At 64.8% G+C, this 110,765-nt stretch carries 123 protein-coding genes (1 of these 123 running past the window's edge); 76 read left to right on the top strand and 47 right to left on the bottom strand.

All coding sequences use genetic code 11. The features are described from left to right. The 5 genes from ASS64_RS05835 to ASS64_RS05815 all read right to left on the bottom strand — a co-directional run. Positions 1-76, bottom strand: the 5' portion of a protein-coding gene (locus ASS64_RS05835; RefSeq protein WP_067691263.1) for a CCA tRNA nucleotidyltransferase. 1,100 nt of this gene lie to the left of the window's left edge; only the first 76 of its 1,176 coding nucleotides appear in the window; it begins with the start codon at positions 74-76; its stop codon lies off the left edge, out of view. 116 nt (positions 77-192) lie between these two features. After that, positions 193-786 carry a CoA pyrophosphatase gene (locus tag ASS64_RS05830; RefSeq protein WP_067691260.1) on the bottom strand — a complete coding sequence of 198 codons (594 nt, stop codon included), beginning with the start codon at positions 784-786 and terminating at the stop codon, positions 193-195. Beyond that, a complete protein-coding gene (locus ASS64_RS05825) occupies positions 783-1,331 on the bottom strand; it encodes a DUF1285 domain-containing protein (RefSeq protein WP_067691259.1) in 549 nt (182 codons plus the stop codon). The genes ASS64_RS05830 and ASS64_RS05825 overlap by 4 nt, the downstream gene beginning before the upstream one ends. A 197-nt stretch (positions 1,332-1,528) precedes the next feature. Then, positions 1,529-2,050 carry a GNAT family N-acetyltransferase gene (locus ASS64_RS05820; protein WP_067691258.1) on the bottom strand — a complete coding sequence of 174 codons (522 nt, stop codon included), beginning with the start codon at positions 2,048-2,050 and terminating at the stop codon, positions 1,529-1,531. Positions 2,051-2,099: 49 nt separating this feature from the next. Next, entirely contained in the window at positions 2,100-3,263 is a 1,164-nt protein-coding gene (locus ASS64_RS05815) for a PQQ-dependent sugar dehydrogenase (protein ID WP_067691255.1), read from the bottom strand. On the opposite strand from ASS64_RS05815, the gene ASS64_RS05810 reads away from it, so the two are divergent. Next, positions 3,262-3,897 (top strand): ribonuclease HII, encoded by a 636-nt coding sequence (locus ASS64_RS05810; protein ID WP_067691254.1) that lies wholly within the window; start codon positions 3,262-3,264, stop codon positions 3,895-3,897. The two genes, ASS64_RS05815 and ASS64_RS05810, sit on opposite strands and share 2 nt — an antisense overlap. A 69-nt stretch (positions 3,898-3,966) precedes the next feature. After that, positions 3,967-4,527: a DUF421 domain-containing protein gene (locus ASS64_RS05805; protein WP_067691253.1), complete on the top strand. Its 561-nt coding sequence runs from the start codon at positions 3,967-3,969 to the stop codon at positions 4,525-4,527. Positions 4,528-4,539: 12 nt separating this feature from the next. Here ASS64_RS05805 and ASS64_RS05800 read toward each other — a convergent pair whose 3' ends face one another. After that, positions 4,540-4,749: a hypothetical protein gene (locus ASS64_RS05800; protein ID WP_067691640.1), complete on the bottom strand. Its 210-nt coding sequence runs from the start codon at positions 4,747-4,749 to the stop codon at positions 4,540-4,542. 76 nt (positions 4,750-4,825) lie between these two features. Beyond that, the gene (locus ASS64_RS05795; protein WP_067691252.1) at positions 4,826-5,038 is read right to left on the bottom strand and encodes a cold-shock protein; all 213 of its coding nucleotides are present in this window, start codon (positions 5,036-5,038) and stop codon (positions 4,826-4,828) included. Positions 5,039-5,457: 419 nt separating this feature from the next. Here ASS64_RS05795 and ASS64_RS05790 point away from each other — a divergent pair, with 419 nt between their 5' ends. The 5 genes from ASS64_RS05790 to folP all read left to right on the top strand — a co-directional run bounded on the left by ASS64_RS05790 (position 5,458) and on the right by folP (position 9,221). After that, a complete protein-coding gene (locus ASS64_RS05790) occupies positions 5,458-6,597 on the top strand; it encodes a site-specific DNA-methyltransferase (protein WP_067691249.1) in 1,140 nt (379 codons plus the stop codon). Between the two features lie 194 nt (positions 6,598-6,791). Next, entirely contained in the window at positions 6,792-7,046 is a 255-nt protein-coding gene (locus tag ASS64_RS05785) for a type II toxin-antitoxin system ParD family antitoxin (RefSeq protein WP_067691248.1), read from the top strand. Further along, entirely contained in the window at positions 7,039-7,329 is a 291-nt protein-coding gene (locus ASS64_RS05780; protein ID WP_067691247.1) for a type II toxin-antitoxin system RelE/ParE family toxin, read from the top strand. Before ASS64_RS05785 ends, ASS64_RS05780 begins: the two co-directional genes overlap by 8 nt. A gap of 208 nt (positions 7,330-7,537) precedes the next feature. Beyond that, the gene (locus tag ASS64_RS05775; RefSeq protein ID WP_083508204.1) at positions 7,538-8,113 is read left to right on the top strand and encodes a GNAT family N-acetyltransferase; all 576 of its coding nucleotides are present in this window, start codon (positions 7,538-7,540) and stop codon (positions 8,111-8,113) included. After that, positions 8,106-9,221: a dihydropteroate synthase gene (gene folP, locus ASS64_RS05770; protein WP_067691245.1), complete on the top strand. Its 1,116-nt coding sequence runs from the start codon at positions 8,106-8,108 to the stop codon at positions 9,219-9,221. The genes ASS64_RS05775 and folP overlap by 8 nt, the downstream gene beginning before the upstream one ends. Here the strand turns inward: folP and ASS64_RS05765 are convergent. Together ASS64_RS05765 and ASS64_RS05760 are read right to left on the bottom strand one after the other, a co-directional pair. Continuing rightward, positions 9,218-9,997: an SDR family oxidoreductase gene (locus tag ASS64_RS05765; protein WP_067691241.1), complete on the bottom strand. Its 780-nt coding sequence runs from the start codon at positions 9,995-9,997 to the stop codon at positions 9,218-9,220. The genes folP and ASS64_RS05765 overlap by 4 nt on opposite strands. 126 nt (positions 9,998-10,123) lie before the next feature. Continuing rightward, positions 10,124-11,542 (bottom strand): sigma-54 dependent transcriptional regulator, encoded by a 1,419-nt coding sequence (locus tag ASS64_RS05760; RefSeq protein WP_067691239.1) that lies wholly within the window; start codon positions 11,540-11,542, stop codon positions 10,124-10,126. Positions 11,543-11,731: 189 nt separating this feature from the next. On the opposite strand from ASS64_RS05760, the gene ASS64_RS16375 reads away from it, so the two are divergent. The 17 genes from ASS64_RS16375 to ASS64_RS05680 all read left to right on the top strand — a co-directional run bounded on the left by ASS64_RS16375 (position 11,732) and on the right by ASS64_RS05680 (position 26,578). Then, positions 11,732-11,857, top strand: a complete 126-nt coding sequence (locus tag ASS64_RS16375; protein WP_083508203.1) for an aa3-type cytochrome c oxidase subunit IV — start codon at positions 11,732-11,734, stop codon at positions 11,855-11,857. A gap of 4 nt (positions 11,858-11,861) precedes the next feature. Continuing rightward, positions 11,862-12,989: an NAD(P) transhydrogenase subunit alpha gene (locus ASS64_RS05755; protein ID WP_067691238.1), complete on the top strand. Its 1,128-nt coding sequence runs from the start codon at positions 11,862-11,864 to the stop codon at positions 12,987-12,989. A gap of 98 nt (positions 12,990-13,087) precedes the next feature. After that, on the top strand, positions 13,088-13,366 hold the full coding sequence (locus ASS64_RS05750; RefSeq protein WP_067691237.1) for a hypothetical protein: 279 nt from the start codon (positions 13,088-13,090) through the stop codon (positions 13,364-13,366). Beyond that, positions 13,366-13,650, top strand: a complete 285-nt coding sequence (locus ASS64_RS05745; RefSeq protein ID WP_067691230.1) for an NAD(P) transhydrogenase subunit alpha — start codon at positions 13,366-13,368, stop codon at positions 13,648-13,650. The genes ASS64_RS05750 and ASS64_RS05745 overlap by 1 nt, the downstream gene beginning before the upstream one ends. After that, positions 13,650-15,230, top strand: a complete 1,581-nt coding sequence (locus ASS64_RS05740) for an NAD(P)(+) transhydrogenase (Re/Si-specific) subunit beta (protein ID WP_234002336.1) — start codon at positions 13,650-13,652, stop codon at positions 15,228-15,230. The genes ASS64_RS05745 and ASS64_RS05740 overlap by 1 nt, the downstream gene beginning before the upstream one ends. 15 nt (positions 15,231-15,245) lie before the next feature. Then, positions 15,246-15,590, top strand: coding sequence for a hypothetical protein (locus tag ASS64_RS05735; RefSeq protein ID WP_067691226.1), 345 nt, complete (start codon positions 15,246-15,248; stop codon positions 15,588-15,590). 56 nt (positions 15,591-15,646) lie between these two features. Continuing rightward, positions 15,647-16,837, top strand: a complete 1,191-nt coding sequence (locus tag ASS64_RS05730) for a parallel beta-helix domain-containing protein (protein WP_067691632.1) — start codon at positions 15,647-15,649, stop codon at positions 16,835-16,837. Further along, positions 16,834-17,850: an SO2930 family diheme c-type cytochrome gene (locus ASS64_RS05725; protein WP_067691225.1), complete on the top strand. Its 1,017-nt coding sequence runs from the start codon at positions 16,834-16,836 to the stop codon at positions 17,848-17,850. Before ASS64_RS05730 ends, ASS64_RS05725 begins: the two co-directional genes overlap by 4 nt. Continuing rightward, positions 17,847-18,827 (top strand): alpha/beta fold hydrolase, encoded by a 981-nt coding sequence (locus ASS64_RS05720; protein ID WP_067691224.1) that lies wholly within the window; start codon positions 17,847-17,849, stop codon positions 18,825-18,827. Before ASS64_RS05725 ends, ASS64_RS05720 begins: the two co-directional genes overlap by 4 nt. A gap of 74 nt (positions 18,828-18,901) precedes the next feature. Then, complete coding sequence (locus ASS64_RS05715; RefSeq protein ID WP_067691629.1) at positions 18,902-19,591, top strand: aspartate/glutamate racemase family protein; 690 nt, start codon at positions 18,902-18,904, stop codon at positions 19,589-19,591. 133 nt (positions 19,592-19,724) lie between these two features. Beyond that, on the top strand, positions 19,725-20,843 hold the full coding sequence (locus ASS64_RS05710; RefSeq protein ID WP_067691222.1) for a S8 family serine peptidase: 1,119 nt from the start codon (positions 19,725-19,727) through the stop codon (positions 20,841-20,843). 140 nt (positions 20,844-20,983) lie between these two features. Continuing rightward, positions 20,984-22,144: a deoxyguanosinetriphosphate triphosphohydrolase gene (locus ASS64_RS05705; protein WP_067691219.1), complete on the top strand. Its 1,161-nt coding sequence runs from the start codon at positions 20,984-20,986 to the stop codon at positions 22,142-22,144. Beyond that, on the top strand, positions 22,137-22,838 hold the full coding sequence (locus tag ASS64_RS05700) for an NAD(P)H-binding protein (protein ID WP_067691216.1): 702 nt from the start codon (positions 22,137-22,139) through the stop codon (positions 22,836-22,838). The genes ASS64_RS05705 and ASS64_RS05700 overlap by 8 nt, the downstream gene beginning before the upstream one ends. Then, positions 22,838-23,287, top strand: coding sequence for an ABA4-like family protein (locus ASS64_RS05695; protein ID WP_067691215.1), 450 nt, complete (start codon positions 22,838-22,840; stop codon positions 23,285-23,287). Before ASS64_RS05700 ends, ASS64_RS05695 begins: the two co-directional genes overlap by 1 nt. 79 nt (positions 23,288-23,366) lie before the next feature. Then, positions 23,367-24,917, top strand: a complete 1,551-nt coding sequence (locus ASS64_RS05690; RefSeq protein ID WP_067691213.1) for a fatty acid--CoA ligase — start codon at positions 23,367-23,369, stop codon at positions 24,915-24,917. Between the two features lie 10 nt (positions 24,918-24,927). Then, positions 24,928-25,521, top strand: a complete 594-nt coding sequence (locus ASS64_RS05685) for a DUF938 domain-containing protein (protein WP_234002335.1) — start codon at positions 24,928-24,930, stop codon at positions 25,519-25,521. A gap of 337 nt (positions 25,522-25,858) precedes the next feature. Further along, entirely contained in the window at positions 25,859-26,578 is a 720-nt protein-coding gene (locus ASS64_RS05680; RefSeq protein ID WP_067691207.1) for a hypothetical protein, read from the top strand. A 275-nt stretch (positions 26,579-26,853) separates the two neighbouring features. On the opposite strand, the gene ASS64_RS05675 is transcribed toward ASS64_RS05680, so the two are convergent. Next, on the bottom strand, positions 26,854-27,207 hold the full coding sequence (locus tag ASS64_RS05675; protein WP_067691205.1) for a hypothetical protein: 354 nt from the start codon (positions 27,205-27,207) through the stop codon (positions 26,854-26,856). Further along, positions 27,197-27,412: a hypothetical protein gene (locus tag ASS64_RS05670; protein WP_067691202.1), complete on the bottom strand. Its 216-nt coding sequence runs from the start codon at positions 27,410-27,412 to the stop codon at positions 27,197-27,199. The genes ASS64_RS05675 and ASS64_RS05670 overlap by 11 nt, the downstream gene beginning before the upstream one ends. 173 nt (positions 27,413-27,585) lie before the next feature. Between ASS64_RS05670 and ASS64_RS05665 the strand changes: the two genes are divergently transcribed. Both ASS64_RS05665 and ASS64_RS05660 read left to right on the top strand, forming a co-directional pair. Next, positions 27,586-28,227, top strand: coding sequence for a LexA family transcriptional regulator (locus tag ASS64_RS05665; protein WP_067691199.1), 642 nt, complete (start codon positions 27,586-27,588; stop codon positions 28,225-28,227). Then, positions 28,227-28,721: a hypothetical protein gene (locus ASS64_RS05660; protein ID WP_198147662.1), complete on the top strand. Its 495-nt coding sequence runs from the start codon at positions 28,227-28,229 to the stop codon at positions 28,719-28,721. The genes ASS64_RS05665 and ASS64_RS05660 overlap by 1 nt, the downstream gene beginning before the upstream one ends. A 4-nt stretch (positions 28,722-28,725) precedes the next feature. Here ASS64_RS05660 and ASS64_RS05655 read toward each other — a convergent pair whose 3' ends face one another. Continuing rightward, positions 28,726-29,103, bottom strand: coding sequence for a hypothetical protein (locus ASS64_RS05655; RefSeq protein WP_067691196.1), 378 nt, complete (start codon positions 29,101-29,103; stop codon positions 28,726-28,728). Positions 29,104-29,223: 120 nt separating this feature from the next. On the opposite strand from ASS64_RS05655, the gene ASS64_RS05650 reads away from it, so the two are divergent. Continuing rightward, entirely contained in the window at positions 29,224-29,865 is a 642-nt protein-coding gene (locus ASS64_RS05650; RefSeq protein WP_067691623.1) for an MBL fold metallo-hydrolase, read from the top strand. Between the two features lie 234 nt (positions 29,866-30,099). Here the strand turns inward: ASS64_RS05650 and ASS64_RS05645 are convergent, their stop codons facing one another. Beyond that, positions 30,100-30,498 (bottom strand): MAPEG family protein, encoded by a 399-nt coding sequence (locus ASS64_RS05645; protein WP_067691193.1) that lies wholly within the window; start codon positions 30,496-30,498, stop codon positions 30,100-30,102. 242 nt (positions 30,499-30,740) lie between these two features. Between ASS64_RS05645 and rpmF the strand changes: the two genes are divergently transcribed. From rpmF to ASS64_RS05620, 5 genes are all read left to right on the top strand, one after another. Continuing rightward, complete coding sequence (rpmF, locus tag ASS64_RS05640) at positions 30,741-30,920, top strand: 50S ribosomal protein L32 (RefSeq protein WP_067464131.1); 180 nt, start codon at positions 30,741-30,743, stop codon at positions 30,918-30,920. 27 nt (positions 30,921-30,947) lie between these two features. Further along, positions 30,948-31,985, top strand: coding sequence for a phosphate acyltransferase PlsX (plsX, locus tag ASS64_RS05635; protein WP_067691191.1), 1,038 nt, complete (start codon positions 30,948-30,950; stop codon positions 31,983-31,985). Beyond that, entirely contained in the window at positions 31,982-32,947 is a 966-nt protein-coding gene (locus ASS64_RS05630) for a beta-ketoacyl-ACP synthase III (RefSeq protein WP_067691187.1), read from the top strand. The genes plsX and ASS64_RS05630 overlap by 4 nt, the downstream gene beginning before the upstream one ends. A 123-nt stretch (positions 32,948-33,070) precedes the next feature. Further along, positions 33,071-33,370: an integration host factor subunit alpha gene (locus ASS64_RS05625; RefSeq protein WP_198147667.1), complete on the top strand. Its 300-nt coding sequence runs from the start codon at positions 33,071-33,073 to the stop codon at positions 33,368-33,370. Positions 33,371-33,378: 8 nt separating this feature from the next. Beyond that, the gene (locus ASS64_RS05620; RefSeq protein WP_067691185.1) at positions 33,379-33,741 is read left to right on the top strand and encodes a MerR family transcriptional regulator; all 363 of its coding nucleotides are present in this window, start codon (positions 33,379-33,381) and stop codon (positions 33,739-33,741) included. Between the two features lie 6 nt (positions 33,742-33,747). Here the strand turns inward: ASS64_RS05620 and ASS64_RS05615 are convergent, their stop codons facing one another. From ASS64_RS05615 to ASS64_RS05595, 5 genes are all read right to left on the bottom strand, one after another. Then, positions 33,748-34,959: a GGDEF domain-containing protein gene (locus ASS64_RS05615; protein WP_067691182.1), complete on the bottom strand. Its 1,212-nt coding sequence runs from the start codon at positions 34,957-34,959 to the stop codon at positions 33,748-33,750. Between the two features lie 124 nt (positions 34,960-35,083). Then, positions 35,084-38,506, bottom strand: a complete 3,423-nt coding sequence (gene smc, locus ASS64_RS05610) for a chromosome segregation protein SMC (RefSeq protein WP_067691180.1) — start codon at positions 38,504-38,506, stop codon at positions 35,084-35,086. A gap of 26 nt (positions 38,507-38,532) precedes the next feature. After that, complete coding sequence (locus ASS64_RS05605) at positions 38,533-39,273, bottom strand: thioredoxin domain-containing protein (protein ID WP_067691179.1); 741 nt, start codon at positions 39,271-39,273, stop codon at positions 38,533-38,535. A 111-nt stretch (positions 39,274-39,384) separates the two neighbouring features. Further along, entirely contained in the window at positions 39,385-40,092 is a 708-nt protein-coding gene (locus tag ASS64_RS05600) for a thioredoxin domain-containing protein (RefSeq protein WP_067691174.1), read from the bottom strand. Then, a complete protein-coding gene (locus ASS64_RS05595; protein WP_067691166.1) occupies positions 40,089-40,634 on the bottom strand; it encodes a DUF721 domain-containing protein in 546 nt (181 codons plus the stop codon). The genes ASS64_RS05600 and ASS64_RS05595 overlap by 4 nt, the downstream gene beginning before the upstream one ends. Before the next feature lie 14 nt (positions 40,635-40,648). Between ASS64_RS05595 and ASS64_RS05590 the strand changes: the two genes are divergently transcribed. Continuing rightward, a complete protein-coding gene (locus ASS64_RS05590) occupies positions 40,649-41,668 on the top strand; it encodes an A/G-specific adenine glycosylase (RefSeq protein ID WP_067691159.1) in 1,020 nt (339 codons plus the stop codon). Positions 41,669-41,745: 77 nt separating this feature from the next. Here the strand turns inward: ASS64_RS05590 and ASS64_RS05585 are convergent, their stop codons facing one another. Further along, positions 41,746-41,967, bottom strand: a complete 222-nt coding sequence (locus ASS64_RS05585; RefSeq protein ID WP_067691156.1) for a hypothetical protein — start codon at positions 41,965-41,967, stop codon at positions 41,746-41,748. A gap of 109 nt (positions 41,968-42,076) precedes the next feature. Here ASS64_RS05585 and ASS64_RS16655 point away from each other — a divergent pair, with 109 nt between their 5' ends. From ASS64_RS16655 to ASS64_RS05565, 4 genes are read left to right on the top strand one after another with little or no spacing between them, the layout of a single operon-like run. Continuing rightward, the gene (locus ASS64_RS16655) at positions 42,077-43,387 is read left to right on the top strand and encodes a serine hydrolase (protein WP_067691154.1); all 1,311 of its coding nucleotides are present in this window, start codon (positions 42,077-42,079) and stop codon (positions 43,385-43,387) included. A 3-nt stretch (positions 43,388-43,390) separates the two neighbouring features. Then, positions 43,391-44,248, top strand: a complete 858-nt coding sequence (gene nudC, locus ASS64_RS16650) for an NAD(+) diphosphatase (protein WP_067691151.1) — start codon at positions 43,391-43,393, stop codon at positions 44,246-44,248. Next, positions 44,245-44,928, top strand: a complete 684-nt coding sequence (locus tag ASS64_RS05570; protein ID WP_083508201.1) for a DsbA family oxidoreductase — start codon at positions 44,245-44,247, stop codon at positions 44,926-44,928. The genes nudC and ASS64_RS05570 overlap by 4 nt, the downstream gene beginning before the upstream one ends. Next, entirely contained in the window at positions 44,925-45,713 is a 789-nt protein-coding gene (locus tag ASS64_RS05565; protein ID WP_067691145.1) for an SDR family oxidoreductase, read from the top strand. Before ASS64_RS05570 ends, ASS64_RS05565 begins: the two co-directional genes overlap by 4 nt. On the opposite strand, the gene ASS64_RS05560 is transcribed toward ASS64_RS05565, so the two are convergent. The 4 genes from ASS64_RS05560 to mgtE all read right to left on the bottom strand — a co-directional run bounded on the left by ASS64_RS05560 (position 45,710) and on the right by mgtE (position 50,129). After that, on the bottom strand, positions 45,710-45,955 hold the full coding sequence (locus ASS64_RS05560; RefSeq protein ID WP_067691142.1) for a hypothetical protein: 246 nt from the start codon (positions 45,953-45,955) through the stop codon (positions 45,710-45,712). The two genes, ASS64_RS05565 and ASS64_RS05560, sit on opposite strands and share 4 nt — an antisense overlap. A gap of 67 nt (positions 45,956-46,022) precedes the next feature. Next, a complete protein-coding gene (locus ASS64_RS05555) occupies positions 46,023-47,810 on the bottom strand; it encodes a methyl-accepting chemotaxis protein (RefSeq protein ID WP_067691140.1) in 1,788 nt (595 codons plus the stop codon). Between the two features lie 171 nt (positions 47,811-47,981). Continuing rightward, positions 47,982-48,371, bottom strand: coding sequence for a DUF1489 family protein (locus ASS64_RS05550; RefSeq protein WP_067691618.1), 390 nt, complete (start codon positions 48,369-48,371; stop codon positions 47,982-47,984). Between the two features lie 306 nt (positions 48,372-48,677). Next, positions 48,678-50,129, bottom strand: a complete 1,452-nt coding sequence (mgtE, locus tag ASS64_RS05545; protein ID WP_067691133.1) for a magnesium transporter — start codon at positions 50,127-50,129, stop codon at positions 48,678-48,680. A 116-nt stretch (positions 50,130-50,245) separates the two neighbouring features. Between mgtE and ASS64_RS05540 the strand changes: the two genes are divergently transcribed. The 8 genes from ASS64_RS05540 to ASS64_RS05505 all read left to right on the top strand — a co-directional run bounded on the left by ASS64_RS05540 (position 50,246) and on the right by ASS64_RS05505 (position 56,713). Further along, positions 50,246-50,707, top strand: coding sequence for a peptidylprolyl isomerase (locus tag ASS64_RS05540; RefSeq protein WP_067691126.1), 462 nt, complete (start codon positions 50,246-50,248; stop codon positions 50,705-50,707). Continuing rightward, entirely contained in the window at positions 50,707-51,330 is a 624-nt protein-coding gene (locus tag ASS64_RS05535; RefSeq protein ID WP_067691123.1) for a hypothetical protein, read from the top strand. Before ASS64_RS05540 ends, ASS64_RS05535 begins: the two co-directional genes overlap by 1 nt. A gap of 35 nt (positions 51,331-51,365) precedes the next feature. Further along, the gene (miaB, locus tag ASS64_RS05530) at positions 51,366-52,709 is read left to right on the top strand and encodes a tRNA (N6-isopentenyl adenosine(37)-C2)-methylthiotransferase MiaB (protein WP_067691121.1); all 1,344 of its coding nucleotides are present in this window, start codon (positions 51,366-51,368) and stop codon (positions 52,707-52,709) included. A 195-nt stretch (positions 52,710-52,904) separates the two neighbouring features. Continuing rightward, positions 52,905-53,936 (top strand): PhoH family protein, encoded by a 1,032-nt coding sequence (locus ASS64_RS05525; RefSeq protein ID WP_067691119.1) that lies wholly within the window; start codon positions 52,905-52,907, stop codon positions 53,934-53,936. 52 nt (positions 53,937-53,988) lie between these two features. Beyond that, positions 53,989-54,288: a GIY-YIG nuclease family protein gene (locus tag ASS64_RS05520; RefSeq protein WP_255356019.1), complete on the top strand. Its 300-nt coding sequence runs from the start codon at positions 53,989-53,991 to the stop codon at positions 54,286-54,288. A gap of 47 nt (positions 54,289-54,335) precedes the next feature. Further along, positions 54,336-54,821, top strand: coding sequence for an rRNA maturation RNase YbeY (ybeY, locus tag ASS64_RS05515; RefSeq protein ID WP_198147661.1), 486 nt, complete (start codon positions 54,336-54,338; stop codon positions 54,819-54,821). Between the two features lie 21 nt (positions 54,822-54,842). After that, on the top strand, positions 54,843-55,760 hold the full coding sequence (locus ASS64_RS05510) for a hemolysin family protein (protein ID WP_067691116.1): 918 nt from the start codon (positions 54,843-54,845) through the stop codon (positions 55,758-55,760). 68 nt (positions 55,761-55,828) lie between these two features. Then, positions 55,829-56,713: a LysR substrate-binding domain-containing protein gene (locus ASS64_RS05505; protein WP_083508200.1), complete on the top strand. Its 885-nt coding sequence runs from the start codon at positions 55,829-55,831 to the stop codon at positions 56,711-56,713. Here the strand turns inward: ASS64_RS05505 and ASS64_RS05500 are convergent. From ASS64_RS05500 to ASS64_RS05470, 7 genes are all read right to left on the bottom strand, one after another. Then, the gene (locus ASS64_RS05500) at positions 56,710-57,615 is read right to left on the bottom strand and encodes a 1-acyl-sn-glycerol-3-phosphate acyltransferase (protein WP_067691115.1); all 906 of its coding nucleotides are present in this window, start codon (positions 57,613-57,615) and stop codon (positions 56,710-56,712) included. The genes ASS64_RS05505 and ASS64_RS05500 overlap by 4 nt on opposite strands. Then, positions 57,587-58,009, bottom strand: a complete 423-nt coding sequence (locus tag ASS64_RS05495; RefSeq protein WP_067691114.1) for a Fur family transcriptional regulator — start codon at positions 58,007-58,009, stop codon at positions 57,587-57,589. Before ASS64_RS05495 ends, ASS64_RS05500 begins: the two co-directional genes overlap by 29 nt. A gap of 74 nt (positions 58,010-58,083) precedes the next feature. After that, entirely contained in the window at positions 58,084-58,521 is a 438-nt protein-coding gene (locus tag ASS64_RS05490) for a MucR family transcriptional regulator (protein WP_067691113.1), read from the bottom strand. A gap of 117 nt (positions 58,522-58,638) precedes the next feature. Beyond that, complete coding sequence (locus tag ASS64_RS05485; protein ID WP_067691112.1) at positions 58,639-59,091, bottom strand: GNAT family N-acetyltransferase; 453 nt, start codon at positions 59,089-59,091, stop codon at positions 58,639-58,641. Beyond that, the gene (gene tsaB / locus ASS64_RS05480; protein WP_067691111.1) at positions 59,088-59,699 is read right to left on the bottom strand and encodes a tRNA (adenosine(37)-N6)-threonylcarbamoyltransferase complex dimerization subunit type 1 TsaB; all 612 of its coding nucleotides are present in this window, start codon (positions 59,697-59,699) and stop codon (positions 59,088-59,090) included. Before tsaB ends, ASS64_RS05485 begins: the two co-directional genes overlap by 4 nt. A 36-nt stretch (positions 59,700-59,735) precedes the next feature. Continuing rightward, positions 59,736-60,329, bottom strand: a complete 594-nt coding sequence (locus ASS64_RS05475) for a malonic semialdehyde reductase (RefSeq protein WP_067691110.1) — start codon at positions 60,327-60,329, stop codon at positions 59,736-59,738. Between the two features lie 29 nt (positions 60,330-60,358). Continuing rightward, on the bottom strand, positions 60,359-60,940 hold the full coding sequence (locus tag ASS64_RS05470) for a NifU family protein (protein WP_067691107.1): 582 nt from the start codon (positions 60,938-60,940) through the stop codon (positions 60,359-60,361). A 100-nt stretch (positions 60,941-61,040) separates the two neighbouring features. On the opposite strand from ASS64_RS05470, the gene ASS64_RS05465 reads away from it, so the two are divergent. The 10 genes from ASS64_RS05465 to trxB all read left to right on the top strand — a co-directional run bounded on the left by ASS64_RS05465 (position 61,041) and on the right by trxB (position 74,502). Further along, positions 61,041-63,980: a pitrilysin family protein gene (locus ASS64_RS05465; RefSeq protein WP_067691106.1), complete on the top strand. Its 2,940-nt coding sequence runs from the start codon at positions 61,041-61,043 to the stop codon at positions 63,978-63,980. Between the two features lie 122 nt (positions 63,981-64,102). Then, the gene (locus ASS64_RS05460; RefSeq protein WP_067691612.1) at positions 64,103-65,476 is read left to right on the top strand and encodes a class II 3-deoxy-7-phosphoheptulonate synthase; all 1,374 of its coding nucleotides are present in this window, start codon (positions 64,103-64,105) and stop codon (positions 65,474-65,476) included. A 192-nt stretch (positions 65,477-65,668) separates the two neighbouring features. Continuing rightward, on the top strand, positions 65,669-66,973 hold the full coding sequence (gene egtB, locus ASS64_RS05455) for an ergothioneine biosynthesis protein EgtB (protein ID WP_067691105.1): 1,305 nt from the start codon (positions 65,669-65,671) through the stop codon (positions 66,971-66,973). Further along, complete coding sequence (gene egtD, locus ASS64_RS05450) at positions 66,973-67,971, top strand: L-histidine N(alpha)-methyltransferase (protein ID WP_067691104.1); 999 nt, start codon at positions 66,973-66,975, stop codon at positions 67,969-67,971. The genes egtB and egtD overlap by 1 nt, the downstream gene beginning before the upstream one ends. A 51-nt stretch (positions 67,972-68,022) precedes the next feature. Continuing rightward, positions 68,023-68,682: a TIGR02281 family clan AA aspartic protease gene (locus tag ASS64_RS05445; RefSeq protein ID WP_067691103.1), complete on the top strand. Its 660-nt coding sequence runs from the start codon at positions 68,023-68,025 to the stop codon at positions 68,680-68,682. A gap of 46 nt (positions 68,683-68,728) precedes the next feature. Further along, a complete protein-coding gene (gene otsB, locus ASS64_RS05440) occupies positions 68,729-69,472 on the top strand; it encodes a trehalose-phosphatase (RefSeq protein ID WP_083508215.1) in 744 nt (247 codons plus the stop codon). Next, positions 69,469-71,256, top strand: a complete 1,788-nt coding sequence (locus ASS64_RS05435; protein WP_067691101.1) for a glycoside hydrolase family 15 protein — start codon at positions 69,469-69,471, stop codon at positions 71,254-71,256. The genes otsB and ASS64_RS05435 overlap by 4 nt, the downstream gene beginning before the upstream one ends. Continuing rightward, positions 71,214-72,644: a trehalose-6-phosphate synthase gene (locus tag ASS64_RS05430; RefSeq protein ID WP_234002334.1), complete on the top strand. Its 1,431-nt coding sequence runs from the start codon at positions 71,214-71,216 to the stop codon at positions 72,642-72,644. The genes ASS64_RS05435 and ASS64_RS05430 overlap by 43 nt, the downstream gene beginning before the upstream one ends. 50 nt (positions 72,645-72,694) lie before the next feature. Further along, positions 72,695-73,474, top strand: coding sequence for a tyrosine-protein phosphatase (locus ASS64_RS05425; protein WP_067691100.1), 780 nt, complete (start codon positions 72,695-72,697; stop codon positions 73,472-73,474). Between the two features lie 62 nt (positions 73,475-73,536). Next, positions 73,537-74,502: a thioredoxin-disulfide reductase gene (gene trxB, locus ASS64_RS05420; protein WP_067691099.1), complete on the top strand. Its 966-nt coding sequence runs from the start codon at positions 73,537-73,539 to the stop codon at positions 74,500-74,502. A gap of 82 nt (positions 74,503-74,584) precedes the next feature. Here trxB and ASS64_RS05415 read toward each other — a convergent pair whose 3' ends face one another. From ASS64_RS05415 to ASS64_RS05405, 3 genes are all read right to left on the bottom strand, one after another. Then, entirely contained in the window at positions 74,585-75,019 is a 435-nt protein-coding gene (locus tag ASS64_RS05415) for an MAPEG family protein (RefSeq protein ID WP_067691096.1), read from the bottom strand. A gap of 11 nt (positions 75,020-75,030) precedes the next feature. Then, positions 75,031-75,483 (bottom strand): MAPEG family protein, encoded by a 453-nt coding sequence (locus ASS64_RS05410; RefSeq protein WP_067691095.1) that lies wholly within the window; start codon positions 75,481-75,483, stop codon positions 75,031-75,033. Between the two features lie 107 nt (positions 75,484-75,590). Continuing rightward, the gene (locus tag ASS64_RS05405; protein WP_067691094.1) at positions 75,591-76,547 is read right to left on the bottom strand and encodes a threonine/serine dehydratase; all 957 of its coding nucleotides are present in this window, start codon (positions 76,545-76,547) and stop codon (positions 75,591-75,593) included. A 67-nt stretch (positions 76,548-76,614) separates the two neighbouring features. On the opposite strand from ASS64_RS05405, the gene ASS64_RS05400 reads away from it, so the two are divergent. From ASS64_RS05400 to ASS64_RS05375, 6 genes are all read left to right on the top strand, one after another. After that, complete coding sequence (locus ASS64_RS05400; RefSeq protein ID WP_067691093.1) at positions 76,615-77,826, top strand: saccharopine dehydrogenase family protein; 1,212 nt, start codon at positions 76,615-76,617, stop codon at positions 77,824-77,826. 48 nt (positions 77,827-77,874) lie between these two features. Then, complete coding sequence (locus ASS64_RS05395; protein WP_067691092.1) at positions 77,875-78,261, top strand: GxxExxY protein; 387 nt, start codon at positions 77,875-77,877, stop codon at positions 78,259-78,261. A gap of 64 nt (positions 78,262-78,325) precedes the next feature. Beyond that, complete coding sequence (locus tag ASS64_RS05390; protein ID WP_067691091.1) at positions 78,326-79,504, top strand: carboxynorspermidine decarboxylase; 1,179 nt, start codon at positions 78,326-78,328, stop codon at positions 79,502-79,504. A 190-nt stretch (positions 79,505-79,694) separates the two neighbouring features. Continuing rightward, positions 79,695-80,897, top strand: a complete 1,203-nt coding sequence (locus ASS64_RS05385) for a type III PLP-dependent enzyme (protein ID WP_067691088.1) — start codon at positions 79,695-79,697, stop codon at positions 80,895-80,897. A 101-nt stretch (positions 80,898-80,998) separates the two neighbouring features. Continuing rightward, positions 80,999-81,844 carry a DUF5694 domain-containing protein gene (locus ASS64_RS05380; RefSeq protein ID WP_067691085.1) on the top strand — a complete coding sequence of 282 codons (846 nt, stop codon included), beginning with the start codon at positions 80,999-81,001 and terminating at the stop codon, positions 81,842-81,844. 91 nt (positions 81,845-81,935) lie between these two features. Further along, the gene (locus ASS64_RS05375; protein WP_067691083.1) at positions 81,936-82,502 is read left to right on the top strand and encodes a DUF1579 domain-containing protein; all 567 of its coding nucleotides are present in this window, start codon (positions 81,936-81,938) and stop codon (positions 82,500-82,502) included. Positions 82,503-82,511: 9 nt separating this feature from the next. On the opposite strand, the gene ASS64_RS05370 is transcribed toward ASS64_RS05375, so the two are convergent. From ASS64_RS05370 to murI, 6 genes are all read right to left on the bottom strand, one after another. After that, on the bottom strand, positions 82,512-82,748 hold the full coding sequence (locus ASS64_RS05370) for a hypothetical protein (RefSeq protein ID WP_067691081.1): 237 nt from the start codon (positions 82,746-82,748) through the stop codon (positions 82,512-82,514). Positions 82,749-82,814: 66 nt separating this feature from the next. After that, positions 82,815-83,507: a nitroreductase gene (locus ASS64_RS05365; protein WP_083508199.1), complete on the bottom strand. Its 693-nt coding sequence runs from the start codon at positions 83,505-83,507 to the stop codon at positions 82,815-82,817. A 62-nt stretch (positions 83,508-83,569) separates the two neighbouring features. After that, entirely contained in the window at positions 83,570-84,751 is a 1,182-nt protein-coding gene (locus tag ASS64_RS05360; protein WP_067691078.1) for a cell wall hydrolase, read from the bottom strand. Between the two features lie 68 nt (positions 84,752-84,819). Beyond that, a complete protein-coding gene (gene hemA, locus ASS64_RS05355) occupies positions 84,820-86,040 on the bottom strand; it encodes a 5-aminolevulinate synthase (protein ID WP_067691075.1) in 1,221 nt (406 codons plus the stop codon). A gap of 108 nt (positions 86,041-86,148) precedes the next feature. Beyond that, entirely contained in the window at positions 86,149-86,631 is a 483-nt protein-coding gene (locus tag ASS64_RS05350; RefSeq protein ID WP_067691072.1) for a hypothetical protein, read from the bottom strand. Positions 86,632-86,637: 6 nt separating this feature from the next. Next, complete coding sequence (gene murI, locus ASS64_RS05345; protein WP_083508198.1) at positions 86,638-87,432, bottom strand: glutamate racemase; 795 nt, start codon at positions 87,430-87,432, stop codon at positions 86,638-86,640. A 112-nt stretch (positions 87,433-87,544) separates the two neighbouring features. On the opposite strand from murI, the gene plsY reads away from it, so the two are divergent. The 4 genes from plsY to ASS64_RS05325 all read left to right on the top strand — a co-directional run bounded on the left by plsY (position 87,545) and on the right by ASS64_RS05325 (position 92,248). After that, positions 87,545-88,132 carry a glycerol-3-phosphate 1-O-acyltransferase PlsY gene (gene plsY, locus ASS64_RS05340; protein WP_067691066.1) on the top strand — a complete coding sequence of 196 codons (588 nt, stop codon included), beginning with the start codon at positions 87,545-87,547 and terminating at the stop codon, positions 88,130-88,132. Then, positions 88,129-89,238, top strand: coding sequence for a DNA-processing protein DprA (gene dprA, locus ASS64_RS05335; protein ID WP_067691063.1), 1,110 nt, complete (start codon positions 88,129-88,131; stop codon positions 89,236-89,238). The genes plsY and dprA overlap by 4 nt, the downstream gene beginning before the upstream one ends. Before the next feature lie 260 nt (positions 89,239-89,498). After that, complete coding sequence (gene topA, locus ASS64_RS05330; RefSeq protein WP_067691060.1) at positions 89,499-92,066, top strand: type I DNA topoisomerase; 2,568 nt, start codon at positions 89,499-89,501, stop codon at positions 92,064-92,066. After that, positions 92,066-92,248: a hypothetical protein gene (locus tag ASS64_RS05325; protein WP_067691057.1), complete on the top strand. Its 183-nt coding sequence runs from the start codon at positions 92,066-92,068 to the stop codon at positions 92,246-92,248. Before topA ends, ASS64_RS05325 begins: the two co-directional genes overlap by 1 nt. 10 nt (positions 92,249-92,258) lie before the next feature. On the opposite strand, the gene ASS64_RS05320 is transcribed toward ASS64_RS05325, so the two are convergent. From ASS64_RS05320 to lepB, 4 genes are read right to left on the bottom strand one after another with little or no spacing between them, the layout of a single operon-like run. Further along, entirely contained in the window at positions 92,259-93,494 is a 1,236-nt protein-coding gene (locus tag ASS64_RS05320; protein WP_198147660.1) for an MgtC/SapB family protein, read from the bottom strand. Positions 93,495-93,534: 40 nt separating this feature from the next. After that, the gene (gene era / locus ASS64_RS05315) at positions 93,535-94,449 is read right to left on the bottom strand and encodes a GTPase Era (protein ID WP_067691050.1); all 915 of its coding nucleotides are present in this window, start codon (positions 94,447-94,449) and stop codon (positions 93,535-93,537) included. Then, the gene (gene rnc / locus ASS64_RS05310; protein WP_067691048.1) at positions 94,446-95,117 is read right to left on the bottom strand and encodes a ribonuclease III; all 672 of its coding nucleotides are present in this window, start codon (positions 95,115-95,117) and stop codon (positions 94,446-94,448) included. The genes era and rnc overlap by 4 nt, the downstream gene beginning before the upstream one ends. Further along, positions 95,114-96,010: a signal peptidase I gene (gene lepB / locus ASS64_RS05305; RefSeq protein WP_067691046.1), complete on the bottom strand. Its 897-nt coding sequence runs from the start codon at positions 96,008-96,010 to the stop codon at positions 95,114-95,116. The genes rnc and lepB overlap by 4 nt, the downstream gene beginning before the upstream one ends. A 67-nt stretch (positions 96,011-96,077) precedes the next feature. On the opposite strand from lepB, the gene pgi reads away from it, so the two are divergent. Beyond that, positions 96,078-97,640 carry a glucose-6-phosphate isomerase gene (gene pgi, locus ASS64_RS05300; RefSeq protein ID WP_067691044.1) on the top strand — a complete coding sequence of 521 codons (1,563 nt, stop codon included), beginning with the start codon at positions 96,078-96,080 and terminating at the stop codon, positions 97,638-97,640. Positions 97,641-97,642: 2 nt separating this feature from the next. Here the strand turns inward: pgi and ASS64_RS05295 are convergent, their stop codons facing one another. Both ASS64_RS05295 and ASS64_RS05290 read right to left on the bottom strand, forming a co-directional pair. Next, a complete protein-coding gene (locus ASS64_RS05295; protein ID WP_067691042.1) occupies positions 97,643-98,758 on the bottom strand; it encodes a PAS domain-containing sensor histidine kinase in 1,116 nt (371 codons plus the stop codon). Beyond that, positions 98,745-99,536 (bottom strand): alpha/beta fold hydrolase, encoded by a 792-nt coding sequence (locus tag ASS64_RS05290; RefSeq protein WP_067691040.1) that lies wholly within the window; start codon positions 99,534-99,536, stop codon positions 98,745-98,747. The genes ASS64_RS05295 and ASS64_RS05290 overlap by 14 nt, the downstream gene beginning before the upstream one ends. Before the next feature lie 275 nt (positions 99,537-99,811). Between ASS64_RS05290 and ASS64_RS05285 the strand changes: the two genes are divergently transcribed. Next, positions 99,812-101,185 (top strand): DEAD/DEAH box helicase, encoded by a 1,374-nt coding sequence (locus tag ASS64_RS05285; protein WP_067691037.1) that lies wholly within the window; start codon positions 99,812-99,814, stop codon positions 101,183-101,185. On the opposite strand, the gene ASS64_RS05280 is transcribed toward ASS64_RS05285, so the two are convergent. Next, a complete protein-coding gene (locus ASS64_RS05280) occupies positions 101,182-102,282 on the bottom strand; it encodes a mechanosensitive ion channel family protein (protein ID WP_067691034.1) in 1,101 nt (366 codons plus the stop codon). The two genes, ASS64_RS05285 and ASS64_RS05280, sit on opposite strands and share 4 nt — an antisense overlap. Positions 102,283-102,448: 166 nt before the next feature. On the opposite strand from ASS64_RS05280, the gene gorA reads away from it, so the two are divergent. Further along, on the top strand, positions 102,449-103,813 hold the full coding sequence (gorA, locus tag ASS64_RS05275; protein ID WP_067691031.1) for a glutathione-disulfide reductase: 1,365 nt from the start codon (positions 102,449-102,451) through the stop codon (positions 103,811-103,813). An 80-nt stretch (positions 103,814-103,893) separates the two neighbouring features. Continuing rightward, complete coding sequence (locus tag ASS64_RS05270; RefSeq protein ID WP_067691028.1) at positions 103,894-104,169, top strand: hypothetical protein; 276 nt, start codon at positions 103,894-103,896, stop codon at positions 104,167-104,169. Positions 104,170-104,240: 71 nt separating this feature from the next. Here ASS64_RS05270 and ASS64_RS05265 read toward each other — a convergent pair whose 3' ends face one another. After that, complete coding sequence (locus tag ASS64_RS05265) at positions 104,241-105,356, bottom strand: FAD-binding oxidoreductase (protein WP_067691025.1); 1,116 nt, start codon at positions 105,354-105,356, stop codon at positions 104,241-104,243. A 71-nt stretch (positions 105,357-105,427) separates the two neighbouring features. Here ASS64_RS05265 and ASS64_RS05260 point away from each other — a divergent pair, with 71 nt between their 5' ends. From ASS64_RS05260 to ASS64_RS05230, 7 genes are all read left to right on the top strand, one after another. Continuing rightward, the gene (locus ASS64_RS05260; protein ID WP_083508197.1) at positions 105,428-106,447 is read left to right on the top strand and encodes an NAD-dependent epimerase/dehydratase family protein; all 1,020 of its coding nucleotides are present in this window, start codon (positions 105,428-105,430) and stop codon (positions 106,445-106,447) included. A 97-nt stretch (positions 106,448-106,544) separates the two neighbouring features. After that, the gene (locus tag ASS64_RS05255) at positions 106,545-107,099 is read left to right on the top strand and encodes a TspO/MBR family protein (protein ID WP_067691023.1); all 555 of its coding nucleotides are present in this window, start codon (positions 106,545-106,547) and stop codon (positions 107,097-107,099) included. A 31-nt stretch (positions 107,100-107,130) separates the two neighbouring features. Further along, positions 107,131-107,376, top strand: coding sequence for an accessory factor UbiK family protein (locus tag ASS64_RS05250; RefSeq protein ID WP_067691020.1), 246 nt, complete (start codon positions 107,131-107,133; stop codon positions 107,374-107,376). Positions 107,377-107,432: 56 nt separating this feature from the next. After that, positions 107,433-107,720 carry a GIY-YIG nuclease family protein gene (locus ASS64_RS05245; RefSeq protein ID WP_067691017.1) on the top strand — a complete coding sequence of 96 codons (288 nt, stop codon included), beginning with the start codon at positions 107,433-107,435 and terminating at the stop codon, positions 107,718-107,720. Positions 107,721-107,792: 72 nt separating this feature from the next. Then, positions 107,793-108,389 (top strand): DNA repair protein RecO, encoded by a 597-nt coding sequence (locus tag ASS64_RS05240; protein WP_067691015.1) that lies wholly within the window; start codon positions 107,793-107,795, stop codon positions 108,387-108,389. 122 nt (positions 108,390-108,511) lie between these two features. Next, positions 108,512-109,579: a 3-isopropylmalate dehydrogenase gene (gene leuB, locus ASS64_RS05235; protein ID WP_067691005.1), complete on the top strand. Its 1,068-nt coding sequence runs from the start codon at positions 108,512-108,514 to the stop codon at positions 109,577-109,579. 32 nt (positions 109,580-109,611) lie between these two features. After that, a complete protein-coding gene (locus ASS64_RS05230) occupies positions 109,612-110,754 on the top strand; it encodes a glycosyltransferase family 2 protein (protein ID WP_067691602.1) in 1,143 nt (380 codons plus the stop codon). Positions 110,755-110,765: the final 11 nt, after the last annotated feature.

The raw sequence follows: 110,765 nt of genomic DNA, 5'->3' as shown, positions 1-110,765 counted from the left end.
CCTCCGCTCCCAGCGCCTCGACCAGTTTCGCGAGGCTTGCGCGCTGCGTCCAATCGGCTTTCGGCAACTGAGTCAAAACATATCCCGTTCGTGCGGAACTTGCCGAAGTGCAGTCCCGGTTCTTCTTGCGCAGCGCCTAAGTGAAGTGCGGCCCTTCGACAAGCTCGGGGCGAACGGGAAGTCCAGCCTGTCTCAGTCCAGCCATGCGATCCGGCGCGACAGATTCCAGCAGATCGCCGCAGTGACGCCCCATATCCTGTAGCCCTCGTGATCCATCTCGAGATATTCGCGCATCGCCCCTTTCCAGAAGACCTCGTTGCGGCTCCATCGCGATGCATCCATCAGCTTGTCGAGCGGGCATTCGAACCAGCTTTCGACCTCGCGCGGGTCGGGGCGGATCGGCAGGTCGTGCGGCACGGTGGCGAGGACCGGCGTGATGTCGAACCCCGTGCCCGTCTGGTAGCGGTCGGTCGTGCCGACGATCCGCACCTGCTCGGGTGCGATCGCCAGTTCCTCCCACGCTTCGCGCAACGCGGCCTCTACCGCATCCTCGCCCGCATCGAGCTTGCCGCCGGGAAAGGCGACCTGGCCGGGATGGTCGCGCATGGTGCGCGGGCGCTGGGTCAGCAGCACGGTGGGGTCCGGCTGTTCGGTCACCGCTATCAGAACGGCGGCATCGGCGGTGCGGTCGAGGTCGGCAAACCGGCTGTCCGACATGAGGTCCCCCACATCGCGCGCATGGCCATGTTCGAAAAGTTGGGTCAGTCGGTTGAAGATCGCGCTCATGCGGGCAGCAAAGTGAACCGCTCGCCGCCGCTCCTCACGGTCCAGTCGTCGCCATGCTCCAGCGCGATGCGCGCCAGTTGCTCATAGGTCGAGCGGTTGAGCCGCGCCTCGCACCCGCGGCGCACATGGATGTAGAGCGCGGGCTGATCCATATCGCCGGCCGCGCGGAGCGGGTTCTCGGGTCCGGCCACCACCAGCTCGTCTGTGTTGATGCGAAATGCCAGGTCACCCTCGGTTTCGCTGACATCGGTAGCGATGAAGCAGGCGTCTTCAACTTCGATGGCGAGCTTCTGGTAGGGCATGACCAGCCAATAGCTGCCATCCTTCTCGCGAGTGAGCAGGCCGGCGAAAGCGCGGACCATGGCGGGGCGCGTGATCGGCGAACCCTCGTGGTACCAGGTCCCGTCGGCGGCAATGCGCATGTGGCTTTCGCCGACGTTTTCGGGCGACCACTGTTCGACCGGCGGTAATTTGCGCTCTGCGACCGCCTCGGCGATCTGGGCGAGCGACAGTCCGGCGAGTTCTGGGGGAGGCGTGTAGGGCACGAAGCGAGCGATGGCAGAAGGGGCGGGGAGAAACAATGGAGGTTCTTGTTGCGTACGGTCAGGACATCCGTCCCGACCTTGCTGTTCCATCCCACGCCCCCTCCCGGCCACCCATAGAATACCGTGCCGTGGGTGCCCGGGAGGGGGCGTGGGATGGAACAGCCGAAAGGGAAGCGCGGAAGCGCTTCACGCACGCATCAAGGATTCCACGGCCCCAACATGCCCTCGGCAGGCAGGATTGCGGGATTTCCGCTACGCGCCAACAGGCGGGCCTTTTCGAACGGGCCGGGGCAATGCCAGCCACCGGTGTGGTCGGCGACGAAATCCCAGCGGCCGTAATAGTCCGGATCGCCGATCATCACCTGCGGCAGCGGGGCGGCGCCATCGTCGAAGCCGGCGTCGATCGCGCCGAGGCTGGCCGCCATCAACGCCTTGCCGAAGCCTTCGCCCTGCCGCCCGGGCATGACGGCGACGGGGCCGACCATGATCATCGGATGCGCGCGGCCTTGGGGATCGGTGAGCGCCACCGGCCAGAGCTGGATCGTGCCCGCGAGGTAGTCCTCCTCGTCGAGCACCGCGAAGCTCAAACCCTCGAGCCAGTCCAGTCCTTCGCGGATGCGATAGGCCGTACGTGCCTGCCGCCCTTCGCCAAAGGAGGCGTCGAGCAGATCCTCGACCAGTACCGGGTCGATTGCGGAAAGGGGAACGAGCGTCGCCATGGGCCGCGCCGATTAGGCGCGCAGGGCGGCCGAGTCGATCAAATTTGGCTTAGCCGGGGCGAAGTTCGAGCAGCCGTCCGCCGTCGCCATCCTCGAGCACCCAGAGCGCGCCGTCGGGCCCTTCGATCACCGAACGGATGCGATTGTCCATCTCGTAGCGGGCAATCTCGCGCGCCGTGTCGCCATCGACGGCAACGCGCACCAGCGCCTGGCTCCTGAGGCCCGAGATTATCAGATCGCCCTGCATGCCATCGAACAGATCGCCGCGGTAGAAAGTCATGTTGCCCGGCGCGATGACCGGGGTCCAGCCGAGCACAGGCTTGACGAAGCCATCGTCCGCGCTGTGATCGGTGATCGGATCGCCATTGTAGTGATCGCCGTTCGATCGCGTCGGCCAGCCGTAATTCGCGCCGCGCTGGACGATGTTGAGCTCATCGCCGCCTGCTGGACCGTGCTCGATCTCCCACAGGCGCCCCTCGGCGTCGAAATCCATGCCGAGGATGTTGCGATGGCCGTAGGACCAGATCTGCTCGCCCACCGGATTGCCCGCGGCGGGCGTACCGTCGAGGTTGAGCCGCACGATCGTACCCAGCGTGTTGCCATTGTCCTGCGCCGGATCGAGCTTTTGCCGGTCGCCGCTGGCGACGAACATATACCGTTCGTCGGGGCTGAACACGATGCGATGCGAGTAATGGCCGCGGCCGGTGACCTTGGGCGCCTGGCGCCAGATCACGTCGAGACCCTCGATGCGGCAGGCATCGGCCTCTTCGCAGATCAGCTCGCCGCGCCCGACCACCGCGCCGCGCGTATCGCCATCGCCCGCTTCGGCCCAGCTGAGATAGATCGTGCGCGTTTCCAGCGTATCGGCGGCCTGGCTCGGCAGGAAAGCGATGTCGCCCAGCCCGCCCTGGCCGCCGTAGTCGACCTGGGGTGCGCCCGACACGGTGATCGCCCGGCCGCCGGCCGTGTCGTAACCGCGCACCGTGCCGCCCTTCTCGGTGAAGAAGATCACCCCGGTGCCCGGCGCGAAGGCGGCCGCCCAGGGTTCCTCGTAGCTGCCGTGTTCGGTGATCGCGAACGTGCCGTCGAATGTCGTGTCGCCGGGAGCGGGCGTCGAAACGGCCTGCGTGTTGCCATCGGTGGAATAGCCGTTGCCGCAGCTTGCGAGCAGGACCAGCGGGGATAGGGTGACGACGAGGACGGACATGCGCATGTTTCATTCAACTCCCGATTGCGGCCTCGGAGAAGCGCCCCTGATCGTCGGCGTCGACGAGGCGGGGCGCGGGCCGCTGGCCGGACCCGTAGTGGCGGCCGCGGTGGTGCTGTGCAAGCCCGCACCGACCGGCCTCGATGACTCAAAAAAGCTTTCGGCGAAGCGGCGTTCCCTGCTCGAGCCGCAAATCCGCGAAAACTGTGCCTGGGGGCTGGCGGCGGTCGGGCCCGCGGAAATCGACCGGCTCAACATTTTCGCCGCGACCATGCTGGCCATGACGCTGGCGACGCAGCGGCTGGTCGCGGCGTTGGGGCGCGAACCCGAGGCGGTGTTTATCGATGGCAACATGACCCCGCAAGGGCGCCATCCCGACTGGCGCTGGGCCGATGCGCGCCCGATCGTCGGCGGCGACGGCAAGGAGAAGTGCATCGGCGCCGCTTCGATTCTCGCCAAGGAATACCGCGACCGACTGATGTGCGAGGCAGCGAATGCGCATCCCCAATACGGCTGGGATCGCAACAAGGGATATGGTTCGAAAGCGCATATGGACGCGCTGCGCACCCATGGCCCGACACCGCTGCACCGCAAGAGCTTCGCGCCGGTCGCGCAATGCGATCTGTTCGCGACGGGCTGATACGCCGGAAGGTGATGGGAACTTCGCCGCCGTGCCAATCGCTGAAGAGGCACAGCGAGGGAGTGCGACATGGATGACACCGCGGATTGGTTCGGCAACTGGAACGATATGGTCGATACCGTTCTATCGGCGGTGCTGTTTTACATCCTGATCGTGATGCTGGTGCGGTTGATCGGCAAGCGCTCGACTTCGCAGCTCAACAATTTCGACTGGATCATCAATATCACCGTCGGGAGCCTGGCTGCCTCGGGGATATTGCTCGACAGCGTCCCCGCACTGCGTGCGGTCGCCGCGATCGGCACCATCATGATCTTGCAATTCATGCTCACGTGGCTGGTGCTGCGGTTCGACTGGGTTGCGCGGCTGGTCAAGACCAAGCCTACCATGCTGGTTCACAAGGGCGAATTCGTCGAACAGGCCATGCGGCGCACACGCATATCGGAAGAAGAGATTTGCAGCGCCCTGCGCGAGCATGGTCATACCACCAACAACGTCAATTGGGTGGTTCTCGAGACCGACGGGCGGCTTACGGTTATCCCGAAGCAGGATGTCGCGCTCCGCGATGCCGATACGATGGTCCATGTCGTCAAGCCCGAAAGCCTGGAAGAGCGCGAAACCGCGAAGAGCTAGTCGCGGAGCAGGCTAGGAGGCTTCGGCCTCGCGCTCGGCGGCTTTCTTGGCCTCGATCTTGCGGCGCTGCTCGGCCACGGAGCGGGCCTGGTCGGCCAGCGCCTGCCAGGTCGCTTCGGACCTGAGGGCGCGTTCGCGCACATTGTCGAGCGTGGCGGCCTTCGCGTCCGCCGCGGCCTCAGCAGCGCGTGCGGCGTAGAACTCGTATGTCTGACTGGCCATCATGCAGCTCCGGCTGGAATGGAGGAAATGCCGCGCGCCGCCATCCGGGAGGAAGCGGCGCGCGACCGGATTAAGATCAGTCGGCAGCCGACAGGTTCACCGCGCTGGCTTTGCCGTTGCGCCCGGTTTCGACTTCGTAGTTGAGACGCTGGTCCTTATCGAGCGTATGCATGCCGGCGGCCTGCACGGCGCTGATGTGGACGAAGCTGTCGTCCGAACCGTCGTCGGGCTGGATGAAGCCATAGCCCTTGTCGGTGTTGAAGAACTTTACGGTTCCGGTCTTGCTCATACTGGTTCCTTTCGAGAACGCATTGGGTTGCCCGCCGCGACATGCGGCGTGGTCGTGCATCAAATCGTCCGATGAAAGGAAGTCGTCGTCTGGTTTACGCCGGGGCCCCATGCGCGGTGCGCGGGCAAGCGGCGGTCGTCAAAATCCGAAGTCCGTCGCAAATTTCGACGTCAGCACGCACCTCCTAACAGGCTCGGCCGGTTTCGCCTAACGATTAATCCGCCCGGCGATTGAGTCCCCGGTGCCACACCGCACCATGTTGAGTCCGCAGATTCGCCGCAGACTCAATATCTTGTGCCGGACACCTTCTGTTCTCTCTGCGCAACCGGGCGTTAACCATCGTGTGGCAGGATTTTCGTGCTTGACCGGGAATCCATTTGGACTCACCCTGTGGATAACTACGGACAGGGGTATGCATCATGGGGGTCATCACGACCACGAAGAGTCGCGCGAAAGCGGCTGTAAAACAAACGAAAACGCCGAGAGAGCTGCTGCCGCTCGGGCATATCCTCGACGGCGATTGCGTCGAGGCGATGCGCTCGATCCCCGATGCCAGCGTGGACCTCGTCTTCGCCGATCCGCCATACAATCTCCAGCTCGGCGGCGATCTCAACCGCCCCGACGGCAGCCATGTCGACGCGGTGACCGACCACTGGGACCAGTTCGACAGCTTCGCCTTGTACGACAAGTTCACCCGCGAATGGCTGACCGAGGCCAAGCGCATCCTGAAGCCCGACGGCGCGCTGTGGGTGATCGGCAGCTATCACAACATCTACCGCGTCGGCGCGATCCTGCAGGATTTGGGCTTCTGGATTCTCAACGACATCGTCTGGCGCAAGTCGAACCCCATGCCCAATTTCCGCGGCACGCGCTTCACCAACGCGCATGAGACGCTGCTGTGGTGCAGCCAGGGCGAGAAGGCGAAGTATCACTTCAACTATCGCGCGATGAAGACGCTCAACGACGAGCTCCAGATGCGCAGCGACTGGGTCCTGCCGATCTGCAACGGCGCGGAGCGGCTGAAGGAGGGCGGGCACAAGGTCCACCCGACGCAGAAACCCGAAGCGCTGCTCTACCGCGTGCTGCTCTCGACCACCGAGCGCGGCGACGTGGTGCTCGACCCCTTCTTCGGCACCGGCACGACCGGCGCGGTGGCCAAACGCCTGGGGAGATCATGGATCGGCTGCGAGCGCGAAGACGGATATCGCGACGCCGCCTACAAGCGGATCGAGAAGGAACTCCCGCTCGATGAAAGCGCGCTCACCACGATGCAGAGCCGCAAGACCGCGCCCAAGGTCGCCTTCGGCGCGCTGGTCGAGAACGGCTATATCATCCCGGGCACGCAGGTCTTCGACAAGAAGCGCCGCTGGACGGCGACGGTACGTGCGGACGGCTCGCTCGCCCATGAAAAACAGACCGGCAGCATCCACGGCCTCGGCAAGGAGCTACAGGGCGCGCCGAGCTGCAACGGCTGGACCTTCTGGCACTACGAGATCCAGGGCGAGGTCAAGCCGATCGACGCCGCGCGGCAGCTGTATCTGCTGGCGGTGGAGGATTGAGGGCGCGACTGGCGACGGGGTCGCGTCGCCCCGGACTTGATCCGGGTCCGGCTTCGTGGTGGCGGCATGCCGCGCCTTGAAGAGAAGCTGGACCCCGGCTCGGTGGCCGGGGTGACGGGTAGCTAGGATAGATCAAGTCCCCAATTGCCGCCTGCACCAATAGTATGATACCTCGCTTCCGAGAGGAGCCACCCATGCCCACCATCCGCAAGACCATCACGCTCAGCGACAAGCAGGATGCCTGGATCAAGCGCCAGATCGCGCGCGGGGCATTCACCAACGATAGCGAATATATCCGCGATCTCGTGCGCCGCGATCAGGAGGGGCAGGCGAAGCTTGCCGGGTTGAAGCAGGCAATCGCGGAGGGGCTGGAGAGCGGGGTGTCGGACCAGTCGCTCGATGCGATTTGGGCCGAGGCGGAGACTCGCGCGGGCGCTGCGGATGCGTGAACTGCGGCTCAGCCGCAAGGCTGCAGGCGACGTTGCCAACATCGCCGATTATACCATCGCCGGTTTCGGCGTCGACCAGGCGCGCCGGTATCGGGACCAGTTGCAAGCGTGCTTCGATTCCCTCCTGGTCAATCCGATGCTTGGGCGCAGTGCCGAGGAGGTGTCGCCCGGTCTTCGCCGGATACGCCAGCAAGCGCATGTCGTATTCTATCTCGCCGACGAGGATCATATCCTCATAGTGCGGGTGCTCCACCACCGCATGGACTTCGAGCGACACCTGTGATCGGGTACTGTTCTCGTTGCGTGTGAAGATCGATGGACGGTCTCTGTCCTACTCCTCTCCAACCCGCTAACACCGCGCGCATGATCCAGCGCCTCATCGCCTCGCACCCGCTGCGCCGTTCGCCTCGAATCCCCTCCGCCACTTTTTTCCCAATGGACCGTGTAACATGCGGTCCATGTCACGGGACTTGGCCTAAGGCTTTCCAACAATGATCCAACACGCTGCCTCGACCAGCCGCATCGCCATTCCCACGCTGACGACACTCCGCTTCGTCATGCGCCCGCTTCGCCGCGCAGATGCAGCGGCGCTGTTGCCGACATTGGGTGAAGAGGCGCAGTGCCGCTATCTCTCGCGGCCCGCCTTCGCCTCTCAAGAGGAATTGTGGAACTGGCTAGCCGATCCCGACTGGAACGGGCGCACCTGGATTGCCGAGGATGCCGACGGGACGGTCGTGGGCCGGTTCGTGGCGGTGCCGGACGAGGAGGAGGGCGTCGAGGAAATCGGCTACATCACCTGCGCCGAGTGGCAGGGCAACGGCGTGGCCGGAGAATGCAGCGCAGCCCTGATCGCATACCTGTTCGACACCGAAGGCGCGCGGCGGCTGGTGGCGGAGGTGGATATCGAGAACCTGCCTTCTGTGCGCCTGCTCGAACGCCTCGGCTTCGCGCGCACCGCGCTGCATCCGGCGCATGAGGAAACGCACAAGGGCGTATGCGATATTGCGTTCTACGCGCTCGACAGGGATCGCTATCGCGCGGATCGGGAGCCCAATACCCATGACTGATCGCGCCTATATCCGCCCGATCGGCTTCGTGCCCGGTCCGCAGAGCGAGCATGGCAATGCCATCCGCCTCGCGGGCGGCATGGTCTATGCGAGCCGCTTTGCCGTGATGCTGCGGCGCGAGGGTCAAGTCGTCGAACGCTGGCTTGCCGCGCCCGACACCATGGCCGGGGTGCTGGGCAGGCTGCCCGACGACGTCGCGGGCGATGCGGAAGCGCAGTGGGCCAACCTCACGCTCGCGCATCCGCCGCTCGAACTGGGCGCGCGCACGGTACGGCTCGACCAGCCGCAGGTGATGGGCATTTTGAACGTCACGCCCGACAGCTTCAGCGACGGGGGCACATTTCTCGACGATCGCGAGGCGGGGCGCGACCATGCCGCGGCCATGGTCGAGGCGGGCGCGGCGATCATCGACGTGGGCGGCGAGAGCACGCGTCCCGGAGCGAAGACGCTGTGGGAGGGCGACGAGATCGAACGCGTCGTGCCCGCGATCGAGGCCTGCGTCGGCATGGGCGCGGCGGTCAGCATCGATACGCGCAAGGCGGCCGTCATGGAAGCCGCGCTGGCGGCAGGCGCGCATATCGTCAACGACGTCTCGGGCCTCGCGCACGATCCGCGCAGCGCCGAGGTGGTTGCGCAGGCGGGTTGCCCCGTGGTGCTGATGCACGCGCCGGGTGCCGCGGGCGACGACCTCCATAAGGGCGGGACCTACGACAATGTGGTGTTCGAGGTGTTCGACGCGCTGCGCGCACGGTGCGATGCTGCGCTGGAGGCAGGGATTGCGGCGAGCAACATCCTGCTCGATCCCGGAATCGGCTTCGGCAAGTCGCTGGCCGACAACCTCGCGCTTATCAATGCGCTGCCGCTGTTCCACGCGCTCGGCCACCCGCTGCTGCTGGGGGCCAGCCGCAAGCGCATGATCGGCGCGCTGTCGAAGGAGGCCCCGGTCGAGCAGCGCCTCGGCGGCAGCGTGGCGCTGGCGCTCGAAGGCATGCGCGCGGGCGTGCAACTGCTGCGCGTCCACGACGTGGCCGAGACCGTGCAGGCGCGCAATGTCTGGCGCGGTCTGAGGGATGCGGCGCTGACCGATTTCGGCGACCTGCCGGGTTAGCCCGGCGAGGCGGCGCTCCCGGCGAGCAGTCCGCCATCCAGCGTGAGCTCGGCGCCGGTCATATAGGCGCTGTCGTCGCTGGCGAGGAACACGCAGAGCGCGGCGACCTCTTCGACCGTGCCGAAGCGCTTGAGCGGCGTATCGGCGACCAGCGCGGCCATCTTCGCCTCGCGATCCGGCCCTTCGCCCAGCATGGGCTCCCAGATCTCGGTCAGGATGGCGGCGGGGTGGATCGAATTGCAGCGGATCTGCCAGCCCTGCTGCGCGGCGTAGAGCGCGACCGACTTGGTGTGGTTGCGCATTGCCGCCTTGCTCGCGGCATAGGCCGCCGCGCCGGGAATGCCGACAAGGCCCGAGCGCGAGGACATGTTGATGATCGAGCCCGTGCTCTTGGCCTTCATAGCGCGCAGGGCATAGCGGCAGCCGAGAAAGCAGCCGTCGGTGTTGACCGCATGGACCCGGTGCCACTCGGCGAGGCTGGCATTCTCCGGATCGTGCGCGGCGGGGCCGTCCTCGAACCCGGTGATGCCGGCATTGTTGACCAGCACGTCGATGGCGGGGAAGTCGGCCGCGAATGCGTCCCAGTCGGCCTCGCTCGCCACGTCGAGCCTGCGGAAGGTGCAGCCCAGTTCCTCAGCGGCTTTCCTACCCTCCTGCTCGTCGATATCGGTGAGCACGACCTGCGCGCCCTCGGCCAGGAAGGCTTCGCACACGGCCCTGCCGATGCCGCGTGCGCCGCCGGTTACCATGCAAAGCATGTCGTTGAGTTTTTGCATTGATCTATCTCGGGAAATTCAGGTGGGATTTCGGGCATGGACCTGCCCGATCGAGATGTGTCCGACTTAGCGGTGGCTCTTGTTCACCTGAGGTACTCCCGGTCGTTTGCGCGTCCTATGGCAAGCTCATGCCGCGTTGTCGATACCGAGTTCGCCGAGCTTGCGGTAAAGCGTCGAGCGCCCGATGCCGAGGCGGCGGGCGACTTCGGTCATGCGACCGCGATAATGGCCGATGGCGAGGCGGATGATGTCGGCCTCGATCTCTTCCAGCGGGCGGACATTGCCATCGTCGGTATAAAGCAGGACGCCCAGTCCGCGCATGCGGCTTTCGCCCCGGTCGCCCTGGTCGCCGAGCATTTCGGCGAGTTGCGGGAAGCTGTGAGCGGTCAGCGCCTCGCGCTGTTCGAACACGCAGGCGCGGAACAGTACGGCCTGTAGCTGGCGGATATTGCCAGGCCAGTCGTAGGCTTCGAGCAGGCTCAGCGCGCTGTCGGCGATCGAATGGTGCTTCAATCCAGGCTGCTCGCCGATCTTGGCGAGGAAATAGCGGGTCAGCGCGGGCAGATCGCCGAGCCGGTCACGCAATGCTGGCAGACGAATGATTGTGGCGGAAATCTGGTCGTAGAGTTCCCGCGAGAATTCTCCAGCCTCGACCAGCTCGTCGAGTGCGAAATCGCTGGTGGCGAAGATGCGCAGGTCGATCCGGAAGCCGTGCGTCGCGCCGGTCGGGCGCACGATCCCGCTGTCAAGGACGTCGGCAAGCCGCTCCTGCTGATGGGTCGGCAGGCGGTCGACATCGTCGAGGACCAGCGTTCCGCCGTCGCAATGCTCCAACAGCCCCTTCTGGCGATCGAAGGCCCCCGCAAAGGCCCCTTTCTCGTGGCCGAACAGGAGCGATTCGAGCGAGGCAGGCGGCACTCCGCCGCAATGGACCACACGCATGGTCGCCTTGGCGCGGGTGCTTGCGGCATGCATCGCATGGGTCAGCATGTCCTTGCCCGTACCGCTCTCGCCCTCGACCACGACATGCGCATGGCCGCGCGCGGCCGTGGCGGCCTTGGCGAGGGCGGTGCGGAAGGGCGCGGCAGTGCCGACCATCGCGTCGAAATCGACCGGGTGCGGCAGCTTTTCGGTCATCGGCTGGAGTTCGGCATTCGGCCGTCCGGCACGGGTCGCGCCGGCGAGCGCCTGCAGCATGCGGTCGGGATCGATCGGCTTGACGAGATAATCGGTAGCGCCCGCGCGCATCGCCTCGATCGCGAGCATCGGAGAGGTGCTGGCTGTGAGCATCAGCACGGGTGCCTCGGGGCGCGCGGCGCGCAATTCCCGGATCAGGTCGCAGGCGGCATCGCCCGGGACCCACTGGTCGAGCAGGATTGCGCGCACTTCGCCGCCTTCGGGCGAGGCCAACGTTTCGAGCGCTTCCTCGCCGCTGGCGACGGTCAGCGTGCGCCAGCCGTCGCGCGCGGCGATCGCCGTCACGAGCCGGCTTTGCGCCGGTTCGTCGTCGATCAGCATCAACAGGCGAGATTTGCGTGTCGCCATGAGTGTTCGGTGCGCTCCCTCGGGCCCAGCGGACGCAACATTACGTCCGGGTGCATCCGTCCTATCCGAAACGGGTAAAGAGCCGATTAAGCCTGTCCATCGGCGAAGGGCGCAAAAGCAGGGCTTGAGCAGCGCGCGGGCGCGCGATAGACCCCCAGTCAAATCAATTCCACACGGGGACAAACCACGATGAAATCCGCCAACGACCACAAGGCGCACAACCGAACCTACGACAGCTTCATCGGCCTGCTCAAATGGTCGGTGCCGCTGATCGCGGTGATTACCCTGCTCGTCATTATCCTGATCGCCGAATAAGCGCATGGCGCTACGCATCGCGGTGCTGAAAGAGCGCGCGCCCGGTGAGGATCGGGTCGCGCTGACGCCAGAGACGGCGAAGAAATTCGCCGCTCTCGGGGCCACGGTCGCGGTCGAGGAAGGCGCCGGTCTCGGCGCGGCGATCACCGACGAGGCCTATCGCGATGCAGGGGCGGAGGTCGGCCCGGCAGCCGTGGCGGTGAAGGATGCCGACATAGTGCTCGGCGTCCAAGCCCCCGATGTGGCTGCGCTTTCGGGTGCGAAGCAGGGCGCGTGGGTCGCGGCGACCTTCGATCCGTTCCGCAACGGCGACACGGTCGAGGCCTATGCCAAGGCGGGTCTCGAGGCGCTGTCGATGGAATTCATGCCCCGCATCACGCGCGCGCAAAGCATGGATGTCCTCTCCAGCCAGTCGAACCTCGCCGGGTACAAGGCGGTGCTGACCGCGGCCAACCAATATGGCCGCGCCTTCCCGATGATGATGACCGCCGCCGGCACGGTGCAGGCGGCCAAGGTTTTCGTGATGGGCGTCGGCGTTGCGGGCCTGCAGGCGATCGCCACCGCCAGGCGGCTGGGCGCACAGGTCAGTGCGACCGATGTGCGCAGCGCGACGAAGGAGCAGATCCAGTCGCTCGGCGCGAAGCCGATCTTCGTCGAGGATGTCGAGGGGATCGAGGGCGAGGGATCGGGCGGCTATGCCTCGGAAATGAGCGAGGAATACCGCAACGCCCAGGCCGAGCTCGTGTCCGGCCACATCGCCAAGCAGGACATCGTCATCACCACCGCCTTGATTCCGGGCAAGCCCGCACCGCGGCTAATCTCCGACGCGCAGATCGCCAGCATGAAACCGGGCAGCGTGATCTTCGATCTAGCCGTGGCGCAGGGCGGCAATGTCGAAGGCTCGAAGCCCGACGAGGTGGTCGAGAAGCATGGCGTGACCATCGTCGGCTATTCGAACACCGCAGGGCATCTGGCGACCGACGCATCGGCCCTGTTCGCGCGCAACCTCTACAATTTCCTCTCCGCTTTCTGGGACAAGGAGGCTGGAAAGCCCGTGCTCGACGAGGAAATCGGCGACGCCGTGCGGCTGACGCAAGGCGGGAAGGTCGTCAATGAGAGGCTGGCGGGTTGAAGGGGGGAATAGCTTTAGCTCTGCTCTTAGCTTCCTGGGGCGCAACCTCGCCTGGCGAACAATTGACCGATGGCGTTTTGAGCGATGCGTATTGGTCAATGCGTGACGCTCGGGTTTGCGCAGCGTTGGATCCGCGAACAGAAATTCGCTCCTACTGGGGAGAGGTAGAGCGCACCGAAAATTTGTTGTTCGAAGGATGGCAGGCCGGATTGGACGAAAAGCTAATGGCTGCAAAAACTTCTTGGGAAGAGACCGATGCGGTGACCGATAAAATCTGCCCTTTCCAGATGCAAGATGCACCAGAAGAATCCAGCCTCGAGGCTTATGCTGAGGCAAATGACGCCCTTGAGGCGGCAATAGTGACGGAGGCTGGGTAATGGACTTCATTTCGATCCTGTCGATCTTCGTGCTGGCGTGTTTCGTCGGCTATTACGTGGTCTGGTCGGTCACCCCGGCGCTGCACACGCCGCTGATGGCGGTGACCAATGCGATTTCTTCCGTGATCATAGTCGGCGCGCTGATCGCGGCGGCCGAGGCGGGGAGCGATGTCGCCAAGTGGCTCGGCCTGGTCGGCGTGGTGCTGGCCAGTGTGAACATCTTCGGCGGCTTCGCCGTCACCGAGCGCATGCTGGCGATGTACAAGAAGAAGGAGAAGAAGTGATGCAGGCGCTCACCTTGCTCCTTCGTCGCCCCGGCCACCGAGCCGGGGTGGTGCTCTCTTCTAGCGAGGCGGTGGGAGAAAAGCACCGCCCCCGGATCAAGTCCGGGGTGACGTGGACCGGTCTCCTAGGGCTTCTGGCCTTCGCCACCCCCGCCCATGCCGCTTCGGTCGAGCCAGTAAATCCATGGGTCGCGCTGGCCTATCTCGTTTCGGGCGTGTTCTTCATCCTCGCGCTGCGCGGGTTGTCGAGCCCCACGAGCAGCCGCCGCGGCAATCGCTTCGGCATGGCCGGCATGCTGATCGCGGTGGGCACGACGCTCGTCACGCATGACGTCGCCAATATCGTCGAGATCGCCATTGCGATCGTCATCGGCGGGTCGATCGGCTTCCTGATCGCTCGCCGTATCGCGATGACGGCCATGCCCGAGCTGGTCGCCGGCTTCCACTCGCTGGTGGGTATGGCGGCGGTGCTGGTGGGCTGGGCGGCCTACCTCAATCCGGGCGCTTTCGGCCTGCTTGTCGGCGACAGCATCGGTGCAGTGAGCAAGGTCGAGATGGGGCTGGGCATCGCCATCGGTGCGATCACCTTCTCCGGCTCGGTCATCGCTTTCGCCAAGCTGTCGGGCCGGATGAGTGGCTCGCCGATCCTGCTGCCCGCGCGCCATGTCATCAATCTCGGCACGCTGGTGGCGATCCTCGTGCTGACCGCGCTGTTCGCCATGGCGACGGGGCCGGCGGAGACGCTGCCGTTGATCGTCGCGCTGACCGTGCTCGCCTTCCTCATCGGCTTCCTGCTCATCATCCCGATCGGCGGGGCGGACATGCCGGTCGTGGTTTCGATGCTGAACAGCTATTCGGGCTGGGCCGCGGCGGCGATGGGCTTCACGCTGGGCAATACCGCGATGATCATCACCGGCGCGCTGGTCGGCTCTTCGGGCGCGATCCTCAGTTACATCATGTGCCGCGCGATGAACCGCAGCTTCATCTCGGTGATCGCGGGCGGCTTCGGCGCCGACGATGCTGCGGGCGGGGGCGAGGCGAAGGAGCAACGTCCCTACAAACAGGGCAGCGCCGACGATGCGGCCTTCATGCTCGAACAGGCCGACAAGGTCATCATCATCCCCGGATACGGCATGGCGGTAGCGCAGGCGCAGCACGCGCTGCGCGAAATGACCGACCTGCTCGAGGAAAAGGGCGTCGAGGTGAAATTCGCGATCCACCCGGTCGCGGGACGCATGCCTGGGCATATGAACGTGCTGCTTGCCGAAGCTTCGGTCGATTACGACAAGGTCTTTGAGCTGGAGGACATCAATTCCGAATTCGCGCAGGCGGATGTCGCCTTCATCATCGGCGCGAACGACGTGGTCAATCCGGCCGCCAAGACCGACAAGTCATCGCCCATCTACGGCATGCCCGTGTTCGACGTCGACAAGGCCAAACAGGTCTTCTTCATCAAGCGCAGCATGGGCGGCGTCGGCTATGCCGGGGTCGACAACGACGTCTTCTACATGGACCAGACCATGATGCTGCTCTCCGACGCGAAGAAGATGGTCGAGGAAATCGTCAAGGCGCTGGATTAGGGACGCCGGACCACCATGAAACGCGTCCTCATCGTGCTGGCCCTGTTGGTGGCGGGCGCGGCTGTCGTCTGGGCTACCATAGGCGGTGGTCTGCAGGGCACGGTGGAGGACCGGCTGGAGAACGAACTGGTCGCGCGTGGCCTGCCGGAGCCGATGGCCGAATGCATGGCCACCCGCATGGCGGAGCGGCTGTCGGTCGGACAAATCTGGAAGCTCGAAAACCTGCGCCCCGAGGATGGGGAGGCGGACATTCCCCTGAGCGTGGCAGGATTTCTCGAACGCGTGCGCCGCGTCGACGATCCCGAGGTTGTCGAGGTGGCCGCCAGTTCGGCGGCGATCTGTGCCTTTTCCGGCACTTGATACGCTTGCAATCGCAAATCCTTGCGGCACAATAGGTTGCAGGGGAGAGACTCATGATGACCAGACTGTCGATTGCCGCCGTTCTGCTGGCGACTGCCGCACCGGCCCTTGCCGCCACGCACAATATCGCGCCGGGTGAGAACGCGCAGCAGGAGTTGCAGGAAGCGCTGATCCTCGCCGAGCCGGGCGACGAAATCGTGCTCGCCGCGGGGCGCTATGTGCTGACCGATGGCCTCAGCCTCGATGTGGACGGTGTGACCGTGCGCGGCGAGGGGATGGACGGGACCATACTCGATTTCACCACGCAAGCGGGCTCGGGCGAGGGCATGCTGGTCACCAGCGACAATGTCACGCTGCGCGATTTCGCGCTGGAGAATCCCAAGGGCGACGGGATCAAGTCCAAGGGTGCGGACAATATCGTCTATCACCGCCTCCGCGTGACGTGGACCCGCGGCCCGCATCCCGAAAACGGCGCCTATGGCATTTATCCGGTCGAAAGCACCGGCGTGCTGGTCGACGGGGTCAAGGTCACCGGCGCGAGCGATGCGGGCATCTATGTCGGCCAGTCGAACCGCATCACCGTGCGCAATTCGATCGCCGAGGCCAATGTCGCGGGGATCGAGATCGAGAACAGCCGCAATGCGCTGGTCGAACACAATATCGCCACGCGCAATACGGGCGGGATCCTGGTGTTCGACCTGCCCGACCTGCCGGTGATGGGCGGCGGCAATGTGGTGGTCGCGAACAACCTCGTCGTCGCCAACGACACGCCCAATTTCGCGCCGCCGGGCAATATCGTGGCGGGCGTGCGGCGTGGCACCGGCATCATGGTGATGGCCAACGACAATGTGCTGGTCGAGGACAATATCCTCTCGGGCAACCCGACCGCGCCGATCATGGTCATCGCCTATACGCAGAGCTTCGAGGACGAGCGCTACAACCCGTTCCCGCGCGAGGTCGTGGTGGGCGAGAACATCTATGACGGCGGCGGGTACGATCCGCAGCTCGACGGCGCGGACACGCTGCTCGCGGCTTTCGGTGGCGAATTGCCGCCGGTGATGTGGGACGGGCTTGGTTCGCTTGCAGTGGTCGAGGGGACTGCGGGATGGAGCCTCAATCTGACGGAGCAGGGCGTCGGCCTCGAAGGCGCGCAGCCCTCTCCACTGGCGGTTTCTGCGCCGAGTGGTGACTTCGACCGCAGCGGCATCGGCGCTCCGGCCGAGCTCGACGCGAGGTTGGACGGATGAAGAAAGCGGCGGTTCTGGCTGCAGCTGCGCTCGCATTTGCGGGCGCAATGGCTGTGCGCGCTACGCCGCCGCCGATAAACTACGTGAACGACGATGCGATCATGTCGGATGGCATGCCGCGGCTACTGTCCGAATACGGGTTCTTCACCGATCTAGGTGCGCAAATTCCCGTGCCGCACGTCTATCCCTATCGGCTGAATACGCCGCTTTACTCCGATGGGGCGGATAAACTTCGCTTTGTTTACCGCGCTGGAGGAACACAGTTCCGAGCCAACGGGGAAGGCTTGATCGACATGCCGGTCGGCACCGCATTGATCAAGACATTCGCCTTCGAAGAGGCTGGCGAGCGCCGCTTGATCGAAACTCGCGTCCTGCTGCACCGCGACAGCGGCTGGCTGGCGCTGCCCTATCTGTGGAATGACGAGCAGACCGAAGCGCGGCTCGCGATTGCAGGGGCACGGCTGGACCTGACCACGCCAAAAGGCGAGGCGATCAGCTACCGCGTCCCCAACAAGAACCAGTGCAAGGAATGCCACGGGCTCGACGGCGAAGTGGTGCCCATCGGCCCCAAGGCGCGCAATCTATCGCACGACTGGCTTGGCGAAATGGTCGCAGCGGGCCACCTCGATACAGTGCCGCGCGATGCGGACCAGTTCCCCGTCTGGGAGCATCGCGCAAGCGCCGATCTGACCGCTGCCGCGCGCGCCTATCTCGACGTCAATTGCGCGCATTGCCACCGCCCCGGCGCGATGGCGTCGAACAGCGGGCTCGACCTGCGCTGGGAACAGCAATCGCCCGAAGCGCTCGGCGTGGGCAAGCGGCCCGTGGCCGCCGGGCGCGGGGCGGGCGGGCATCTGTACGATATCGTGCCGGGATCGCCCGACAGCTCGATCCTCACCTATCGCATGGCGAGCCCCGAACCGGGCATCGCCATGCCCGAACTGGGCAAGGCCACGGTGGACGAGGAAGGCCTCAACATCGTGCGCCGCTGGATCGAGGAGATGGCCCCGTGAAATGGTTCTGGCGTGTACTCGGCGGGTTGGCGCTCGTCCTGGTCGTCGCATTCTTCGTGCTGCGCGTACCCGATACCGATCCGGCCGAGATGCAGGCGAAATACGGCGCCGCGCCCTCGCGCATGCTCGCCATCGACGGCGACCGGCGCGTGCATGTGCGCGACGAGGGCCCGCGCGATGCGCCGGTGATCATGCTGCTGCACGGCTCGAACGCCGACCTGCATACCTGGCAGCACTGGGCCGATGCCCTGAAGAGCGACTATCGCGTGGTCCGTTACGATCAGCGCGGTCACGGACTGACCGGCCCGGTAGCGGACGGCAATTACGCGCTGGACGGCTTCATCGAGGATATCGATGCGGTTGCCGATGCGCTCGATATCGAGCGCTTCACGCTGGCGGGCAATTCGATGGGCGGCGCGATCGCGATGGGCTACGCGATCGAGAACCCGGATCGGCTCGACGGTCTCGTACTGGTCGATGCCAGCGGTGCCCCGATCGAGCGCGAAGGCGGCGGCAATCTGGCTTTCACGCTGGCGGGCGTGCCGGTGATCGGCGATGCGATGAGCCAGCTGCTGCCGCGCTCGCTGATCGAACGCAGCCTGTCGCAAAGCGTCAGCAATCAGAGCATCGTGACGCCCGAAGCGGTCGATCGCTATTGGGAGCTCGCCCGCTATCCGGGTAACCGCACGGCGACGCGCCAGCGCTTCGCCACCCCGCGCGAGGCCTTTTCGGCCGAACAGGTCGCCGCCGTCGAAGTCCCTACGCTGGTGATGTGGGGCGAGGAAGACAGCCTGATCCCCTATGCCGCAGCGGGCTGGTACATGGATCATCTGCCCAATTCCACGCTCGCCAGCTATCCCGGCATCGGCCATATCCCGATGGAAGAAGCGCCCGAACGCAGCGTTGCCGACCTACAGGCCTGGCTGGCGGAAGCGCTCTCATCCGAAGCGGGCGAAAACGAAGGAACCGCCTCTTAGCCCGTCCGTTCTAAACCCCTGATACGCGGGCCAACCGCGATCACGCGATCAACAGGGTGGAAAAGGACGGACGCTTGCGCAAGCTCGGCATCATCGGGGGTATGAGCTGGATCTCGACCCGCGCCTATTACGAACGGATCAACAAATTCGTGCAGAAGCAGGCCCCGCCACTGGCGAGCCCTCCGCTGCTCATCGAAAGCCTGGACTATGCCCCGATAGCCGCAGCCAAGAATGCCGACGATTGGGACGCCATCGCCGGGACGCTGGTCGAATCCGCCCGCCGCCTCGAAAGTGCCGGTGCCGAGGGCCTCGTGATCGCCGCCAATGCCATGCACAAGGTCCACGACCGGATCACCGAAGCGGTTTCGATTCCCGTCCTGCACATAGCCGACAGCGTGGGCGCCGCGATGGCGCAGACCGATTGCCAGAACGCGGCTTTGCTGGGCACGCGTTTCGTGATGACCGAGAGCTTCTATCGCAAGCGGCTGGTCGACCACGGCGTCAACCTGCTGCCGCCCAATCCGGACGACGTCGAGATGGTCGACGGGATCATCTACAAGGAACTGATGCTGGGCCGCGTCACCCGCGATGCAGAGCGCGCGCTCAAGACGATCATCACCATGAAGGAGAAAGAGGGCGCCCAGGCGATCGTGCTTGCCTGTACCGAACTCGAGATGGTCGTCGACACCGATGCCAACGTGCTTCCGGTATTCGACTCCACCGATATCCATTGCCGCGCTGCCGCTAATTGGATTCTGGAATGAGCCCCGACTTGTAAGAACGCGACATCTTGGTGACAGTTGGAAGTTTTCCGACAGCAATTAACTTTAGCTGTATTGATGTCGCCGTAGCGTGAGGCATGTTTTCCTTCCTAATCCAAGGGAAGGGACTGCGTTTATGAAGATTACAATGGGTCGCCTCGCGACCGCGAGCCTTATTGCGCTTGCCGGTGCGAGTCTTGCTGCGCCTGCCGCGGCGCAAAAGATCGAAAACAGCTATATCTGCGTCTTCCAGCCCGGCCTCGTGTCCAAGGGCAATGTGAAGGCCGAGTCCAATCGCGCCGCCCAGGCAGCGGGCGGTCAGGTGAAGCACGAATATAGAAACACCATTCGCGGGTTCGCGTTGAATGCTTCCGCTCGCGGGGTCGCAAACATGCAGGCGAAGAATCCGCGCATCGCCTATTGCGAACAGGACCAGGTGATGAGCATCGTTGCCCCGCCACCGGGCAAGGGGCCGGGTGGCGGCTCCAGCGACCCGGCCGAGACCACCCCCTGGGGTGTCACACGCGTCGGCGGCGGGACGCAAGCCGCGGCAGGCCGCGCATTGGTGATCGATAGCGGCGTCGATCTCGATCATCCCGATCTCAATGTCGATGCCTCGCTCTCGGTGAATTTCACCCGCGACAAGAACGCCGATGACGGCAACGGCCATGGCACTCACGTCGCCGGTACGATCGCTGCCATTGCGGGTAATGGCATCGGCGTCGTCGGCGTTGCTCCGGGAACCACGGTGATAGGCATCAAGGTGCTCGATCGGCGCGGTTCCGGTTCGACCAGCGGCGTGATCGCGGGGGTGGATTACGCGGCCCAGATCGCGGGTAACGGCGATGTCGCCAATATGAGCCTCGGTGGCGGCTTCAGCCAGGCGCTCAACGATGCCGTGATCGCCGCTGCTTCCACGGGCCTCAAGTTTACGCTCGCGGCCGGCAATGAATCCACCAGCGCGACCACCAAGTCGCCCGCTTCGGCGAATGGCCCGAACATCTACACCATTTCCAGCTTCGCCCAGGGCGATACCTGGTCGAGCTTCTCGAACTACGGCAATCCGCCGGTCGACTATGCCGAGCCCGGCTCGGCCATACCCTCGACCTACAAGGACGGCGGCTATGCCACGCTTTCGGGAACCTCGATGGCGGCTCCACATGCCGCCGGCATCCTTCTGCTCGGCACAATCAACTGGGATCGCACCGTAGCGGGCGACCCGGATGGCACTGCCGACAGGATCGGCGTTCGCTGATCGACGAGGGTCGCAAACCTTCACCTCGACGGGGCTGCGTGTCGTCTGGCGCGTAGCCCCTTCTTTCTGCCGAAAACCGTGCGGGTTCGCATTTCGTTCACGTTGTCGCACTCGGGGCGCTCACCTAAGCCTCCCCGGGCATGCACAGAGCTCCCTATGCCTCCGATCCCGCCGCCAGCCGCGGACGCGAATTCAACGAGGAACGCGAGGGCTCGCGCGGGCCGCGCAGCGAATTCCAGCGCGACCGCGACCGGATCGTCCATTCGATCGCTTTCCGTCGGCTGCGTTCCAAGACGCAGGTCTTCATCGCACCCGACGGGGATCACTATCGCACCCGCCTGACCCACAGCATCGAGGTTGCCCAGATCGGGCGTGTGCTCGCGCGTGAACTCGGCCTCGACGAGGATCTCACCGAAGCGCTGTGCCTCGGTCACGATATCGGCCATCCGCCCTTCGGCCATGCGGGCGAAAAGGCGCTCGAAGACGCGATGGCACATGCCGGCGGTTACGATCACAATGCTCAAGGGCTGCGAACGCTGGCGCGCCTCGAGAGCCCCTATTGCGATCACGAGGGGCTGAACCTTACCTGGGAAACGCTGGAAGGGCTGGCGAAGCACAATGGGCCGGTGACTGCTCCCAACTGGGCGCTGGCGGAAATCGACCGGGCCTTTGCGCTCGACCTGTCGACATGGCCCTCCCTCGAGGCTCAGGTGGCCGCGATCGCGGACGATATCGCCTATGACAATCACGATATCGACGACGGGCTGCGTGCTGGTTTTCTCGATCTGGAAGACCTGCTCGCGCTCGATTGGCTCGCCGAACAGTGGCGCGCTGTCGAAAAGCGCTTTCCGCATGCCCCGCGCGAGCGGCAATTGCGCGAACTGGTGCGTACGCAGATCGGCTTGATGGTCAACGATCTTCTCTCTCACACGCGCAGGCAGCTCGGGGGTATCGACAGCGTCGAAGGCGTGCGCGGCGCCGGGCGCCAGCTGGCAGGCTTCTCGCCCGCGATGCAAGACCAGGAACGCGCGCTCAAACGGTTCATGTACGATCGGCTCTACTATCACAAAGAGCAGATCGATACCGCCGAGCGTGCGCGCGATGTCATCTCGCGTCTGTTCGCGGCCTACCACCAGGATCCGACGACCATGCCCGACGCCTGGCTCGCCTCGCTTCCCGAACAGGAACCCGAACGCAGCCGCCATATCGCCGATTTCATCGCCGGAATGACCGATCGCTACGCCATCGACCAGTGCCGCCGGATATACGGTCGCGCGCCGGAAGGATTGAGCAATGTCTGATGCGATCCGCATCGCCCTGATCGGTGCCACCGGCCTGATCGGTACTGCCGTGATCGAACAATGCATCGGTCGCGAAGACGTCCGCCTCACCGGCATCGCCCGGCGCGAGGCCAAGCTGCCGCGCGGCGTCAGGATGGAGCTGTTCGTGGCCGAGCCCGCCAAATGGGGCGAGGTGATCGAGGCGGTGCGGCCAAAGGCGGTCATCTGCGCGCTGGGCACGACCTGGAAGAAGGCGGGCGAGGACGAAGCGGCGTTCCGCGCGGTCGATCACGACCTGGTGCTCGATACTGCGCGGGCAGCGAAGGATCTGGGCGTCGAGCGCTTCGTCCATGTCAGTTCGGTCGGTGCGGACCCGATGGCGCGGGCCTTCTATCTGCGGGTGAAGGGCGAGGTGGAGCGCGATCTGACCAAGCTGCGTTTCGATCGGCTGGATATCCTGCGGCCCGGCTTGCTGCGCGGGAGGCGCGAGAACGACCGGCGTCCCGCCGAACGCCTCGGCATCGCGGCGGCGCCGGTCGCCAACCTGCTGCTTCACGGCAGGTACCGGAAGTATCGGGGTATCAAGGCGGAGATCGTCGCGCAGGCCGCGCTGGCGCTCGCCAAGCGCGCGGCGCGCGGGCGCTTCGTGCACGACAATGACGCAATCCTGCGCGCAGCGAAGACCCTGCCGCAGGTCGAGCGGGAGGCGGTCTGATGTGGGATACGGCTTTCGGCGCGGCGAATATCCTCGCCATGGTCATGTGGGCGGCGTTGATCCTCGCGCCGCGCTGGCCCGCGCTGCTGGCGGCGGTTCTGTATGTCGGGGTGGGCCTGCTGTGTCTCGCCTATTCGGTCGGCATCGTCGGCATACTGTCGGGTGCGCTCGATCCGGGCGGGGCCGGCGGTTCGGCCGATTTCTCGACCATCGAAGGCGTAAGGGCGATCTTCGCCAGCGATGGCGGTGTGACGATCGGCTGGATCCACTACCTCGCCTTCGACCTATTCGTCGGCCTGTGGATCGCGCGCGATGCCGATGCGAAGGGCTTTTCGCGCCTGCTCCAGGCACCGATCCTGCTGGCGACATTCCTCGCCGGGCCGCTCGGCCTGTTCTTGTGGCTCGCGATCCGCGAGAGGCGCGCACGCGAGCAGGGACCCTGGCAATAATCCTGCGCCGAAATCGGGTTGCGCGCAGCAACCGCCATGCCATGATGCCTCGCACAGCTGAAAACAGCGGAGAGGATGAATGGCAGACGGCGAGATGCTCACTTTCGATGAGCTGATCCGGCACTGGGCGCGGGAAAAGCCCGACCAGGTGGCGCTCGAACAGGATGGCGAGGCGCTGACTTTCGCGGAATTGGACGAACGTTCGCGACGGATCGTGGCGATGCTGGGCGGAAAGGGCCTGAAGAGAGGCGACCGGATCGCCTGGCTGGGCAAGAATGCGCGGCTTTACTTCGAACTGTTCTATGCGGCCGCGCGCATGGGTGTGGTCACGGTGCCGATCGGCTGGCGGCTGGCCGCGCCCGAGGTCGCCTACATCCTCGGCGATACGGGCGCCAAGCTGCTCTTCCTCGACAATGGCTTCGAGAACCTTGCAGCCAAGGCCTGCGCCGAAATGGACAGCCCGCCGACGGTGATCGATACGCCCACGGCGCAAGCGGAGATCGCCGCCGCGCCGGCGGACGAATTCACCGCCGCAGGACCCGACGATGCCGTGCTCCAGCTCTATACCTCGGGCACCACTGGCAACCCCAAGGGCGCGGTGCTGACCAATGCCAACCTGTTTTCGCTCCGCCAGCCCGCCGAAGAAGCCGCGCAGCCGTGGTCGCAATGGGAGGAGGACGAGGCGATCCTCGTCTGCATGCCTTGCGCGCATATCGGCGGCACCGGGCTGGGGATCATGGCCATGGCGGCGGGCATTCGCGCCATCGTGCAGGCGGAATTCACGCCCGACGGCGTGCTCGACGGGTTCGAACAGGGGATTACCCGCCTGTTCATCGTTCCCGCCGCGCTGCAGATGGTGATCCAGCATCCGCGCGCGAAAGATACCGACATGTCGGCGGTCAAATATGTGCTCTACGGCGCGGCGCCGATTCCGCTCGACCTCCTCCGCGAGGCGGTTCAGACGATCCCCGGCGCAGGCTTCCTGCAATGCTACGGCATGACCGAAACCACCGGCACCATCGCCATGCTCCCGCCCGAGGACCACACGCTCGAAGGCAACGGGCGGATGAAGTCGGCGGGCAGGGCGGTCCCGGGCGCCGAGCTCAAGGTGGTAGGCGAGGATGGCGTAGAATTGCCCCGCGGCGAGGTGGGCGAGCTGATCTGCAAGAGCCCGTCGAACATGCAGGGCTACTGGCACCTGCCCGATGCGACGAAGAGCGCGCTCAAGGACGGCTGGATGCACACCGGCGATGCCGCCTATATGGACGAGGACGGCTATGTCTACATCCAGGACCGGATCAAGGACATGATCATTTCGGGCGGCGAGAACGTCTATCCCGCACAGGTCGAAAGCGCGATCTACGGCCATCCGGCGGTTGGCGAGGTTGCGGTGATCGGTGTGCCCGACGACACCTGGGGCGAGGCGGTCAAGGCCTGCGTGGTGCCAAGGCCCGGCAGCGAGGTCGATCCCAAGGACATCATAGCCTTTACGCGCGAGCGACTGGCCGGGTTCAAGGTGCCCAAGTCGGTCGATGTAATCGAAGTGATGCCGCGCAATGCCAGCGGCAAGATCCTGCGCCGCGAGCTGCGGGCACCCTATTGGGAAGGTCGCGAGCGGCAGGTCAATTGAGGGCGCTCGCGTGAAACGCCACGCGCCCGCCACCGCGCGCAATTCGCAGCCGCTCGCCGATGTGCTGGCGCGCGAATTGCCGGGTTCCGGCCTCGTGCTGGAAGTGGCCAGCGGGACCGGCGAACACGCGGTGTTCATGGCGCGGCGCTTTCCCGCGCTCGATTGGCAACCCAGCGATTGCGCAATAGACGCGCTGCACTCGGTCGATGCCTGGGCGCAGGAGGCGGGGGTTGCCAATTTGCGCCCAGCGATCGCGCTCGATGCGGCAGCGGGCGATTGGCCGGTCGAGAGCGCGGACGCGGTCCTGTGCGTCAATATGATCCATATCAGCCCGTGGCAGGCGACCGTGGGCCTGTTCGCAGGCGCGGCCCAGCTGCTGGCCGCCGGCGCCCCGCTGATCCTCTATGGCCCGTTTATCGAGAACGATGTGGAGACGGCCCCCTCGAATCTCGCTTTCGACCACAGCCTTAAGTCACGCGATCCCCGCTGGGGCCTGCGCGATGTTGCGGACCTCGACACGCTTGCCACGGCCGAAGACCTGCGCCGTACTGCCCGCCATGAAATGCCGGCAAACAATCTCGTGCTGGTGTATCGCAAGCATTAATCGCAACGTGCGCTAGCCGACGACGAAACGGACGTAACCCCTCGTTTCCGATACTCCGAAAAGCGGATTTGGGGCATATAGTACGCAATCCGACCAGGGTGCAGCCCGCGGCAGGCAATTACGCAAGCGGTAGCGCGGCGCCACCTCCGACACGGCGTTGATGGCACCGGTGATTGCGATTTACCCAGAAGGGTTCTCTCACAACTTCAACTGTGCCACAGCATGATTGCGGGTGAAGGAAACGCGAATGCCTAGTCATAATATTTCCATCCAACCGCTTCCTTTCGGTGCGGGCGTAGGAAAGCCGCTCCTGCATCGCAGATCGTTTCTCCATACAATGCTGTCGCTTTCGCTCTTCCTGTCCGGTACCGCGATAGGGCCGAGAGTGGGCAGGGCGCAGGACAATCCGCCCTCGCTCGACAGATATTGCGATACGGTGACGCTGCCTCAAAGCGTCCTGGTCGGTGGGCAGACATTCGGCGATATCGACGATGAGCTTCGTCTAGTCTCGATACGGACCATTGCGACCCAAGGACGATTTTCATCGGACGTGTTCAGCATACAACCGACGTCCCGGCGAATGTTCCTGGAGGACGGCCATTATGTCCGCCTCCGCTTTTCAGACCTCAGCGATCTTGACGGATTGATCGAGGCCGAATTGTCATGCGACGCTATCCCCGCGCACTATGGACGGGCGGTTTCGCCGCTCTACGTCAACGTGGCCACATTGGAGAATATTCCCTCCATACAGGGCTACGAACTCGTCTCCGTCAGCGGAACCCGATATGGAGCTAAAAGCTATCTGGGTCTGTGGATCGGCACCGATGACACGGGCGAAAGCATGCGCGACAGCCTGCTGGTGAAATTTCCCGGTTCGCAGGGAGAGGCCGGGCAGGATAAGGCCGATTTCGAAATTCTGACGCGGATTCCAATCGCCTTTGATCGGGTATTCGTCAGCCGGGCATTGCACGGACCGATGGCCACCATCTATCTTATTTCCGACCTTTCTAAAGGGCGCGGCGACATGGTGATCGCGACTCTGCACTGGTCGCGATAGTCCGTCACTCGACCGTGCTCTTGTGCGCAAGGATCGACCCCGGACAATCTGAACCCTTCGAATTTGGCGAGTTCTCGTGACGCTGTTCGATGATGCGCTACAGACATTCGTCTTGCTGAAAACTGACGGGCCTTCAGCGGCCCAGCCCGTGCCATCCGCGTTATGTCCGCTTCGGTGCTTGGCTTACCGAGATCAGACCTTCCGCTCTCCACCCAGACGCTGACTTTCTGGCGCGGTAACTTGACCGCCAAAAACATCCGCCCGCACCGCTCTCCTCAGCTCTCTTCCAGCAAGAGCAGTTCGCACTGAACCACCAGTCGCGGCTTGGGCGCCATGCGCTGTTCGACCTCGACCACGCCCGCATCGGCCACCAACTGGCCGAGAATGGCGAATTCGTGGTCGGGCAGGTCGGCGACGAATTCTTCGCCTGCCTCCACCGCATCCTCACCCGCGAACAGGATCGTGAGGCTGTGCCTCGTGCCCGCGAAGGTGATGCTCGCCCATGCCTTCTCGGTATGCGTGAGGACCTGTCCACGATGCTGGTGCAGGTCCGCCAGCGCGGCGCGCACGCGATCGGCGGCGGTGCGGCGTGTGCGCGGCGGCTGGGGTGGGGTGTTCTCATCCGACATGCGCGGTCTCCTGTTCGCGGACGACTTCGCGCGCAGCAGCGTATCCAGCCATGAACCCCTGAATACGTTGCTCGGTACGGTCGCGCGGCTCGCGGCCCATGCGCAGGTCGAGCACGAAGCGCGGATCGTGTGCGGCAAGGCGGCCGAATTTCGTCGCCGCCATCTCGTGCTGGCGGAGGAATCTCTCGATGGAACGGATCAGCATGTCGGGCTCCCCTAATGATGGCCGGAAGTGGCGATTCGCCGCGTCTGTTCTTCATATGTTCCAATCCAAATCCTACTTGTCTAGGAAAAATCCTATGCTATAGGAATTTTCTCGCATGCTTGGCTTTTGTGTCCTTTTGGCAGGGTGCGGATGGAGTGGCAGGAGGTGTCGACATGGGTGACGTCATGACCCCGGATCGCGCACGGCTGGTCGAGCTGGCCGAGGCTGGGCGCACGAGCCTTGCCTCGCTTTCGGCGATGTTGGGCCGCAATCCCAGCTATTTGCAGCAATTCGTCCGCAAGGGCAGCCCGCGCAAACTGGAGGAGGCCGACCGCCGCCGCCTGGCCGAATTCTTCGGCGTGAGCGAGGTCGAGCTGGGGGCCGACCCGGAACACCTGCGCCCCCACAATGCGGACGATTTTATTGCCGTACCGCGCTTGCCGCTCGACGCGTCGGCCGGGCCGGGCGCCTTCTCGGCGGAGGAAATTTCCTTCGACAGCTATCGCTTCAGCCGCCGCTGGCTGCGCGAAATGGGGCTGGAGGGCGCCGATCTCTCTGCGATCCGGGTGGAGGGCGACAGCATGGAGCCGACCCTGCGCAGCGGCGACGAGATTTTCGTCGATCGCAACAAGCGTTCAGGCGAGGGCATCCACGTCGTGCGCATCGGCGATGCACTGCACGTCAAGCAGGTCCAGGCCAGCGCGCCGGGCCGCATCACGCTGATCAGCGCCAACGACAGCTACGCCCCGATCGACCTCCCACGCGACGAGGTCGAGGTGATCGGCCGCGTGGTGTGGAAGGGGGGGCGAGTGTGATGAACCTGATCCAGAAAATCGTCGGATGGTTTCGCTCGAATGCTCGGGGATCGGTCAATAATGACGCAACTCCGGCATACCCACCGGCTCTCGATCCGGCCAAGGTCGGCTCGTATCCCGCCCTTACGAAATCGGGCGGCGGTTTCGTTTGGGACGAAGTGCTGGAGTATCGGGTGTGGTCGCACCCTGAGTGCGGTGCGCCCGATGAGTGCGATGGCAGCGACTACTATTACGCGTTCGATACCAATCCGGACGCGCTGGCCTTTTCGGAGTCTCGGGAAGGCACCGAGAGGCCGCTCGTTCTGGTGCTCCAGCGCGAGCACATAAACGAACCCCAGCCGGGTGTTTTCGAACATGTGACGCAAGAGCGTATCACCGAGTGGACAGTCGAGTGGCTTAGCCGCTCGCGCAGGACCGCAAGCACCATCCCCGATTTCTTCAGCGCAGACGCGCCGCCCAACAGGCTGGAAATCCTGCGCGGCGAGGCCGACTGACCACTTACCCCGGCCGCTTGATGTAATCCTCCGACTGCAAGGTCAGCATGTAGTCGGCGATCACCTCGATGTCCTCTTCCACCAGGTCGACATCCATCTGCATGGGGTAATTGTGCGCATCCGACAGGAAGGTGACCAGCGTGTCGCGCGTCAGGCCCGGGCTGTTGGCGATATCGGCGAAGCCGGGCGCCTGGGGGTTGGGCGAGACGGCATTGTCGGTCACCGCGTGGCACTCGCCGCAGATCGCGGTCACATAGGTGGGGGGCCCGCTTTCGCTGGCTGTAGCCGCTGCCGCATCCGCCACCGGATTCGGTTGGGCATCGTAGGTCTGGCAGGCTGTCAGCATCAGCGAGGCCGCAAGAATCGCTGCGATTTGTCTCATCCGTTCGCTCCTTCGCGCGTATCGCGGCATTGTGCCGCAGATGCGCCTTGTTTTCGATGACGAAGCCGACCATTTTCCCCGGCGATGGAAAACAACACGCAATCTTCCGCCGCACCGCCGATGAAAGCCGGCATCGTGCCTGTGACGCCCTTGCAGCAGAATTGCTCTTTGATCTGGTGCACTGCGACCAACAAGGGCGCGCTGGTCGACCCGGGCGGCGATCTCGACAAGCTGAAGGCGGCCGTCGCCAAGACCGGGGTGGAACTGGAAAAGATCCTGATCACGCACGGTCATATCGACCACTGCGGCGAGGCCGGCGTGCTGGCGAAAGAGCTTGGTCTGAGAATCGAGGGGCCGCAGGAGGCCGACCGATTCTGGATCAGCCGCCTCGACGAGGACGGACGCAAATATGGCGTCAACGGGCAAGTCTTCGAACCCGACCGCTGGCTGGAGGATGGCGACACGGTCACCGTGGGCGACCTCACGCTGGAGGTCATCCACTGCCCAGGCCACACGCCCGGGCACGTGGTGTTCTTCCACCGGCCGAGCAAATTCGCGATCGTCGGCGACGTGTTGTTCCAGGGCAGCATCGGCCGGACCGACTTTCCGATGGGCAACCACCAGGATTTGATCGATGCGATCACGCAGAAACTCTGGCCGCTGGGCGACGACGTCACCTTCATCCCCGGCCATGGCCCGACCAGCACCTTTGGGCAGGAACGCAAGACCAACGCCTTCGTGGGCGATTACGCGTTGAGTTGATGGCGTCTGTCCGCGCCTGACTGCGTCAGCCGCTGCGCCCTGTTCCTTCCCTCTCCCCCACCCGGCCACCCACGGCACGGTATCTTATGGGTGGCCGGGTGGGGGAGAGGGAAGGCCAGGCAAGGGCCGGACGGAGGTCCGGCACGTATGCAACAAAGACTCCGGGTGGGGGAGCGGGACGGAACAGCAAGCCTTCGACGGATGTCGAAGGCGCACCCAACAAAAAACTCCCCCCTACATCACCCCCATCGCGATCAGCACGGCAACGGCCGCCAGGCCGAGCAGCGCCAGCATGGTGATCAGCACGCCGATCATGCGCGGCTTGGTACCGGTTTCGGCGTCCATGCCGAAGCCATGCGCCACGCGGCCGAGCATGTAGAGGCCGGCCACCCAGGCGAGCCAGGGATTTCCGCGGCCTGACAATTCGATCGCCGCGATCAGCACGAGCACGAAAGGCGTGTTCTCGACGAAATTGAGCTGCGCGCGCATCCGGCGGGTCAGCGGGCCCCCGGCATCGTCGCCATGCACGGTCTTGGTCGCCTGGCGCATCTGGCCGACGCGCAGGCTGAGCCAGATATTGATGATGGCGGCGGCTGCCGCGGCGGTCAGTGTTACCGGCAGGATAATGCCCATGCCTCTCCCTCCCTTGCGATCTCTCGTATGACGACCCATCTGGAGTGCTAGGGCGATGCAGTAGACCGCGCAATGCCACCTGCATGGCGACACGGCTTGCATCCCCCGCGAAATTCGCTATAGCGCGCGCCTTCACCGCCACGGTCGGGATATTCGGGTTCACGCGCTCTTGCGGCGTGCCGGACCTTCCCCTAGGGCGGCCACCGAAATTGATTGTAATTGTTTGAGGAACAGGTGCCGCCATGGCCGTCCCCAAGAGGAAAGTATCGCCCCACCGTCGCGGCAACCGCCGTGCGCATGATTCGCTCAAGGTCGAAGCGCATCACGAGTGCTCGAACTGCGGTGAGCTCAAGCGTCCGCACAATCTGTGCCCGCATTGCGGATACTACAACGGCCGCGAAATTATCGCCGTCGGTCTCTAAGACCGTCAGCCAAGCCGGAGAAAGCGCATGAGTTTGCCGCGTATCGCCGTCGATGCGATGGGCGGGGATGAAGGCGTGCGCGTGATGGTGGACGGGGCCGCGATGGCGCGGCGCCGCCACGACAAGTTCAAGTTCCTGCTGGTCGGCGACGAGACGCGGATCAAGGCCGCGCTCGAAACGCATCCCGGCATGGCCGGGGCCTCCGAAATCCTGCATTGCACCGACGTGGTCGGCGGCGAGGAGCTGCCGAGCCGCGCATTGCGTCGTTCAAAGACCACCAGCATGGGTCTGGCTGTCAACGCGGTGAAACAAGGCGATGCGGGCGCCGCTGTCTCTGCCGGCAATACCGGCGCCCTGATGGCGATGAGCAAGCTCGCGCTGCGCACCATGCCGGGCCTCGACCGGCCCGCGCTCGCCGCGCTGCTGCCGACGCTGACCGAAGACGATGTGGTCATGCTCGACCTGGGCGCCAATCGCGAGTGCGACGCCCGCAATCTCGTCCAGTTCGCGATCATGGGCGCGGCCTATTCGCGGATCGTTACGGGACGTGAGCGTCCGCGCACACGCCTGCTCAACATCGGTACCGAAGAAAACAAGGGTACCGAGGATATCCAGATCGCCGCCGAAACCTTGCGCGCCGCCACCGGGCTGGCGATGGATTTCGAAGGCTATGTCGAAGCCGACAAGATCAACCGCGGCGAATGCGACGTGGTCGTGTGCGACGGCTTTTCGGGCAATATCGCGCTGAAGGCGATCGAAGGCGCGGCGCGCTTCGTTACCGATTTGCTGCGCAGCGCCTTTACGTCCAGCTTCCGTTCGAAAGTCGGCTTCCTCGTCTCGCGTCCGGCGACCGAGCTGCTCAAACATCACCTCGACCCCAACAATCACAACGGCGCGGTCTTCCTCGGCCTCAACGGCGTGGTGGTGAAGAGCCACGGCAGCGCCAATGCCAAAGGCGTCGCCAACGCGGTCGAAGTTGCCGCACGCCTGCTGGAAGACGACATCACCAACCGCATCAAGCGGGACCTCGGCGAAATCGAACCGGCCAGCGTGGCGGCGAAATGATTCGCGCGGTCATCACCGGTACGGGTTCGGCGCTCCCCAGGAATTGCGTCACCAATGCCGACTTGGCCGAAAAGGTGGATACGAGCGACGAGTGGATCGTCGAGCGTACCGGCATCCGCCAGCGCTACATTGCGGACGATGGCGAAACGACATCCAGCCTCGCCACCGATGCTGCGCGCATGGCTCTCGATGCCGCCGGTATCGATGCGGGCGAAATCGGGCTGATTATCCTTGCCACCGCGACGCCCGACCACACCTTTCCCGCCACCGCGACGCAGGTCCAGGCCGCGCTCGGCTGCGGCGGCGGGGTGGCGTTCGATGTCCAGGCGGTCTGCTCGGGCTTTCTCTATGCACTTGCCACCGCCGACTCGCTGCTGCGCACCGGCATGGCGCAAAAGGCGCTGGTGATCGGCTCGGAAACCTTCAGCCGTATCCTCGACTGGGAAGATCGCACCACGTGCGTGCTGTTCGGCGACGGCGCGGGCGCCGTGGTGCTCGAGGCGCGGGACGTGGCCGAGGACGGCCCCGGCATCCTGGCCAGCCGCCTCCATGCCGAGGGCGCGTACAAGGACATGCTCTATGTCGACGGCGGCCCCTCGACCACCGGTACGGTCGGCAAGCTGCGCATGAAGGGCCGCGAGGTTTTCCGCCATGCGGTGGTCAACCTTGCCGACGTGCTCAAGGAAGTGCTCGACGACACCGGCCAGAATGCCGAGGACATCGATTGGGTGGTGCCGCACCAGGCCAATGCCCGCATTCTCGATGCGACCGCGCGCAAGCTCGACCTGCCGGCCGAAAAGGTCGTCGTCACGGTCGACCGGCACGCCAACACTTCCGCGGCATCGGTTCCGCTGGCGCTCGATACGGCCATGCGCGACGGGCGGATCAAGCCGGGCGACCTGGTCATGTTCGAGGCCATGGGGGGTGGCTTTACCTGGGGTGCCACGCTCGCGCGGATGTGACGATTGTTCGAAAACGTCGGCCATGGCGTTGCGAAATCGCGCAAATCCCTCTATTGCTTGGGTTACTTCGAAAAGGGCCGCCAATTCGCTCAGGGTCGTATCTGGGGGAAGGAAAGAATGGATATGATGCGCTCCGTGGGCACGCTCACCCGGGCCGATCTGGCCGAGACGATCAACCGCAAAATGGGCCTCAGCCGTGCCGATTCGCTCGACATGGTCGAAGCGATCCTGGCGAAAATGTCGGATGCGCTGGCGAATGGGGAAAACGTCAAGATTTCCGGTTTCGGCAGCTTCGTGCTTCGCGACAAGAAGGAACGCGTCGGTCGCAACCCCAAGACCGGGGTCGAAGTACCGATCACGCCGCGCCGCGTGATGACCTTCCGCGCCAGCCAGCTGCTCAAAGAGCGTATCGCTAACGGCTGAGGACGAATATGGCGACCTTCGACGACGGCAAGGACAAAGACGCGCTGCGCACCATCGGCGAGGTCGCCAAGGCAACCGGAATAAAGGCGCATGTGCTGCGCTATTGGGAACAGCAATTCCCGACCCTCAAGCCGCTGACCCGCAGCGGAGGCCGGCGCTATTACCGCCCCGAAGATGTCGAACTGATCGAACGTATCGACCGGCTCGTGAACCAGGAAGGCTATACGCTGAAGGGCGCCAAGTCGGCGCTCAAGGGCACGTCCGACCCGCAGGTAGCGGCCGGGGAGGCTGGCGTTGCGGAGGCGGTAGACGAGGATGTGCTCAAGCGATTGAAGGCCATTCGTGCGAATCTGAAAGCCGCGCTTGCCTGAACCTCTTCAGCCGTGGCGGATCGCGGCCGATTCTTCCTCCGCTGCCACCGCATATTCGGTGCGGTTTCTGCCCAGCGCCTTGGCACGATAAAGGGCCGTATCGGCATCGTGCAGTGCCTCGTCTAGCGTCTGCAATCGGTCGGTAACCACCACACCGAGCGATGCGGTCGTCACGAGTCCGTCGACATTCAATTCCTTGCCGATCGCGGCGATCCGCCGGTGTAGCGCCTCGGTCGTACGCAGGTGTTCGCCGATCGAGCGGTAGGGAAACATCACTGCGAATTCCTCACCCCCCAGGCGCGCGGCGATATGATCGGGTCCCATGTGCCGGTCGAGAACGCCTTTGATCGCCGGACCCACCCGCTCGAGCACCAGATCGCCCATCGCATGGCCGAACCGGTCGTTGATCCGTTTGAAGTGATCGATATCGATCATCACCACCAGGCGCCTCGTCCATTCGGCCTGCTTGGCATGGCCGAAGAACGCCCTGCGATTGAGCAGTCCGGTAAGGCTGTCGTGATCCGCCATATACATCGCTCGCTCAAGCGAGGTGCGCAGGCTGTCGCCGAGCCGGCGATTTTCGACCAGCAGCTGCGCCGAGCGTTCATGGCCGAAGGTGGACGCGTGCGAATAAGCGATGAAGATCAGGAACAGAATGGTCATCCCGGTCATCAGTGCTAGGCTCTCGCTTGCTCCGGTGATCAGCAGACCCGCGCAGAACGCACCGAGGAATCCGATCACGAAAGCAGTCGCAAGCGTGCGGACGGGCGACAGCATTGTGACGACGATACTCATGCCGACGAGCGTACCGCCGCCGACCAGCAGCCGGGCTGGGTGCAGGGTGGGGAAGGCGAGCACGGGTACCATGGTCGCGCCCCAGCCGGCACCGCCGATCACCAGCGAGGCGACCAGCCAGCGATACTCGCGTGCTACCGGGCGCTCGTCTCTCAGAGCCGCGCGCATTCGCGCAAAGGCGGTGCGCGTCCCGACCATGGCGATCAACCGGAAAACCAGCGGAAAGATGAAATAGGCAGCGGTCGGTAGGAAGCAGGCAGCGACAGCCGTTACGAACCAGCAGGACAGATTGGCGAAGATCGACCGTTTCTCGGTGTCGACGATGCCCTTGAGGATCTCGCGTTTTACCTCGCGGTCATTGCATATCCGGGGGTTCCCGGTGAGTTGCTGCTCGAATTGCTTCTGCGTCGCTCGTGCAATCATCCACCGGTCCCACGTCATTTATGGTTGACGAAACCTTAGGCGGTACAGTTTGGAACGGGCCTAACCCGGAGCTAAGGGGAAACCCTTACTCTTTGCACGATGTTAACGATGCAGGGCACCCGAATCACTCGGCGGCCAGCAATTCCTCCGCTCCGCCAAGGTCGACGCTGACGAGGCGGCTGACGCCTTTTTCGATCATGGTCACGCCGAACAGGCGGTGCATGCGGCTCATCGTGACCGCATTGTGGGTGACGATCAGATAACGGGTTTGCGTTTCGCGCGTCATCGCATCGAGCAGGTCGCAAAAGCGGTCGATATTGGCATCGTCCAGAGGCGCATCGACCTCGTCGAGCACGCAGATCGGGGCAGGATTGGTCAGGAACAACGCGAAGATCAACGCGGTCGCGGTCAGCGCCTGTTCGCCGCCCGACAGCAGGGTGAGCGATTGCAGCTTCTTGCCTGGCGGCTGGGCGAATATCTCGAGGCCGGCCTCGAGCGGGTCGTCGCTGTCGATCAGCGCCAGATGCGCCTCGCCGCCTTCGAACAGGCGCATGAACAGCCGCTTGAAGTGCGCATTGACCTGTTCGAAGGCCGCACGCAGCCGCTCGCGGCCCTCGCGGTTGAGATTGCCGATCGACCCGCGCAGCCGGCTGACCGCCTCGCGCAGCTCTTCCTGTTCGGCCGCGTTGGAACCGTGTTCGCTTTCGATCCGCTCCAGTTCCTCCGCAGCGACGAGATTGACCGGACCGATCCGCTCGCGGCTGGCGGTGAGACGGTCCATTTCCTCGCCTTCGCCCTCGGCCGAGCCGATTGACTCCTCGTCGAATTCGAACCGCGTCGGCAGCAGCGGGGGCGGGCACTGGAAACGCTCGCCCGAGATCCGCGCCATTTCGATCCGGCGTCCGTCCTGGTTCTCGGCGCGTTCCGCCAGACCCGCGCGGCTTTCGCGCGCCTCGGCCAACCTCTCGTTGGCGGCGGCGAAGGCGTGGTCGGCCTGCTGCGCGGCGGCATTGGCCTCGCTGACGGCTTTCTCGGCTTCGGCAAGGTCGCGCGTCAGGCGCTCGCGCACCTGATCGCCCTGCTCGATCTCGCGCATCAGGCCTTCGGGTTTGGCGGCGGTGATCGCGCGCTCCTGCTCGATTTCCTCTGCGCGGATCTCCATTTCGGACAGGCGCCGCGCCGCATCGCCGCTGCGCGCCTGCCAGTTCGCCATGTCGCTGCGCTGCGCCGAGGCCCGTTCGCGCGCGACCGCAAGCGCCTGGTCGTGGCTGGCAAGTTCCGCCGCTCGCGCCTGCAAAGTGCTCCGCGCCGCCTCGTTCTTCGCCCGCGCGACTTCGAGCGCGGCGCGACCGGCTTCGGGATCGGGCAGGGCATCGCGCTTGGCCTCGGCAGCGGCAAGGTCGGTCTTGGCCGAGGCAATGACCTCGCCATGCTCGGCCTCGCTGCGCGACAGCTCCTCCAGCCGCGTGGCAAGGCGTTCGCGCGCCGCTTCGGCCTGATCGAGCGTGCGCAGGGCCTGGCGCTCGGCATCGGCGGCCCCGGCGAGCGCGCGGTCAGCGCCGACAAGATCGCGCTGGAGCTGCGACAATTCCTCGCCCGCAGCATCGAGCGAAGCCTGTGCCGTATCGGCAGCCTGGCGCAAGGCGGGCAGTCGCTGGTCGAGCTCGACGAAGCGATTTTCCGCTTCGAGCCGCGCGGCCTCGGCGGAGCCTTCGCCGCGCACCACCAGCCCGTCCCAGCGGCGCAGTTCTCCCCGCGGAGTGACCAGCGAATGACCCGGCGCAAGCGTGCGTCCATCGTCAATCTCTGCGATATGGACCAGCGCCAGCAGCGCGCGCAATTCTTCGGGACAGCTCTCGACATGGGCCGAGAGGCTGTCGGCCACGGCTGCCGGCGCGTCCGCCCCGGTCCAGTAGCGCCCTTCCGCATCGGCCTCGGGCAATCCGAGCAGGGCTTTGCCATCGCGGCCCAGTGCGGCGGCGACCGCGCGTTCGTAACCCTTGGCTGCGCGCACGCCGTCGATCGCCTGCTGGCGCCCGCTGCGTTTCGATGCGGCCCGCTCGCGTGCTTCGCGGTCACGCTTGAGCGCTTCCCATTCGCGCTGCACACCTGAGAGTTCGGCCTTGGCCTCGGCCAGCAGGGAGGAGGCTTCGTCGCGCGCCGCCTGCAGCTCGGCCTTGCGCCCCTGCATCTTCTCGAGCTGTTCGCGCAGCTTTGCGAGCGTGCGTGCTGCCTCGTCCGCTGCCGTCTTGGCCGCGTCGACATCGGCATCGGGGTCCTCGCCACCCAGCGCCGCGCGCTGTTCGGCCATCCGGCGCCCCTCGGCTTCAACGCGATCGAGCCGCGTTTTGGCCTGTGCGATCGCGGCCTCCGCCACGCGCCATTCTGCTTCGACCCCGGCATTGTCCGCGGTTGCCTTGGCCAGCGCGAGTTCGGCGGCGCGGCTGTCGCGCTCGGCCTGCTCGCGTGCACGTTCGAGCGCGGGGCGCTTTTCCTCGTCCGCTGCCAGCGCCTTTTCGCTTGCCGCCAGCTCGCGTTCGAGCCGCGAGAGCGCCTCGGCAGCATCCTTGGTCAGCCGGTCGGCATCGCCCCGGTCCGCTTCGAGGCGCGCCTTCTGCCGGTCGAGATCGGCGAGGCGCTGCTCGGCAGCCTCGAGCTGGCTGGTCAGCGCAGCCATACGGTGGCCATGCGCGCTGGCATCGTCGCGCCGGTCGGCCTGTTCCTCGCGCGCTTCGGCCAGCGCTTCGGCGGCGGCGCGCTGGGCTTTCTGCGCTTCGTCGGCGGCCTTTTGCGCTTCGGCAACGCGAGCCTCGGCTTCGCCCGCCGCCTTCTTCGCCTCCTCGGCAGCCGCTGCGGCATCGCGCCAGCGGGCGAAGACCAACCGCGCTTCGGCGGTCTTGATCTGGTCGGACAGCTTCTTGTAGCGCTCGGCCTGCTTGGCCTGCCGCCTCAGCGAGGCGATCTGGCTGTCGAGCCCGGCCATGATGTCCTCGAGCCGCTCGAGATTGGTCTCGGTCTGCCGCAGCTTGCTTTCGGCATCGCGGCGGCGCACGTGGAGGCCCGCGATCCCCGCTGCTTCCTCCAGCATCTGGCGGCGTTCGGTGGGCTTGGCGGCGATGACCTGCGCGATCTTGCCCTGGCTGACCAGCGCCGGGCTGTGCGCGCCGGTAGCCGCATCGGCGAAGATCAGCGCCACGTCCTTGGCGCGCACATCGCGCCCGTTCAGGCGATAGGCGCTGCCCGCGCCGCGCTCGATCCGGCGGACGACTTCCATCTCGTCGCCATCATCGTCCTCGCCGTGGAGGACGACTTCGGCAAAATCGCGCTGCGGGCGGCTCTGCGTGCCTGCGAAGATGACGTCTTCCATTCCGCCAGAGCGCATCGACTTGGGCGAGTTTTCGCCCATCACCCAGCGGATCGCTTCGAGCAGGTTGGATTTGCCGCAACCATTGGGGCCGACGACGCCCGTCAGTCCCGGCTCGATAAACAGTGTGGCAGGTTCGACGAAGCTCTTGAAGCCACTCAATTTGAGCTTCGTGATGAGCATCGCCGCCGTGTCCCCCTAGGCCGGCATTACCGGGCGCCGGCGCGCTGCAGGATCGGCTCGAGCGCGGCCCAGGTATTGGCATCCACGTCGCGGCCGTTCAGCTTGAAGGTCGGTGTGCCGGCAATGTTGTACTCGCTGCCGTAGCGCTGGGTGTGGTTCGCCATTTCTTCGAGCTTGGCGACATCGGCAAGGCACTGGCGGCCCTGATCTTCGCTGATCCCGCGCGCGGCGAAGAAATCGAGATAGCCCATCTGTTCGGCGGCGACCACGAATCGTTCCTCGATCGGGCGCTGCATCGCCGCTTCGAATGTCGCCTGGTTGGTCTGTACCGGCTGCATGATGGTTTCGAAGTTCTGCCACACCTGATCCGACAGCGGGACTACCGCTTCGACCGGCCCGCATTGCGTGAGTCTGCCGAGCAGCAGATCGATCGGACCGTGAATGGCGAATTGGCGCAATTCGAAGCTGACCACACCGCTATCGACATATTCCATTAGCGGCTCGGCGCCTTCCATCGAGAAGCGCGCGCAGGTGCCGCAGGTGAGGGAGCCGTATTCGACCAGCTTGAGCGGCGCATCGGGATTGCCGACCAGCGTGCCGCCTTCTTCGGTCATCACCGCGGTGCTGCGCCATTCGGTGCCTTCCGGCGCGGGAATGGCGGCAATCGCTTCGCCTTCGATTTCGCCGGTTTCTTCCACTCCCGATCCGCAGGCGGCGAGCGCCAGGGCAAGCGGGGCGGCAAGGGCGAAACGCAGGGTCTTGATCATCGGATTCCTCGTATCTTGACTGGTGAGGCTAGGTCAGCGGATGCGGCCAAGGGAAGGCATGCGGGAGCGTATCCACAAGGCTTTCCCCGGAAAAAAGCGCTTATCGCGCGGTCAGAAGACATCCTTGAGGCGTTTTTCGAGTGTCGGCCAATCATGCGTCGCTTCGAGCAGCTCGCCGTCGAGCACGAAGCTGGGCGTGCCGGTCAGACCGTATTTCTGCACATCGGCGGCCGATTGTTCCGCCATTTCGCGCGCCTTGGCCTCGTCCGACAGGCAGCGATCGATCTCGACGCGCGAATAGCCGCGACCTTCCATGATCTCGTAGAAATCGAGATCGCTGGCGATCGCCTGGAGGCGAGCGGGAAGCGAGCCGAACTGCCAGCGCGAGCGTTGCGCCTGGGTGGCTTTGCCTGCTTTTTCCATCCATTCGTCGAAGCGATACATGATCGCCTCGTGATTGCCGCCGAACTTGTTCGCATCGCCGCAATGGGTGAGCAGCGCGGCGGAAAGGTCCACCGGATCGCGAATCAGGTGCCGGATTTCGTAGCTGATCCGCCCGGTCGGGACATAGGCGACCTTGATCGCGCCTTCGCCGGTGCGGGCGAAGGTGGCGCAGTGCGAGCAGGTGTAGCTCATGAATTCGATCAGCCTGGTCTCGGCTTCCGGATTGCCGAAGACGTGCCCGCCATCGGATTCGGCGAGCATTCCGCCCCAGTTGCCGCCGGGCAGCATCAGGCGTTCCTGCGCGCTTGCGCCCAGTGCCAGCGTTCCGACGCCGACCAGGGCAAGGGCCTTTACCATCATCGACTTGATAATCACCTGTCCTCGTTCCCGTCTTCTTGCGAATTCATACTGCGCGCCAGCGATTCCAGCACCGTCCTGAGTTCCGGATCGCCGATATCGCGCAGGCTGTCGCCCAATTCCATCGGAATCGGCTTGAGCGACGGCGGCGCCTTGGGCTTTTCCCTGCCGGGCGGTGGCTTAACCTCGCCTTGCCGCAGCTTGATACGGGCCACCGCGCGATAGCCGAAAAAGCGGTTCACCCGGTCGATGATCTCGGGGATCACCTGCTGCACCAGTGGCGCATGGGCAGGCTTGACCACCAGATGCATGATGCCTTCGGACTTCTCGCCCGGGGGAAAGCGGATCATCTCGGGCGTGCAGGTGCGCGCATGCACCTCGCCGACGATTTCGGGCCAGCGGCTGACGACCGAGCTCTGCACGAAGCCGAAGCGGCGAAAGGCGCTGCGTCCGATCTGCGGCATCAGGTCGCTGATCGGTTTCGCCCCACCGCCGCGCGGGCGCTGGTACTTCTTCGATCCGGATCCGGTCTTGTCGCTTCCCATGGTGGGAGCGCTCATGCCATAGGCGCGGCGTGGCCGCCACCGTCTCCGATCAATTGCTCGACTGGTACGATGCGCATGCGCGCGTCCTGCCGTGGCGCGCGCGGCCCGGTGCGCCCCCGCCCGATCCCTATCGCGTGTGGCTGTCGGAAGTGATGTTGCAGCAGACCACCGTGGCGGCGGTGAAGCCCTATTTCGAAGCCTTCACTTCGCGCTGGCCTACCGTCGAAGCGCTTGCCGCTGCGCCCGAAGAGGACGTGATGGCGGCCTGGGCGGGACTCGGATATTACTCGCGCGCGCGCAATCTTGTGAAGTGCGCGCGAGAGGTGGCACGGCGCGGCGGCTTTCCCGAAACCGAGGCTGCCTTGCGCGAATTGCCCGGGCTGGGCGCCTATACCGCGGCCGCCGTGGCCGCAATCGCGTTCGACCGGCGAGCCGTGGTGGTCGATGCCAATGTCGAGCGAGTGGTTGCGCGGCTGTTTGCGATCGACGAACCGTTGCCGGGCGCGCGCAAGGCGATCCGCGCGGCAGCCGAGTCCATTACCCCGAACCGGCGCGCAGGCGATTTCGCGCAGGCGATGATGGATCTGGGTTCCTCCATCTGCACCGCGCGCGATCCCAAGTGCCTGCTTTGCCCGCTATCCCAAAGCTGCGAGGGCAGGGCGGCAGGCGATCCGGCCGGTCTACCGGTGAAGGCTCCGAAGAAGGCGAAACCGGTGCGGCAGGGCAGCGCCTTCTGGATCGAGCGCGAGGGCACGGTGTGGCTGGTCAGGCGCGAGGGCAAGGGCATGCTCGGCGGGATGCGCGCGCTGCCCGATGACGGCTGGAGCGCGCGCGGCGACGGCACGGGTGAGGCTCCCCTGGCGGGTGAGTGGGAAGCTGGCGGCGTGGTGCGCCACACCTTCACGCATTTCGCGCTGGAGCTGTCGGTGCACATGCAGCGCGACGCGGCGCAGCCAGCCGGCGCGGGCGAATGGTGGCCGCTCGACACGCTCGACGAAGCAGGCCTGCCGACCCTGTTCGCCAAGGCGGCCCGGCTCGTCATGGCGTGATTCCCCGCGCAGGCGGGAAATCACAGGCACGATGCGCTAAATCGCCCGGGGCCCCCGCCTTCGCGGGAGAGCGGTCGTCAGAAAATCCCGCCGCCCAGCGTCAGCCGCACCGCCGCGATCAGCAGCACGATCAGGCAGAAATTCCGCCCGCCGTTGCTCGACGACAATTGGCCGAGCACCACGCCGATCACGATCAGCGGCAGCGCGAGCCAGTTGGCCCAGCCGAGGAAGGGAATGGTCGCCGGAATGACGACCACGAGCGAAACGATCCCGAACAGGATGGAGAGGAGATTGAACATGTGTCCTATATGGATAGGACACCGGGCCATTGCAACAGTTTCGATTCGCAATTGACGCCCTCCCGCCTCTCCCGCACAAACCCGTCAAACGGAATTCGGAGAGACTTGGATGGCCTATCGCAGCTTCGGCACCCCGCAAATGTCCCGTCGCGCGCTGCTGCGCGGGGGTGCCTGGCTCGCCGCCGGTGCGGCGCTGGCGGGGTCGCCGATGGGGCGGATGGCCACCGCCCGCGACTATGGCGCGAACTGGCGCAACGTTACTGCCATGGTCGATAGCTACGTCGCCGAGCGCAAGGTCGCCAACATGATCGCCACGCTTGGCTGGGGCCGCGCCGATCCGCTTCATATCGCGCGCGGCACGCTGGCGCTGGGCGGGCCGAGCAAGGTCGATGCGGACAGCCTCTATCGCATCTATTCGATGACCAAGCCGGTGACCGGCATGGCCGCGATGATGCTGATCGACGAGGGCCGCCTGGGTCTCGACCAGCCGATCGCTGAACTGCTTCCCGCCTATGCGAATATGCAGGTGCAGAGGACCTACGACGGGTCGCTGACCGATCTGGTACCCGCCGAGCGCCCGATCACCGTGCGCCAGCTTCTCACCCATACCGCAGGGCTGGGGTACAATATCGTGCAGAAGGGGCCGATCAGCGCCGCCTATACCGAGCGAGGACTGGTGCCGGGGCAGGTCAGCCGCCTGCCGATCCCCGGCCTCGGCCGTGGGCAGGCGGTCACCGGGCTCGATACCTTTGCCGATCGCCTCGCCGAACTGCCGCTGGTGCTGCAACCGGGCACCAAATGGAGCTATTCGGTCAGTCTCGACCTGCTCGGCCGCGTGATCGAAGTCGCCAGCGGCATGGCGTTCGACGAATTCCTGCGCACGCAGATTTTCGAGCCCGCGGGCATGACCAGTACCTGGTTCACCGTTCCCGAAAGCGAGGTCGGGCGCTTTACTACCAATTACGGCATTATGAACAACACCCCGCTGCCGATGGACCCGGCCAGGGCCTCGATCTATCTCGACGAGCCGCCGTTCCCCTTCGGCGGGGCGGGGCTGGTGTCGAGCCCGCGCGACTACGACCGGTTCCTCCAGATGCTGCTCGGCTACGGCACGATCGACGGCAAGCGCGTGATGGGCGAACTGGCGGTACGCGTCGGCACGTCGAACCTGCTGCCCACGACCGCGACCACCGAGGGCACCTGGGTCGAGGGACAGGGCTTCGGTGCGGGCGGCCGCGTGACCGACGGCGCCTATGGCTGGGGCGGGGCGGCGGGCACCGTCGCCTTCGTCAATTTCAAAGCCGGCCTGCGCGCGACCCTGATGACGCAATATATGCCGTCCGAAGCCTATCCGATCCATACCGGCTTTCCCGCAGCGGTGGGCAAGGATCTGGCCGCGATGCAAGCCGCGAAGGCGTAAGCCATGCTCGCGTTTACCGGCTCGCGCCTCGACCGCGCCGACCACGTGCGTGCCGACCCCGAACGGCTGGCAGGATACATGAACTGGAAGGCGCGGTTGCTTGCGCTGGACGGGCTGATGCCTGCGATCGGCGACGATGGCGGGCTGGTCTGGGGCACGCTCGCCGATGCGCCCGAGGATGCCGAATTGTGCTTCCTCGGCCTCGACGACGGCAAGCCCTGTTTCGCCGCCGTGCCGCCCAGGGGCGATGCCAGCCCGCGCATGGCCAATCCGCAGCTGTGGTCGCTGATGACGACACTGCGGCCCGACGACCTGGCGATTTACGGCGGCGCGCGCAGCCTGACCGACTGGCATGCGCGGCACCGCTTCTGCGCGCAATGCGGCGGCGACACCAGCATCGCCAAGGGCGGCTGGCAACGCGAGTGCAGCCGATGCGGGGCAAGCCATTTCCCGCGCACGGATCCGGTCACGATCATGCTGGTCGAATATGATGGCAGGCTGATGCTGGGGCGCGGCCTCGGCTGGCCCGAAGGCGCATTCTCCGCGCTCGCCGGTTTCGTCGAACCGGGCGAGAACATCGAGGAAGCGGTGAACCGCGAAGTGCTGGAAGAAGCGGGCATCACGGTGCGCGATGTGTCCTATATCGCCAGCCAGCCCTGGCCTTTCCCCAGCCAGCTTATGATCGGCTGCCATAGCCATGCCAACAGTGACGAGTTGACCATCGACGAGACCGAGATGGCGGAGATCAATTTCTATACGCGCGAGGAGGTGGAAGCCGCGCTGGCCGGGAACGGTCCTTTCCGCTGCCCGCCGCGCCATGCTATTGCGCATCACCTGATGCAGTGGTGGGTGAAGAGATGAGCGAACCGAGAACCTTGCGGATCGATATCTGGTCCGATGTCATGTGCCCCTGGTGCCTGGTCGGCTGGGGGAGCCTGCAGAAGGGGCTCGAACAGCTCGAAGGCGAGATCGAGGCGGATGTCCGCTGGCATGCTTTCGAACTCAACCCCGACATGCCGCCCGAAGGCGAGGAAAGCACCGCGCATATCGCGCGTAAATACGGTTCCACCCCCGAACAGTCCAAGGCGGTGCAAGGCCGCATGCGCGAGGCTGCGCAGGGCGCGGGCGTATCGCTCGATTACGAGGGGCCCGATCCGGAACCGCAGCGCTGGATGTGGAACACGTTCGATGCGCACAAGCTGCTGACCTGGGCGGGCGAGGAGCACGGCCCCGCCAAGCAGACCGAGCTCAAGCTCGCGCTGTTCCGGGCGCATTTCAACGAGCGGCGCAAGATTGCCGATCACGCTGTGCTGCTCGATGTCGCCGAGAGCGTCGGGCTGGACCGCGCCGCTTGTGAGGCGGCGCTCGCGAGCGAAGAACTCGCCCACAAGGTCCGCGCCGAGGAGCGCGCCGCCTGGGATCTCAACATCACCGGCGTGCCCGCGATGATCGTCGAGAACAAATTCATGATCCCCGGCGCCCAGCCGCCCGAAGCCTATGCCGACGCGCTGCGGCGGGTGGCGGAGAAGGTGCCGGCGTGAGCGATTGGGTCCCGGCAAACGCGGTCATTACCGGCGGCGCTTCGGGGATCGGGTTCGCAATCGCGCAGCGGCTGGCGGGGCGGGGGGTACGAGTACTGCTCGCCGACTTGCCGGGCGAGAGGCTGGACGAAGCAGCGGCGGGAATCGAGGGCGCCCTGGCGCAGCCGTGCGATGTCTCCGACCCGGCGCAGGTCGATGCCCTGGCGGATGCGGCCTTCGACCGGCTCGGCACGGTCGAACTGCTGCTCAACAATGCCGGGGCCGGCGGCCCGCGAGGCAGGCTGTGGGAGGTCGACCCGGCCGAAGCGCGGCGGCATTTCGACGTCAATGTCTGGGGCGTTTGGTACGGCTGCCGCGCCTTCGCGCCGCGAATGATCGACCAGGACGTGCCGGGCGCGATCTACAACACCGGCAGCGAGAACAGCTTCTTCTGCGCCGCGCCGCAGACCGCCGCCTATATCGCGGGCAAGCATGCCGTGCTCGGCCTTACCGAAAGCATGCGCGAGGACCTGCCCGACCATGTCCACGCAGGCACGATCGTTCCGGGTTGGGTCTTCACCCCCTTCGGCGACGCGCGGGTCATGCAGCATGGGATGGATGTCGGCGAATATGCCGACCTCGTCGTCCCGCAACTGCTTGCACGGCGGCGCTTCGTCGTCAGCCATCGCTCGAACCTCAAGCGGATCGACGAGCGAATGGACGCGCTACGCGCCAGCTATTCCGAATACGGCAGCGACGACGACAACGACGTTCGGGACGCCATCGCTCGCCTGACCGGCGGCTAGCTGCCGCGCGAATCCTGCATTGCGGCGAGTGTCTTGTCGCCCTTCTTCGCATCCTGCCGTGGGTTGTCCGAGCCGACTTCGGGCTCGCGATTTTCCGGGTCCGTGGCGCGGTTTTCCTCACCGCGCTTGCCGACCCGGCGATTGACCTCGCCGCCGGCCGAACCCTGCTGGTAGGGCGTGGCACCTTCGGTGATTTCCTCGATCAGTTCGTTGTCGGGATGGCGCGATTGGCGTTCGGGCATGGTAGCATTCTCCTTTGTCCGACCAACGGTTCTCTCATGGGGCCAGTTCCGAATTTGCGCCCCGTTTTCAGGCCGCGCGAACCGAGTTCACGAACTCCTGCGAGCGGGTATCGAGATCGCGCGCCGTACCGTCGAGCGTGTCTGCCGATGCGAGCACTTTGTCCGCGGCCGCCCCCGTGCTGCGCGCCATATCGCCGATCTGCGCGATGCCGCCCCCGATGTTCTCGACGCCATTGGCGGCGAGGTCGAGATTGCGGGCCAGTTCGCGGCTCGAAACCGATTGCTCGTCGACCGCCTGCGCGATCGCGGTCGCGGTCAGTTCGACTTCGCGGATGCGCTCGCCGATCCGGGTCAGCGCGTCCACGCTTTCGCGGGTCATGACCTGCATTCCGACGATGCGCGATGCGACATTGCCCGTGGCCTCGCGGGTCTGCCGGGCGAGCTCCTTCACTTCCGAGGCGACCACGGCGAAGCCGCGTCCCGCCTCGCCGCCCCGCGCTGCCTCGATAGAAGCATTCAGCGCGAGCAGGTTGGTGCGGTCGGCGATCGCGCCGATCAGGTCGACGACTTCGCCGATTTCCTCGGCCACGCTGGCAAGCTCGGCCATCTTTCCATCGGCCACTTCGGCGGACTGCCGCGCGTCCTGCACCACGCTTGCCGAATTGCCCGCCTGGCGACCGATCTCGGCCACCGACATGGCGAACTGGTCGCTCGCCGCGGCGGCCGCGGTGACGCCGACCTGCGTTTCCGACATATCGCGCGAGACCTGTTCGACGAAGCCGATGGTCTGTGTCGCAGCCCCGGCCATGTCGCTCGATGTCGACTGCAACTCGCGCGAGGCCTGCGCGACGCCGCCGACCACTTCACCCACACCGCCCTGGAAATTGTCGACCAGCCGGCGCAGGATCGCATTCTGCTCCTCGCGCGCCCTGCGCTGCAAATCGGCCAGCGCATCGGCGCTCTTGCGAAACACCACCAGCGCGCGGGCCATTTCGCCGATTTCGTCCGCGCGGCCCGTGCCGGGGATCGCGATCGAACGGTCGCCGCTCGCCAGCCGGGTCATGGCCCCCGTAATCTCCGCGAGCGAGCCCGATACCTGGCGGGAGAGCGCCTGCGCGCCGAAATGAACCAGCGCAATGCACCCCGCGATCAGCCCCAGCGCCACGATCATGGTCCAGGTCTTGAAAGTGTCGAGCGACCGCTGGGCCGCGTCGGATTGCGCCACCAGTGCCGCCTCGATGCCGGCGGCCTGCTGCGCCAGCTGATCACCGCTGATGTCGATCGCATCGGCGAGTGCGTTGCCGGTGGCGGAGGGGCCGTGCGCGTTTATCGAGGATTGTAGAGCGCGCAATTCGGGTTCGAAGCCCTCGACCTGCGTCACGAGCCATTCCATTTGCTCGCGCGAGCCGCTGTCGCCCCCCTCGAGCGCGATCGTGGCATCGATCTCATCGCGCGCCTGGGCCAGCGTCGCAAAGGCGGAGGCGATCGTCGCGGGTTCGCCATCGGCGGCATAGCGCGAGGCGAAATAGCGGCTTTCGGCAATCGACGTGGCCAATTGCGATGCAGCCATGGCACGCGAAGCGGTAACCGCAGCCCGATCGGATCGTTCGGTAAGTACCGCCTGTGCCACGCCGAGTATGGTGCCGAGCAACATGAGGATCAGCGTGAAGGACAGGGCGAAAACCCGCACCTTGCCAGAGATACTGGCGCGCATGAGGCCGAAGCGTTCGAAAGCTCCGCCGCCTCGCCGCGCCTCGATTGTGGTTTCGGACTGGATCGGTTCGGCACGCTCGACCGAAGGTTTCGGATCGGCTTCGCGAATGAAGGCGTCGGCGAATTGCGGGTGGAGGGACATGGGAAACGCTGCGCTGTTGAAGTCAGCCGCGATCTAGTCGGCAGACCTTGCCAAGGCGTAAAGCATAATCAGGAAAAACCTGCAAAAGCAGTGACTTAATTCAGAAATCTAACGGTCGCACTTCAGTCGCAAATACGCGAAAACAAGCACTTGTGCGCTGCAGCGAGAGATTCAGATCAGGCCGAGCCGTTCGAGCTTGCCCGCCAGCTTGCCCGGCAGCGCGTCGCCGATGTCTTCGCCGGGCGCCAGATCGCGCGGCGGATCGCCCTTGAGATAGCGCCAGCCCTGGTGCGCACGCTTGGGGCGGGGGTGCACGCGCACCAGTTCGGGCTTGAGGTCGATCGACCAGCGCCCGTCCTTGGTTTCGCTGAAGCCGAGGATCTCGCTGCGCGCAACGATGGCGTGCTGGTGGATCCAGTAGAGCGAGCCGCCGATGCACTGCTCCCACTTGGTCGGGCGATAGCGTGTGGTCAGGTTGGGGCTGCGCCGCTGCGCATACCAGCTTTCGATATCGCCATAGCTTTGCGCGCCGAAGGCGATCTTGGTCAGGTTGAGCGGCATGAGGAGGATGTAGCGCTTCCCATCCATATCTCAAGCGTCGCCCCGGACTGGATCCGGGGCCGGTGCTTCTTGCGCGCCGACGAATCAGAAATTGAAGGCAGCCCCGACCCCGGCTCGGAGGCCGGGGTGACGCAAGCAGGGGATGGAATTCATCGCTTTCCTACAGGCCCCCTACAAGGGCAGGCTCGCCAGATGCCCGCCCGGATTACCCCGAAGGCCGCACAAACCCTCCATTTCACGGCCCAATTCCGACCCGCAGCTTTTTTCGCCCTGGACCGTGTTACACCCGGTCCATGTGTAGGATGGCTAGCCGACGATCCCGCTGGCCACGGCCAGGCCGAGGAAGGCGAAGAAGCCCATCGAATCGGTGATCATCGTCACGAATACGCTCGACGCCACCGCCGGGTCCTGATCGAGCCGGTCGAAGGCCACCGGCACCAGCACGCCGGCAAGACCCGCAACGACCACATTGATCACCATCGCCAGCGCGATCACGCCGCCGAGCATGGGGGTGAAGACCAGCCCCGTCGCGATGCCGATCAGCACCGCGATGGTCATCCCGTTGAGCACCGCCACGCGCATTTCGCGCAGCAGGATGCGCCGCGTGTTGCTGCGCGTCAGCTGATTGGTGGCGATCGCGCGCACGGTCACCGCCATGGTCTGCGTGCCCGCATTGCCGCCGATGCTGGCGACGATCGGCATGAGGATGGCGAGAGCGACCAATTGCTCGATCGCCGCGCCGAACATCGCGATGATGAGGCTGGCGACCAGCGCGGTGCCGAGATTGGCGACCAGCCAGCGCACGCGCGCCGAGTATGCCTCGCGGATCGGCTCGTTGATGTCGCCTTCGCCCGCACCCGACATCAGCAGCGCGTCCTCGCCCGCCTCTTCGGAGATGATGTGGACCACGTCGTCGACCGTCATCTGGCCGACCAGCCGCTCGTTCTCGTCGACCACGGCGGCGCTGATGAGATTGTACTTCTGGAACATCAGCCCGACCTCTTCCTGGTCGAGCATGGCCGGGATCAGCGTCTGGTCGCGCTTCATGACATCGGCCAGCGCGACCGCGCGCGGTGCGCGCATGATCCAGGAGAGCGCGCATGTACCGACCGGATGGTGCTTCTCGTCGACCACGAAGATCTCGTAGAACTCGTCGGGCAGGTCGGATTGATCGCGCAGGTAATCGATCAGGTCGCCGACCGTCAGGTGTTCGGGCACCGCGACGAGGTCGCGGCTCATCAGGCGGCCGGCGGTCTCTTCGGGATAGGACAGGGCGGACTGGATCGCGATCCGGTCCTCGAGTTCGACCTCGGCGAGGATCGCGCGCTGGTCGGCCTCGTCCAGATCCTCGATCAGCTGAACGGCATCGTCGGTCTCGAGCTGGTCGACGATCTGGGCGACGGCTTCCGCAGGCAGCGCCTCCATCATGTCTTCGCGGACGTAGTCGTTAAGCTCGGCAACGACCTCGGAGGTCATCAGGTCGGTGATCGCCTCTGCGAGCTGGTAACGCTCCTCGCGTTCGAACAGTTCGAGCAGGTCGGCAATGTCGGCGGGGTGGAGCGGCTCGACCAGTTCGTAGACCGCCTTGGTATCGCCCTCGTCGAGCGCATCGGCCACCGAACGGACGAACTCGGGCTTGAGCGTGTTCTCCTCGTCCATCCGCTCGTCGTCGATACGGTCGTCGGGGCGCGCCTCTTCGACCGGCTCACGCGCCAACAGGATACCGTCTTCGTCGACAGGGCGGTCGCTCTCGCTCATCGGAGCGGGTCTAGGCACACGGCATGGGAATGCAAGCAGAGGGTGACACTCGACTGGTGACTCTCAGGCCACAATCCCTATGTAGGCGCCAATCGAATTGCAGGAGACATCGAACAATGGCCGACAAGCTGACCTTCACCCTCGACACCGGCGACGGCGACACCAAGGATGTGGTGATCAAGCTGCGTCCCGACCTCGCGCCCGGCCATGTCGAGCGGATCACCACGCTCGCGGGCGAAGGCTTCTACGACGGCGTCGTCTTCCACCGCGTGATCCCCGGCTTCATGGCGCAGGGCGGCGATCCGACCGGCACCGGTATGGGCGGCAGCGACAAGCCCGACCTCAAGGCCGAGTTCAACAGCGAACCGCACACCCGCGGCACCTGCTCGATGGCCCGCACCCAAGTGCCCGACAGCGCCAACAGCCAGTTCTTCATCTGCTTCGACGATGCCGAATTCCTCGACGGCCAGTACACCGTCTGGGGCCAGGTCGAGAGCGGCATGGAACATGTCGACGCCCTGCCCAAGGGCGAGCCGCCGGCAAACCCGGGCAAGATCGTGAAGGCGACTGTTTCCTGATGTCCTTCGATCCCGCCAACCTGATTGAGGATTGGCGGGAAAGCCCTTGGGCTGATTTCCCCACGGCCTGGGCGCTTACCACCGATGCGCCCCGCGCGGTGGCGACCCAGATCGCGGGTTTGGGATCTGACTATCGGGTTTGCGAAGGGGTTGCCGTCCATCGCAGTGCGACGGTCGAGGAGCGGGCGGTCCTCAAGGCTCCGTGCATGGTCGGGCCAGAATGCTTCGTTGCGCACAACGCCTATTTGCGCGGTGGAGTGTGGCTGGCGGATCGCGTGATCGTTGGCCCATCGTGCGAGGTCAAGACATGCTTCCTGTTCCCGGGCAGCAAGATTGCCCACCTCAGTTTTGTCGGTGATTCAGTGGTGGGCGGTTCGGTAAACATCGAGGCTGGCGCGATCGTCGCCAATTACCGAAACGAGCGCGCCGACAAGGCGGTGCGTATAGTGTTCGAGGGTGATACGGTGGAAACCCGCAGCGACAAGTTCGGTGCGCTTCTCGGGGATCGTGTGCGGGTCGGCGCAAATGCAGTGATCGCGCCCGGGGCCATAATCAAGCCCGACACAGTCTTGCCGCGCCTCGCGCTTCACGATCAGTCACCCGAGGCGAGCGGCGATGATTGAATTTTGCCTGCCAGTGGCCTAAAGCGCCCCCTCCCATGAAACCGACCACTTCCCCCAAGACCTACAAGGTCAAGAGCTTCGGCTGCCAGATGAACGTCTATGACGGCGAGCGCATGGCCGAGATGCTCGGCGAGCAGGGCATCGTGCCTGCGCCCGAGGGCGAGGACGCCGACCTCGTCGTGCTCAACACCTGCCACATCCGCGAAAAGGCGGCGGAAAAGGTCTATTCGGACATCGGCCGCATCTCCAAGGCGGGCGCGGAGGCGGGGAAACAGCCGCTGATCGCGGTCGCGGGCTGTGTCGCGCAGGCCGAGGGCGAGGAAATCATGGCACGCGCGCCGGCGGTTTCCATGGTCGTCGGCCCGCAGGCCTATCACCGGCTTCCCGAAATGCTCGACAAGGCGGTGAAGGGCGAGCGCGCGACCGATACCGACATGCCCGCAATCGCCAAGTTTGCCGCATTGCCCGAGCGCCGCCGCACCGCTCCGGCGAGCTTCCTTACCGTGCAGGAAGGCTGCGACAAGTTCTGCACCTATTGCGTGGTGCCCTATACACGCGGCGCGGAAATTTCGCGGCCTTACAGCGATTTGGTGACCGAAGCGAAGAAACTGGTCGATGCGGGCGCGAAGGAGATCACGCTGCTCGGCCAGAATGTCAGCGCGTGGAGCGGCGAGAACGAAAAGGGCCACCCGGTCGGCCTCGCAGGGCTGATCCGCGACCTTGCCAAGGTCGATGGCCTCGCGCGCATCCGCTACACCACCAGTCATCCGGCCGACATGGACGACGAGTTGATCGCCGCGCATGGCGAGATCGACAAGCTCATGCCCTTCCTTCACCTCCCGGTGCAGGCGGGCAGCGACCGTGTACTCAAGGCCATGAATCGCAGCCACACGGCAGAGAGTTATCTCAAGCTGCTCGATGGCTTCCGCGCCGCACGGCCCGACCTCGCGCTAAGTGGCGACTTCATCGTCGGCTTCCCCGGCGAGACCGATGCCGAGTTCGAGGAAACGCTCGCGCTGGTCGACGAGGTCGGTTACGCGCAGGCGTTCAGCTTCAAATATTCGCCGCGCCCCGGCACGCCCGCTGCCACGATGGACGGGCAGGTGCCGAAAGTGGTCATGGACGAGCGCCTCCAGCGCCTCCAGGCCGCGCTCAATCGCGACCAGCTAGCGTTCAACAAGAACACCGTCGGCCGCGGCTGTGAAGTACTCGTCGAGCGCAAGGGCAAGCATCCGGGCCAATGGCTCGGCAAGTCGCCCTGGCTCCAAAGCGTGTGGTTCGAAGGCAGGGCGCAGATTGGCGATCTGGTGCAGGTCGACCTGGTCGAGGCCGGGCCCAATTCGCTCGCCGGCAAGCTGCGCGAGGCGGTGGCGGCCTAGCTCTTGCACGTCATCCCAGCGGAAGCCGGGATCGGTATCGGCCTAGCGCCATGCCTCGGGAGAGCCCAGCTTTCGCTGGAGTGACGGCAGGATGGCAACGTGTCTGCTGCGTGACTTTCCACCGCCATCACGCGGTGCCCAACTTGCGCGCCCCGCGTTGAAGCCTAAACTCCGACTCGCAAGCGAAAGGAGCATATGGCTCGCAAACCCGCACAGAAGGACGTGTCTGCCTTCACCCCGCCACCCTCACCGCAGCGCGAAGTGCGCCGCGCTCAGGTCGATATCAGTTTCGACAATCAGAGCCTGCTCGGCGCGCTGTTCGGACAGTTCGATGCCAATCTCGTCCAGGTCGAAAACCGCCTCGGCGTGTTCATCGCGGCGCGCGGGAACGAGCTGCATATCGAAGGGCCGGAAGACAGCGTCGCCCGTGCGCGCGACGTGCTCAAGGCGATGTACGACAAGCTCGCCATCGGGCAGGATCTCGACCAGGGCGCGATCGAAGCGCTGATTTCCATGTCGGACGAACCCACGCTCGACGGGATCGTCGATGCGGAGCCCAAGGGTCCGCCGATCATGATCCGCACGCGGCGCAAGACCATCGTGCCGCGCAGCGCGATGCAGGCGACCTACATGCGCAGCCTCGTGCGCGACGACATCATCTTCGCGCTGGGCCCGGCGGGCACGGGCAAGACCTATCTCGCCGTCGCGCAGGCGGTCAGCCAGCTGATCAATGGCAGCGTCCAGCGGCTGATCCTGTCGCGCCCGGCGGTGGAAGCGGGCGAAAAGCTCGGCTTCCTACCCGGCGACATGAAGGAAAAGGTCGATCCCTATCTGCGCCCGCTCTACGACGCGCTTTACGATTGCATGCCGCCAGAACAGGTCGAACGGCGGCTGGCGAGCGGGGAGATCGAGATCGCGCCGATCGCCTTCATGCGCGGTCGCACCTTGGCCGATGCCTTCGTCATCCTCGACGAGGCGCAGAACACCACGCGCGAGCAGATGAAGATGTTCCTCACCCGCTTCGGCCAGAACAGTCGCATGGTCATCTGCGGCGATCCGCGGCAGGTCGACATCCCCGGCGGCGACGGCATGAGCGGCCTCGCCGATGCGGTCGGCAAGCTGGAGGGCGTCGAGGGCTTTGGCACGATTCGCTTCACCGCGGCCGACGTGGTCCGCCATCCGATCGTTGGGCGGATCGTGGAGGCCTACGAAGGGCCGAGCGCATGAACCCGCATTCCGCGTCACCCCCGCGCAGGCGGGGGTCCCGCTACCTGCTGGCGTGACTTTCGAGAAGGGCGGCTTCGTCTACATCATGACGGACCGCTATCGCGGCACGCTTTACATCGGAGTGACCGCGGACATAGCCGCAAGAACGGTTCAACATCGCGCAGGGAAGGGTGGGAGTTTCACCGCTCGCTACGATCTGGCACGGCTTGTCTATGTCGAACACCATGACGATATCGAGGATGCTATCGCCCGCGAAAAGGCGATGAAGAAATGGAACCGCGCCTGGAAGATCAGGCGGATAGAAGAACAAAATCCCGATTGGGATGACTTGTTCGAGACCTTGAACATGTGAAAGGGAGCGGGATCCCCGCCTGCGCGGGGATGACGAAGGATTGCCGTTTGGAACTGGATATCGAAATCGAAGGCTGGCCGGAAGGCGACTGGGACGGCTTGGCGCGACGCGCGCAAGAGGCGACCGCCGAAGTCGAACCCGCGCTAACAAACGCGCGGCTGACGGCATCGCTACTCTTCACTTCGGACGAGGAAGTCCGCGCGCTCAATCGTGAGTGGCGCGGCAAGGACAAGCCGACCAACGTGCTGTCCTTTCCCATGCTGGAGCGGGCCGAACTGCTCGATCTCGCACCGGACGGCCCGCCCGAGATGCTCGGCGATCTGGCGCTTGCCTGCGGGACCTGCGAGCGCGAAGCGGCGGAGAAGGGCATCGCGCTCGGGGATCATGCTACCCATCTGATCATACACGGCCTGCTCCACCTCGCAGGCCACGATCATGTCGAGTCCGACGCCCAGGCCGAGGCGATGGAGGCGCTCGAAATCGCAGCGCTTGCAAAACTGGGTATCGCCGACCCATATGGGGACCGCAACTGATGGGAGTGCATTGTTAGGGCCATGCCCGATTCGTCATCACCCGCGGGAGACGCGGAGAGTAGCAGCGGGCTGATGCTCGCGATCCGGAAATTCTTCGACCCCGATTACGGCGAACGCTCGCTGCGTGCGCAGCTGGAAGACGCTATCGACGAGCATGAGGGCGAAAACGGCGAGGAGGCGCCGGAGCACAGCGGCACCGGCGACCTCTCGCTGGTCGAGCGGCAGATGCTGCGCAACCTCCTGCATTTCTCCGAGCACGATGCCGACGATGTCGCGGTGCCGCGCGGCGAGATCATCGCCATGAATGCCAGTGCGAGCTGGGACGAGCTGGTCGAGACCTTCGCCGAGCACGGGCATTCGCGAATGCCCGTCTATCGCGAGCAGCTCGACGATGTGATCGGCATGATTCACATCAAGGACGTTTTTACGATCCTGGCGCGCGAACAGACCCCGCCCAAGGACTGGACCGTGCTGATGCGGCAGCCGCTTTATGTGCCACAAACGCGCAATGCGTTGGATGTGCTGGCCGACATGCGCGCGCAGCGCATGCATCTGGCGGTGGTGGTCGACGAGTTTTCGGGCACCGACGGTCTCATCACGATCGAGGACCTTGTCGAAGAGATCGTCGGCGAGATCGAGGACGAGCATGACGAGGCGCCAGAGGAATGGATCGTCGATATCGGCGAGGGAATGTGGGATTGCGATGCCCGCGCCGAACTCGATGATGTCGCCGAACACGTCTCGCCTGCTCTGGCCGAGGTCGAGGAATCGGTCGACACTCTGGGCGGTCTAGCCTTCGTTCTGGCCGAGCAGGTGCCCGAGGTCGGGCGTATGCTGGAGCACCCCAGCGGTTGGAAGATCGAAGTCACCGATGGCGACGAAACGCATGTGAAACGGCTGCGCCTTCATTCGCCCGAGGAAACTGTGACGGCTGCGTGACCGCAGTTGCAGTTTTTCGCACATACACCCTCGACAGGTGCGATACACGCTCATAGCGTGCAACTCTCATGGCAACCCGCAGACTTCCCCCCTTGCGCGCCCTCGAAGCGTTCGTGCGTACGGTGCGGCTTGGCTCTGCGCGTGCCGCGGCCGACGAACTCGGGCTGAGCCCTTCCGCGCTGTCGCGGCGGATCGGCAATCTCGAGGAATTCGTCGGCAAGAAGCTGTTCACCCGCGCGCGCCAGTCGATGCAATTGACCGACGATGGGCATGCCTTCTTCGAGGCGGTCAATCCGCAGCTCGAAGCGCTGGCACGGGCGGTCGAAAGCCAGTCGGAAAACCTCTCGCTGCTGCGCCTGCATCTCGGCGTCCTGCCGCTTTTCGGGACGCAGCGGCTATTTCCGCGCCTTGGCGAATTGCGCGAGCGGCATCCGCTGCTGCATATCGACATCGACACGGGGGCGCATCTCGAGGACCGCGTGGGCGATGTGCTCGATGCGGCGATCATTCTCTCGCGCGGCCCGTCACGCGGGCTCCACGCCGTCCGGCTGGATTACAACAAGGTCCACGCGATCTGCAGCCGCGACCTCGCCGGAAAGCTCGGTTCGAAGCCCGACCCGGACCAGCTCGCGCGGCAGACTTTCCTGATCCACAACGAATTGCCCGAAAGCTTCACCGCCTGGCGCGCCGAAATCGGCATGGCGGATCTAGAACCGGCGGCGATCGACCATTTCGATTCGGGCCAGATCATGCTCGAGGCGGCGGCGCAGGGCCTGGGCATTGCGATCATGCATGACGATCACATGCGCCGCGCCGCGGACAACCGACTGGCGACCCTGTTCGATGTCGAGGTCGAGAGCCCATATAGCTACTGGTTCGTATGCAAACCGACCGCGCTCGAGGAACGTCCGGTGCGGTTGTTTCACGACTGGTTGGTGAACGCCGGGCTCTAGCTTGCTTCTGTGTCGGCCGGCTTGGGCCGATAACGCACTGCGTCGACGACATGCTGGAAATCACGCAGCGGCTTGCCGAGATTGGCCACTAGCCGTTCCTCGATCTCTTCGCGCGCCTTGGCGGCAATGGCCTTGCGGCCGCGATATTCGACCGGGCTGAACGGCTCGAGATAGTGGAGAGTCAGCAGGAAAGTGCCCCTGCGCGCCATGATCCGCATGGCGTTGTGAAGCCCGGATTCCTCACCGACCCAACCGATTTCCTCGGAGTTTTCGCCGTAATCGAGCACCACCGGCTGGACCATCACTCCCGGTGGTGGCGGGTCGAGAACCGAGATCATGCTCGACTTGAACGGCAACAACGAATGGCCGTCGGTTACGGTGCCTTCGGGAAAGACCGTGACGGACCAATTGTCGGCCAGCGCTTCCTTGAGGGCGTTGATCTGTTCGGCGACCCCGAGGCGATTCTCCCGTTTGACGAAAACGGTCCGGTTCAGGCGGCACAGCCAGCCGATCACCGGGACTTCGGAGAGCTCCTGCTTGGCGACGAAAGCGGTCCCGCTGGCGCCTGCCATACTGAGAATGTCGACCCAGCTGATGTGGTTGGCGATGAAAAAGACGTCGCGCCTCAACGGTGTGCCGACGACCTTCACCCGCGCCCCAACGATCCGCGCGGTATAGCGCAGGAACAGCATGGGGAAGGGCGATCCGTAGGCGAAAACCCGGTAGAGGTAGTGCAGCGGAACACAGACAATGAGCAGCAGCAGTATTGCAAGCGTCCGAAGCACGAAACGGATCCAGCCGGCGGGGCTGAGCGGTACCGTCTCGCCGCGCGCGGCGGCCAGCCGCCGGGCCGTATATTTCGCGAGCCTGCGCTCAGTCTTCGCGGTCGAGGCGGACGCCATAAAGTTCCAGACGGTGATCGACGAGGCGATAGCCGAGCTTGGCGGCGATCTGCTTTTGCAGCGCTTCGATTTCAGGATCGACGAACTCGACCACCTTGCCCGTCTCGACATCGATCAGATGATCGTGATGCGCTTCGGGCGCCGCTTCGTAGCGTGCGCGCCCATCGCCGAAGTCGTGCCGGTCGAGAATGCCGGCCTCCTCGAACAGGCGCACGGTGCGGTAGACAGTGGCGATGGAAATACCCGAGTCGATCTTGTTCGCGCGTTCGTGCAGCAGCTCGACATCGGGATGATCGTCGCTTTCCGACAACACGCGTGCGATCACGCGACGCTGCTCGGTAATTCGCAGACCTTTGTCGGCGCACAATTGTTCGAGGTCGATCTTCTGGTGCAATTTCGCTTCCTAATGAAAAACGCCCCGTAGCCTTACCGGCCCGGGGCGTCTTCCTCAAGGCGAACCGAAGGGCTTTAGGCAGCCTTCTTGTTGCGTCCCCGCTTTTGACCGGGCTTGCGGCCCAGGCCGATCTTGACCGCGAGCTCGCGCCGCTTCTCGGCATAGCTCGGTGCAACCATCGGGTAATCGGCCGGAAGGTTCCACCGCGCGCGATACTCGTCAGGAGTCATGTCATAGGCGGTCTTGAGATGACGCTTGAGCATTTTCATCTTTTTACCGTCTTCGAGGCAGACGATGTAATCTTTTTTCACCGATGAACGGATGGGTACTGCCGGCTCGGGGACCTCTTCTTCGGCTTCATCGCTGCCGAGACCCGAAAGCGCGGTATAGACGTTGCTAATCAAGGTCGGGACGTCCGCAACATCAACGTTATTGTTGCTCACATGAGCCGCGACGATGTCCGAGGTAAGGGTAATCAGCGTCTCGGTCATGTCGGATTCCAAATTTTCCATTACTTGCCCTTTTGAGTTGAGGGAGATCACTCGCGATGCGACCCGCTCTACGGCTCATTGTATAAAATCGACAAGAAATTGCAACATTTGTTGATTAGAGCTATTTTTGACGCATTCCTACAACTCTCGTGCAAAGGTAATTGCATCCAGTTGAGTGCCGTCCAGCGTGCGATAATAGGCTCTGCGACGACCGATCGGCGCGAAGCCGCAGGCGCGGTAGAGATGCTGCGCCGGATTGTTTGCCCGCATTTCCAGAAAGATGCGCTCGGCCCCAGCTCCGCGCGCCAGCGTCGCGAAAATCTCGATCAGCGTGCGACCGAGGCCCCTTCCGCGCGCTTCGGGTCGCACGCCGATGAGAAGAAGTTCTTCTTCGCCCGGGGCTCGTCTTGCGAGCACAAATCCTGCGGCAGTATTCTCGCCCGAAATTCTGTGGCCATTCTCATCGACGAGAATGGCGTAGGTATGCGGCATGGCCAACGAATTGGCGACCTGCTGGCGGGTCCAGGCTTCGCGCCAATGCGGGTCGAAGGCGGCCTCCATCACGGCCATAACTTGGTCGAGCTCGCTCATCGGCCCGGCAGTTTCGCATCCGGCGGGCGACCGTAGAGCGGGGTGAGGCTTTCGCTCAGAATATCGGGCGGCAGATTCAGGACGTGGCGCGCTTCGGGCAGGCGGATGGCGCTGGGTGCCACGCGCTTGCGCGTCGCCAATTCCTCCGCCTTCGATCCGGCCAAGGCTCCGGGTAGCTCGCGCGCGCCCGCAAGCTCGGGGGCGAGCGAAGCCACATCGTCCACCGGCTGCCCGTCGCTGCCGAAATCCTGCACGAACCACTCGCCATGCCCCCCGGTCATGCAGACCGTGACCGGCACCGCGTCACTGCCGCGCGCCATCGCGGCCACCAGCGCAAGCGTGGGATAGCCGCGGACCTGAGCCCGCCAGGCGATGCCCAACGCGCGCGCCACGGCCAGGCCGATGCGCACGCCGGTAAAGCTGCCCGGACCTAGCGAGACGCGTATGTCTTCCGCGCGGCCCTTGTCCGGAAGTTCGGCAATCATCGGAACCAGCCGCTCGGCATGGCCGCGGCCGAGAATTTCGTGACGCGAGTCGAGCAGCGCGCCATCCTCGAACAGCGCTACCGAACAGGCCTCGGTTGCAGTTTCAATCGCCAGCATCCGCATGAGGGCGCACTGCCCCAGCGGAGGCGAGGCTGCAAGTCAGGCGATACGGTTGAATGTGTCGAAGTCGGGGCGCGGGCTGCGATCGAAGATGCTCTTGGGATCGCCATGGCCGATCGCACAGATGAAGTTGCTCCTGTGCTTCGGATCGTCGCCGAAGAAGGCCTTGTCGACCGCCGCATTGTCGAAGCCCGACATCGGCCCGCAATCGAGCCCCAGCGCGCGGGCGGCGATCATCAGATAGGCGCCTTGCAGCGAGGAGTTGCGAAAAGCGCCTTCCTTGCGGCCCTCTTCGTCGCCCTCGAACCAGCTTTTCGCATCGGTGTGGGGAAACAGCCAGGGCAGTTCCTCGTGGAAGTCGATATCGTAGCCGATGATCGCTGTCACCGGCGCAGTCAGGATCTTGTCCCGGTTGCCCTCCATCGCGCAGTCGGCGAGCTGCTGTTTGGCTTCGTCCGATTTCACCCAGACGATCCGCGCGGGCTGCATATTGGCCGAGGTCGGCGCCATCTTGAGCAATTCGTAGATCGCGTGGATCTGCTCGTCGCTTACCGGCTTGTCGAGCCAACCATTGTAGCTGCGTGCTTCGCGGAAGATGATGTCGAGGGCGTCGGCGGAAAGCGTATCGGCCAAAATCGTGTCCTTCGGTTTGCGGGAAGAAGTCAGGCTGCGCGGACTTCAACGACCTCGGGCACGTAATGTTTCAATAGACCCTCGATACCGTGTTTGAGCGTGGCGGTGGAGGAAGGGCAGCCCGAACAGGCACCCTGCATCTGCAGGTGAACCACACCGTCGCGATAGCCGCGATACTGGATGTCGCCGCCGTCGCCGGCAACCGCCGGACGCACACGCGTTTCGAGCAGTTCGTTGATCTGCGCGATGATATCGGAATCCTCGTCCCGCTCTTCGACTATCATGCTCTCGTCCTCGGACGGGACAGCGATGCCGCCAGCAGTACCCGGCGCGAACAGCGGAGCCTGCGACACGAAATGGTCGAGCAGGATTGCCAGGACCTGTGGCTTGAGGTCGGTCCAGCCGACCCCGGGCGCCGCCGTAACGGAGACGAAATCGGAACCGAAGAAGACGTTCACGACCTCGCCCGTGTCGAAGATCGCCTGCGCCAGCGGGCTGGCCTCGGCAGCTTCGGGAGTGGCGAATTCGCGGGTACCCTGACCCATGACTTGCTGGCCGGGCAGGAATTTCAGGCTTGCCGGATTGGGCGTGGTTTCGGTCTCGATGAACATGGGACGGATGTAGGTGCCGCAAGCCCGCGGGGCAAGGAAGTAACGCTTGGGGCGGGAACATTCACCTAGCCTTCACGCATTGCCCGCCTATATGCCCTGCATGACCCAATTCACGCGTGCCATCAGGCGTCTCGCGCTCGTCCTTCCCGCTGCGCTGCTCGCTCCGCAGCCCCTGCTCGCGCAGGAGCCTGCAGCACCGACGCCCGAGTATCTTACACCGGCCGATGGCACGCCATGGATATACGAAGGCAGCGACGTCCCGCGCGACGAGGAATGGACCTTCGGCGAATTGCCCAACGGTCTGCGCTATGCCGTGCGCAGAAACGCCGTCCCGCCCGACCAGGTTTCGGTGCGCGTGCGGATCGATGCGGGATCGCTGCACGAGGAGGAATCCGAGCTGGGCTATGCTCATCTGCTCGAGCACCTGCTGTTTCGCGAGAGCAAGTATCTCGGCCCGGCCGAGGCCATTCCGACCTGGCAGCGGCTGGGCGCGACCTTCGGCAGCGACACCAATGCCGAGACCAGCCCGACGCACACGGTCTACAAGCTGGACCTGCCCAATGTCGACGAGGCCAAGCTCGCCGAGAGCATGAAACTTCTGTCTGGCATGGTGCGCAGCCCCGTACTGAGCGATGAAAATATCCGGGCCGAGGTGCCGATCGTATTGGCCGAAAAGCGCGAGCGCGCAGGCCCCTCGGAACGTGCGGGCAATGCCAGCCGCGGCGTGCTCTTCGCCGGGCAGAGGCTCGCCACGCGCACACCCATCGGCACCGAGGCCACGCTGAGCGCCGCCACGGGGTCGAGCGTCAGCGCCTTCTACAACCGCTGGTACCGCCCGGAAAACGCAGTGGTCGTGGCGGCGGGCGACATGGACCCGATGCAGCTGGCCGCCGAGATCGAGAAGTGGTTCGGCGACTGGCAGGGCGAGGGCGCGCATGTCCCGGCGCCCGATTTCGGCGACCCGGTTGCGCCCGCAGGAGCGAATCCGGAAAATCCGGTCGGCGAAACGGGGGTCATCGTCGAACCCGACCTGCCACGCTCCTTCTCCTATGCGATAATGCGTCCATGGCGTCCGGTGCTCGACACGGTAGCCTATAACGAGGGCCTGCTGCGCGATGCGCTGGCGCAGGCGCTGATCAACCGCCGGCTCGAGGCGCGCGCGCGGGCGGGCGGCAGCTATCTCTATGCCCAGGTCGCGCAGGACGATGTCAGCCGGTCGGCGGATATGACCTTCGTCACCTTCGCCCCGCTGACCCCCGACTGGAAAGCCGCGCTCGACGACATTCGCGGCGTGATTGCCGACGCGCTGGCGACGCCGCCCTCGCAGGAAGAGATCGACCGCGAACTCGCCGAATTCGAGATCGTCTTCCAGAGCCAGGTCGAACAGCGCCGCGTGCTGCCCGGTCCGCGCCTGGCAGACGATATCGTCAATGCGGTCGACATCCGCGAGGCGGTCGCCGCGCCCGAAACCGTGCTGATGGTCTTCAATTCGATGAAGGAAACGCTCACGCCCGAACGCGTGCTCGACCACACCCGCGCGCTGTTTTCGGGCGATGTGATCCGTGCCGCCTATGTCACCCCGGCGACGGGCGAGGCGAGCGAGCAGGCGATCCGCAACGCGCTGCTGGAAACCCCCGATGCCGATGCGGATGCGCGGCTCGCGGCGCAGTCGGTTTCCTTCGACGAGTTGCCGCCTCTCGGCGAGCCCGGGCAGATCACCGCGCAGGGGCCGATCGGCGTGCTCGATATCGAACAGGTCGAATTCGCCAATGGCGTGAAAGCGATCCTGTGGGCCAACGATGCCGAACCGGGCCGCGTGGCCGTAAAGGTGCGCTTCGGTGCAGGCTATCGCGCCATCGATCCCGAAGACGCGGTTCATGCCAATCTCGGCTATGCCGCGCTGATCGGTGCCGGAATCGGCGAACTGGGCCAGGAGGAACTCGACCTTCTTTCGACCGGGCGCAAATTCGGCTTCGATTTCGAAACCGGCGACGGGGCCTTTACCTTCTATGCCCAGACGCGCGAGGCCGATCTCGACGAACAGTTATATCTCTTTGCCGCCAAACTGGCGATGCCGGGCTGGGATCCCAATCCCGTTGCCCGCGCCAAGGCGGCAGGCCAGCTCGCCTATGAAAGCTATTCCGCCAATCCCGGCGGCATCCTGCAGCGCGATCTCGAATATCTTCTGCGCGACAGCGACCCGCGCTTCCGCACGCCGACTCCCGAGATGTTCGACGCGGCGACCCCGGAAGATTTCCGCGAGGTCTGGGAACCGCTCTTGAAACAGGGGCCGGTCGAAGTGCTGGTCTTCGGCGAATTCGACAAGGCGGCCACGATCGAGACGCTGCGCGAGACCTTCGGCGCCCTGCCCCCGCGCGAGGCGCCTTCGGCCGAGGTCTTGAACCGCCCGGTCGATTTCCCCGAGGCCGGCGAGACGGTGGTGCGTCATCATCGCGGCGATGCCAACCAGGCCGCCGCCGTGGTTGCCTGGCCGAGCGGGGCGGGGGTCGAGAACCTGCGCGAATCGCGCCGGCTTGAAGTGCTCGCCTCGCTGTTCAACAACAGGCTGATGGACGCGATGCGCGAACATGCCGGCGCGAGCTATTCGCCGGTTGTACGCTCCGACTGGCCGAGCGACGTGAACAGTGGCGGACGGATCGCCGCGCTCGCGCAATTGCGTCCCGAGGACGTGCCCGTATTCTTCGCCGAAGCGGAGCGCATCGCCAAGGAACTGGCCAGCGCGCCGGTATCCGAAGACGAATACAATCGCGTGGTCGAACCGCTGCGCCAATATGTTAGCCGCGCGTCGACAGGGAACCTGTTCTGGCTCTACCAGCTCGAGGGTGCGTCCGTGGACGATCGCCGGATTGGGCTGCTGCGCTATCTGCTGGCCGATTACACGCAGACCCCGCCGGCCGAATTGCAGGCGCTGGCGCAGAAATACCTCGCCTCGCGCGAGGGGTGGAAGCTGGCGGTGATTCCGCAGGGCCAGGACCTGGCGACATCGGCAAGTGCCGGTGCGGCCGTTTCCGGGCGCTGAGCCGGACACTGCAATCGGCTTTTTAAGCTGGCCAAGCAAATGCTGCTTGCGACATGATGCGCGCTCGTCTGCTACAGGTGGGCAATCAGGCGCCAATTCCGGCGCCGCAGACGGAAGAGACAATGGCGACGAATTGGGCACCCGATAGCTGGCAGGGATTCGAGGCGAGGCATTTGCCGACCTATCCCGACGCAGCCGCTCTCGAGGCTGCCACCACTTCGCTCGAAACGCACCCCCCGTTGGTCTTCGCGGGCGAGGCGCGCGCGCTGAAGGCGGACCTCGCCGATGTGGCGGAGGGGCGGGCCTTCCTGCTACAGGGCGGTGACTGCGCCGAAAGTTTCGCCGAATTCCACCCGAACAACATCCGCGATACATTCCGCGTGCTGCTGCAGATGGCGGTCGTCATGACCTTCGCCAGCAAGAAGCCGGTGGTGAAGGTCGGGCGCATGGCGGGCCAGTTCGCCAAGCCGCGCAGCTCGGATACCGAAACGCAGGGCGACATCACGCTGCCGAGCTATTTCGGCGACAATATCAACGGCATCGAGTTCGAAGAGGCCGCCCGCACCAACGATCCGCAGCGTATGGTGCGCGCCTATTCGCAGGCCGCCGCCACGCTGAACCTGCTGCGCGCTTTCGCCACCGGCGGCTACGCCAATCTGCGCCAGGTCCATCAGTGGACGCTCGACTTCATGGGTCGCAGCCCCTGGGCGGACAAGTTCACCGACATTGCCGACCGCATCGGCGAAGCGCTCGACTTCATGGAAGCCTGCGGGGTCGATCCGCAGGTGCTCCCGCAATTGCAGCGCGCGAGCTTCTATACCAGCCATGAGGCGCTGTTGCTGCCCTACGAGCAGGCGCTGACCCGGCGCGACAGTCTGACGGGGGAGTGGTACGATACCAGCGCGCATATGGTCTGGATCGGCGACCGCACCCGCTTCGAGGGCAGCGCGCATATCGAATTCGCGCGCGGAATCGGCAATCCGCTGGGCATGAAATGCGGGCCGAGCCTGGAAACCGATGCGCTGCTGAAACTGCTCGACGCGCTCAACCCCGCGCGCGAGCCGGGACGGATCGTGCTGATCAGCCGCTTCGGCCACGACAAGGTGGAAGAGGGCCTGCCGCGCCTGGTGCGCGCGGTGAAGGCCGAAGGGCATCCGGTCGTGTGGAGCTGCGACCCGATGCACGGCAATGTCGTGAAATCGGAAAGCGGCTACAAGACGCGGCCCTTCGACCGCATCCTGACCGAGGTGAAAGGGTTTTTCGCAGTGCATCGCGCCGAAGGCACGCATCCGGGCGGCATCCATGTCGAGATGACCGGGCAGGACGTGACCGAATGCGTGGGCGGCGCGGTGGCGATCACCGACGATGCGCTGGGCGATCGCTATCACACACATTGCGACCCGCGCCTCAATGCGGCCCAATCGCTCGAACTGGCTTTCCTCATCGCCGAAATGCTCAACGAGGAGAATAACGTGCGACAGGCCGACGCGGCCTGAAGCGAGCCCCTATCGTTCGCAGGACCACGCCGTTTGGCGGAACCCGCGGGCGATCGCCGGATTGTTGCGGGATCGCGCCATTCGCTTGTTCGCAGACGGTTTTTTCCCTGCGCTCTTTAAACGGTCATTGAATTGCGCCATGGTAAGAGGTGGTTGCCAGGTTCCGGCGACTGCTACGAAGGGGGGATAGCGATGTCCCGAGCCCAGCCTCGATCACGGCCCGCGCTCGGCGAAGCGCTAGCGGCCCGGTACGCATCGGTCCGCAGCCTGAGCAACAGCCTGGCGGACCCTCTCAGTGACGCCGATGCGACCATCCAGTCGATGGAGGATGCGAGCCCCGCCAAATGGCACCTCGCGCATACCACCTGGTTCTGGGAAACCTTCCTGCTGCGCGACAAGCACGGCGATTATGAGCTGTTCGACGAGGACTGGCCCTTCGTTTTCAACTCCTATTACGAGACCGAAGGTGAGCGGATCGCCCGTTTTTCGCGCGGCATGCTGTCACGTCCGACGCTCGAGGAAATTCTCGCATGGCGCGCGCATGTGGACGCGGCAATGGCGCCGCTGTTCGAGCGCGAGGAATGCGTACCGCTGATCGAGCTCGGCCTCGCCCACGAGCAGCAGCATCAGGAATTGTTGCTCACCGATATCAAGCACGCGCTGTTCCAGAACCCGCTGGACGCGGAGATGTGGGATGCTCGGAGTTCCCGTGAAGGCGGGAATCTCAGGCTGCAAGAGCGGAACAAGGCCGACCGTGGTTCCCGCCTGCATGGGGAGCCGGATTGGCACATGCACCCGGGAGGAATCGCGCGGATCGGCCATCAGGGAGAGGGCTTCGCCTTCGACAACGAAGGTCCTGCGCACCGCGTGTTGCTCGAACCCTTCGCGCTTGCCTCGCGGCTCGTGACCAATCGCGAATGGGACGCCTTCATTGCCGATGGCGGCTATGAGACGGCGACCTTGTGGCTGTCCGACGGTTGGGCCTGGGTGTGCGAGAACGGCATCGCGGCGCCGCTCTATTGGCGCGAGGGCGAGCATTTCACGCATTGCGGCTGGCAGGAACGCGATCCCGACGCGCCGGTCACGCATATCTCCTATTTCGAGGCCGATGCCTTCGCTAGCTGGGCGGGCAACCGCCTGCCGACCGAATTCGAATGGGAGGCCATAGCACGTGGCCAGGAAGGGGAGATGCAGGCACACGACCCGCAGGGCGGAAACCAGCTCGACGATGCGGCACCGCCACTCCCCGTCGGCGGGGAGGGATTGTTCGGTGATTGCTGGCAGTTTACCCGCTCGGCCTACTTGCCCTATCCCCGGTTCCAGCCAGCCGCAGGCGCGGTCGGCGAATACAATGGCAAATTCATGAGCGGCCAATTCGTACTCAAGGGCGCCAGTTGCGCCACCGTGCGCGGCCACTCGCGGCCCAGCTACCGCAACTTCTTCTACCCACACCAGCGCTGGCAATTCACCGGACTGCGGCTGGCAAAGGACATCTGATGAAATCCGATACCGGAATAGCCCTCGTCGACCTGGACGAGGATGGGGTCGACCGCGCTTTTCGCGCCGACGTGCTCAAGGGGCTGCGTCAAAGGCCGAAAGCGATCCCGGCACGCTGGTTCTACGACGAGGAAGGCTCGCGCCTGTTCGAGCAAATCACCCAAGTCGAAGAATACTACCCGACCCGCGCCGAAAGGGAGATCCTCGAGGCGCGCGGTGCGCAATTCGCCGAACTGATCGGGCCGGGCAGGGCGGTGGTCGAATTCGGATCGGGCAGCTCGTTCAAGACGCCGCTGCTGCTCGAGGCGATCGATCCGGCGGCCTATGTCCCGCTGGACATCTCCGGCGATTTCCTGCGTGAGAGCGCCGCGGCGCTGGCAGAGAAGTTTCCCGGCCTGCCGGTTCACCCGGTGGAGGCCGATTTCATGCGCCGTGTCGCGCTTCCCGACGAAGTCGTGCCGCTCAAGAAGCTCGGTTTCTTTCCCGGCTCGACCATCGGCAACATGGTTCCGCGCACCGCGGTAGACCTGCTGCGCTCGATGCGCGCCACGCTGGGCGCGGAAGAGGGTGAGAGCCCGATGCTGCTGATCGGCATGGATCTGGTGAAGGATCGCGAGGTGCTCGAGGCCGCCTATGACGACGGCGAGGGCGTGACGGCAGCGTTCAACCTCAATCTTCTCACCCGCATCAATCGCGAACTGGATGGCACGATCCCGGTCGAGGCACTCGCGCATGAAGCGGTGTGGAACGACAAGCTCGGCCGGATCGAAATGCACCTAAGGGCCACACGCGACATCGATTTCGAGGTTTCGGGCGAGCGCTTCTCGATGACCGAGGGCGAGACCATCCACACCGAAAACAGCCACAAGTTCACGCGCCGCGGTGCCTATACGCTGCTGTTGGCCGGCGGCTGGACCCCGGTGGAGCGCTGGCTCGATGCACAGGAACGCTTCTCGGTCATCCTCGCTCGCGCCACGGAGCAACGCGAGGCGCCCTGACCGAAGTCCATATTCATGGACGCGTCACCGGCGCGTTCCTATATGCAGTCAATGGACCTCGAACCCGTCTTCAGCGCCGCAGCCGATACGCTACGGGCCATCCCCCGCTCCGAACTGCTTATCGCGGCGATGGCGGCTATGGTACTGGGCTGGATCGGTGCGGTCGTCGCCAGGCGCTCGGCCCTCGGTGGTCTGCTGCGCGTGGCAAGTTCGCTGGCGCTTGGCCTGATCCTGCTCACCGTCGTCCTGCAGCTTTCGCGCTTCGATCCGCGATTCGATGTTGCGGTGCCGCAGATCGGCTTGCCCGAACAGGTGGTCGCGGGCGGGGAAACGCGCATTCCGCTCTCGGCCGACGGGCATTTCTGGGTTCGCGCCGAGATCAACGGCGAACCGGGCAATTTCATGATCGACACCGGCGCGACACTTACCGCGATCTCGGCACCGCTCGCCGAACGCGCCGGGCTTGAACCGCGCAGGGGCGGCATTCCGATCATGCTCGGGACCGCCAACGGGACGGTGCAGGCCCATGTCGCGACCGTCGACAGCCTCACTTTCGGAAACGTCAGCGCCAGCGGAACCGACGCCGCGATTGCCGAAAGTTTCGGTGATTTCAACGTTATCGGGATGAATGTGCTCGCCCGGCTCGGCTCCTGGCGGGTAGAGGACAATACGTTGATCCTCGTCCCCCGCGCCGAGGATACGATTTCATGAAATCCATCGTTGGACCGTGCGGCGCAAGCCGCTAGGTCCGTTCGCGATGGACGGTAAGAGAACGCTCCCGCCCCCGCCGCCGCTTGGCGATCTGTTCGCCGGCAGGCCGGCGGCGCTGTTCCTCGATTTCGACGGAACGCTGGTTGAAATCGCGCCACGTCCGGGAGACATTCACGTGCCCGACCACCTTCTCGCGGCACTCCATGCCCTGCGCGACCGGTTGCATGGCAGGCTGGCGCTGGTCAGCGGGCGGGCGCTCGACGATCTGCATATGCATCTCGGCGAGCTGGCGATCTGCCGTGCGGGATCGCATGGCGCCTCGCGTTTCCTTGCCGACGGCACGCGATTGGGCGAGGAGCCGCGCGGCCTGTCCGACGCCTCGATTGCGGAACTCAGGAGCTATGCCGAGCAAAACGGCCTGTTCTACGAAACCAAGGCGCATGGCGGCGCGCTGCATTTTCGCGGTCAGCCGGAAAAGCGCGAAGCGACGCTCGCCTACGCGCAGGAGTTCGCCGCATCGCGCGAATTGTGCGTGACCAGCGGCAAGGGAGTGGCCGAACTGGTGCGCCCCGGCGCGACCAAGGCCGCGGCGGTGGAGGCGTTCATGCAGACTGCCCCCTTCGTGGGTGCGGCGCCGGTCTTCGTGGGCGACGACGTAACCGACGAGGATGGCTTTGCCGGCGCCGAACGGCACGGAGGTTTCGGTATCGCCGTCGGTGAGAGGCCCAGCGAGCGGGCACGATACCGGCTCGACAATGTTGCTGCAGTGCACCATTGGTTGGAGTTATGATGCAGGCGGATCTCGAGCTTTCCCCCATAGGCAATTGCCAGGTCAGTGCCCTTGTCGACCGCGAGGGCGGGTTCGTGTGGGGCTGCGTCCCGCGGGTCGACGGCGATCCGGTATTCTGCTCGCTGCTCAATCACGATGTGCGCGATCGGGGTATCTGGCGTTTCGAGCTCGACGGGCAGGTCGACGCAAGCCAGCATTACGAGCGCAACACCGCGATCCTGGTCACACGTCTCGAAAGCGAGGATGGCAGCGCGGTCGAGATTCACGATTTCGCCCCGCGTTTCGAACGATCGGGGCGCATGTACCGCCCCGTCGCCTATGCGCGCATCGTGCGCCCCGTCGCAGGTGCGCCGCGCATGCGAGTGGTCCTGACGCCGATGAAGGAATACGGCGCGAAACTCGCCACCACCACCAACGGTACCAACCATATCCGGTATCTGATCGGCCCGCAGGCGCTGCGGCTGTCGACCGACGCTCCGATCGGCTACGTGCTCGAAGGCCGCAGCTATCGCGTGGAAAGCGATCAGCATTTCTTTCTCGGGCCAGACGAGCCTTTCGTCGGCAATATCCGCAGCGAAGTGCGGCGGATGGAGGCGATGACCGCGCGTTACTGGCAGCACTGGGTACGCGGCTTGCATATCCCGCTGGAATGGCAGGAAGAGACGATCCGCGCCGCGATCGCCCTGAAGCTGTGCCAGCACGAGGAGACCGGCGCAATCGTCGCCGCGCTCACGACCTCCATTCCCGAAGCGGCCAACAGCGAGCGCAATTGGGATTATCGCTACTGCTGGATCCGCGACAGCTACTACACGGTTCAGGCGCTCAACCGCCTGGGCGCGCTCGATGTGCTCGAGAAGTACCTCGCCTATCTGCGCAATATCGTCGACCAGGCGCGCGGTGGCCAGATCCAGCCACTCTATTCGGTGATGGGCGCGGACCATCTGTACGAATTCGAGGCCCAGCATCTCGCAGGCTATCGCGGCATGGGGCCGGTGCGCGTGGGCAATGCCGCCTACAAGCAGGTACAATACGACTGTTACGGCCAGATCGTCATGCCGACCGCGCAGGCCTTCTTCGACACGCGCCTGCTGCGCATGGCCGACGAGCGCGATTTCGCGCATCTGGAAGAGGTCGGCGAAGCGGCCTGGGCCAAGCATGACAAGCCCGATGCGGGATTGTGGGAGTTTCGTACCCGCCAGGAAGTGCACACCTATTCGGCGGTCATGTGCTGGGCCGCCTGCGACCGGCTGGCCAATGTCGCGGCGCGGCTCGGCAAGGACGACCGGGTGGCATTGTGGAAGCAGCGTGCCGAAGCGATCCGCAAAAAGATCGACGCGGAAGCCTGGAGCGAGGAAGGCGGCCATTACGGCGCGAGCTTCGAAAGCGATTATCTCGACGCCAGTCTGCTGCAGATGGTCGAATTGCGCTATCTCAAGCCCGACGACGAGCGGTTCCTCAAGACCTTCGCTGCCATCGAGCGCGACCTGCGCCGCGGCGACCACATGCTGCGCTATGCGGCGGAGGACGATTTCGGCGCGCCCGAAACCGCCTTCAACGTGTGCACCTTCTGGCTGATCGAAGCGCTCGCGCTGGTCGGCAGGCGCGATGAAGCGCGCGAGATCTTCGAGGCCATGCTCAGTCATACGACGCATTCGGGCCTGCTCAGCGAAGACCTCGATTACGAGACCGGCGAGTTGTGGGGGAACTTCCCGCAGACCTATTCGCTGGTTGGTATAATCAATTGTGCAGGCCTTCTGAGCAAACCCTGGAGCGAAGTCCGCTGACTTCCGATCCCCGCCTTGTCGTCATTTCCAACCGCGTCGCGGTACCCAAGGCGCGTGGTGCGGCAGGCGCGCAGGGCGGCCTTGCCGGCGCGCTTCATGCCGCGCTGAAATCGCGCAAGGGCCTGTGGTTCGGCTGGTCGGGGCAGGAAAGCGAAAGTGGGCGCACCGGCCATATCGACACGCAGACGAACGATGGCGTGACCACGGCCACCATCGACCTGTCGCAGCGCGACATCGACGAATATTACAATGGCTATGCCAATTCGACGCTGTGGCCGCTGTTCCACTATCGCCTCGACCTCGCCGAATACGAGCGCGAGACGGGCAAGGGCTACGAGCGGGTGAACGAGCGTTTTGCCGACCAGTCCGCGCCGCTGATCGAACCCGACGATGTGGTCTGGGTGCATGATTATCACCTGATCCCGCTGGGCGAGCGGCTGCGTTCCCGTGGCCTCAAGAACCGCATCGGCTTCTTCCTGCACATCCCCTGGCCGCCGACCCGACTGTTCGTCTCGCTGCCCTATCACGAGCGGTTGGTGCGCACGCTGCTCTATTACGATGTGGTCGGGTTCCAGACCGAGGAATGGCTCGCGAGCTTCCTGCACTATTGCGAGAACGAGCTTGGGGCTGAAGTCGACAAGGCCAGCGGCGCAGTCAGCTTCGAGGGGCGCACGACCATCGCGCGTGCCTATCCGATCGGTATCGACTGGGATCACTTTTCGAATCTGGGCGACACCGGCGAGGCGCGCCAGGCGGAGCAGCGGTTGCTAAGCTCCACCCGGCGCCGCACGGCGATGATCGGCGTCGACCGGCTGGACTATTCGAAGGGCATCCCCGAACGGATCGACGGGATCGGGCGGTTCTTCGACAGCAACCCGGAGGGTATCAAGGATCTGGTCTTCATCCAGATCGCTCCGCCCAGCCGCGAGGATGTCGACAGCTATCAGGCGATCCGCGCCGAGCTGGAGCAGAAATGCGGCCAGATCAACGGCGCGCGCAGCGAAGTCGACCTGGTGCCGATCCGCTACGTCAATCGCGGCTACAGCCATGCCGAGCTGTTCGGCTTTTTCCGGGCCGCCAAGATCGGACTCGTGACCCCGTTGCGCGACGGGATGAACCTCGTCGCGAAGGAATATGTCGCGGCGCAGGACCCCGAGGATCCCGGCGTCCTGATCCTTTCGCGCTTCGCCGGGGCCGCGGCGCAAATGCCCGACGCGGTGCTGGTCAACCCGCATAGCCCCGACGACATCGCGCATGCCATCCGCACCGCGCTCGACATGCCGCTCGACGAACGCAAGGCGCGTTACGAAAAGATGATCGGGACTGTGCGCGACGACAATGTGCAGGACTGGACGGCGAGCTTTCTGCGCGATCTGGTCGAGGGCTGATCCGCCGCGCGCGATTGCGCATGAGATGTTGGGCTGCCACCGTCGCGCGCATGATTCGCGATGCATTTCTCGACACTCAGGGCATTCACAATTTCCGCGATTACGGCGGCTGGAAGACGCAGGCCGGCGGAGCAGTGCGCACCGGGCTGCTTTTTCGTTCGGGCCATCATGTCGAGGCGACCGACGCGGACCTTGCCGCCATCGCCCCGCTGGACATCCACACGGTGATCGATCTGCGTGGGCAGAGCGAACGCTCCGCCCACCCTTGCCGCCGGGTCGAGGGGTTCGATGGCGAGGTCGTATTTTACGAAGGCGAAACCAGCTCCAGCCCGCCGCATATGGACATCGATCCGGATATGGCCGCATCGGATTTCGCGCGCGAGCGGATGCTCGCGGTCTATACGCGCATGCCCGACAATCCGGCGATGATCGTCATGTTCGGCCGCTATCTCGGCATCCTTGCCGAGCGCGAAGGGGCGAGTCTGGTGCATTGCTATGCCGGCAAGGATCGCACCGGCGTGGCTGCGACCATGTTGCTGCATATCCTGGGCGTATCCGAAGAGGACCAGCGGCGCGAATTCCTGCGCACCAACGACAGCCCGACCTTCGATGTCCTCGCGCGTCAGTCGCTCCCCGGGATCGAGGCGCGGCTGGGCCGCACGCTAGACGAAGGGGCGGCGAAGGACCTGCTCGGTGTGCGCGAGGAATATCTCGACCGCTATCTCGAGATCGCCAGCCAGCGCCACGGCAGCTTCGACGGCTATCTCGAAAAGGCGATAGGTGTGGATGACGCATTGCGCGATGCGCTGATTGCACGCTTCGTGGCGTGACTCTGGGGCCGGGGCTTCCCATATAGCCGCGACACCTGTTTCAGACTGACGGAATTGACGACATGACCACCCATCGCACCAAGATGCTCATCATCGGTTCGGGCCCCGCGGGCTATTCGGCCGCGATCTACGGCGCGCGCGCGATGATGGAGCCGATCGTGGTGCAGGGCCTCCAACCCGGCGGCCAGCTGACGATCACCACCGATGTCGAGAATTATCCCGGCTTCGCCGACGTCATCCAGGGCCCCTGGCTGATGGAGCAGATGCAGAAACAGGCCGAACACGTCGGCACGCGGATGATGTGGGACACGATCGTCGATGTCGACCTGTCCAAGGGTTCGCCCTTCAGGGCGGTGGGCGACAGCGGCGACGAATATATCGCCGATGTTATCGTGATCTGCACAGGTGCGCAGGCCAAGTGGCTGGGCGTTCCGGGTGAACAGGAATTGGGCGGCAAGGGCGTGTCCGCCTGCGCGACCTGCGACGGGTTCTTCTATCGCGGCAAGAAGGTCGCGGTGATCGGCGGCGGCAACACTGCGGTCGAGGAAGCGCTCTATCTCACCAACCATTCCGATGACGTCACGCTAATCCACCGCCGCGACGAGTTGCGTGCCGAAAAGATCCTGCAGGAACGCCTGCTCAATCATCCCAAGATCAAGGTTATCTGGAACAAGACCGTCGAAAGCTTCGAGGCCGGTCCCAATGGCGCGCTAGGCCATCTGGTCCTGCGCGACACGCAGACGGGCGAGGACAGCACGCTTGAAGTCGACGGGGCCTTCGTCGCGATCGGCCACGCGCCCGCGACCGAACTGTTCAAGGGCAAGCTGGAGATGGACGATGGCGGCTATCTGCTGACCGAGCCCGGTTCGCCCAAGACCGAGATCCCGGGCGTGTTTGCGGCGGGCGACGTCACCGACCACACCTATCGCCAGGCGGTGACTGCGGCGGGCATGGGCTGCATGGCCGCGCTCGATGCCGAGCGCTTCCTCGCCACGCTCGAAGTGGCCGAACGCGAAGCGGCGGAATAGGCCGCGCGAAGGCGGGGACTTCAGGCCGAAAGCACCATTCTACTCCGGCTGAGGCCCCCGCCTGCGCGGGGGCCAGTCACCGTCACAAGTGGATGTCGAACACCACGATGGCCGCGTGGAAGATCAGCACCATCAGCGCCACGCTCGACAGCGCGTAGAGCACGAAGCGCACCATCACGACATTGGCGGTCGCCTGTACCAGCGAGTGGATGATCCGCAGGCCGACATAGATCCACGCGATCAACGCATTCATCCCATCGCCCGAGCCCACTATCGCCAGCAGCAGCGCCACGGCATAAAAGACCGTCGGCGCTTCGTGCAGATGGTTGTAATTATGCGCTTTCCACTGGACTTCGGCGGGCAGCGCCTCGTCGAGCGCCCTGGTCCGGCGGGCATCGTTGGGCTCTATCCCCGCTTTCGACATCGCGGGAATGCGTGTGGCGTACATCCACAACCACATGATCATGGTCCAGGCCATGAGCACGACGACGGGTTGCAGGATTTGCGATTCGATCATGGCTCTCTCCCTCAGGCCGGGGCGAGGCCCGGATCGAACAGCAGCGTAGCCATGAGCGCACGAATGGCCAGAACGATGAGTGCGATTGTCGACAACAGGAAGAAGATGAAGCGGATGCGGACAACGTTGACGGTCGCCTGATAGACCGAATGGATGATCCGCAGGACGACATAGAGCCATGCGAACAGCACATCGATAGCCCCTGCGCCCATCACCGCCAGGATGATGACCGTCGGATAGAAGATCGTCGGCTGTTCCATCAGGTGAGTGTAATTGTGCGCCTTCCAGTTCACCTTGTCGTCGATCAGGCCCTCGAGATCCTGGCCGCGACCGCCGGGCTTGCCCTTGGACACACCCGATCCGAGCTTGCTCATTGCTGGCACGCGGGTGAAGGCCATCCAGAACAGCATTACGATCGACCATGCGACCAATACGGCGGCGGGTGCCAGAATCTGGGCTTGCATTGTTATCTCTCCCCTTACGAACCAGTTCCTGCGTACCTGATTGGATGAAATCCGATTGTCAATTGCAACCTATCTTCGGAATCAGGGACCAATCGATGGTGCCGCGATCACCCGCGCAGCATCTCGGCGAAGCTCGCCGCATCGGTATTGCCGCCGGTGAGCATGATCACCGTGTCCGCGTCGATGGGCACCTTCTTGGCGAGCGCCGCCGCCAGCCCCGCCGCGCCGCCGGGTTCGGCGACGAGATTCAGCCTGGCGAAGGCGAAGCGCTGCGCCGTGCGCACTTCCTCGTCCGTAACGGTCACGCCAGGCTCGGCGCGCCCTTGCAATACCGACAGGTTGATCGGTCTTGTCGCGTCGGGTTGGAGCGCGTCGCAGACGGTGACGGGCGGATTGTCGCCCACGCGGACCACTTCGCCGGCCTCGAGGGCCTGGCCGACCATATCCCATCCAACCGGCTCGATCACATGGATCGCGCTGTCCGGGCAGGCGAGGGCGAGGCCGGCTGCCAACCCGCCGCCGCCACAACACACCACGAGGCGCGAGGGGCTGCGGCTCAGTTGCGCCTCGATCTCGACGCCGGCGCTGCCCTGACCTTCGATCACCCAGGGATCGCCGAATGCGTGCACCAGCACCGCACCGCGTCGTTCGACTTCCCTCGCGGCCACCTCGTCGCGATCCTCGCCCGGGCGGTCGTAGAGCACAATGTCCGCGCCCAGCGCGCGGGTGGCCTCCAGTTTCACTTGCGGTGCGTTGCGCGGCATGACGATTGTCGCCTTGACACCCAGCCGCCGCGCCGCCCAGGCAACTCCCTGTGCGTGATTGCCAGAGGATACCGCGACGACGCCGCGCGCCTTTTCTTCGTCGGTCAGGTTGGAAAGCCGCCACCACCCGCCGCGGATCTTGAAAGCGCCGACCGGTTGCAGGCTTTCGGCCTTCACATGGCAGCGCACTCCGTCGATCTCGACCGGCAGCAGCGGTGTCGGCGGCAGGAGGCGGCCGATGGAATCTGCGGCGGCAAGCACGCCCTGCCGGGTCGGCATGCGGATATCGTCTCGGATCATTGGCGCACCTAACGCATTTCGCTAGGGGGCGCGCAAGATTCGAATTTTCACGAAAGAGGTTTTGCCCATGTCGACAGTCCTGGTGATCGGTGCCGGCGGCGTCAGCAGCGTCTGCGTTCACAAGATGGCGATGAACAAGGATATCTTCACCGACATCCATCTCGCCAGCCGCACCAAGTCGAAATGCGACGCGATCGCCGCGAGCGTGAAGGAGCGCATCGGCGTGGACGTATCCACCTACGAGATCGACGCGGAAGAAGTGCCCGCGATGGTCAATCTGATCAAGAAGACCAAGCCGAGCCTCGTCGTGAATCTCGCGCTGCCGTATCAGGACCTGCCGATCATGGATGCCTGCCTAGAAGCGGGCGTCGATTATCTCGACACGGCCAATTACGAGCCCAAGGACGAGGCCAAGTTCGAATACAAGTGGCAGTGGGCCTATCACGACCGCTTCAAACAGGCCGGGCTGATGGCGCTTCTGGGATCGGGCTTCGACCCGGGCGTCACATCCGTCTTCACCATTTGGCTGAAGAAGCACAAGCTCAAGACGATCCGCCAGCTCGACATCCTCGATTGCAATGGCGGCGACCATGGCCAGGCCTTCGCAACCAATTTCAACCCCGAGATCAACATCCGCGAAGTGACCGCGCCCGCGCGCCACTGGGAAGGTGGCGAGTGGGTCGAGACCCCGGCGATGGGCAAGAAGGTCGAGTTCGACTTCGAGGCCGTCGGCCCGAAGAACATGTACATGATGTATCACGAGGAGCTCGAAAGCCTCGCCAAGTTCAATCCCGAGCTCGAGCGCGCGCGCTTCTGGATGACCTTCGGCGATGAATACATCAAGCACCTCACCGTGCTGCAGAACGTCGGCATGACCGGGATCGAACCGATCAAGTACCAGGGCAAGGAAATCATCCCGCTGCAGTTTCTCGCCGCCGTGCTGCCTAAGCCCGAAACGCTGGGCGAAACGACCAAGGGCAACACCAATATCGGCGTGATCGCGACCGGCGAATCTCTGGATGGGTCAGGTGAAAAGACCTTCTACATCAACAACATCTGCTCGCACGAGGCGGCTTACGAAGAGACCGGCAACCAGGCGGTTTCCTATACCACCGGCGTCCCCGCGATGATCGGCTCGGCGATGATGGTCACCGGCAAATGGGCGGGCGACGGCGTGTTCAACATGGAAGAGATGGACCCCGACCCGTTCATGGACATGCTCAACGATCACGGCCTGCCGTGGCAGGTCAAGGAACTCGACGGCCCGGTGCAGTTTTAGGTTCTCGCAGAGACGCAGAGAAAAGGGAGGCGCGGAGAGGGGTGGAAAATGGAGATCGACGAGATTTCTGGGACCGTCATTGACGAGTGCATCGCCCTTCACCGTGAACTTGGTCCCGGACTATTTGAAAGTATTTACGAAGCCGTCCTTGCGGGACGGCTTGAGAAGCGTGGATTTCGGGTTGCACGGCAGGTTCCCGTGCCGGTCGAAATCGATGGACAGCTCTTCGATCCCGCCTTTCGCGTCGATATCCTTGTCGAGAACCGCTTGGTTCTCGAAGTCAAAGCGGTCGAGCGCCTTTCTCAATCGCATATCCGCCAGATATTGACCTATCTTCGCTTGCTCAAACAGCCCGTGGGGCTGCTACTCAACTTCTCACACGCCACAATGAAAGACGGCATTCGTCGCGTCGCTAACGATTACAACCCGCGCTAGTCTCCTCTGCGCCTCTCTTCACTCTGCGTCTCTGCGAGAAACCAATAAAGGCAGACCGAACACCATGGAAACCAAAGCCGGCGACCCGGGCGCCTTCGCCCATTTCGATTTGAACCGCGTCGACAGTCCCGCCTTCGTGGTGGACGCCGCCAGGCTGCGCGCCAATTGCCAGGTGCTGGCCGATATTCGCGACGCGGCGGACATCAAGGTGCTGGCCGCGCTCAAGGCCTTTTCGATGTGGTCGACCGCGCCGATCATCGGCGAATATCTCGACGGCGTGTGCACTTCCGGCCTGTGGGAAGCGCGGCTGGCGAGCGAGTTCTACGATGGCGAGATCGCCACCTATTCTGCGGCCTACAAGCCCGAAGAGCTGGAGGAAGTCTGTCGGCTTTCCGACCACGTCATCTTCAACTCGCCCGGCCAGCTCGAACGCGCGGCGCTGATCCTCGAGGCGGCGCGCGCGGCGGGGCAGGACTTCGATGTCGGGCTGCGGATCAATCCGATGCACGCGACCGGCGAGGTGCCGCGCTACGATCCCTCGAGCCCCGGCAGCCGGCTGGGTTTCCCGATCGACCAGCTGACGCCCGAAATCATGGCGCAGGTCGACGGAATCCATTTCCACAATCTGTGCGAGCAGGATTTCGAGCCGCTCCACGCGACCTGGGACAAGGTGTTCGACGCAATCGAACCCTGGTTCGGTCACCTCAAATGGATCAACATGGGCGGCGGCCACCACATCACCCGCGCCGATTACCAGCGCGAGGAGCTGGTCGAGTTCCTCAAGGATGCCAAGGACGATACCGGCGCGGAGATCTACCTCGAACCGGGCGAGGCGGTGGCGCTCGACGCGGGGATACTCGTTGGCACCATCCTCGACACCGGCTTCAACGAAGTGCCCATCGCGGTCGCGGATGTTTCGGCGACCTGCCACATGCCCGACGTGATCGAGGCGCCCTATCGGCCGGCCATGCTGGGCGAGGCGACCGATCACGAGGTGCCTGCTGTCCGCATCGGCGGCCCGTCCTGTCTCGCGGGCGATGTGATCGGCGACTACCGCATCCCCGGCGGGGCGGAAGTCGGGAAACGTTTCGCCTTCCTCGACCAGGCGCATTATTCGATGGTCAAAACCAACACATTCAACGGGGTGCAGCTGCCCGGCATCTACCTCTGGGACAGCGAGACCGACCATCTCGAGCTGGTCAAGGAATTCGGCTACGAAACTTTCCGCGACCGGCTGAGCTGAGCGCGCGGCAGTCTCTTGGAACGCCTGCCGGCCTCGCGGCTTGATAGGATACGTGCAGACAATGCCATGCGTGGCGATTGTGCTTGCGTTCTTGCGCATATCCCCTATGTGCGCGCCTCCGCTGCCCCAAGGGGACTCGAACCGCAAGGCAGCCTTGTCTGAAACCTAACCGTTTTGGGGGTCCCTTGAGTTGCACACATTTCCTGACGCCCGGTCCGTAGTTCGCGCCCTCGCGCCCGACGAACCCGTAATTCTCAATCGCCCGCATGCCGCCGCGCGCGCCGCCCGCTTCTTCGTCGAGAAGTTTCCGGGCAAGTCGCTCTATGCGGTGAAGGCCAATCCTTCGCCCGATCTGCTGCAGATCCTGTGGGACAATGGCGTGACGCATTACGACGTCGCCTCGATTGCCGAGGTGCGTCTCGTCCGCGCGACGCTTCCGCAAGGGGTGCTGTGCTTCATGCATCCGGTCAAGGCACCCAGCGCGATCCGCGAGGCCTATCACACGCATGGCGTGAAGACCTTCAGCCTCGACAGTATCGAAGAGCTGGAGAAGATCGTCGAGGCCTGCCGCGACGAAGACGGCGAACCGGCGCAGGACCTGCGCCTGTGCGTGCGGCTGCGCGTGTCGAGCGAATATTCCGAACTCAGCCTCGCCTCGAAATTCGGCTGCGACCTGACCGAGGCACCCGAGCTGTTGCAGACCGCGCGCCAGCATGCCGACTGGCTTGGCGTGTGCTTCCACGTGGGCAGCCAGGCGATGACGCCGTTTGCCTATGTCCAGGCGCTCGAGCGCGTGCGTGTCGCCATCGGCGAGGCGTCGGTGGTGATCGACATGATCGATGTCGGGGGCGGGTTCCCGAGCGTCTATCCGGGGATGGAGCCTCCGCCGCTGGAGGACTATTTCCAGATCATCCACCAGAACTTCTACAACCTGCCGATCGCCTACAACGCCGAGCTGTGGTGCGAGCCGGGTCGTGCGCTGTGCGCCGAATACTCGTCGCTGATCGTCAAGGTGGAGAAGCGCCGCGGCGAGGAACTCTACATCAACGACGGCGCCTATGGCGCGCTGTTCGATGCCGCGCATGTCGACTGGAAATTCCCCGTCCGCGCGCTCGAGGACGACCTCATCAAGCCCGAGATGGATTTCGCCTTCTATGGGCCGACCTGCGACGATGCGGACTACATGCAGGGCCCCTTCGTCCTGCCCGAAGACATCCAGGCCGGCGATTACATCGAGATCGGCATGCTCGGCGCCTATGGCGCGGCGATGAAGACCGATTTCAACGGCTTCGGCGCTGCGATGCGGATCGTGGTCGAGGACGAGCCGATGGCGAGTCTCTACGACGGCAGCCGCCTGCGCCCCCCCGCGGACAATGTGGTGAGCCTGCGCTGAGACCGGCTTCCTATCGCAGCGTGGCGCTGCGGTAGAACGTAACATACTTGCCTGCGATCTTCCTTGCTGTATTAATCACGCAATACACAAGGGAGACCGCCATGAAGTTCCCTCCGTTGATTGCCGCTCTCGCGGCCATATTCGCTTCGCCAGCTCTGGCGGAAAGTGAGTCCACCGAGATCGCGCCAGTGCAGGTGATGGTTCTGGGGATGTATCATTTCGCCAATCCCGGCCGCGACGTGGCCAACATCGAGGTCGACGATGTGTTGGCGCCGCGAAGGCAGGGCGAGATCGAGACATTGGTCGATACGCTCGCCCAGTGGCGCCCGACGCGCATCGCGGTCGAGAATATGGCCGAGGCACCCGCGCTGGAAATGGCCGACTTCGACCGGACCGAAGAACTGCTCAAAACGAAGCGGAACGAGAGCATCCAGGTGGGCTATCGTCTGGCGCGCAAGCTCGGCCACGAGGCGGTCTACGGCTATGACGAGCAGCCGGGCGAGGGCGAACCGGACTATTTCCCAATGGGCAGAGTCCAGGCTTTCGCCAGCGAACATGGCGGGCAAGATCTCCTCGCCAGCCTCTTCGCCGAGGTCCAGGCCATGGCCGCGGAAGAGCAGGCCCGATTGCCCGATCAGACGATCGCCGAATCGCTGCTGACGCATAACGATCCGGCCCGCGTGGAGGCGAAGCACGACAGGCTCTATTATTCGCTGCTCAAAATCGGCGATGGCGACGCGCAGCCCGGCGCCGAGCTCAACGCCTATTGGTACATGCGCAACGCCAAGATGTTCGCCAAGATCGACATGATCGCCGAGCCGGGCGACCGCGTGCTGGTGCTCGCCGGGAGCGGCCATGCGACCTGGTTGCGGCACTTCGTGCGCCGTATGCCGGGTTACGAGCTGGTCGAAGCCCTGCCCTATGTCGAACGGGCGGCGGGCCTCTAAGGGCCGCGGTCCCGCCGCAGGGGCGCTCTCCGGGAGCGCGGATTGACCCTTCTTGGGTACCCGATACTATTCGATCCAAGGAGAATTATTGATGATTTTTGAGAAATTGATCGCATTCGTTGGGCTCGCTTGCGCGATGCCCCTCTCGGCGCAGATGCCCGATGCCGAAGCGATGCGCGCCGAACAACGCGCCGCGATGGAAGCCTTCGCATTCATGGACGGCGAGTGGCGCGGGACTGTGACTTCGCAGGGACCGGAGGGCGAGACCGTGCTGACTCAGACCGAACGGGTAGGCACGATGGCAGGCGGCGTGGTCCGCATCGTCGAGGGACGTGGCTATGCCGACAATGGCGATCTGGAATTCAACGCGGTTGCCATGATTGCCTACGATCCCATGGCCGACGAATACGTGATGACCTCGACCGCGCAGGGCTTTACCGCGCGGCCGTGGTTCAGGCCGACCGAAAATGGCTTCGAGTGGGGCCTGACGAGTGGGCCGGTGACCTTCACCTACGAGGCGGTGGTCGAGGACGGTCGATGGGCCGAGGATGGCTACATGCAGTTCGGTGAGGAACCGCGCCGGAAATTTCTTGAGATGCGGCTCGAAAGGGTCGCTGACAGCGATTGGCCCGAGGCCGGAGTTGTGGGGCCGGAATAGGATACAATTTCAGGCGAAGGGGAAGTCGTCCCGGCGCGCGATTGCGGCGATTTCCCAGTAGTTCAGCCGATGATCGCCGGTCTTCTCGCATTCATACGCATTGCGCTTGTCGGCGGGCAGCAGCATGATGTCGCGGACCAGTTCGGCCAGCGATCCGTGTAGGATACTCTTCAACGGATCGAGCAACCCTCCGCCATCGTCGGCCCTGTGTAAGGTGTAATGCGCCCAGTTCACTGGTTCGGTCATCGAGTCATCTCCCCGTAGACTCCTTGACGCAGGATACTCCTCTTTGGGGTTACGTGGCAGGCGAGCCTAGTCGAACCCCACGAACCGCGCGGCCTCGTCCACCGGCTTGCGTTTGCTGACCACCGCATTGGCGGGGAAGCTTTCGTCGGGCCAGCCCATCGCAACGGCCTTCATGATCACCTGGTCGTCGGGGATCCCAGCGTGTTCGCGGACGACGGGGCTCTGCATGATGCCCTGCGAGTTGATCACGCAGCCGAGCCCGCGCGACCAAGCCGCATTGACCAGCGCCGTTGTCACCGCGCCGCAGTCGAACGGCGTGTCGTCGCTGCCAGAGAGTTCCTTGTCGTAGGTGACGATCACGCAGACCGGCGCGTCGAACTGGCGGAAACCGCGCAACACCCAGTCCTGCCGCCCCTCCTTGTCCTCGCGTTCGATGCCCATCGCGCCGAACAATTGCTTGGCGACGCCGACCTGGCGCTCGCGGTGGACCCCGGCAAAGGGCTCGCCTCGGCGGAATTCGCGGCTGTCCGGCACGCCCGCGAGGATGTTCTCGGTATTGCCCTTGCGGATCCGGTCGAGCGGTTCGCCGGTGATGACGTGGAAGTGCCAAGGCTGCGTGTTCATCGAGGTGGGCGAGCGCATGGCGAGCGTCAGGATTTCCTCGATCAGCTCGCGCGGCACCGGCTTGTCGAGATAGCCCCTGATCGAGCGGCGATCCATCACCACCTCTTCATAGGTCATGTCCCGGTTGCCGCTCATTCCACTCTCTCCCTTGTCGATGGCGGGAGGCTTAGCGCGCCGACTCGGTGGCGCAAAATCCCCTACGGCCTCGCGGGCAGGCAGGTGCCGATCGCGGGTGCGGGGAACAGGCGACAATCGAGAAACACCGCCTCTGCCCCTCCGGCGCCCGCTGCGACGAAGCTGAAGCGCAAGCTGCGGCGTGCGTCCTCGGGCAGCGGGAGCCCGCTCGGGACGGCGCTGACATCGCTCCAGCCCTGCACGCGGCAATAGCCTTCGCCCGAGCACAGGCCGCGTGCGCGCTCGACCAGCGCCTGTGGCGAATCGCCGGGCGCGACGAGGACGAAATGCACGCCCGCACCGGGAGAGGAGCGTTGGCGCGTGCTTTGATCCTCGCGTTCGATAGTGTCGCGGGTGATGCTGCGCACGCTCTCGCCGCTTTGAAGCAGCGTCGGGAGCGGGTTGGCGCTGGCCACGGCGAGCGCGGTTTCGCGCAGCCGCAACGGATCGGGCTCGCCGCCGCTATAGCGCGCCGACATCGCGGTGCCGCTGCCCCAGAAACCGCGCCAGCGAAAAAACAGGTGCGGGCCGACCTGCGCCACCTTGTCGAGCCGTTCGCTCCACCAGGGATAGACGTAGTCGGCATGGAAATGGGTCGAATGGCCGACCGGCGCATGGATCGCCCCTGCCAGCATTTCGTCGGCCCTTTTGCGGGCCAAGCGCCACGCCCCATCGGAATAGCGCCGTGCGAGCGAGCCGTCGCAGGTGAAGCTGAACTGGCAGCCTGTGGGTCGCTGCGAGCCTTCGAACACCACCCCGCATACGGTTTTGGCGAAGGCAGGGTGACGCACGCGGTTGAGCACGACCTGCATCACCGCGCGCTGATCGGCGTCGCTGCCGCCGGCTTCGGCCATGCCCGCCAGCGCCAGACAGTCGCGCGCGCGGTTGCGGTCGGTCTCGTCGCCGCGAATGGTGAACGGCCTCGCCGTGCCGGGGCCGATCGCCGCGAATGCCACCGCGGCATTGCGCGCCCGGGCATCCTCGGCGGCCAGTTCGGACACGACTATGGTATCGTCACTGCTTGCAGGCAGGTCGGGCAGGGGCGGAGCCGTCACCGCGCTTACGGAGGTGGATGGATGATCGCGCGTTGCGGGCATTTCGCCGAACAGACCCAGCAAAACGAATGGCAGCAGCACCAGACCTGCCAGCGCCAGAATCGGTGCCCGATCGTGTTCTGGATGTATTGCGGAAGGCGGATGGTCCATCCCGGCTATCTAGGCCGAAAATCGCCGCTCGTCAGTCCCTTGCCGACTGCTAGCGACTAGCACGCAGCTTACGCGGCTTTCGCCAAATCCATGTCCATCCGGTCCCAGATCTCGACCAGCGCCTCGACCAGTCCATCCATCATTTCGGCGGTATGGGCCGGACCGGGAGTGAAGCGCAGGCGTTCGGTGCCGCGCGGCACGGTGGGGAAGTTGATCGGCTGGACGTAGACGCCATACTCCGCGAGCAATATGTCGCTGATCTTCTTGGCGTGGACGGGATCGCCGACCATCAGCGGCACGATGTGGGTGACGCTGTCCATCACCGGCAGGCCGGCATCGCGCATCTTCCGCTTGAGCAGTTCGGCGGCGGCCTGCTGGCCTTCGCGTTCCTCGCTGCTTTCCTTCAGATGCCGCACCGCCGCGAGCACGCCTGCGACCAGCGCGGGGCTGAGCGACGTGGTGAAGATGAAGCCTGGGGCGTAGCTGCGGATGCAGTCGACGATCTTCTTGTCGGCCGCGATATAGCCGCCCATCACGCCGAACGCCTTGCCCAGCGTGCCTTCGATGATGTCGATCCGGTGCGCGGCCTTGTCGCGCTCCGAAATGCCGCCGCCGCGCGGGCCGTACATGCCCACTGCATGGACCTCGTCGATATAGGTAAGCGCGTTGTATTTCTCCGCGAGGTCGCAGATCGCGTGGATCGGGGCGACGTCGCCATCCATCGAATAGACGCTTTCGAAAGCGATCAGCTTGGGCGTCGATTCGTCTTCGGCGGCAAGCAGTTCTTCGAGGTGCTCGAGGTCGTTGTGACGAAAGACGCGCTTCTCGCAGCCCGAATTGCGAATGCCCGCGATCATGCTGGCGTGATTGAGCTCGTCGGAAAAGATCACGCAGCCCGGCAGCAGCTTGGCCACGGTCGACAGCGTTGCGTCGTTGGAGACATAGCCGCTGGTGAAGAGCAGTGCTGCGTCCTTGCCGTGGAGGTCCGACAACTCGGCTTCCAGCTGGACGTGGTAATGCGTGTTGCCGCCGATATTGCGCGTGCCGCCGCTGCCTGCGCCGACATCGTGCAGCGCCTCTTCCATGGCCGCGATGACTTTGGGGTGCTGGCCCATGGCGAGGTAGTCGTTCGAACACCAGACGGTGACCGGCTTCGGACCGTTGTGGCCGGCGAAGCAGCGCGCATTGGGGAAGGCGCCCTTGTTGCGCAGGATGTCGATGAAGACGCGATAGCGGCCTTCCTCGTGCAGTCTGGCAATCGCTTCGTCGAAAATCTGGTCGTAGTTCACTGGCGTTTTCGCCCGTTTCTGCGCCGCCCGTCCGCGGCTGACTGTGCAGGCCCCATTAGTCAAATACGTTGCAAATCGCCACCGCGATCTTTGCGAGCCGTTCGCAAGTCAATCGGCGGGCAAGGGAGCCTCGAATCGGGGCAGCGGATCGCCTCCGTCGTCATGCACGAATTCGCTGCGCAAACTCTCGACGAAGCTTGCGAACTCATCGCGCACAGCAAGCCACAACGCACGCTCGTCGGGCGCATCGGCGGGGATGGTGTGCAGCAGCACTTCAAGTGCGGCATCGACCAGACCGAGATACCAGCGCGGGGGGATATCCAGCGAGTCGTTGTGGTGGACGATCGCGGTGCCGTGATCGATCCTCGCCGTTGCCGGGTCCTCGACCCAGGTCAGGAGCAGGTACAGGCTTTCGGCCACCATGCGGCCCTCGAGCACGGCCGTCTCGCCCAGCCCGTGATGCTCGAAAGAGGCGCGCGCATCGGGGTGGCGGGCGTAATAGGCGTCGAGCACGGGCCGGGTGATATCGCCGCCGACTTCGGCCAGTCGCTCGAGGCTTGCCTGCGCCAGATCGGAGCGGTCACGAGTCATGGCGGTTCAGAATTTCTCCAGCCGGTCTATGCCGCGCGCGGCAAAGGCCTGTGAGAGCCGCTCGAAATCCGCCAACTCTCCCGTCGTCACCGCGCGATCGCCCGAGCCGCGTTCGAAGCGTTGCCCCTCGGTCAGATGCGCGATCCGTCGCGCGATTCCCTGTGCCCCGTGAACGAAGTCGACATCCTCGCCGAAGGCTTCGCGCAACTCGTCCTCGAGCAGCGGGAAATGTGTGCAGGCGAGCACGATGGTGTCGATCTCGCGCCCATGGGCCTGCAGCACGAGGCCCTTGGCGACCTCGGCCACATCGTCGACGCGCACGCCTTCGCCGCGCAGCTTGGCCTCGGCCAGCGGGACCAGTTCGTTGGCGCCGTGGCGCAGCAGCCGTTTGCCCACCGCGAAAGCATGTTCGAGATCGTCGACGTATTTCTGTCGCATCGTCGTTTCGGTGCCGAGCAGGCCGAATACGCCGCTCTTGGTCAGCGCGGCGGCGGGCTTGATCGCGGGAACGGTGCCGACGATCGGCGTTTCCAGCACGTCGCGGACCATGCCCAGTGCGATCGTACTGGCAGTGTTGCAGGCGATGCAGATGAGCCGCGGCTGGTAGCGCTCGGCCATCCGCCCGAGCAGACCGGCGACGCGCGCGGCAACCTCCGCCTCGCTCTTCGTGCCATAGGGCAAGCCCGCCATGTCGGCGGCATAGATCACCGGCGCGTCGGGCAGCACCTTGCGCATTTCGTCCAGCACGGTCAGCCCGCCGATACCGGAATCGAACAGCAGGATGGGGGATGTTGCGTCCAAAGCGGATATTCCGTGCGGCCTTTAGCTTGTCGAAGGGCCGTACTTACTTTTACAGCGTAATCAAAGAGGAAGGGCGTGGCCGCGACCGGGCGCCCAGCACCGGAGGTTTTCCGTGGACGCATTCTACGCAGCGCTGCTCGGCTATGTGATCGGATCGATCCCCTTCGGCCTGCTGCTGACCAAGGCGGCGGGCATGGGGGACGTGCGCCAGATCGGATCGGGCAATATCGGCGCGACCAACGTGCTGCGCACCGGCAACAAGGGGCTCGCCGCCGCCACGCTGCTGCTCGATCTGGCCAAGGGGCTCGCCCCCGTAGTTATCGCGGGTCAGCTCTGGGGCGAGGTCGGACAGGCCTTTGCCGCGGGCGCGGCGGTGCTGGGGCACTGCTTCCCCGTGTGGCTGGGTTTCAAGGGCGGTAAGGGCGTGGCGACCAATGCGGGTGTGTCGTTCGGCCTCGCCTGGCCGCTGGGGCTGGCCTATGCCTTCGTCTGGCTGAGCGTGCTGGCGATCTTCCGCGTGTCCTCACTCGCAGGGATGGCGGCGGTCGTCGCAGCCGCAGCCGCTGCGCCGTTGTTCGGCTATCCGCAGTTCTTCCCCGTCCTCGCCGCGATCGCATTGCTGATCATCTACCTCCACCGCGCCAATATCGCGCGGCTGATGAAGGGCGAAGAGCCCCGGATCGGCGGCGCGAAAGAGTGACCGTCGCGGCGCAGCCCGCATTGTCGCAGGACGAGGCCTTTGCCCGCATCCGCTTGCTGCGCTCGCCCAATATCGGCCCGGTCAGCTATGCCATGCTGCTGCAGCGCTTCGGTAGCGCCCCCGAGGCGCTCGACGCACTGCCCGATCTCGGCAAGCGGGGCGGTCGCCAATATCGTGCCTGCCCCGCCGACAGGATCGAGCGCGAGGTCGAAGCGGTGCGCAAGGCGGGCGCGAAATATCTGTTTCACGACCAGCCCGACTATCCCGTCCTGCTCGGCCGGATCGACGGTGCGCCGCCGATCCTCACCTGGCGCGGCGACCTGCCGCTGGCCTCGCGGCCCTGCGTCGCCATGGTCGGCGCGCGCAATGCCAGCGCCGCGGCGGTCAAGCTGGCGCGCGATTTCGCGCAAGGCCTGGCGGAGGCGGGCTTTACCGTGGTCTCGGGCCTAGCGCGCGGGATCGACGGCGCCGCGCACGAAGGCGCATTTCCCGCCACCATCGGCGTGATCGCCAGCGGGATCGACATTGCCTATCCGCCGCAGCATGGCGATCTGCAGGAACGGATTGCCAATGAGGGCCTGCTGCTCGCCGAACAGCCGCCGGGCACCGAACCGCGCGGCAGCCATTTTCCCAGTCGCAACCGCATTATCGCCGGCCTCGCGGGCGGGACGCTGGTGGTGGAGGCGGCGGTCAAATCGGGCAGCCTGATCACTGCGCGCCTGGCGGGCGAAGCGGGGCGCGAGGTCATGGCGATCCCCGGCAGCCCGCTCGAGGCGCGCAGCCACGGCTGCAATCACCTGATCCGCGAAGGCGCGGTGTTGGTGCAGGCGCCCGAAGACGTGGTCGAACTGCTGTCCGGCTTCGACGGCGTGCCGCGTTCGACCTTCCGCGAGGCGGCTCCCGGGTTCGAATTCGAGCCGGGCGAGCTGGCGGCAGCCGAGCCGGCCGAGATCGCCGATCTCCTCACCACCGCGCCGGTGGCGGTGGACGAGCTGATCCGCCAGTCCGATGCCGGCGCCAGTGCGGTGCAACTCGCGCTGCTCGAACTGGAAGTCGCCGGCCGGCTGGAGCGCCATGCGGGCGGCCGGGTGAGCCTGGCAGGCTGATTTCGGCGCAAAGTTGACGCGTTATTGCAAGCGCGACGCAGCAAGGCACCCTATAGTAGAAATACGTGGTGACCGATTCGGTTGCCTCCAGACAATTCAGATCGGATAGCGAGCACCCCCCAACGGCGCTCGCGACGGGCCGCTTCCGTACCTCCTAATACGGGCGGCCCGTTCCGTTTTGGCGCTTGACGAGCGTCGGGAGCGGTCCCCATTTTCGCGCGTATACGCACGTACACACGTAAGGGACTGCAACCACCTCCATGCAACTGGTCATCGTCGAATCGCCCGCCAAGGCGAAAACCATCGAGAAATACCTCGGCAAGGACTTCAAGGTCCTCGCCAGCTACGGTCACGTCCGCGACCTGCCGCCCAAGGACGGCAGCGTGCGGCCCGACGAAGGCTTCGCGATGGACTGGGAACTCTATCGCGACAAGCAGAAGCGCTTCAAGGAAATCGCCGACAATGCGAAAGCCGCCGACCAGCTGATCCTCGCGACCGACCCCGATCGCGAAGGCGAAGCGATTTCCTGGCACGTGCGCGAGCTGTTGCAGAAGCGCAAGGCGCTACCCAAGGACGTGAAACGCGTGACCTTCAACGCAATCACCAAGCAGGCGGTGACCGAGGCGATGAAGGCGCCGCGCGAGCTCGACCAGGATCTGATCGACGCCTATCTCGCGCGCCGCGCGCTCGACTATCTTTACGGCTTCACCCTCTCGCCGGTGCTGTGGCGCCGCCTGCCGGGCGCGAAGAGCGCAGGGCGCGTGCAATCGGTCGCGCTGCGGCTGATCGTCGACCGCGAGATCGAGATCGAGCATTTCCGTGCCGACGAATACTGGTCGGTCATCGCCAAGCTGCAGCACGACGGCACCGAGTTCGACGCGCGGCTGGTGCGCTACGATGGCAAGAAGCTGGAAAAGCTCACCCTCGGCAACGAGGACAGCGCCATGGCCGCCAAGGCCGCGGTCGAGGGCGCGAACTTCACGGTCGAGGAGGTCGAGACCAAGCCGTTCAAGCGCAATCCCGCGCCGCCGTTCACCACCTCCACGCTGCAGCAGGAAGCCGCACGCAAGCTGGGCTTTTCCGCCAGCCACACGATGCGGTGCGCGCAGTCGCTCTACGAGGCGGGCGCGATCACCTACATGCGTACCGATGGCGTGAGCATGGATGGCAGCGCGATTGCCGATTGCCGCAAGGCGGTGGCCGATCGCTATGGCGGCCATGCGCTTCCCGACAGCCCGCGCATGTACAAGTCGAAGGCCAAGAACGCGCAGGAAGCGCACGAGGCGATCCGGCCGACCAATTTCAACCAGGACCGCGCCGGATCGGGCGACGAGGGCAGGCTCTACGACCTGATCTACAAGCGCGCGATGGCCAGCCAGATGGCCGCCGCCAGCCTCGAACGGACCAGCGTGACCCTGCGCGATGCCACCGGCCAGCACGAGCTGCGCGCCACCGGCCAGGTGGTGAAATATCCGGGCTTCCTGGCGGTCTACCAGGAAGGGCGCGACGATGCGGACGACGACGAGGACGGCCTTCTACCCACGATCGCCAAGGGCGACAGCCCGCTCAAGAAGGGCGTCGATGCCAACCAGCACTTCACCCAGCCGCCGCCGCGCTTTTCCGAAGCCAGCCTGGTCAAAAGGCTCGAGGAGCTCGGCATCGGTCGCCCCTCGACCTATGCCAGCACCATCCAGACTTTGCGCGACCGCGCCTATGTGCGGATGGAGAAAAGCCGCTTCCATGCCGAGGAATCGGGCCGCCTGCTGACTGCCTTCCTCGAGCGCTTCTTCCCGCAATATGTCGCCTTCGACTACACTGCCGGGCTGGAGGACGAGCTCGATACCGTCAGCGACGGGCGCGAGGACTGGAAGCAGCTGCTCGAAGCCTTCTGGCGCGACTTCAAGCCTAAGACCGAAGAGGTGATGGAGAAGAAGCCTTCGGAAGTGACCGAAGTGCTCGACGATTTCCTCGCCGACTATCTCTTCCCCGAACGTGCCGACGGCAAGGATCCGCGCCATTGCCCGCTATGCGAAACCGAAGGCCGCGAAGGCGGACGGCTGGCGCTGCGCGGTGGCCGCTATGGGGCTTTCGTCGCCTGCGCCAACTATCCCGAGTGCAAATACACCCGCCAGTTCGCCAAGCCGGGCGGCTCCGATGGCGACGACGGTGCCGATGACGGCGTGATGGGCGAGGATCCGGAAACCGGCCTGCCGGTGGAGCGCAAGAGCGGACGCTTCGGTCCCTATGTCCAGCTGGGCGAGGGCAAGGAAGCCAAGCGCGCGAGCATCCCCAAGGACCTCGACGATTTCGATCTCGAATGGGCGCTGAAGCTCTTGAGCCTGCCGCGCATCGTTGGTGCGCATCCCGAGACCGGCAAGGAAATCGAAGCCGCGATAGGGCGTTACGGGCCATACCTGCGCCATGACGGCAAGTACGGCAAGTTGCAGAGCACGCGCGAGGTCTTCGAGGTCGGCATGAACCGCGCGGTCGACATTCTCGCGCAGGCGGCCAACCGCAAGGGCGGCGGACGCGGCAAGGCCGAACCGATCAAGACGCTGGGCGAACACCCGACCAGCGGCGGCGAGATCAAGGTCATGCCGGGCCGCTATGGCCCCTATGTTACCGACGGCACCACCAATGCCACGATCCCCAAGGACGTGAAGCCCGAGGACGTGACCGAGGCGCAGGCGATCGAACTGATCGATGCCCGCGCGGCAAAGGGACCGGCTAAGAAGAAGCGCAAGACGCCGGCCAAGAAGAAGGCTCCGGCGAAGAAGAAGCCTCCAGCGAAGAAGACGGCGACGGCCAAGAAAGCCGCGGCGGACTGATGGCCAAGGACCGCTTCGAACGGCACAAGCAACCCTGGACGGGCGAGGAGGCGGGCCAGCTGCGCACCCTCGCCGCCAAGGGGCAGGGTCTCAAGCAGATCGCCAAGGCGCTGGGTCGCAGCGAGGAATCGACCAAAAGCTTCGCCAAGCAGAACAAGATCAAGATCGCGAAGAAGCGGTAGCCGGCGCCCTTCAGAGCCGCGCGTAACCTGCCACCAGGCTCGCCGCGAGGGCCAGCATGCTTGCAGCCAGTGCCGCTGCGGCGGGGCGTGCCTCGCGTCTGCCATAGACCAGCGTCACGCCGAGCTTCACGCTCATATTGGCGAGGATCGTTCCCGCGATGGCCAGCGCGGCGAGGCGCGGCGCGATCGTGCCGGGTTCCAGCGCGCCCGCGGTCACGATGGCCGCATCCACATCCATGCTGCCCATGAGCAGCAGCAGGATGGCGATGCCCTGTTCGCCGAATTCGCCCTCTGCCCAGCGGGCGGCCACTGCGGCAAGCGCAACGAAGGCGACGAAGGTCAGGGCGGGCAGCATGGCGATGGGGTTGCCGGGCGGCGCCGGTCCGGTCGTGCTGGGGGCCTTGCGGTAGAGCCAGTAGCTCGCCGTAAAGCCCGCGATCAGCGCAGGCGTCACCACGAGGACGAAAGGTTCGAGCAGGCTGGTCGCGAGCACCGCGACAAGGATGATGACGCGCAGGTACATGACCGCGCTGGCCAGCGCGATCCCCGCATTCTCCGCGCCGCCGCCCATGCCCGAACCGAGGCGCTGGGCGAAGGAATGGGTGACGGCAGTCGAACTGTAGGCCCCGCCGATCACCGCGGTGGCGATCGTCCCTCGGCGCGCGCCGAACATGCGGTTGGCGACATAGCCGACGAAGGAAAAGCCGGTGACGATGACGACCACCAGCCACAAGACGCGCGGCTCCCACGCGTCGTAGGGGCCGTAGCGGCCTTCGGGCAGGAAAGGCAGCACCGCCAGCGCGATGACCGCATAGCGGGCGAAAGCCTTGATGTCGGCCTCGTCGAGCGCGCCGACCCAGCGATGGGCCTCACCGCGCAGCGCGAGGATCAGCGTGGCCACCGCCGCGCCCGCAACGGCCAGCGCCTCTTCGCCGATCCCCGCGAGGAACCCCAGCCCGAGCGTCACCATGGCGGCCACCGCGCTGGTCGCATCGGGCCTGCCGGTGTCGAGTATCGAACGCGAGTACCCGATCGCCACCAGCGCCGCGGCGACTGCGACAACGATACCCGAAACGATGGCATATCCTTGCAGGCCGATGATGCCTGCGAGCCCCGCTGTCATGCCGAGCAGGATGAAAGTCCTTATGCCGGCGACCCGCATCCCCGACGTTTCACCGCGCAGCTTCCAGCCCCGTTCGATCCCGATCAGCAGCCCCACCGCGAGCGCTGCGGTCAGTTGGGGCAAAAAACGGGACGCAAGCATCTCCAGCGGGAAATCTCCTAGCTCAGCTCTTCCAGTCGAGCCCCATTTCCTCGAACATTTCCTTGTCCTCGCTCCAGCGCTCGTCGGTCTTGACGTGGAGGAAGAGGTGGACCTTCTGGCCTAGCAGTTCGGAGAGCTCCTCGCGCGCGGCTTGGCCGATCGCCTTGATCCGGCTACCGCCCTTGCCCAGCACGATGGCGCGCTGGTTGTCGCGCATGACCACGATCTGCTGGTGGATTTCCACGCTGCCGTCGGGCCGCTGGATGTATTTTTCCGGCCGTACCGCGGAATCGTAGGGCAGTTCCTCGTGCAGCTGCTTGTAGAGCTGTTCGCGCGTGATCTCGGTGGCGAGCAGGCGTTCGCTGGCGTCTGAAACCTGGTCCTCGGGATACATCCACGGACCCTCGGGCATCATCGCAGCGAGCGCATCCTTCATCTCCGGCACGCCGTCCCCGGTCAGTGCGGAGACGAAATAGACCTCCTCGAACTGGGCCTTGCCGGTCAGCTCCTGCGCCAATGCGAGCAGCGGCTCCTTCTTCGCGACATCGACCTTGTTGAGCACCAGGATCTTGCGCTCGGGACGCTGGGCGACCTGTTCGATCAGCGGCTCGAGCTCGTGGCGGCGCTGCTTGACCGGATCGACCAGCAGAAGCACCGCGTCGGCGGCCTCGGCGCCTTCCCAGGCCGCGCTCACCATCGCACGGTCGAGCCGCCGCTTGGGCGCGAAAATGCCCGGCGTGTCGACCAGGATCATCTGCGTGTCGGCATCGTCGCTCTTATGCAGCGCAATGCCCATCATCCGCGCGCGGGTGGTCTGGGCCTTGGCGCTGGTGATCGCGACCTTCTGGCCGACGAGCTGGTTGACCAGCGTGCTCTTACCCGCATTGGGCGCGCCGAGGACGGCGACGACGCCGCATTTGGTTTGCGTAGTGCTCACCCGAATTTCTCCATGAATTCCCGTGCAGCCTGCTTTTCGGCTTCCTGCTTGCTGTTCGCGGTGCCTTCCGCTTCGCCGACCTTTTGGACCTTTACCCGCACGGTGAAGCGCGCCGCATGGTCGGGGCCCGAACGCTCGACCAGCTCGTATTCGGGTGGCTTGCGCTGATTGCCCGCGGCCCATTCCTGCAACGCGCTCTTGGGATGCTTCGACTTGCCCGCCCCGCTTTCGAGCGCCGGCCGCCATAGCAGGTGGACCAGCTTGCGTGAGGCATCGAAGCCATTGTCGAGGAATTCCGCGCCCAGCAAGGCCTCCATCACATCGCCGAGTATATTGTCGCTGTCGCGCCCGCCATCGCTGCTCGCCTGCCTCGAAATGCGCACATGCGGTGGCAGGCCGATGCCGCGTGCGATTTGCGCGCACATCTGGCGGCTGACGATGGCATTGAGGCGTTGGGCGAGCTTGCCTTCGGGGGCATCGCTCTGGGCATAGAGCCAGTCGGCGATCGACAGGCCCAGCACGCGATCGCCGAGGAATTCGAGCCGCTCGTAATCCTGCCTCTCTCCCATGCTGCCATGGGTCAGCGCGGCGAACCAGCGCGCCTCGTCCCTAACCGTGAAACCGTTCTCGGCGAGCCATTCGCGCGTTTCGGGGGCGAGGGCGCTCATATGTCGCTGCCGATCCGGTCCCAGCGCGCGGCGGTGAACCAGGTCCAGGGCAGCAGCCACCGCGCGCTTCCATCGGTCGACCACAGGACGCGGCTGGCGCGGCCGACCAGCAGATCCGCATCGACCAGCCCCACGCCGCCATCGGGCACGGCGGGGAACCGGCTGTCGAGCGAATTGTCGCGATTGTCGCCCATCACGAACAGCTGGCCGGCCGGGATGACGATCGGGTCGATATCGTCGGGATCGACGCGGATGGGAACGCCGCGCGAATCGGTGGCGATCCCGCCCATGCCGTCGGTCAGCAGGCGCGGCCCGACCGGGCCGAAATCGACGGTCATGTAGCTCTTGCCCGACGGCAGCGTTTCGCGGAACTGGCGGTAGCGGCAGGTCGTGCCATCGACCACCACGCCGCCGTCGCGGCGACAGCTCGTATTCGCGCTCATCGGAATGTCGGCATAGCCCGCCGCTTCCTTCGGCAGCGGTTCGCCGTTGAGGATCACCACACCGTTGCGCACGGCCACCGTGTCGCCGGGCAGGCCGATCACGCGCTTGACGTAATCGGTGCCTGTCACCGGGTGCTTGAAGATCGCGACGTCTCCGCGCTCGGGCAGGTCGGCCAGAATGCGGCCTTCCCACAGCGGAACCTGGCCCGGCAGCGACAGTTTCGAATAGCCGTAGGGCCATTTCGCCGCGACCAGATAATCGCCGTTGCGCAGGTTCGGCAGCATCGATTCGCTGGGAATGGTGAAGGGCGAGAAGATAAAGCTACGGAAAATGAGCACGGCGATCACCAGCTTGGCGACGAACCACAGGAAGCTGCCGAGCGTTTCCTTCTGCTCGGGCTTCGCTGTTGCTTCATCGGGCGAATTGGTATCCAGCGCCTGCTCTGTCATGCGGGGTTCTCAATCATCGCCGAAGTCCCTAGTCGCGCACCTGCGCACACGAAAGGATTTTTGAACGATGACCTCTGCCGCCGCGATCTGGGACAAGCTAGAAAACCTGCCGCGCCCGACGCTGGGCGAGCTGTTCAGCGCCACCCGCGATGGCGGCGAGGGCGCCGACGAGCCGGGCGGTGCGGAGCGCGTAGCGATGCTCTCGGGCCGGATCGAGCTGGGCGAGGGCGCGGAGGATGGCGGCATCCTGTTCGACTGGTCGAAAACGCATCTCGATCGCGCGGTGATCGCGGCGTTCGAGGAACTGGCCGAGGCGATGGATTTTGCCGGCATGCGCGCCAAGCTGTTCGGCGGCGAGGTGGTCAACCCGACCGAGGGGCGCGCCGCCGACCACGCGACGCTGCGCGGCACGGGCGACGAGGCCAAGGTCGAGGAGGCGATGGCGCTGATCGATCGCATGGGCATGCTTGTGGGCGCGATCCATCAGGGCGCGCTGGGCGAGGTGGAGCACCTGATCCACATCGGCATCGGTGGCAGCGCGTTGGGTCCGGCGCTGGGCGTCGATGCGCTCAGCCGCGACCTGTCCTATTGCGACGTCCACGTCGTCTCCAACATCGATGGGGTCGCGCTGGAAGAGGCTTTCGCCAAATGCAATCCGGCCAAGACGCTGATCGCGGTCGCCAGCAAGACCTTCACCACGATCGAGACGATGACCAATGCCGAAAGCGCGCTCAAATGGCTGCGCGACAATGGCGTGAGCGATCCGGGCGGACGCGTGATCGCGCTCACTGCCAATCCCGAAGGCGCGGTCGAATGGGGGGTCGACGAAACGCGCATCCTGCCGTTCCAGGAAAGCGTCGGCGGACGCTATTCGATCTGGTCGTCGATCGGCTTTCCCATCGCCATGGCGGTGGGGATGGACGATTTCCGCGCCATGCTCGCCGGCGCGAAGGCGGTGGACGAGCATTTCCGCGACACGGACGGCGCAGCCAACCTCGTGCTGCGCGCGGCCTTCGCGGACCTTTACTACACCCGCGTGCGCGGCTGCCAGACGCGCGCGGTCTTCGCCTATGATGAGCGCCTCGGCCTGTTCCCCGACTACCTCCAGCAGCTCGAAATGGAATCGAACGGCAAGCGCGTCACCGCCGACATGCAGCCGGTCGACGGCCCGACCGCGCCGATTACCTGGGGCGGGGTGGGGACCGATGCGCAGCATGCGGTGTTCCAGCTGCTTCACCAGGGCACACACCTTATCCCCGTGGACTTCATCGCCAGCGTGGCACCGGGCGACGAGCTTGACCCCGCGCACCACCGCATCCTGCTGATGAACTGCTTTGCGCAAGGCGCCGCGCTGATGGCGGGCAAGGCGGGCGAGGACCCCGCGCGCAACTATCCCGGCGACCGCCCCTCGGCGACGATCCTGTGCGACGACCTCGACGCCGCCGCGCTGGGCGCGCTGATCGCCTTCCACGAACACCGCACCTTCGCCAATGCCGCGCTGATGGGCATCAACCCCTTCGACCAGTTCGGCGTCGAACTCGGCAAGGCGATGGCGAAAGCGATCGAAAAGGGAGGCGAGGAATTCGACGCCAGCACCGAGGCGCTGGTGAAAGCGGCTGGCCTCGCTTAGCGCTATTCGCTTTCCTTGGACGGGATGACGAGCTTGAAGGTTGTTCCGCCCTCATCGGACACGACCTCCATCCGTCCGCCATGCGCCGTGGCGATCTGGTCGACGATGAACAGGCCCAGTCCCAGGCCATCGTGATTGCCCTGTTTCGAGCCGCGATCGAAGGGTTGAAACAGAGTCTCGAGGACATTGGCGGGAATGGGCGTGCCCGAGTTCGTGACCGAGACTTCCAGTTCGTCCCGCGTCGTGATTGCCTTCACCATGACCGGGGCATCGTGCCGGCCGTGATGCAGGGCGTTCGAAAGAAGATTCGATAGGAGCTGGGCCAAACGATCGGGATCGCACTCAACCGATGTGTCGATCGCAATCTCGCTGCGGATGTCGCGGTCCGGCCTTGCCGCTTTCGCTTCGGCAATGACGGTTTCCAGCTTCCTGTCCAGGTCCGGCGCCGGCTGGAGATCCAGCGAGATATCCGATCCCAGCCTGCCGCGGGCGAAATCCATGACATTGTTGATCAGCTCGATGGAGCGGTCGAGCGTCGAGTCCATGAAGGTGACGATTTCACGATCTTCGGTGCCGAGATTGCCGGAGTCCTTGAGCAGGTCGGTTCCCGCTTTCAGCGCAGCCACGGGATTACGAAGATCGTGGCCCAGGACCGCGATGAACTGCTCGCGCAATTCGGCCTCGCGATCGCGCTGTTCGGCTTCGGATTCGGCCCGGATTTTCGCTTCGAGCAGGTTGCGTTCGTATTTCCGGCGGTCTTCCGCGCGGAACAGCGTCAGACGCGTGAAGAGATGGTTGTCCGATTCGTCCCGCTTTTCCGATGCATTGGCAATTACGGGTACGAGCCCGTGGTCGCATCTCAAGTCGAGGGCGATCTCGTAAACGAAACCCTGCAGGCGCAGCAGCGGGGCAAGGTGCGTTTCGTAGGCGATGCGCCCACCGGTTCCGAGCAAGTCGCGCAGGGGTTTTCCGACCAGATCGTCAGCCGATAGATCGAGCCAGCCGAGCAGGGTTCGGTTGGCCCGCACGATCGTCGAATCGGGGGCGAGTGACAGGTAGCCGCACGGCGCGTTCTCGTAGAGGTCGAGGAGATCCTCGGTCGGGTCAGGACCGGACATAGTGCCGGATCGCCTGCGCGACTTCATCCGGTGCGCTCAGGTTGGGGCAGTGCCCGGTCGCCTCCAATTGCACGAACGAGCTGTCGGGTACATTCTCGGCGACATATTTGCCGACCTCGACCGGGGCGATGATATCCTCGCTGCATTGCAGCACCAGCGTGGGGACGGGCACCGCCGACAGATCCGCCCGATTGTCCGAGAAGAAGGTAGCCCGCGCAAAATCGCGCGCGATGTCCGGATCGGTGCTGCAGAAACTGTTGGTCAGCCTTTCGCCCAGCTCGGGGCGGTCGGGATTGCCCATGATCGCCGGTCCCATGGCGGCCGACCAGCCGAGGTGATTGTTGTCGAGGAATTCGAGCAGTTCTTCGATCTGCTGTTCGTCGAAGCCGCCACTATAGTCCCCGTCGTCGATGTAGCGAGGCGAAGGGCCGACCATGATTAGCTGCTTGAAGAGATCGGGCGCCTCGATGGCCGCGAGCGCGCCGATCATCGCACTGACCGAATGGCCGACGAACACCAGATCCGGCGTATCGATCGATCGCGCAACCTCGACGACATCGCGTGCATAGCCGTCCAGGCTCGCATATTTCGCCTTGTCGTATGCGCTCAGGTCGCTGCGTCCGGCACCGACATGGTCGAAGAGCACGATGCGGAAGGAATCTGCCAACCGGTTGGCGACCGGTTCCCACATGCTCTGGTCGCAGCCGAAGCCGTGGGAGAACAGGAGAGTGGGCGATCCCGAGCCGAAGGTCCGGATATTATTGCGTGATTCAATCATATCGGGGGGACTGCTAGCAGCCCGTTGGTTAATTCCAAACTTCCAAGCAAACCCCCCGTACGGCTTGACTTCCTTCATGCCCTGCACCACATGCCGCCCATCGAAGCGCGCTAGCCAGCGTGAAGCGGCGATGACGATACATCCATCGCCCCGGCCGCGCCTCGGTCCATTTTCTACAGACTTCCCTTTTCACGCGGGCGGTTTCAAACTCCGCGACCGCGCCCGGATTCCGCCTATCGGAACCGAGAGCGCGCCGCATATTCGATGCGAGCAACATGACTCAATTTTCAGACCTCGGGCTGTCGCAGCCCGTCCTCCAGGCCCTCGACCTCAAGGGCTACAATACCCCCACGCCGATCCAGGCGCAGGCGATCCCGCCCGTGCTCGAAGGCCGCGACCTCATGGGAATCGCGCAGACCGGCACCGGCAAAACCGCCGCCTTCATGCTCCCGAGCATCGACCGGCTGCGCGAGGCGGACCGGCAGACGCCGTTCAAATCCTGCCGCATGCTGGTGCTTGCGCCAACGCGCGAACTCGCCGGCCAGATCGCCCAGAGCGCCAAGGATTACGGCGCGCTCGCCGGGCTCAAGGTCCATTCGATCGTCGGCGGCACCTCGGTCAACAAGGACCGCAACAAGCTGCACCGCGGGACCGACATTCTCGTCGCGACGCCCGGCCGCCTGCTCGACCTGATCGACCAGAAGGCGTTCAAGCTCGACGGGGTCGAAGTGCTGGTGCTCGACGAGGCCGACCAGATGCTCGACCTCGGCTTTATCCACGCGCTGCGCCGGATCAGCCAGCTCGTGCCCGACGACCGCCAGACGCTGTTCTTCAGCGCGACCATGCCCAAGCAGATCCAGGAACTGGTCGGCAAGTATTGCCGCAACCCGGTCAAGGTCTCGGTCACGCCCGAAAGCACCACCGCCGAGCGGATCGACCAGTATCTGTTCATGGTCCAGCAGGACGAGAAGCAGACGCTGCTCGAGCTGATCCTGTCCGAGCGCCACGACGTGCCCGGCACGTTCGAGCGCGTGCTGATCTTCGCGCGGACCAAGCATGGCTGCGACCGCATCGTGAAGAAGCTGGCGCAGAAGGGCATCCCGGCCAACGCCATCCACGGCAACAAGTCGCAACCGCAGCGCGAGCGCGCGCTTGGCGAGTTTCGCAGCGCCAAGACCCCGATCCTGATCGCGACCGACGTTGCCGCGCGCGGGATCGACATTCCGGGTGTCAGCCATGTGATCAATTACGAGCTGCCCAACGTGCCCGAACAATACGTCCACCGCATCGGGCGCACCGCGCGCGCGGGCAAGGACGGGATCGCCATCGCCTTCTGCGCCGAGGACGAGCGCGACTACCTCAAGGATATTCGCAAGAAGACCGACGCAGAGTTCGAGCGTCTGCCACTCCCCGACAATTTCCGCGCGGTAGTCGAGGGCGTCGGGCCGACCAAGCGCGAGCAGAAGCCGCGTCTCGCCAAGCCCAAGGTGCGCCCTACCGGCGGCGCGGCGAAGAAGCCCAAGCCCAAGAACAAACATTCCAACCGCGCCGGCGCGCCCAGGCGCGACGGTGCACCCGGCGGCAGCCGCCCCGGCGGGAACCGCAACCGACGTCGACGGCGCAGCGGGGGCGGCACGGGGCGCGGCTAGTCCGGCCTGGCCAGCGCGTCAGCAGGCGATTCGCTTTCGGGCGAAACGATCCGCAGGCGCGCGAAAGCCTCGGGCATCGTATCGGCCAGCCATTCGAGCATCCCTTCGCGGATGTCGCAGCGCAGGTCGAACAGGGTCGGCGAATCCTTCGCGCTCATCAGCAGGCGAACCTCGATCGCATCGCGCTTCGTATCGGTAACCTGCACTACCTGGACGCGGCCGTCCCAGCGCTCGTTCGCCCTGATCCGGCGTTCGAACTCGGCCCGGATGGGTCCGATCCGGGTCGCCGGGTCGAGATAGAGCATCACCGATCCCAGCAACTGAGCGGTCGTCTTGGTCCAGTTCTGGAACGCCCCCTCGAGGAAGCGCGTGGTCGGCACGATGAGCCGGCGTTCGTCCCAGATCTTGACCACCACGTAGGTCGTGCGGATTTCCTCGATCCAGCCCCATTCGCCTTCTATGATGACGACGTCTTCGATGTTGATCGGCTCGGTCAGCGCCATCTGCACGCCCGCGATCAGCGACTTGAGCGCGGGCTGGGCGGCGGCGCCGACCGCCAGCCCCGCGAGGCCTGCCGAGGCGACGAGGGTAAGGCCGATATCGCGCACGCCGGGGATCGACAGCAGCACCAACCCGACAGTCACGAAGATGATGATGAAGGTCGCAATGCGGCTGAGCATGGTCAGCTTGGTACGCCGACGGCGCGCGGCAAGGTTGTCGGCCACCGTGATGTCCGCGCGCAGTTTCATCGTCTCGACCAGCGCATGAAGGATTGCCAGCGCGATCCAGCCGACCAGCGCGGGCATTACGAAGCCGGCGACTTTTTCCCATACCGTTTCGAACGCGGGGATCTCGCGCGCGGCCAGCACCAGCGCCAGCGCGACCAGCGCGATCCGGGTCGGCGTGGCGAGGCGGCGCACGAGCATTGTGTCGGCGTCGCTGTCCGAGGCATTTGCAAGCCGCCGCAGCAGCCGGAAGGCGATCCAGTGCAGCAGCAGTGCGGCGCCGGTTGCCGCCACGGCAAAGGCGATCAGGTTCCACGGGTAGGGCAGGATGCGGGCCCCACCTTCGACGATCTCGGCAATCGGTTGCTTCATGCTGTCTCCCGCATATTCGTTTCGGGTATCGGCAGCATCCCCCCCAAGGGACCTCCCTTGCAATGGACCGGCACGCATTCCGGTTCCCGCGGCTAGGTGCGCTGGACCTTGTGCCGGGTGCGTCCATACCCCAAGTGCGGCGGCGAACGCAGATTGGAGACAGGCTTTGGCGACGAAACCCCGCGGAGACTTCGATTACGACCTTTTCACCATCGGTGCCGGTTCGGGCGGGGTGCGCGCATCGCGCGTGTCCGCCGCGCATGGCGCCAAGGTCGCGATCGCCGAGGAGCACCGGGTCGGCGGGACCTGCGTCATCCGCGGCTGTGTCCCCAAGAAGATGCTCGTCTACGGCGCGCATTTCGCCGAGGACCTGGAAGACTGCAAGCGCTTCGGCTGGGAAGTCGAGGGCAAGAGCTTCAATTGGCACACGCTGCGCGACAACGTGCTGGCCGATGTCGACCGGCTGGAGGGCGCCTATACCGACACGCTGGAGAACCACGACGTCACCGTCTTCAAGGAGCGCGCGGAGATTACCGGCCCGCACGAAATCACCCTGGCGAGCGGCAAGGTGGTCACCGCCGAACGAATCCTGATCGCCACCGGCGCGCGCCCGCAGGTGCCGAGCTGCAAGGGCGCCGAACACGCCATTACCTCGAACGAGGCGTTCCATCTCGAAAAGCTGCCGAAGAAGATCATCATCGCGGGCGGCGGCTACATCGCCAATGAATTCGCCGGGATCTTCAACGAATTCGGATGCAAGGTCTGCGTGGTCAATCGCGGCGACCAGTTGCTGCGTTCCTATGACGAGGCACTGCGCGAACGCTTGCTGCTGATCTCGATGAAGAAGGGCATCGATTTCAAGTTCAACACGGTGTTCGAATACATCGAGAAGACCGAGGACGGGCGCTTCAAGGTCAAGCTGTCCGATTGCGACGAAGAAGTGGTCGACCAGGTGATGTTCGCCACCGGCCGCAAGCCGAACACCGAAGGGCTCGGCCTGGAAAACGCCGGTGTCGAGCTGGGCGAGAAGGGCGAGATCAAGGTCGACCGTTTTTCCAAGACCAATGTCGACCACATCTATGCCGTCGGCGATGTGACCGACCGCGTGCAGCTGACCCCGGTGGCGATCCGCGAGGGCCAGGCCTTTGCCGATACCGTCTTCGGTGGGCACGATCCGGTCGCGGTCGACCATGGCTGCATTCCCAGCGCGGTGTTCAGCCACCCGCCGATCGCCGCGGTCGGCATGACCGAGGGCGAGGCCAAGAACAAGCTCGGCAGCGTCAAGGTCTATCTGTCGGATTTCCGCCCGATGAAGAACGTGCTAGCCGGGCGCGACGAGCGCAGCCTGTTCAAGATGGTCTGCGACGGCGACAGCGGCAAGATCGTCGGCATCCACATGATCGCGCCCGATGCGGCCGAGATGATGCAGGCCGCCGCGATCGCGGTGAAGGCCGGTCTGACCAAGGCCGATTTCGACGCCACCACCGCGATCCACCCGACGATGGCGGAAGAACTGGTGCTGATGCGGTAGGCGCGGGTCCGCGATGCTGGAGGCCGGCTGACCGTTAGCGACTCGATTGCGGACGGTGCTTCAGTCGCTATCCTAACGCTATGAGCTTCCTTGTCTTGATCGGCGCTGGCGCCCTGGGAGGGGCAGCACTCGCGCTCATTTTTGGGACGCGGCGTGTCGGATGTGCCTCGCTGATCGTCGTGCCGATCTCAGCAGTCCTATTTGTGAGTTGGTGGCAAAATCAACATCCTGAGCTGCTCCGGTCGACGAGCGGCTTGGACTACCTGTTTGTTCCTCCAATCCCTACAATCGGGGCGCTCGTGGCTTATGGCGCTATCTTCTTTGTAAGGGATTGGTTCGAAACACGCGATCTTTAGAGAAATTCGCCTCATCTGCTTTCCACCCAGTAGATGACGTGGGCGGCACCCTTCGAGGCGCCCGATAGCAGTCATCCCGCGGCACTCCCGAGCCGCTCCACCGCCAGCATCGCCGCATCGACCCCCACCGCACGCAATTCCTCCGGCCAGTCGCCGCCCGTCGCCAGCGCCTCTGCCGCGAGCGCCATGGCGGGCGAGGTCTGGAGGCCGAAGCCGCCCTGTCCGGCGAGCCAGAAGAAGCCGGGCGCAGACGGGTCGAAACCCGCCACCGGCAGGCGATCCGGGGTGAAGCTTCGCAGGCCGGCCCACTTTCCGGCCAAGCGCGGGATCGTCAGCGAGGTCGCCTGCTCCACGCGCCATGCGGCGAGCGCGACGCCTTCTTCCTCGGGCTGCGCATCGCAGGGCTCGCTCGCGTCCTCGTCCATCGGGCAGGCCAGCAGCCGGCCGCTGCCCTCCGGCTCGATATAGAAGCCGGGCCCCACTGTCTTGGTGAAGGGCCAGGCGGCAACGTCGACCGGAACGTCGAAGGTGATCACCGTGCGGCGCAGCGGGCGAATGCCGATGGGGGAGACCCCCGCGAGCCTTGCCACAGCGTCCACCCAGGCCCCGGCGGCATTGACCAAAACGGGCGCGGCATAGCTTTCGCCCGGAGTGTCGACGATCCAGCCGGCAGGCTCGCGGCGCATTGCCGTCACCGGCGCCTTTGCCGCAATCGTGCCCTCCGCCGCGAGCAGGGCCTTGCGATGCCCTTCGAGCAGCGCATGCGCATCGAGCTTGCGGCCCTGCGGATCGAGCAGCGCACCGACGATCCCGCCTTTGCCCGCACGCAGCACCGGCACCAGCTCGCGCGCCTCCGCCACCGACAGCCGCCGGACCTGCGGCGCCCATGCGCGGTAATTCGCCTCCAGCCGGTCGAGCGCCGGTTTCTGTCCCTCGAGCGCGATGAACAGCGCGGGATGGGGCCGCGCGCCCGGCTCCTGAAATAGCGGCAGGCTCGCCGCGGTCAGCGCGCGGACCAGCGGGGCATCCATGTCGAAATGCCCAAACGCAGCGCTGCGTCCCGAGGCATGCACGCCCGGCGCGTCCTCCGCCTCGCACACCACCGTCTCGCCATGCCGGGCCAGCCGCGCGGCGGCCGACAGACCGGCGATGCCCGCTCCCACCACAAGGAAATCGACCTGCTTCATTGCGACTCCGTTGCCCGTTGCAACCAATCGGCGTAGTCTCCCGCCTAACAGACAATCGGGGGAGCAGGCAGATGGTGAAATCGATACTGGTAACCGGCGGCACGGGCTACATCGGCGGCGAAGTGATCGACCAGCTGCTCGCCGGGGGCTATACCGTCCACACTACCGTCCGGAACAAGGCGAAGAGCGAGCCGAAACTGCGCGCCCGCTGGCCCGAAGCGGGCGAACGACTCATAGTGTTCCAGGCCGATCTGATGAGTGACGAGGGCTGGGCAGAGGCCAATGCGGGCTGCGATGCGGTGGCCCATGTCGCCTCGCCCTTTCCCATGGCCACACCCAAGGACAAGGACGAACTGGTAATCCCCGCGCGCGAAGGCACGCTGCGGGCGCTGAAATTCGCGCATGAGGCGGGGATCGAGCGCTTCGTCCAGACCAGCAGCGCCGCAGCGATCGCTTATGGCCAGCCGGACAAGGATCATTTCACCCATCTCGACTGGACCAATCTCGCGGCCGGCGTCCCGCCCTATATCGAAAGCAAGACGGTGGCCGAGCGCGCCGCGCGCGACTGGGTGGCGACGCATGCGCCGACCATGACCTTCTGCTCGATCAATCCGGTCGCGGTGTTCGGGCCGGTCTATGACGACGACATGTCGACCAGCGTCGAGATGGTGAAGAAGATCATCGACGGCTCGATCCCGCTGATCCCCGACATGGGCATTTGCGTCACCGACGTGCGCGACGTGGCCGAAGCGCATGTCCGCGCGATCGAGGCGCCGGCCGAGAAGGTGCGCGGCGAACGCTTCCCGACCTCGCAGAAATTCATGTGGATCCGCGAAATGGCCGAAACCGTGCGGTCGCGCGCGCCCGAACATGCGCGCAAGGTGCCGAAGAAGCCGATGCCCGACTGGCTGGTGAAACTGCTCGCGCCCTTCATGGACGAGATGAAGCAGATCAGGAGCGAACTGGGCAATGTCCGCGACGTGTCGGGCAAGCATACCGAAGAGGTGCTGGGCTTCACCTTCATCCCGGCGGAACAGACGCTCGAAGACACGGTTCGCAGCCTCGTGCGCAAGGGTATCGTCAAGGTCTGATCCGTCGCGCGCTTGGGACGAATCGGTCTGCCGCATTGCCTCGCGCGCGGTGCCTCGTCACAAGGCGCATGAAACGAATCGCTGACGGGATATTCGCATGAACATGCTGGCGTCGCGCGGGCAGCTGCGCGCAAGTTTCATTCGCTGGGCGCTTTTCACCGTCCCGCTGGTGGTGTTGCTCGGGTTTCTCGGCGGCCAGATGGGCGGGCCCGACACGGCGTGGTTCCAGGCGCTCGAGAAACCGTCGATCTATCCCGAGCCCAAGTGGTTCGGCATCGTCTGGAGCGTGCTCTACGTGATGATCGGGCTGGCGCTGGCGCTGGTCGCTTCGGCCTGGGGCGCGCGTGGGCGCACGGCGGCGCTGTGGGTATTCGTGGTGCATTTCGCGTTCAACCTGTCGTGGACCTGGGTGTTCTTCGGTTCGCAGCAGATCACCGGCGGATTGATCGTCTTGGTACTCGTCGCGCTGACGCTGCTCGCGGTAATCGCGCTGTTCTGGCGCGTGCGCAAACTGGCCGGGGTGCTGCTGCTGCCCTATCTCGCCTGGGTCCTGTTCGCGACCGCGCTGAACTACCAGTTCCTGCAGCTCAATCCCGATGCCGATGGCGGGAACACCGAAGGCGCGGTGGAGCGGGTAAGGATAGGGAATTGATACGCGGGCACACCGCGCCTAGATAACCGCCATGCAGAGCCAGAATCCCTTGATCGCCGATTTCGTCAAACTCGCCAATTCGGCGGCCGGTACGCTGGCCGGCATGGGCCGCGAGGCGCGCGATGCGGCGCGTGAACGCGCGAAGGAGAGCTTCGCCGGGATGGACTTCGTTAGCCGCGAGGAATTCGACGCGGTGAAAACCATGGCGAGCAAGGCACGCGAAGAAGCCGAGGACCTCAAGGCCCGCGTCGAGGCGTTGGAAGCGAAAACCAAATGATCGTCACCCCTGCGCATGCAGGGGCCCAGATAACGTCCCTACAAGCGGCTCGCTGAATGGCGGGCGGCTGGGTCTACATCATGACCAACGCGCCCCACGGCACGCTCTACATCGGCGTGACGAGCGACATTGCTGCGCGCGTGCAGGCCCATCGCGAGGGGCACGGATCGCAGTTCTGCCGCAAGCATGGACTGACACGCTTGGTTTACGTGGAGCAATACGATGACATTCACGAGGCCATCACCCGCGAAAAGGCGATGAAGCGCTGGAAGCGGCAATGGAAGCTCAAACTGATTCGGCGGGACAATCCCGACTGGAACGATTTGTTCGATACGATCTTGTGAAGGCGCCATCCTGCAGAGCTTATCTGGGCCCCTGCCTGCGCAGGGGCGACGGATGGGATTAGAGGACAGACCATGCACCTCACCGCACCCGCCATTCTTCTCGCCACGCGCCCGCATGGGGAGACGGCGGTGATTGCGCGGCTGCTGACCGAGGAGAGCGGGGTCGTCGCGGCCTATGTCGCGGGCGGCCGCGGGCGGCAGCTGCGGCCGGTGGTTATCCCCGGCAACATCGTCCAGGCCGAAATCCGCGCCAAGTCCGATAGCCAGCTTCCCTTCGCGCGGCTGGAGCTGGTGCAGAGCCGCGGGCCGTGGCTGTCCGAACCGCTACCGTCCGCCGCCATCGCTTGGGTGACCGCGCTCACGGCCGCCGCATTGCCCGAACGCAATGCCTATCCCACGCTCTACGCGGCGCTCGGCGGGCTGCTCGACGCCATCTGCTCGGCCGAGACTGCGCGGCAATGGGTCGAGGCGCTGGCGATCTACGAGGCGCTGCTCCTGCGCGAGCTCGGCTATGGCGGAGAGCGTCCCGACATAGCGGGTCTTGGACAGGCCTTGGAAATTCTCGACCGCCAGGAGCCGCTTATCGCACGCTACCTGCTTGCCGACACCCGCGCCGACGTCCTAGCTGCACGGCACCTGCTCAGGCAGCGGCTGGCACGGATGGTTTAGCGGCCTTCAAATAAGGTTCGTCGCCCCTGCGCAGGCAGGAGCCTAGATAGCGGCAGTTGAACGCTCCGAGGGGGCAGATGGGCTCCTGCCTGTGCAGGAGCGACAGAGGCGGAGAACCTGGCTTGAAGATTGCAGTTTTCGCAGGCGACGGGATCGGCCCCGAGGTTACGGCGCAGGCCCTGCGCGTCCTCGAAACGCTTTCGCTACCCGGCCTGACGCTGTTCGAGGGCGACGTCGGCGCCGCCGCCTACCGCCGCCACGGCCACCCGCTTCCCCTAGAGACGCTGGAAATGGCGCGCGCCGCCGATGCGGTGCTGTTCGGCGCGGTGGGCGATTTTTCCTGCGACGATTTGCCGCGCGACCTGCGGCCCGAACAGGCGATCCTCGGCCTGCGCAGCGAGCTGGGCCTGTTCGCCAATCTGCGCCCGGCGGCGGGCTTTCCGGGGCTCGAGCACCTCTCGTCATTGAAGCCCGATGTCGCGCGCAGCATCGACCTGCTGGTCGTGCGCGAACTCAACGGCGACGTCTATTTCGGCGACAAGGGCGAGCGCGACAGCGACGGCGGGCGCGAGGGCTGGGACGCCATGTCCTATAACGAGGCCGAAGTGCGCCGCATCGCACACACCGCCTTCCGCGCCGCGATGGGCCGCGACAAACGCCTCACCAGCGTAGACAAGGCCAATGTCCTCGAAACCAGCCGCATCTGGCGCGCGACGGTGATCGAGGTGGCGCAGGACTATCCCGAGGTCGAACTCGACCACATGTATGTCGACAATGCCGCGATGCAGCTGGTCAAATCGCCGGGCCAGTTCGACACCATCGTCACCGGCAATCTGTTCGGCGATATCCTGTCCGACCAAGCCAGCGCCTGTGTCGGGTCGATCGGTCTGCTCGCCAGCGCCAGCCTCGGAGAGCGGCAGACCGAGCACGGCACCTTCGGTCTCTACGAGCCGATCCACGGCAGTGCCCCCGACATTGCGGGGCAGGGCAAGGCCAATCCGGTGGCCGCCGTTCTCAGCCTCGCCATGCTGCTGCGCCACTCGCTCGGCCGCGAGGAGGATGCCGTGCGGATCGAGCGCGCGGTCGAGGCTATCCTCGCCGATGGCGTGTTCGGCGCGGACCTCGGCGGGAGTGCCTCCACCGCCGAGATCGGCGACGCGATTGTTAGGAAGATTGTAACCATATCTTGAGGAATGGCGCATAACCGGGTCATGCAATGGATATGACTCCGCAGACGCAGCCTGACCTGGCCACCGCCGACGCTGCCAGCGCCCGTCCGCTGGACCTCGCCATCATCCTGCCGACGCTCAACGAGCGCGACAATCTCGCCCCGCTGGTCGAGCGGATCGAGGGCGCGCTGGGCAAGAGCGGCTGGGAAGTGCTGATCGTCGACGACGATTCGTCCGACGGGACCAGCGACGAAGCGCGCCGCCTGGCACTGTCCGACCCGCGCGTGCGCGTGATCCAGCGGATCGGCCGCCGCGGATTGTCGAGCGCCGCGATCGAGGGCTTTTGCGCCACTGCCGCGCCCTATGTGGCGGTGATGGACGCCGACCACCAGCACGATCCCAAGCTGCTCGTCGACATGCTCGCAAGCGTCAAATCGGGCGAAGCCGAGGTCGCCGTGGCGAGCCGCTTTGCCGAGGGCGCGAGCATGGAGGAATGGGGTCGCCCCGACCGCGAGAAGCTGTCGAGCGTCGCGAATTTCCTCGCCCGCAAGCTGACCGGGGTCGAATTGAGCGACCCGATGAGCGGATTCTTCCTGCTGCCGACCGCGACCGCGCGCAGATTGGTGCCGAATCTTTCCGGAATCGGCTTCAAGATACTGCTCGACCTGCTGGCCACTTCCGACACACCGCTCAAGGTGAAGGATTTTCCGATGAACTTCTCCGCCCGCCGCTCCGGCGAATCGAAGCTCGACCGCGCGATCGCGCTCGATTTCCTCGCCGGCCTCTACGACAAGAGCTTCGGGCGGATCATCCCGACGCGGTTTGCCCTGTTCGGCACGGTCGGCGCGCTCGGCATCCTCGTCCACATGGCCATTCTCTACGTTTTCCTGTTGGTCGCGGGCACGAATTTCAGCTGGAGCCAGGCGGTCGCGACCTTCGGGGCGATGACTTTCAATTTCTGGCTCAACAACTTCCTCACCTATCGCGACCGGCGCCTGAAAGAGGCGAACAAGGTGTTCTGGGGTTGGGTCAGCTTCATCGCCGCCTGCTCGATCGGCGCTTTCGCCAATGTCGCCGTGGCCACCACACTGCATGATCGCGGCCTGCACGAAGTCTTCGCCGCGCTGGTCGGCATCGGCATCGGCTCGGTATGGAACTACGCGCTCTCGAGCCGCTTCGTGTGGGGTCGTTACTGACCTCCCCCGAT

The organism is Erythrobacter sp. AP23 (assembly GCF_001542855.1).
Classification (GTDB): domain Bacteria; phylum Pseudomonadota; class Alphaproteobacteria; order Sphingomonadales; family Sphingomonadaceae; genus Qipengyuania.
This window is presented reverse-complemented; position numbering and strand designations above follow the sequence as displayed.

Excerpts from the sequence above, each read along its gene's own strand:
- ASS64_RS05830 (WP_067691260.1), bottom strand. The coding sequence starts at position 786 with ATGAGCGCGATCTTCAACCGACTGACCCAACTTTTCGAACATGGCCAT.
- ASS64_RS05820 (WP_067691258.1), bottom strand. The coding sequence starts at position 2,050 with ATGGCGACGCTCGTTCCCCTTTCCGCAATCGACCCGGTACTGGTCGAG.
- ASS64_RS05810 (WP_067691254.1), top strand. The coding sequence starts at position 3,262 with ATGTTTCATTCAACTCCCGATTGCGGCCTCGGAGAAGCGCCCCTGATC.
- ASS64_RS05815 (WP_067691255.1), bottom strand. The coding sequence starts at position 3,263 with ATGCGCATGTCCGTCCTCGTCGTCACCCTATCCCCGCTGGTCCTGCTC.
- ASS64_RS05805 (WP_067691253.1), top strand. The coding sequence starts at position 3,967 with ATGGATGACACCGCGGATTGGTTCGGCAACTGGAACGATATGGTCGAT.
- ASS64_RS05800 (WP_067691640.1), bottom strand. The coding sequence starts at position 4,749 with ATGGCCAGTCAGACATACGAGTTCTACGCCGCACGCGCTGCTGAGGCC.
- ASS64_RS05795 (WP_067691252.1), bottom strand. The coding sequence starts at position 5,038 with ATGAGCAAGACCGGAACCGTAAAGTTCTTCAACACCGACAAGGGCTAT.
- ASS64_RS05790 (WP_067691249.1), top strand. The coding sequence starts at position 5,458 with ATGGGGGTCATCACGACCACGAAGAGTCGCGCGAAAGCGGCTGTAAAA.
- ASS64_RS05785 (WP_067691248.1), top strand. The coding sequence starts at position 6,792 with ATGCCCACCATCCGCAAGACCATCACGCTCAGCGACAAGCAGGATGCC.
- ASS64_RS05780 (WP_067691247.1), top strand. The coding sequence starts at position 7,039 with ATGCGTGAACTGCGGCTCAGCCGCAAGGCTGCAGGCGACGTTGCCAAC.
- ASS64_RS05775 (WP_083508204.1), top strand. The coding sequence starts at position 7,538 with ATGATCCAACACGCTGCCTCGACCAGCCGCATCGCCATTCCCACGCTG.
- folP (WP_067691245.1), top strand. The coding sequence starts at position 8,106 with ATGACTGATCGCGCCTATATCCGCCCGATCGGCTTCGTGCCCGGTCCG.
- ASS64_RS05765 (WP_067691241.1), bottom strand. The coding sequence starts at position 9,997 with ATGCAAAAACTCAACGACATGCTTTGCATGGTAACCGGCGGCGCACGC.
- ASS64_RS05760 (WP_067691239.1), bottom strand. The coding sequence starts at position 11,542 with ATGGCGACACGCAAATCTCGCCTGTTGATGCTGATCGACGACGAACCG.
- ASS64_RS16375 (WP_083508203.1), top strand. The coding sequence starts at position 11,732 with ATGAAATCCGCCAACGACCACAAGGCGCACAACCGAACCTACGACAGC.
- ASS64_RS05755 (WP_067691238.1), top strand. The coding sequence starts at position 11,862 with ATGGCGCTACGCATCGCGGTGCTGAAAGAGCGCGCGCCCGGTGAGGAT.
- ASS64_RS05750 (WP_067691237.1), top strand. The coding sequence starts at position 13,088 with ATGCGTGACGCTCGGGTTTGCGCAGCGTTGGATCCGCGAACAGAAATT.
- ASS64_RS05745 (WP_067691230.1), top strand. The coding sequence starts at position 13,366 with ATGGACTTCATTTCGATCCTGTCGATCTTCGTGCTGGCGTGTTTCGTC.
- ASS64_RS05740 (WP_234002336.1), top strand. The coding sequence starts at position 13,650 with ATGCAGGCGCTCACCTTGCTCCTTCGTCGCCCCGGCCACCGAGCCGGG.
- ASS64_RS05735 (WP_067691226.1), top strand. The coding sequence starts at position 15,246 with ATGAAACGCGTCCTCATCGTGCTGGCCCTGTTGGTGGCGGGCGCGGCT.
- ASS64_RS05730 (WP_067691632.1), top strand. The coding sequence starts at position 15,647 with ATGACCAGACTGTCGATTGCCGCCGTTCTGCTGGCGACTGCCGCACCG.
- ASS64_RS05725 (WP_067691225.1), top strand. The coding sequence starts at position 16,834 with ATGAAGAAAGCGGCGGTTCTGGCTGCAGCTGCGCTCGCATTTGCGGGC.
- ASS64_RS05710 (WP_067691222.1), top strand. The coding sequence starts at position 19,725 with ATGAAGATTACAATGGGTCGCCTCGCGACCGCGAGCCTTATTGCGCTT.
- ASS64_RS05705 (WP_067691219.1), top strand. The coding sequence starts at position 20,984 with ATGCACAGAGCTCCCTATGCCTCCGATCCCGCCGCCAGCCGCGGACGC.
- ASS64_RS05700 (WP_067691216.1), top strand. The coding sequence starts at position 22,137 with ATGTCTGATGCGATCCGCATCGCCCTGATCGGTGCCACCGGCCTGATC.
- ASS64_RS05695 (WP_067691215.1), top strand. The coding sequence starts at position 22,838 with ATGTGGGATACGGCTTTCGGCGCGGCGAATATCCTCGCCATGGTCATG.
- ASS64_RS05690 (WP_067691213.1), top strand. The coding sequence starts at position 23,367 with ATGGCAGACGGCGAGATGCTCACTTTCGATGAGCTGATCCGGCACTGG.
- ASS64_RS05680 (WP_067691207.1), top strand. The coding sequence starts at position 25,859 with ATGCTGTCGCTTTCGCTCTTCCTGTCCGGTACCGCGATAGGGCCGAGA.
- ASS64_RS05675 (WP_067691205.1), bottom strand. The coding sequence starts at position 27,207 with ATGTCGGATGAGAACACCCCACCCCAGCCGCCGCGCACACGCCGCACC.
- ASS64_RS05670 (WP_067691202.1), bottom strand. The coding sequence starts at position 27,412 with ATGCTGATCCGTTCCATCGAGAGATTCCTCCGCCAGCACGAGATGGCG.
- ASS64_RS05665 (WP_067691199.1), top strand. The coding sequence starts at position 27,586 with ATGGGTGACGTCATGACCCCGGATCGCGCACGGCTGGTCGAGCTGGCC.
- ASS64_RS05660 (WP_198147662.1), top strand. The coding sequence starts at position 28,227 with ATGAACCTGATCCAGAAAATCGTCGGATGGTTTCGCTCGAATGCTCGG.
- ASS64_RS05655 (WP_067691196.1), bottom strand. The coding sequence starts at position 29,103 with ATGAGACAAATCGCAGCGATTCTTGCGGCCTCGCTGATGCTGACAGCC.
- ASS64_RS05650 (WP_067691623.1), top strand. The coding sequence starts at position 29,224 with ATGAAAGCCGGCATCGTGCCTGTGACGCCCTTGCAGCAGAATTGCTCT.
- ASS64_RS05645 (WP_067691193.1), bottom strand. The coding sequence starts at position 30,498 with ATGGGCATTATCCTGCCGGTAACACTGACCGCCGCGGCAGCCGCCGCC.
- rpmF (WP_067464131.1), top strand. The coding sequence starts at position 30,741 with ATGGCCGTCCCCAAGAGGAAAGTATCGCCCCACCGTCGCGGCAACCGC.
- plsX (WP_067691191.1), top strand. The coding sequence starts at position 30,948 with ATGAGTTTGCCGCGTATCGCCGTCGATGCGATGGGCGGGGATGAAGGC.
- ASS64_RS05630 (WP_067691187.1), top strand. The coding sequence starts at position 31,982 with ATGATTCGCGCGGTCATCACCGGTACGGGTTCGGCGCTCCCCAGGAAT.
- ASS64_RS05625 (WP_198147667.1), top strand. The coding sequence starts at position 33,071 with ATGATGCGCTCCGTGGGCACGCTCACCCGGGCCGATCTGGCCGAGACG.
- ASS64_RS05620 (WP_067691185.1), top strand. The coding sequence starts at position 33,379 with ATGGCGACCTTCGACGACGGCAAGGACAAAGACGCGCTGCGCACCATC.
- ASS64_RS05615 (WP_067691182.1), bottom strand. The coding sequence starts at position 34,959 with ATGATTGCACGAGCGACGCAGAAGCAATTCGAGCAGCAACTCACCGGG.
- smc (WP_067691180.1), bottom strand. The coding sequence starts at position 38,506 with ATGCTCATCACGAAGCTCAAATTGAGTGGCTTCAAGAGCTTCGTCGAA.
- ASS64_RS05605 (WP_067691179.1), bottom strand. The coding sequence starts at position 39,273 with ATGATCAAGACCCTGCGTTTCGCCCTTGCCGCCCCGCTTGCCCTGGCG.
- ASS64_RS05595 (WP_067691166.1), bottom strand. The coding sequence starts at position 40,634 with ATGAGCGCTCCCACCATGGGAAGCGACAAGACCGGATCCGGATCGAAG.
- ASS64_RS05585 (WP_067691156.1), bottom strand. The coding sequence starts at position 41,967 with ATGTTCAATCTCCTCTCCATCCTGTTCGGGATCGTTTCGCTCGTGGTC.
- ASS64_RS16655 (WP_067691154.1), top strand. The coding sequence starts at position 42,077 with ATGGCCTATCGCAGCTTCGGCACCCCGCAAATGTCCCGTCGCGCGCTG.
- nudC (WP_067691151.1), top strand. The coding sequence starts at position 43,391 with ATGCTCGCGTTTACCGGCTCGCGCCTCGACCGCGCCGACCACGTGCGT.
- ASS64_RS05570 (WP_083508201.1), top strand. The coding sequence starts at position 44,245 with ATGAGCGAACCGAGAACCTTGCGGATCGATATCTGGTCCGATGTCATG.
- ASS64_RS05560 (WP_067691142.1), bottom strand. The coding sequence starts at position 45,955 with ATGCCCGAACGCCAATCGCGCCATCCCGACAACGAACTGATCGAGGAA.
- ASS64_RS05555 (WP_067691140.1), bottom strand. The coding sequence starts at position 47,810 with ATGTCCCTCCACCCGCAATTCGCCGACGCCTTCATTCGCGAAGCCGAT.
- ASS64_RS05550 (WP_067691618.1), bottom strand. The coding sequence starts at position 48,371 with ATGCCGCTCAACCTGACCAAGATCGCCTTCGGCGCGCAAAGCTATGGC.
- mgtE (WP_067691133.1), bottom strand. The coding sequence starts at position 50,129 with ATGAGCGAGAGCGACCGCCCTGTCGACGAAGACGGTATCCTGTTGGCG.
- ASS64_RS05540 (WP_067691126.1), top strand. The coding sequence starts at position 50,246 with ATGGCCGACAAGCTGACCTTCACCCTCGACACCGGCGACGGCGACACC.
- ASS64_RS05535 (WP_067691123.1), top strand. The coding sequence starts at position 50,707 with ATGTCCTTCGATCCCGCCAACCTGATTGAGGATTGGCGGGAAAGCCCT.
- miaB (WP_067691121.1), top strand. The coding sequence starts at position 51,366 with ATGAAACCGACCACTTCCCCCAAGACCTACAAGGTCAAGAGCTTCGGC.
- ASS64_RS05525 (WP_067691119.1), top strand. The coding sequence starts at position 52,905 with ATGGCTCGCAAACCCGCACAGAAGGACGTGTCTGCCTTCACCCCGCCA.
- ASS64_RS05510 (WP_067691116.1), top strand. The coding sequence starts at position 54,843 with ATGCCCGATTCGTCATCACCCGCGGGAGACGCGGAGAGTAGCAGCGGG.
- ASS64_RS05505 (WP_083508200.1), top strand. The coding sequence starts at position 55,829 with ATGGCAACCCGCAGACTTCCCCCCTTGCGCGCCCTCGAAGCGTTCGTG.
- ASS64_RS05500 (WP_067691115.1), bottom strand. The coding sequence starts at position 57,615 with ATGGCGTCCGCCTCGACCGCGAAGACTGAGCGCAGGCTCGCGAAATAT.
- ASS64_RS05490 (WP_067691113.1), bottom strand. The coding sequence starts at position 58,521 with ATGGAAAATTTGGAATCCGACATGACCGAGACGCTGATTACCCTTACC.
- ASS64_RS05485 (WP_067691112.1), bottom strand. The coding sequence starts at position 59,091 with ATGAGCGAGCTCGACCAAGTTATGGCCGTGATGGAGGCCGCCTTCGAC.
- tsaB (WP_067691111.1), bottom strand. The coding sequence starts at position 59,699 with ATGCGGATGCTGGCGATTGAAACTGCAACCGAGGCCTGTTCGGTAGCG.
- ASS64_RS05470 (WP_067691107.1), bottom strand. The coding sequence starts at position 60,940 with ATGTTCATCGAGACCGAAACCACGCCCAATCCGGCAAGCCTGAAATTC.
- ASS64_RS05465 (WP_067691106.1), top strand. The coding sequence starts at position 61,041 with ATGACCCAATTCACGCGTGCCATCAGGCGTCTCGCGCTCGTCCTTCCC.
- ASS64_RS05460 (WP_067691612.1), top strand. The coding sequence starts at position 64,103 with ATGGCGACGAATTGGGCACCCGATAGCTGGCAGGGATTCGAGGCGAGG.
- egtB (WP_067691105.1), top strand. The coding sequence starts at position 65,669 with ATGTCCCGAGCCCAGCCTCGATCACGGCCCGCGCTCGGCGAAGCGCTA.
- egtD (WP_067691104.1), top strand. The coding sequence starts at position 66,973 with ATGAAATCCGATACCGGAATAGCCCTCGTCGACCTGGACGAGGATGGG.
- ASS64_RS05445 (WP_067691103.1), top strand. The coding sequence starts at position 68,023 with ATGGACCTCGAACCCGTCTTCAGCGCCGCAGCCGATACGCTACGGGCC.
- otsB (WP_083508215.1), top strand. The coding sequence starts at position 68,729 with ATGGACGGTAAGAGAACGCTCCCGCCCCCGCCGCCGCTTGGCGATCTG.
- ASS64_RS05435 (WP_067691101.1), top strand. The coding sequence starts at position 69,469 with ATGATGCAGGCGGATCTCGAGCTTTCCCCCATAGGCAATTGCCAGGTC.
- ASS64_RS05425 (WP_067691100.1), top strand. The coding sequence starts at position 72,695 with ATGATTCGCGATGCATTTCTCGACACTCAGGGCATTCACAATTTCCGC.
- trxB (WP_067691099.1), top strand. The coding sequence starts at position 73,537 with ATGACCACCCATCGCACCAAGATGCTCATCATCGGTTCGGGCCCCGCG.
- ASS64_RS05415 (WP_067691096.1), bottom strand. The coding sequence starts at position 75,019 with ATGATCGAATCGCAAATCCTGCAACCCGTCGTCGTGCTCATGGCCTGG.
- ASS64_RS05410 (WP_067691095.1), bottom strand. The coding sequence starts at position 75,483 with ATGCAAGCCCAGATTCTGGCACCCGCCGCCGTATTGGTCGCATGGTCG.
- ASS64_RS05405 (WP_067691094.1), bottom strand. The coding sequence starts at position 76,547 with ATGATCCGAGACGATATCCGCATGCCGACCCGGCAGGGCGTGCTTGCC.
- ASS64_RS05400 (WP_067691093.1), top strand. The coding sequence starts at position 76,615 with ATGTCGACAGTCCTGGTGATCGGTGCCGGCGGCGTCAGCAGCGTCTGC.
- ASS64_RS05395 (WP_067691092.1), top strand. The coding sequence starts at position 77,875 with ATGGAGATCGACGAGATTTCTGGGACCGTCATTGACGAGTGCATCGCC.
- ASS64_RS05390 (WP_067691091.1), top strand. The coding sequence starts at position 78,326 with ATGGAAACCAAAGCCGGCGACCCGGGCGCCTTCGCCCATTTCGATTTG.
- ASS64_RS05380 (WP_067691085.1), top strand. The coding sequence starts at position 80,999 with ATGAAGTTCCCTCCGTTGATTGCCGCTCTCGCGGCCATATTCGCTTCG.
- ASS64_RS05375 (WP_067691083.1), top strand. The coding sequence starts at position 81,936 with ATGATTTTTGAGAAATTGATCGCATTCGTTGGGCTCGCTTGCGCGATG.
- ASS64_RS05370 (WP_067691081.1), bottom strand. The coding sequence starts at position 82,748 with ATGACCGAACCAGTGAACTGGGCGCATTACACCTTACACAGGGCCGAC.
- ASS64_RS05365 (WP_083508199.1), bottom strand. The coding sequence starts at position 83,507 with ATGAGCGGCAACCGGGACATGACCTATGAAGAGGTGGTGATGGATCGC.
- ASS64_RS05360 (WP_067691078.1), bottom strand. The coding sequence starts at position 84,751 with ATGGACCATCCGCCTTCCGCAATACATCCAGAACACGATCGGGCACCG.
- ASS64_RS05350 (WP_067691072.1), bottom strand. The coding sequence starts at position 86,631 with ATGACTCGTGACCGCTCCGATCTGGCGCAGGCAAGCCTCGAGCGACTG.
- topA (WP_067691060.1), top strand. The coding sequence starts at position 89,499 with ATGCAACTGGTCATCGTCGAATCGCCCGCCAAGGCGAAAACCATCGAG.
- ASS64_RS05325 (WP_067691057.1), top strand. The coding sequence starts at position 92,066 with ATGGCCAAGGACCGCTTCGAACGGCACAAGCAACCCTGGACGGGCGAG.
- rnc (WP_067691048.1), bottom strand. The coding sequence starts at position 95,117 with ATGAGCGCCCTCGCCCCCGAAACGCGCGAATGGCTCGCCGAGAACGGT.
- lepB (WP_067691046.1), bottom strand. The coding sequence starts at position 96,010 with ATGACAGAGCAGGCGCTGGATACCAATTCGCCCGATGAAGCAACAGCG.
- pgi (WP_067691044.1), top strand. The coding sequence starts at position 96,078 with ATGACCTCTGCCGCCGCGATCTGGGACAAGCTAGAAAACCTGCCGCGC.
- ASS64_RS05295 (WP_067691042.1), bottom strand. The coding sequence starts at position 98,758 with ATGTCCGGTCCTGACCCGACCGAGGATCTCCTCGACCTCTACGAGAAC.
- ASS64_RS05290 (WP_067691040.1), bottom strand. The coding sequence starts at position 99,536 with ATGATTGAATCACGCAATAATATCCGGACCTTCGGCTCGGGATCGCCC.
- ASS64_RS05285 (WP_067691037.1), top strand. The coding sequence starts at position 99,812 with ATGACTCAATTTTCAGACCTCGGGCTGTCGCAGCCCGTCCTCCAGGCC.
- ASS64_RS05280 (WP_067691034.1), bottom strand. The coding sequence starts at position 102,282 with ATGAAGCAACCGATTGCCGAGATCGTCGAAGGTGGGGCCCGCATCCTG.
- ASS64_RS05270 (WP_067691028.1), top strand. The coding sequence starts at position 103,894 with ATGAGCTTCCTTGTCTTGATCGGCGCTGGCGCCCTGGGAGGGGCAGCA.
- ASS64_RS05265 (WP_067691025.1), bottom strand. The coding sequence starts at position 105,356 with ATGAAGCAGGTCGATTTCCTTGTGGTGGGAGCGGGCATCGCCGGTCTG.
- ASS64_RS05260 (WP_083508197.1), top strand. The coding sequence starts at position 105,428 with ATGGTGAAATCGATACTGGTAACCGGCGGCACGGGCTACATCGGCGGC.
- ASS64_RS05255 (WP_067691023.1), top strand. The coding sequence starts at position 106,545 with ATGAACATGCTGGCGTCGCGCGGGCAGCTGCGCGCAAGTTTCATTCGC.
- ASS64_RS05250 (WP_067691020.1), top strand. The coding sequence starts at position 107,131 with ATGCAGAGCCAGAATCCCTTGATCGCCGATTTCGTCAAACTCGCCAAT.
- ASS64_RS05245 (WP_067691017.1), top strand. The coding sequence starts at position 107,433 with ATGGCGGGCGGCTGGGTCTACATCATGACCAACGCGCCCCACGGCACG.
- ASS64_RS05240 (WP_067691015.1), top strand. The coding sequence starts at position 107,793 with ATGCACCTCACCGCACCCGCCATTCTTCTCGCCACGCGCCCGCATGGG.
- ASS64_RS05230 (WP_067691602.1), top strand. The coding sequence starts at position 109,612 with ATGACTCCGCAGACGCAGCCTGACCTGGCCACCGCCGACGCTGCCAGC.